The following is a 94,418-nucleotide window of genomic DNA, read 5'->3' as shown; positions in this document are numbered from 1 at the left end:
CCCGCCCTTCTCGGCGGAGCCACACGGGTGGGGAATTTCGATGAGCGTCAGTGGGGAATTTCAGTGAGCGCGGTCAGCTTCGGGCACCCCCATCAACAGCGATCCGATTCCGCCGCCTCGGGCGCCCTCCCCTGCCCGCCAGCCGCCGATCACCACCTCCTGGGTCTGCCAATGCTTGTCTTTGATCCAGGCCGGAGATCGGCGACCCGGCCGATACGGCGAATCCCATCTCTTGGCGATCACGCCCTCCCAGCCGAGGCGGCCCGATTGCTCGAGGGCCTTGGCGCCATCGGGTGTCAGGAGCTCCTTGACCACGAGACCTGTTCCCCGGGCGAGTGTTTCCAACAGGCGTCGCCGATCCCGGTAGGCCACGCGAAGCAGCGGGCGGCCGTCGAGATAGAGCAGGTCGAAGGCCCAGAACTCCAGGCGAGCGGCGCGGGCGCTGTTCTGCATCGCGGCGAAGCTGGGGACGCCGCGGTCGTCGAGCGCGACCAGTTCACCATCGAGGACGACGTGGTGTTCGGCCAGGTCCTCGGCCGGAAACGGCAGTTGCGGGTACTCGGCGGTGACGTCACGGCCGCTGCGGGCACGCAACCGGACCTCGCCGTTCTCGGCTTCGGCCAGTAGCCGGTAGCCGTCCCATTTGCCTTCGAAGGCCCACTGATTCGGGTCCAGCCGGGTCACCGAGCCGTGCGTGGCCAGCATGGGGGCCAGTTCGCTGAACGTGAATGCCTGCTGGTCTTTCATCCGGTGCGCCAGCCACTGGTCGCCGGCGGTGCGGATCAGCGCGTAGCGCCCGGAGATCCGGCTGCCGGACAGCACGACGATCACCTCTCCTTTTTCGGCCCCTTCCCCGGCCGGGTCCTCGAACTTCTCGGTCACATACGTGCCCGAATCCCAGATGCGCACCGTGCCGGCACCGTACTCGCCCTTGGGGATCGTGCCTTCGAAACTGCCGTACTCCAGGGGATGATCCTCGGTGCGGACCGCGAGATGGTTGACCGCTGTCGTCTCCGGAAGATTCTTGGGCACCGCCCAACTCACCAGCACGCCGTCGCGCTCCAGCCGGAAGTCGTAATGCAGCCGGCGCGCGTGGTGCTCCTGGATGACGAAGCTGTTGCCGCCGCCCGGCACCGGCGCCGTGGCCGGCACCGGTTCGGGGGTCCGGCGCGCATCGCGCTTGGACCGGTAGACGTCAAGCCGATCCTGGGCCGGCAGGGCGCGGTCCAGGGCGGCCAGCAGATCGCCGTCACGGGCGACGCGTTGCAGCACCTCGTCATAGCGCAGCTGCCGCAGGTCGGGGTCGTCGAGCTCCGCCCAGGTTCTGGGGGCCGCAACGGTCGGGTGATCGCGGCCGCGCAGCGAGTACGGGGCGATGGTGGTCTTGGAGGCGTTGTTCTGGCTCCAGTCCAGGAACACCTTCCCGGCTCGAAGCTTCTTGGCCATGGTCGCGGTGACCAGCGTGGGCATCGTGCTTTCAAGTTGCTGCGCAACGCGTTTGGCCAAGACCACCGCACCGGCGCTGCTCACCGGCGGGTCCAGGGCGGCGTAGACGTGCACTCCCTTGCTGCCGCTGGTGAGGGGGAACGTGGGCAGGCTCAACTCGGCCATCAGCTCACGGACGGCGCGCGCCACCTCGGCGAGCTGACTCATGGTGACGCCCTCGCCGGGGTCCAAGTCGAAGACCAGTCGCGTTGCCGGGCCGGGCTTGAGCACCCGGCCGCCGTGCGTCCACTGCGCTTCGAAGCGCCACTGCGGGACGTGAACCTCCAGCGCGGCCTGCTGGGCGATCCAGGCCAGCCCGTCGAGATCCTCGATCACCGGATAGGTGGTGATGCCGGAGCGATGCTGAATGTCGGTGCGAGCCAGCCAGCCCGGCGCTGAGGACGCCAGCTGCTTTTCGAAGAAGGAGCTCTGCTCGACACCGTTGGGCCAGCGTTTGCGGGTCGCCGGGCGTCCTGCGATGTGCGGCAGCATCACCTCGGCGATGCGGGTGTAGTAGTCGAAGACCTCGGCCTTGGTGGTGCCCGTCACGGGGTAGAGCACCTTGTCGGCGTTGGTCAGCGTGACCCGTGTCGTGAGGGACTCAGCGGCCATGCAGCCAACCTACGTCGTGCCAATGCCGGTTACCGGCACTCTGGCGTGGGCATACTTGCCTCATGCGCTCCATCTGGAAGGGCTCGATCGCATTCGGTCTGGTCAACGTGCCGGTGAAGGTCTACAGCGCCACCGAGGACCACGACATCAAGTTCCGCCAGGTACACGCCAAGGATCACGGCCGGATCCGCTACCGGCGGGTGTGCGAGGAGTGCGGCGAAGTCGTGGACTACAGCGAGATCGCGCGGGCCTATGAGTCCGACGACGGCCGCATGGTGGTGATCACCGACGACGACATCGCGAACCTCCCCGAAGAACGCGACCACGAGATCGCGGTGCTCGAGTTCGTGCCGGCCGCCGATTTGGACCCGATGCTTTTTGACCGCAGCTATTTTCTGGAACCCGGATCGAAGTCGATCAAATCCTATGTGCTGCTGGCCAAGACGCTGGCCGAAACCGACCGGGTGGCGATCGTCCACTTCACGCTGCGCAACAAGACCCGGCTGGCGGCGTTGCGGGTCAAGGACTTCTCCAAGCGCGAGGTGATGGTGGTACACACCCTGCTGTGGCCGGATGAGATCCGCGATCCCGACTTTCCGTCGCTCGACGGCAAGGTCGAGATCAAGCCGGCCGAGCTCAAGATGGCCGGGCAGGTGGTCGACTCGATGGCCGACGACTTCGACCCCGACCGTTACCACGACACCTACCAGGAGCAGTTGCAGGAGATGATCGCGGCCAAGCTCGAAGGCGATGAAGCCTTCACCCCCGAGGAGCATCCCGCGGAGCTGGACGCCACCGAGGACGTCTCCGACCTGCTGGCCAAACTGGAGGCCAGCGTGAAGAGGCGCTCGGCCGCCGAGCAGACACCGCCCGCGAAGAAGGCTCCCGCCAAAAAGGTACCGGCCAAGAAGACGGCGGCCAAGAAGACGGCGCGCACCTAGGCCGGGGGCCCGCCGCCGCGACGCCAACCGTCGAATTAGAACGTGTTTCAAAGAAGGGGTTCAGCCCGCCGCCGATCCTTGTTAGCGTTGCGCGGTGATACTCGACAAGTTCCGAATTGACAATCAAACAGCGGTGGTCACAGGTGCCGGCAGAGGACTGGGCGCTGCGATCGCGGTCGCGTTTGCCGAGGCGGGCGCGGATGTCGTCATCGCCTCGCGCACCCAATCCGAACTAGAGGCCGTCGCGCAACGAGTCGAGGCGGCGGGGCGTCGTGCGCACATCGTCGTCGCCGATCTGGCCCACCCCGAAGAGACGGCAAAGCTGGCCGGCGAGGCGATCGAGGCGTTCGGCAGGCTCGACATCGTGGTCAACAACGTCGGCGGGACGATGCCCAACACCCTGCTGACCACGTCGACCAAAGACCTCAGGGACGCGTTCACCTTCAACGTCGTCACGGCGCATGCGCTGACGGTCGCAGCGGTGCCGCTGATCCTGGAGCACTCCGGCACAGGCTCGATCATCAACATCACCTCCACCATGGGGCGGGTGGCCGGACGCGGGTTCGCCGCCTACGGGACGGCCAAGGCGGCGCTGGCGCACTACACCAGGCTGGCCGCACTCGATCTGTGCCCGAAGATCCGCGTCAACGGCATCGCACCGGGATCGATCCTGACCTCGGCGCTGGACGTCGTGGCGTCCAACGACGCGCTGCGCGCCCCGATGGAGAAGGCCACACCGATGCGTCGGCTCGGCGACCCCGACGACATCGCGGCAGCCGCGTTGTACCTGGCTTCACCGGCCGGCAGTTACCTGACCGGCAAAGTGCTCGAGGTCGACGGCGGCCTCACCTTCCCGAACCTCGATCTGCCCGTCCCGGACCTGTGAGGAACTGACCATGACCATCCGCGTGGCACAGATCGGCACCGGCAATGTCGGTGTCCATGCGCTCAAGGCACTGATCATCAACCCGGAATTCGAGTTGACCGGCGTCTGGGTGTCCTCGGATGCCAAGGCCGGCAAAGACGCTGCGGAGTTGGCCGGGGTGAGCACGCCGACGGGCGTGACCGCGACCACCGACTTGCAGCAGGTGCTCGACGCCAAGCCCGACTGTGTGGTCTACACGGCTCTGGCCGACAACCGGCTCCTCGAAGCGCTCGATGACTTCAAGCGCATCCTGAGCGCCGGAATCAACGTGGTGGGCAGCAGCGCGGTGTTCCTACAGTACCCGTGGCACGTGCTGCCACCGGAGATGCTCACCCCGATCGAAGACGCCGCGCGGCAAGGCGGTTCGAGCCTGTTCGTCAACGGCATCGATCCGGGATTCGCCAACGACCTGCTGCCCCTGGCGTTGGCGGGCACCTGCCAGAGCATCGAGCAGATCCGCTGCATGGAGATCGTCGACTACGCCACCTATGACAGCGCCGCCGTCATGTTCGACGTGATGGGCTTCGGCAAGCCGATGGACGAAACACCGATGTTGCTGCAGCCCGGCGTGCTGAGCCTGGCGTGGGGTTCGGTGGTGCGCCAGCTCGCGGCCGGCCTGGGGCTGCAACTCGACGCGGTCGAGCAGTCCCACACCCGGGTGCCCGCGCCGGAGGACTTCACCATCGCCTCCGGCGCCATCGCGAAGGGCACGGCCGCTGCCTTGCGCTTCGAAGTGCGCGGCATGGTCGACGGCCGGGCCGCCGTGGTGCTCGAGCACGTCACGCGGCTGCGCGAAGACCTGTGTCCGCAGTGGCCGCAGCCGGCGCAGCCCGGGGGGTCCTACCGGGTCGAGGTGACCGGCGAGCCCTCCTACGCCCTGGACCTGTGTCTGTCGAGCCCAAACGGCGACCACAACCACGCGGGTCTGGTGGCCACCGCGATGCGGGTGGTCAACGCGATTCCGGCGGTGGTGGCGGCCGAGCCGGGTATTCGGACCACCCTGGACCTTCCACTGATCACCGGCAGGGGCCTCTACCGCGCCTGCTGAGCGCGGACGCTCCGCCGGATTTCCGGCTACCCTGACTTTTCTGTTCGTCGGACGGAAAGGGCGCCGGTGGCCGCAGACACCGCGGTGCGACTCAAGCCGGGCTGGGCGCTGCTCGGCCCGGCTTTCGTCGCGGCCATCGCCTACGTCGACCCGGGCAACGTCGCCGCCAATGTCAGCGCCGGAGCCAAGTACGGGTTCCTGCTGGTGTGGGTCATCGTCGCGGCCAACGCCATGGCGGGCCTGGTGCAGTACCTGTCGGCGAAGCTCGGATTGGTGACCGGGAATTCACTGCCGGAGGTGATCGGCGCCCGCAGCAGTACGCCGGTGCGCATCGCTTATTGGCTGCAGGCCGAATTGGTTGCCATGGCAACAGATCTGGCCGAGGTGGTGGGCGGCGCGATCGCCCTGAACCTGATCTTCGGATTGCCGCTGGTGCTCGGCGGTCTGATCACCGGGACGGTGTCGATAGCGCTGTTGATGGTGGGCGACCGGCGCGGACCGCGAATGTTCGAACAGGTGACCAGCGGGCTGCTGCTCATCATCGCCATCGGATTCCTGGCCAGTCTGGTGGTCGCCCCGCCGGCGCCGGCCGATGTCGCCGCCGGCCTGATGCCCCGTTTCGACGGCGCTGAAAGCGTGTTGTTGGCCACCGCGATCCTGGGGGCCACGGTGATGCCCCACGCGGTGTACCTGCACTCGGGCCTGGCCCGCGACCGGCACGGCCGACCGGAGCCCGGCTCGGCACGACGCCGACTTTTACGGGTGACCCGGTGGGACGTCGGCTTGGCCATGCTGGTGGCCGGCTCGCTGAACCTGGCCATGCTGGTCGTGGCCGCCCACAATCTGCGCGGACTGGACTACGCCGACTCCATCGAGGGAGCGCACGCCGCGGTGGCCAACACCCTGGGGCCCACGTTCGCGCTGTTCTTCGCGGTCGGGTTGCTGGCCTCTGGCCTGGCTTCGACCTCGGTGGGCGCCTATGCCGGCTCCATGATCATGGCGGGCCTGCTGCGGGTGTCGGTCCCGCTGCTGTGGCGCCGGCTGATCACGTTGATCCCGGCGCTGGTAATCCTCGCCGCCGGCCTCGAGCCCACCCGGGCGCTGGTGATTTCACAGGTGGTGCTGTCTTTCGGCATCCCGTTCGCACTGGTGCCGCTGATCCGGGCGACAAGCGACCGCACCCTGATGGGTGACGACGCCAACGGGCAGCTCACCTCCGCGTTGGGCTGGGCCGTCACGGCGGTGATCGGCAGCCTCAACATCGCGCTGATCTACCTGACCCTGCATTAGCCGGCGACGGTCCGCGGCAGCCGGTAGCGGCGATCAGGCACGCCCGGATGTTTGTTAATCAAACTAATTACTTGCTAGACTAACTAAATAGTCTCACCAGCCACTTCGAGGAGCACGCCATGGCACGAACCGACAACGACACGTGGGACCTGGCCACCAGCGTCGGAGCCACCGCGACGATGGTCGCGGCCGCCCGGGCCATCGCCACCAAAGCCGAGAATCCGCTGATCGACGACCGCTTCGCCGAACCACTGGTGCGCGCCGTCGGTGTCGACTTCCTGACCAGGTGGGCCGCCGGCGACTTGGAGGGCACCGACCTCGACGACCACGACTCCGCCTGGAAGCTCGGTCAGATGCCCGACGCGATGGCCGCCCGCACCCGCTTTTTCGACGCGTTCCTGACCGGCGCCACGCAGGACGGGATTCGCCAACTGGTGATCCTGGCATCAGGCCTGGACGCCCGCGCCTACCGCCTGACCTGGCCCGACGGTGTGACGATCTTCGAGATCGACCAGCCGGCGGTGCTCGATTTCAAGGCCGCGACGATGGCAGACCTGGGCGCCGAGCCGACCGCGGATCGGCGCGCCGTGGCGGTCGATCTCCGCGACGACTGGCCGGCCGCATTGATCGCGGCGGGTTTCGACCGCACCCAGCCCACCGCATGGATCGCCGAGGGACTGCTCGGTTATCTGCCGCCGCAGGCACAAGACCGGCTGCTGGACAATCTCACCGCGCTGAGCGCCGACGGCAGCCGACTGGCCACCGAGGCCATCCCGAACCTGTCCGCGGCCGAACAGGAGCAGGCCCGCGAAACGATGCGCAGCGCCACCGAGAAGTGGCAGGAGCACGGCTTCGACCTGGAGTTCTCCGAACTCGGGTATGAAGGCGACCGCCACGACGTCGCCGCCTACCTGGCCCCCTTGGGCTGGGCATCGACCGGCCAAAGCCTGGCCGACCTGTTGGCGCAGTACCGGCGTCCCACGCCGGAGCGCGATGCCGGGGCGGTGACGATGGCCGACACCACCTACTACACCTCGATCAAGCAGGGCGCGATCAAGCAGGGTGCAGAGCCCGCCTAGGCGGAAACCCCCTCGCGCGCCTTCGCCTTCTCCTCGTAGTAGGTGGCACGTTCGTCGACCATCTTCATGTAGCCGGCGATCTGCTCACGCGCCTGCTCCCCCGCCTCGCCGAAATCGTTGCGCTCATCGACCTTCCAGAATCGCAACACCGGCTGCACGACTTCGTCGTGGTGGATGCGCAGGTCGTAGATACCGGCCTTGGCGATCATGACGGCGTTCTCCTGGAAGCCGGGCATGTTCATCCCGGGCATCGCGAAGCCGAGCACCTCGTCACGGATCGCACACATGGTGTCGTCCGGGGCGATGTCGAAGGCTGCCTGCAGCAGGTTGCGGTAGAAGATCATGTGCAGGTTCTCGTCCAGGGCGACCCGGGCCAGCAACTGGTCGGCGATAGGACACCCGGAGGCTTTGCCGGTGTTTCGGTGCGAGACCCGCGTGGCGAGTTCCTGGATCGACACGTAGGCCAGCACCTGCAGCATGTTCTTGCCGCCAGAGTCGTAGCCGGCGATGGTGTGGCGCATCCGCATGTTCTCCAGATTCACCGGGTCGATCCCGCGGGTGACGATGAGGTAGTCGCGCAGCGCGATGCTGTGACGGCCCTCCTCAGCGGTCCACTGGCCCACCCAGCTACCCCAGGCCCCGTCGCGACCGAAGGTGGTGGCAATCTCCCGGTGGTACGACGGCAGGTTGTCCTCGGTCAGCAAGTTAACCAGCAATGCGGCTTTGGCGACCGGGTCCAAGGGCGAGTCTTCGGGAACCCAGTCCTGTCCGCCGAGGAAGGCGAAATCGCGCCCCCGGCTCCACGGCACGTAATCGTGCGGCAACCACGGCTTGGCCGCTTCGAGGTGGCGGTTGAGGTTCTGCTCGACGATCGGCTCCAGTTCGTGCAGCAGCTCCGTCTGGACGTTCACCATGCTTCTAGTCCCCTCCCTAAAGAACTGTGGCCCTCAGTTGGCCCCCCAGCCCAACCTACGGTTCCGTAGGTTAAGGCCCACGGTAAACATAGGCTCGGCACCTGTCAACCACAAACGTCCACGCTTTGACGCTCTCGGTGACCACTTTTCACGCCAGCGGCAACCTTTCCCGCGCTCCGCGGCGCCCGCGGCGCGCCCGCACCGCGGGCGGTCGAACCACCTGCGGGCGGTCCGCCTCACACTTGAAACGGCGCGCGACGCTCACGGCGGCGTCGTGGACGGGGCTCTGGTACTGCACCAGAGCAAAAATCGCGGGTGGCGCCGACGCCCTATGGGCCAACCGTCAACTCGGCGACACCGAAGGGCAACTCGGCGACGCCGAAGGGATGAAATTCTGCCCCGGAAGGAGCTTAAGTGAATTCCGGTTCTTTTGTGGCGCCGACTGCGGTCGGGCCAGCTCCGGCAACACTAAAACCGACTGCCCGCGGTTCCCCTTCGTCCGCGCCCCGGCCTGAGGAGCTCGCCGGGCCAGTGACGGTCAGCGCAAAGCCAGGCCGGTCAGGGCCCGGGCGATGACCAGCCGCTGGATCTCACTGGTGCCTTCGAAGATCGTGAAGATCTTGGCGTCGCGGTGCATCCGCTCGACCGGGTAGTCCCGGGTGTAGCCGTTGCCGCCCAGGATCTGGATGGCTTCGTCGGTGACATAGACCGCGGTCTCACTGGCGAACAGCTTGGCCATCGAACCCTCGGCGTTGTCGAACGCCTTGTTGTTGCGCGCCATCCAGCCGGCCCGCCAGACCATCAGCCGAGCGGCGTCGATACGGCTCTTCATATCCGCCAGTTTGAAGGAGACGGCCTGGAACTCGCCGATCTTGCGGCCGAACTGTTCCCGCTGGCAGGCGTATTCGAGGGCGTATTCGTAGGCGGCCCGGGCCACTCCGACCGCCATGGCGCCAACCGTGGGCCGAGTCCGTTCAAAGGTCTTCATCGCGGCCTGCCCCCTGGCCGACGCACCGGCCTTGACCCGGGCGACGCGTTCCTCGAACTTCTCCCGGCCACCGAGGATCATGTCCTCAGACAGCCGGACGTTGTCGAGCACGATCTCGGCGGTGTGCGAGGCCCGGATGCCGTGCTTCTTGAACTTCTGCCCCTGGGCCAGACCGGGAGTCTCTGGCGGGATGACGAACGTGGCCTGCCCGCGTGAGCCGAGTTCGGGGTACACCGAGGCGACAACGATGTGCACGTTGGCGATTCCGCCGTTGGTTGCCCACGTCTTGGTGCCGTTGAGCACCCATTCACGGGTCGTCTCGTCGAAGCGGGCCCGGGTGCGAATGGCCCCGACATCCGATCCGGCGTCGGGCTCCGAGGAGCAGAATGCGGCGACCTTGGGGTCATCGGCGGTACCGAACATCAGCGGCAACCACTGGCCCAGCTGCTCGGGAGTTCCGTTGCCCGCCAGCGCCGCAGCAGCAAGCCCGGTGCCCAGAATCGACAGCGCGATGCCGGCGTCGCCCCAGAACAGTTCCTCGAACACCGTCAGCATGCCGATTCCGCTTGGTTCGGCGGCCTGGGTAGCGAAAAGCTCCGGCGAGTACAGCCCGATCTTTGCCGCCTCCTGGATCACCGGCCACGGCGTCTCTTCCCGTTCGTCCCATTCGGCGGCTGCGGGGCGGACAACTTCAGCGGCGAACTGATGAACCCAGTCCCGCACCTCAATCACGTCATCGCTGAGCTCTACCGAGAACGACATTGCTACTCCTGTGGTGGTTCCGTGGGGCGTCGTTGGACACGGCCAGCTCGATTGTGGCACCTCGTCCTGATAGCCGTTGAGCGGCGTCGGATAACCCCGAGACCTATCACACCCAGACCATTTTTGCGGCGAAGCCGCCTGCGTAATAGGCGCCCAGACCGCAGGTCACCGTGAGCACCAGATTGGTGACCGCATACAGCCGTGCCCCGGCACCGGCCAGCTGCAACGTCTCGTAGGAGAAGGAAGAGTAGGTGGTCAGTGCCCCGCACAGACCGGTACCGATCAACAACTGCAAGCGCTCATCGCCGCCGCCTACTGAGCCGGTGAGCACCCCTAGGATCAGACTGCCGAGCATATTGGCGATGAACGTTCCCCACGGGAATGTGGTGTCGTGGCGCGCCTGGACGAATCGATCGGTCAGATACCGCAGCGGCGCCCCCACCGCGGCGCCAGCGGCGACCAGCAGCCAGGTCATCGGCTATCGACGGTTCGGCCGATGTGCCGGACGACCTCGATTTCGTCGAGCATTATGAGGCCCCCTGTGACCAGCTCGTCCAGCTCCGGCAGGAAGGCACGGATCTGCTCGGGGGAGTCAACGATGATGACCGCGACCGGTAGATCTTCCGACATCGACAGCAGCCGGGTCGTGTGGATGGCCGAGGACGCGCCGTAACCTTCGACTCCGCGGAACACCGTCGCACCGGCCAGACCGGCTCGGTGCGCCCGATGCACGATCTCGCTGAACAGCGGTTTGTGATGCCAGGTGTCGCTCCCACCGACGAACACGGTCAGACGCAACGCCGGTCCGGTGAGTTGGCTCATGATGCCCTCCCGGCGATCAGACGTCGCGTGAGGCTTGCGGCGGCCCACGTCGTGATCAGCAACGCCACCGGAGTGCTGAGCAGATAGAGCAAAGCCCGAGCAGGATAGCCAGCGCTGACGAGGGCGTCTACATCGCCGGCGAACGCGGAGAACGTCGTGTAACCGCCCAGCACACCGGTGCCCAGCAGCGGGCGCAGCAGCCGATGCCCGACCCACCGTTCGGTGATCGCCACCATCAACACACCCATCAGCCCGCACCCAGTAATATTGATAGCCATTGTCGCCCAAGGAAATCCATCGATTGGGGTCGGCCACGCCAGCATGATGCCGTAGCGGGCGCTCGCCCCGAGAGCTCCGCCAAGCGAAACCATCGCAACCACTGGAGCCTGCTCGCGCAGCGCGTGAAGCCGCCGGCGCCGAACAAACAGGTCGGCGCCAACGGCTACGTCAGATCCGTGCATCCTGCATCGGCATCCTCGTCGTAGCTGCCCACCTCAAAACCGTGGAGCGGTAATCTTCGCTGGGCCCGGTGGCCTCGATCCATTTCGGCATCTTTTTCGGAGGTGATCTTAACCGGGCTTTACCGGAACCGTCGGTCGATGACCTCACGTGGTAGCTGGTGAGGGGTCGGATAGGTAACCAGCACCCGAATGCCATCCGGATCGGCACCATCAACGAAACTGATCTCACCTACGGTGTTCGAGTACGCGCTCGGATCGTGGAGACGCATACGTTGTTCAATCCGCTGCAGCTCCTCCTCGCTGCCGACAGACCACATGAACTGCTCGACACCGACGTTGGTGACGCCAGCTGCCCTGGACGCCTCATGTGCGCGCAGGTAGATCTCAAAACCGTTCGGAGTCAAAAGAAGTGCCGCATCGCGCTCGTAAATAGCTACATCGCAATCGAATACATCGCAGTAGAACTTTACCGAATGGTCCAGATGCGTTACTCGCATCAAACACGAGGTAACCCTGGCCGTACTCATCTGCCTCCTCGCGACCGGGTCAGCCTGCTATGGCAGGACCCCGACGGCCGCTGAACACCGTACGACTGGGCGTCGCCGAATCAAGGATGTCTGGGATGCCTCAGTTCCCCCCTTCTGATTCCCAGCGATCAAGAGCGCCAACTGCCAGATTGTTGCGCTCCCGGGCGCGCTCACTGAGCGTAAGCAGATCGCTCACTTTCACATCATTTTTCGGCTGCGCTGCAGTCATCATGGTGGCGTGCGCGTCGCTCGGGTCGGCGCGTGCGGGAACCACTGCCAACGTGAGACGCTCGCCATTGAGCCCCAGGACTTCAACAGTGCCGGTCGGTTGAAGCCGGTACCCATCCAGCCGTACCGGTCGCCTGTCAATGACGAGTCTCCTGGGCGCGCTCGCCCATTCATTCAATTTATATAAGACCCGGCCTATGCGGCCCAACCGAACGGAGAGTACAGCCAGCAGGTCAGGCAGCTCCACGGCGAGATTATCGGTACGAGGCCACCACGCACCATCGACGTATCCGCTCTGCGGAGCTTTGCGCTTCAAGCGCAATCGCGGCGTCCGCAGCGGGGAGGTGGAGTTATCGGGGCTCTTGCGGGTCGTCTGCTGTCGCGCCATGACGACGCTCCCATCTCATGTGCCTAGCGGGCCAGAATCTCCGGCGATGACGGGACTTGAAAAGACCGCATGCATGTACAGAGGTACCGCCGCTGCCAACAACCCTACGCCGATTCGGCCCGAGCGCCAGAGCACACGCGGAGTCGCCCCAGTAACCGGATCGCACTGCCCGGCCTCGCCTGCCGCCCGCGAAAAGGAGAAAGGGTGTAGTGTCATTGGTGCTGAGCCCTTCAGCCAGTGCGGGAGCGAGTTCGGCTGTACGCCGCCGATTTCGATGAGTTTTGATTTCGAGCCGCACATCCCGATATCCATCCGACAATGCCGTCGATGCAGGGCATACAGCTCGCTCATTCCCTTAGTCCGCTGAGGCCATCCATGCCGATCGGGCGATTCGAGTTGCTCATGACGTCTCCAAGACTTGACCCCGCAATACTCCGCGCAACACACCTACGCAGAAATCAGGCAAACACCATGATTGCTCTCGGAGTGATCCTCATCGTCCTCGGGCTCCTCCTGCCCGCCCTGGTTCCCACCTTTGCCTATGCCCATATCTGCGTGGTCATTGGCGTCGTCCTTCTTGTCGTCGGGCTGCTCTTGGCCCTAATGGGTCGGATGGGCCACGCAGTCGGCGGGCGTAGCCACTACTACTAACCGCCAGAAGCATCCACATGCATTTAGCGACTGCCCGCTCGTCCGGCCGAAAGCCGCCGAAAGGGGAAAGCTATGGCGATCACTGACATTTCGGTCTTCGCCCACCTGACAGACTCCGACATCGACTCGTTGGCCGCTGATCTGGACGCCATCCGGCTGGACATCGAGGATTCCCTTGGCGAGCGGGATGCGCGCTACATCCGGCGTGCTATCGCTGCACAACGCACCCTCGAAGTGGTCGGCCGCCTCATGCTGACCGTTGGTTCGAAGAATCTCGGCTGGTGGACGGGAACACTGACCGTCGCGCTGGCGAAGGTCATCGAGAATATGGAGATCGGCCACAACGTCATGCATGGCCAGTGGAACTGGATGAACGACCCCGAGATCCACTCCTCGACCTGGGAGTGGGACATGGCCGGCGTGTCGAAGCACTGGCAGTTCACCCACAACCTTCGCCACCACATGTACACCAACATCGTCGGAATGGACGACGACGTCGGCTACAGCACTCTGCGGGTAACTCGTGACCAGACCTGGCATCCGAGCAACATCGGCAACCTGCTGTTCAACGTTATCCTGGCGGTCGGATTCGAGTGGGGAATCGGCTTGCAACCCATCGAATTCGGCAACATCGCCAAGGGCGGCGCGGAGCGCAGCAACGCCCTCGGAAAGGCTCGCCGGTTCGTGTCCAAAGCCGCCAGTCAGGTGGTCAAAGACTATGTCGCGTTTCCCGCGCTCACCTCGCTGTCACCGAAGGCGACCTACGCGACGACCCTGAAGGCCAATCTGCTGGCCAACGTGATCCGCAACGTCTGGGCAAACGCAGTGATCTTCTGCGGACATTTTCCCGATGGCGCAGAGAAATTCAGCAAGACCGACATCATCGGCGAATCCCGCGGTCAGTGGTATCTGCGCCAGATGCTGGGCAGCGCCAATTTCAACGCCGGTCCGGCGATGCGGTTCATGAGCGGCCACCTCTGCCACCAGATCGAACATCACCTGTACCCCGACCTGCCGAGCAACCGGCTGCACCAGATCTCGGTGCGGGTGCGCCAGATCTGCGACCACTACGACCTGCCTTACACCACCGGTTCGTTCCTGACGCAGTACGGCAAGACGTGGCGCACCATCGCCAAGCTGTCGCTGCCGGATCGCTATCTGCGTGATCCCTCCGATGACGCCCCCGAGACCCGCAGCGAGCGAATGTTCGCCGGACTGGCCACCGACTTCGTCGACACCGACCCGGCGACCGGGCGCCACCGCGGGCTCAAGACAGCGATCGCGGCGGTGCACCGCCGTCAACGTGCCTCCGAGAGCGACAGGAGACATGGACTACTCCGGCCGGCGGCACTAGAATTTCAGCGTGAGTTCGCCGCGTTTCAGCAGATGACGGCGCGGTCGTGACCGACAAGTCCGACCCCGGTAGCCGGCTGACGTCGACTGCAGAGAGCACCGACGCGGACGTTGGTGACCTGCGTTCCGGGCTGGCCGATCTCGCCAATCTGGTGGCCGATTCGCTCGGACTTGAGGAGCTCCTGGCCCGCGTGGCCACTTACGCGGTACAGGCCATTCCAGCCGCAGACGGCGCGGGTTTGACGTTGCTGTGCAGTAATCGCCCGGATAACCGGGTCGAGGTTCTGGCCGCCAGCGCCCCTTTCGTACAGCAGATCGACGAGATCCAATACTTCGAGGTCAACGAGGGACCCTGCATCACCGCCGCGTTGGAGCACCGCACGGTGCGATCCGGGTCGTTGGGCGGCGAGAAGCTCTGGCCGCGGTTCGGGCCCCGGGTGGGACGTCTCGGTGTGCACAGCGTGTTGTCGCTACCGCTGCTGCTTCCCGGCCAGGTGGTCGGTGCCATCAACGTCTACGCGCACCGCAAGGACGCCTTCACCGAACGCGCCGCCGAGCTCGGGGAACGGTTCGCTGTTCCCGCCGCCGTGGCGGTGCACAACGCGCACGTGCTCAACCAGGCCCGGACGTTGACCGCGCAGTTGCAGACAGCACTGTCGACCCGCCCTGTCATCGACCAGGCCATCGGTATCCTGCGTGCCCGTTCCGGAGGAACCGCCGAAGAGGCGTTCGACCGGCTGCGCCGGATCAGCCAGACCGAGAACATCAAACTGGCGGTGGTTGCACGAAGCATCGTCGACGAAGCGGTGCGCCGCGCCCGCGCCCGCCGCACCGGACCATGACCGCGCGTAGCGTTAGATATAGGCACTGTTAGACCCGGATCCCTGATCCGTGGTCAGATATTGCGCCCGGGCAGTCGCGACCTGCGGCACTCGGCTTGGACCGAAAGATCGGCGTTCGGGGCGTCAATGGGGAGCACCACCCCTTGTGGACATCACCGCGGCGCTGGCTGCCGACCTCGCGGCCCTGACCGAAATCCTGGACGACCCCGACCTCGACCTCACCGACACGCTGCGCCAGTTGGCGGGCAACACCAAACTCGCGGTGGGTTCGTATCTGGGTCTGACGGTGATGATCACTGCCGTCGGTCGTCAATCCAGCTTCACCGTGCTCGAATCGGGGACCGAGCTCGGCGACATCGTCACCTCGCTGCGCTTACCGATGACTCCGGCGGTGTCCGACGGCATCGCGGGGCCGTTCGCGGTGCTGATCCTCTACGCCGGCAACCCCGGCGCTTTCGTCGACCTGGCCGCCGATCTCGCCTGGCTGACCGGCCTCGCCCTGACCGAGTTCGTTCTGGATCAGCACCGCGCCCTGCCCATGGCCGAATCCGCGCCCGGTGGGCTCGCAGCTGCCTCGCTGATCGATCAGGCGATCGGGGTGTTGATCGCCCGCGGCTACACCCCCGGACACGCCCACCACGAGCTCGATGCCCGGGCCCAGCGCCTCGGGGTGAACCGCAGCGGCAGCGCGAACGACATCCTCAACGAAGTGAACCGACCGGTCTCCGAAGACAATTGACGCCCCATTTGCGCCGTCAGCCTGCCGGAGACTCCGCCCGTTGCACCGAACGATAGTGGGTCGGCCGCCCCGGTGAGCGCGCCGACAGCGCCTCCGGATGCGACCGCCGCGATCGGCCCTGGCTAGGCTGCGCCGCCGTCGAGGCTCGCGGCGGCCTCCCGGGTGATCTGCTCGAACTGCTGCGCCATGGCGTCGGCCAGAGCGGTCGCCGCCGACAGCGGACGCACCATCACCACGAAGTCATCGATCTTGCCGTCGTCGTCGCTGTGCAGGAAGTCGCATCCGCTGATCTTCTTGCCGTCGACCGACGCTTCGAACAACAGGGCGTGGTCGCGTCCTGCGGAATCGGCGATCTCCCGCACGTAGCGGAAGTCGGAGAACACCCGCATCACTGCGCGCAGGATGGCCGCGGTGATCGGCTTGCCCTGGTAAGGCTTGAACGCCACCGGAGAGGTGAACACGACGTCATCGGCCAGTAGCGCTTCGATGGCCGCGGCGTCGCCGGCCTCGACGGCCTGCCGGAATGGGTGCATGCCACGCCTCCGCTCGTCAGTTGCTGACCCTCACGGTAGACCCCATCACGGTGTCCTCCGGGCAGGCCCGGGCGTCGGCCGGCCGCAGCACCTGGACGGTGGCCAGCTCGGCGCCCTCATCGCTGTCCTGCGCTGCGTCACGCCGGCCGGCCGGCAGCAGGTGCGGAGCCGCGGCCATCGCCAGGACCGCGGTGCCGGCGGCGCCCAGCGCCAACGACCAGCCCAGCGGGCCCACCGGGACGCAGCCCAGCAGTTGGCTGACCCCGGGAAGGCTGATCATCGCCGCGAATGCCGCGAACGAGCCGGCTGCAGTGGCCAGCACCAGGGGGGCGTGGGAATCGAACAGGGTCTGGGCGAGCTCGGTGGTGACCAGCGCGATCAACGCCACCGTGGCGGCGCGCTGCCGGCGTCCGGTCAGCGAGGCCAGCCCCCAGGCGACGCTGGCCGCCGCTCCGGTGATGGCCCCGCGCAGCGCGACGGCACGCATCAGACGGTGTTCGTCGATGCCCTGCACCACCCGATGCGAGGCCCCGGCCGGGGTGCTGACCGCCACTGCGGTGGCGGGCAGCGCGTCGGTCAGCATGTTCATCAGCAGCAGTTGGCGGTTGTTCAGCGGCGAAGTCCCCGACAGCGCGGCGCCGACGACGCCGAAGATCACCTCGCCGACGTTGCCGCCGAGCAAGCCGGTCACCGCCAGCTGGACCCCGCGCCACAGCCGCTGGCCCTCGTCGATGGCATGGACCAACGCGCCGATCCGACCGTCGGTCAGCACGATGTCTGCGGTTGCGTGTGCCGAGTCGCTGCCCCGGGCCACGACGCCGAATCCGACGCTGGCCGCTCGGATCGCCGCCGCGTCGTTGGCGCCGTCGCCCACCATGGCGCAGACCCGTCCGCTGCGTTCGAGGGTCTGCACCACCTGGACCTTGTTCTCCGGCGACATCCGGGCGAAGATCACCCGCTGCCCCACCGCCTGTTCCTGGTCCCGGCGCGACAGCGCGTTCCACTCCGCTCCGGTGATGACCTGCTCCGCGGTGACCGGGACCCCCAGCTCCGCGGCGATCGCGGTGGCGGTGACGGGGTGATCGCCGGTGATCAGCCGGATACCGATACCGCGGTCGGCCAAGTCGGCCAGCAGTTGCGGTGCTTCGGGGCGCGGGGTGTCGGAGATGCCGAGGAACCCGGTCAGGGTCAGCCCGGATCGGCACAGGCCGGTGAGTGCGTCCGGCTGGTCGGCCACCGCCTGCGCCTGGGCTGCGGTGAGCCGGCGCGTGGCCACCGCGATCACGCGCAGCCCGCCGGCGGCCAACTCGGCCACCGGCGCATCGCTGTCGGGGCCGAGCCCGGTGCAGGCGGCCAGCACCACTTCTGGCGCGCCCTTGATCATCAGGTCCCGGCCCAGGACCGATGCCGAGAACGCCCGGCCGGATCGGAAGGGCAGGTGGGCGTCGGGGGTGCTCCACAGGGACGTATCGCCGGTGGCGACGCGGGCCGCGGCTTCGGCGACGGCCTGGTCGGTGGCGTGGGTGTGGGGATCGCCCTCGGGAGCCGGCGCGGCGTTGGCTGCGCACCTGAGCACGTCGTCGTCGCTGAATCCCGCCACCGGGTGCACCCGGGTGACCCGCAGCCGGTTCTCGCTCAACGTTCCCGTCTTGTCGAAACAGACCACCTCCACCCGGCCCAGGGCCTCCACCGAACGCGGAATGCGAACCAGCGCCCCGGTATCGGTGAGCCGTTGAGCCGAGGCGTGTTGGGCCAGGGTCGCCATCAGCGGCATCCCCTCCGGCACCGCGGCCACGGCGACCGCGATCGCATTGCCCAGGGCCAGCCGCAGGCCGCCGCCGCGCAGCAGGCCCAACAGACCCACCATCAACCCGCCGGCGGCGCTGGCCGGGAACGCGCGGCTCATGAGCTGACTGAGCTGGTGCTGCAAGCCCACGACCGGGAGGTCGCCCGCGGCCAGCTCGGCAGCTCGGCGGGCTTGGGTGTCGGGGCCGACGGCGGTGACCACGGCGCGCGCGGTGCCGGCGACCACTGTGGTGCCGGCATAGATCATGCAGCGCCGCTCGGCCAGTTCGGCGCCGGGTGTCGCCGCGGTCTGCTTGTCCACCGACAGGGATTCGCCGGTCAGCGAGGATTCGTCGACTTCGAGGTCGGACGCCTCGATCAGACGTGCGTCAGCGGGCACGACCTCATTGCTGCGGACCTCGATCACGGCGCCGGGCAGCAAGCGGTCGGCGGCGATCTCGCCGTAGGTTCCGGTGTCGGGTACGACGATGCGGGCGGGCGGGGTCTGTTGAGCTAACAGCCGGTTCAACCGGTTCTCGGCCTGCAGCTGTTGGGCCGCCGCGAGCATGCAGTTGCCGATCAGCACCGTGCTGACCATCATCGCGTCTACCGGCGAGCCCAGCATCGCGGTGGCCGCCGAACTGAGCGCCAGCACCGGCATCAGCGGATCGGACAATTCCGCGCGCACCGCCTTGACGAACTGCCACGCCAGGGGCGCTGGTGCGGCTTGGGACGCGGCGTTCGTGCCAGCGAGATCGGGGGCGGGCAGGACGCCGAGGACCTCTTCGACCGACAGCGCATGCCACTCGTGGGCCGCCGCGGGTCGCGGCGCCGGTGTCCGCGCTGCCTGGCGGGCCAGCAGGTACCCCGAGAGCAGCCCGGTGGCCGCCCCGGCGGTGACCGGCCCGGGACCGCGCCCGCCCCGTACTCCGGGAACCATCAGCACCGCACCCAGCGTCGATGCGCCGGTGGCCAACGCGATGCCGCGCGCAGCGGCCTGGCGTGCCGCCGGAATAGCGTGCAGCACCCGCCAGGCGCCGGCCAGATCGGTCAGCAGCAGATCCGCTTCCCACGGCGGCGCCACGGCGGCGTCCTCGGGCAGGATTCCCAGACCGACGTCGGCGCCGGCGAGCGCCTGCGCGCCGGTCGAGGTCAGCACGGCCACGGTGCGGCCGTCTTGCTGACGCGCCGCCAGGGCATCGGCCAGTGCTGCATCGAGTGCGTCGTCGCCGCCGGCACCGGACGGTGCCAGTTCGTCGAACGCCGGGCGGAGCTCACCCAGAGCAGCCACGTCCAGGGTGACCAACTCGGCGCCGCTGGCCCGTGCCTGCGCCAGCAGCGCCGCGGCGAGCGGGTGGTGCGCGGTGCCGGTGCACAGGAGGCGCGGATCGATGAGGACGGTGTCGACGCGGTCGAGCCGGCGCAAGCCCTCCGGGCGCAGCGGTAACGCCGCGTGCTGCTGCACCAACGAGCGGCACAGCGTGGCCGCGAAGGCTTCGGTGGTGCTGCGCATGGCTTTCGGGGAGGTGACCACGGCCGCGGTCGCGGCGGTGCTGAGGTTGCCGGTGAGCGCCCCCACCGCACCGGCCCCGAACAACTGGGCGTAGCCGGCCCGGCGGCCGTGCCGGTCGACCGCGCTCTCCGGTAGCGGCACCGGCCGCGACGGTGGGTAAAGCCGCGCCTGCTCGGCGTGCGCGGCCAGGTGCGGTTCGTGACGGCTCCAGGCCTGCGCCGCGGCCTGAGACTCGGCGGCCTTGATGCCCTGCAGCGCCAAGTCGACTGCCAGCGTCGCCGGCGACAGCGTGGCGATGCGCGCCCCGGTGGAGATCAGCGACAGCACGGTGTCGGTCGCTCCGCGGCCGAACTGATCGGCCAGTCGGCTGCGCACCCACGGCTGGTAGTTCGCCAGCGCCGCGACGGCGTCGACGGTGATCGGTGCGTGCGGCAGGCGCAACGCGCGCCCGGCGAAAGCGATCGCCAGCCCGGCGGCGTTGACGCCGACCATCACGCCTCGGGACAACAGCAGCAGCCCGTCGCCGGGTAACACCGCGGCCGGCGTCGCGCAGATCGGCGCCGTGGGGCGGTGCACGCCCTCGCTGCCGCGCTCGGCCCGGGCGATCAGGCGGCACAGCTCGGGCAGCGAGAGCTCAGCGTCGTCCGCGAGTTCCACCACCACCCGCGACAGCGGGCGGTTCAACCGCGCCGAGACCACAGCGGGTTCGGCGTTGAGTGCGTCGAGCACCCGCCGGCCCACGTCGGGGAAATCGTTGCCGCCGCGCACTTCGATCCAGGCACGTTGTTGGCCGCGCCAGCAGTTGCGGGTCAGCGACGCCGCGGCGGACTCGCCGGACAGCAGCCGGGTGGCCTCGCGAATCGGCAGCGCAGCAAGCTGCAGACCGGCCGAGGTGATGCCCCCCACCGCTTCGGCGGTGGCTGAGGTCCCGCGGACCGCAGCGCCCAGCACCACTGATGCCGTGCGCATTCCCAGCCCGACGGGGCGCAGCAACGATCTCGAAAGCAATTCGGCAGCAACCAATCCTGTGGCGTGGCGGCGGTGTTCGAGCCCCCTCGGGGTGCCCGATGCGCCGCGATGAACTGCCTCATTCTCACCAACACTTTGGCGATTGCGCAACTATATGAATGTGTTGTTCGGCGAATCCCGCCATCGCAGGTGGGACACAATGAATGCCGCCATGGCTAAAGATGAAAAACGGCTGCCCGAAGAAATCAGTTCAGCCGACCGGCCCGATGAGCCGACCCCGCCGCAACTGGCCTCCGCCGCGAGCACGTTCGCACTGCTGAGCAGCCCGGCGCGCCTGCACGTGATGTGGCTGGCAGCCCAAGACGCCTATGACGTGACCACCCTGGCCCGGCGGGCCGGCATCAACGTGGCCACCATGAGCCAGCACCTGACCAAGCTGCGCCTGGCCGGGTTGATCAATGCGCGGCGTGACGGACGCCACCACATCTACAGCGTTGACGACCCGCACATCCTGACCCTGCTGCAGCAGATCTTCGCCCACATCGCTCCCGACGGCGGCTTGGCGCCGGACCCGCCACGGGGGACGTGAAGCCCCTCAGCTCGCCTTCCGGACGCCGGGCAGCTGGCCGGCGTGCGCAAGCTGGCGCACGCGCACCCGCGACAGTCCGAATTTGCGCAGATAACCGCGCGGACGCCCGTCGACCGCGTCGCGGTGGCGCAGTCGCACCGGACTGGCATCGCGCGGCTGGCGGGCCAGCTCACGCCGGACGGCCGACCGCAGCTCCGGACTGCTCGACGTCGCGCAGATGGCCTTGAGCTCAGCGCGCCGCTCTGCGTAGCGGGCCACCAGCGCACGGCGCTGCTCGTTCTTCACGATCTTGGACTTTTTGGCCACGGCTCAGCGCTCCTCGCGAAACTCGACATGGCGGCGCACGACGGGGTCGTACTTGCGCAACACCATGCGGTCGGGGTCGTTGCGCCGGCTCTTGCGAGTGACGTAGGTGTAGCCGGTACCGGCAGTGGAGCGCAGCTTGCCCACCGGCCGGATATCGATGCGCGCCATCAGATCCGGTGGCCTTCCCGGCGCAACCTGGCCACCACGGGCTCGATGCCGTCGCGGTCGATGACCTTGATCCCCTTGGCGCTGACCCGCAGGGTGATCCGGCGATCCTGCGAGGGCAGGTAGTAGGTCCGCACCTGAATGTTGGGCGACCAACGTCGCCGGGTGCGGCGGTGCGAGTGCGACACCGCATTGCCGAAACCGGGCACCCGGCCGGTGACCTGACAGCGTGCAGACAACGCAACCCTCCTTCAATGTTATTGAAAATCATTGTCGACAAGCGACGCGTCGGAGGTTACCGTAGGGGCAGCCTTATTGACAATGATTTTCATTAGGGAGGGCGATGCGGACCCTTCAACGGCCGCCGCCGACATTTCCCCGTACCGCACCCGAGGCGACCAGTGATGATCCCGGCTGCGCTCGGACTTCGCGCTAGCCGGCGCGCCACACCCGCAACGCGGCGACGATCATCGGAATCTGCAGCGGCAGCCGCGCTATCGCCCCGGCCCTAAGCCAGGGCTTGGCCCAGAACAACCGCACGCTGTGCAGGTTCGCCGGGTACACCGCGGCGAACAGGACCGCGGCGGCCAGACCGGCTCGGCGGCGGGGGCGCGGCGACAGCAACAGGGCCCCGATGACGAGCTCGGCGACCCCCGATACGTAGGTGTAGGCGCGGGCGCTGCCGGGAAGCTCCGGCGGAACGATCGCGTCGAACGGTGCCGGCCAGACGAAATGACCGGCCCCGGCGCCCAGCAATAACCCGGCCAGTCCGCGCGCGGCGGTCTCGGCGTCACGCTGCCCTGCCAATGCGGCACTCATCGGTCGATGGTAACCAGCGCGCCGTCGTGAGCACACCCGCCGCCGTCGCCGAAAAGTACCGCCGCCATCAGCGCTTGGACCCGCAGCCGCTGTTCGCCTCGATTATCGAAGTTAACCAGGCGTCCTATATCGACAACCAGGGCGAGGGCCGCGTGGACGCGGAAGAGCGCTTCGTTTTCGCGGCCGCCGACCTGGCTCACCAGGTGCGCCCACTCGTCGACGTTCTGCCGCTGCAGCCTGCGCAACTCGGCCTGGTCGGCCTCGGGCAGGTTGGCGAACTCGGCGAAGTAGATGTTGACCAGCTCGGGTGCGGCGAACGCCAGCGCGGTGTACCGCTCGGCGATGCGCAGGGCCGCCTGCCGCGGGCTGCTCGACTCGGCCAGGGCATCGGTGATGGCCATCAGCAAGCGGTCGCTGGCCCGGTGGAAGGCGACGGCCAGCAAGGCGGCCTTGCTCGGGTAATAGCGGTAGGCGCTTGAGCCGTTGAGGCCCGCTGCGGTGGCGATCTCCTCGATACTGACCTCGTAGAACCCCCGCCTGCCGAACATGCGGATGGCCTCGGCGAGCAACCGCTCGCGTTTGGACGTACTCGGCAGGCCACGCTGCGGACGCCGCGGCGCGGGTCCGCACGGAGCCGGTGGCAGCTCGGTGGTGAGCACCGACCAGCACAGCTCGCCGAGCAGGTCCTGCAGTGCGGCGGCGCCCAGCCTGGTGCGGTGCGCAGAGATGCTGCCGATCACGCTGAGGGCGGCGGCGGCCAGCATCGCGGTGTCGGCGGCGGCAAGTCCGGGGCGCAGCTGCGCCAGCGGTTCGATGATGGCGGCATTGAGCGCGTCGTAGCTGGCGCGGATCTCGGTGCGATCCGGCGGTTGCAGGTAGCGCCGCTCCCACCGGTAGAACGCGCCCTCGCGGCGCATCCCGATGGTGGCGTCGATCAGCGCGGCGGTGATCGCGCGCAGCCGTTCAGCCGGCGGCCGGCCCTGCTCGTCGGCGGACCTCGCGGCGGTCACCAACGCCTGCGCCGCGTATTCGGCGGTCGCCACCAAGAGCGCGTACTTGTTGGCGAAGTGCCGGTAGAGGGCCGGTCCGGAGATACCGACCTCGGCGGCGATCTCGTCGACACCGACCGCGTGGTAGCCCCGTTGGCTGAACGCGCGGGCCGCGGCCCGCACGATCTGGGCCTTGCGGTCCTTGGGGCGCCGCTGCACCGCAGCCGTCGACACCGGCGCCGTGGCCATTTTCACCCCCTGTGTTGACTGTTCGGGCCGCCGCCCATACGTTAACCACAATTTACGTTTTCATCCACGGAGGAAGTGACGTGCTGCAATCCCGGTTCACGCAAGGGTGGGTCTGACCGTGTCCGAAACCAGCTCCGCCAAACTGACCGCGACGCGCGACGGCCGCGTGCTGCGGGTGACGATCACCAACCCCGGTCGGCTCAACGCGATCGACTACGCCACCATGACGGCCATCGGTGACGTCTTCTCCAGCGCCGCCAAGGACCGCAACGTGCGGGCTGTGGTGCTCACCGGCGAAGGCAAGGCCTTCTGCACCGGCGCGGACCTGTCGGCGACGGGCGGCGGTGTCAGCCCCGATGAGGTGATGGACTGCGCGGCCCGGCTGGTGACCTCGGTCGCCGAATGCCCGCTTCCGGTGATCGCGCGGGTCAACGGACCGGTCGCCGGCGTGGGCGTGGGCCTCGCGCTGGCCGCGGACCTGATCTACGCCGCCGAGAGCGCCTACTTCCTGCTCTCGTTCACCAACATCGGCTTGATGCCCGACGGTGGCACCACCGCCCTGGTCGCTGCGGCGGCCGGGCGCGCGGTGGCCAATGAGATGGCACTGCTGGGCGAGCGCCTGCCGGCGACCGCCGCCCGCGACGCCGGGCTGATCAACGCCGTGCTGTCCGACGCGGAGTTGGACGCCCGGGTCGAAGCCGCCGCCGAGAAGCTGGCCCACGGGCCGCGCCGCGCGCTCGAGCTGACCAAAGGGGCACTCAACGCCACCAACCTCGCTGCGCTCGACGCCGCGCTGGCCCGCGAGAAGGCCGGTCAGGTGGAGCTGCTCACCTCGCCCGACTTCTTCGAAGGCGCGACGGCCATGCTGCAGAAGCGCAAGGCGGTCTTCGGCGAATGAGCTTGCAGCCACTGCGGTCGCGCCGCAACCACTGGATGAACCATGTGGCGATCCACGCCGAGATGCGGCCGGACGCCGTTGCCTTCCGCTGTCGGGGCGTCGACACCACCTGGCAGCAGCTGCACCACCGCTCAGAACGCCTGGCGAGCGCGCTGTTCCGGCGCGGGATCTCCTTCGGCGACCGTGTTCTGATCGTGATGCTCAATCACACCGAATACGTCGAGGCGACCCTTGCGATCAATGCCTTGGGCGCCATCGCCGTACCGGTCAATTTCCGTCTCACCGACCCGGAGATCAGCTATATCGTCTCCGACAGTGGCGCCAAGGGCGTCATCACCGACGACGTGCTCGCGCCGCTGATCGAGTCGGTCCGCAAGAACACCCCCGGGCTCGATGTCGCCGTGGTGCTCGGTGACGACTACGAATCGCTGATCGCCGAGACCGGTGCGCCGCACCCCGGCGCCGATGTCCCCGAGGACACTCCGGCGCTGATCATGTACACCTCGGGAACAACGGGAAATCCCAAGGGCGCCATCCTGTCCCACTCCAACCTTGCCGCCCAGTCGTTGACCTGCATCCGGGCGCTGCACACCCACCCGGACACCGTGTATTTCTGCGCGGCACCGATGTTCCACATCGCCGGCCTGGGCAGCATCGCACCCAACCTGATGGTCGGGACCAAGACCGTGATCCACCCACTGGGTGCGTTCAACGCCACGGACACTCTCGACGCGTGGGAGCGGGAACGGGCCACCTCGGTGTTCCTGGTGCCGGCGCAGTGGCAGATGATCTGCGCCGATCCGACTGTGCGGCAACGTGACCTGGCCCTGGAGGTGATCAGCTGGGGTGCCGCGCCGGCGTCGGACACCGTACTGCGGGCCATGGCGGAGAGCTTCCCGAACGCGCTCAACGTCGCGGTGTTCGGACAGACCGAGATGTCGCCCATCACCTGTGTGCTCGACGGCGCCGACGCGATCCGCAAGCTCGGTTCGGTGGGCAAGGTGATCCCGACCATCGCGGCCCGCGTCGTCGACGACGACATGAACGATGTGGCGCCGGGTGAGATCGGCGAGATCGTCTATCGCGGGCCCACCATGATGCGGGGCTACTGGAACAAACCCGAGGCGACCGCCGAAGCGTTCGCCGGTGGCTGGTTCCACTCCGGCGATCTGGTCCGTGTCGATGACGAAGGCTTCGTCTATGTCGTCGACCGCAAGAAGGACATGATCATCTCCGGCGGCGAGAACATCTACTGCGCCGAGGTGGAGAACGTGCTGTTCGAGCACCCGCTGGTCCGGGAGGCAGCCGTGATCGGCCGGGCCCACGAGAAGTGGGGCGAGGTTCCGGTGGCGATCGTGGCCCTGGTCTCCGGCGAGGCCGCATTGACGCTGACCGACCTCGAGCCATTCCTCAACGAGCGGCTGGCCCGCTACAAGCACCCCAAAGAGCTGGTGTTGCTCGATGAGCTGCCGCGCAATGCCAGCGGCAAGGTGGTCAAGCCGGCGCTGCGCAAGCAATTCGGCTGAGCGGGGCCCGGCTCAGCTGTCGGGCAGTCCGGCGGCGTGCGCACAGTAGGCCCAGAGCCGATCACGGTCCTCGCGGCTTTCCCGGGTGAACGGCAGGAAGTGCTCGGGGCGCTGTCGCCGGTCGTGCCAGAAGCCACCCGTCGGTGGGGCGGGCGTCGTTGCGGCCAGCCAGATGGCGGTATCGGCGCCTTGCTCCGCGGTGCGCAGCAACGGTTTGGTCAGTTTCTGGAAGGTCGGCAGCGACGTGCCCACCCCGGGTGTGTCCGACCATCCCGGGTGCATGCAGTACACGGCGATGCCGCGGGCTGCCCAGCGTTCGGCCAGCACCGGGGTGAGCGCCACCTGCATCCGTTTGGTTCGCGCGTAGGCAGTCACGCCGCTGTAGTGCCCGCTGCGGTATTCCGGGTCGTCGGCTGCCAGCGCCTGGGTGTACATGCCGCCGGAGGACATCAGGATCACCCGGGGGTCGTCGGAGGCGGCCAGAGCCGGGACCAGCAATTCGGTCAGCAGCAGCGGGCCGAGCACATGGGTCGCCAAGGTTATCTCGTGCCCGTCGGCGGTCTCGGTTCGCTCGGCCGGCAGCACCCCGGCATTGTGGACGAGCACATCGAGCCGGGGCAGCCGGTCCGCGAGGCCAGTGGCGAACTGCCGCACCGTGGTCAGATCGGCGACGTCGCAGACCTCCACACGCAGGTCCGCCGCGGGGTTCTCGGCGGCCAGTTCGGCCCGGGCGCGTTCGGTGCGTTCGGCGTCTCGGCCCACCATCAGCACCGTGGCGCCCAGCGCCGCCAGCCCCGCCGCAATCGCCTTGCCGATGCCGCTGTTGGCGCCGGTCACCATGGCGACCTTGCCGGCCAGCGCGTCCGGTGCCGGATCGCCCGGCCACGCGCGCCGGCGGATCCCGTACCCAAGCCGGGTATAGCCGAGCACCACCGAGCGGTCCAGAACGGAATCGAGTAGCCGGTACCCCCGCGACCCCAGGTCCATCGGAGCAAACCCCCGTCTTAGCGCAATGGAATTTCCACGAGCATCTGCCCGGTGGGTTGGCGCGATCCCGGATCGGGCTCAACGGTGAATCCGAGCGCGGTCGAATCCCCGAGCTCGGGAATCACCGCGGTCGTCGACGGCGAAACAGCCGCGGCGTCCATGGTGCCGGCCAGCGTCGTGCCGCCGGGACTGAGCAGCCACATCTGGTAAACCGTCCCCGGTTCCGGCGGCGGCACGTTGTTCATCACCAGGACCCCGGCACCACGGTCTCTGGAGAACAGCACCGTGGCGGTGCCGGTGGCCAGCGGACTCGACACACTCGCCACGTCGGGGGCCGCGAGAACCTGGTCGGGGACCGAGGGTTGCGGCGCGGATCGCAGCGCGATCCCCACGCTGACGGCCGCCAGGCCCCCCACGATCGCCGCCGCGGCGGCCAGGACCGCGGTACGCCAGCGCCAACGGCTGGCGGAGAGGTTCACGGCGCGGCCCATGACGGCTTCGCGCAACCCCGGCGGAGGTTGCACGGCGGTGGCCTCGGAGACCACGGCCATCGCTTCGTGCACCGCCGTCACCGCTTCGTCGAAGGCCTGCGCGATCGCCTTCGGCGCTGCGGCGGTCTGGCGATCGAGTTCTGCGCGCTCGGCGTCGGAGACGGCGTCGAGCCCATACGGCGTAGCCATCGCCAGCAGGTCGGGGGGGTTCGGCTCGGTCATGGCATACCCAGGCATTCACGTAAGCGGCGCAGAGCTTCTTGCATCCGCGTCTTGATCGTGGAGGGGTTGACCGCCAGACGCCGGGAGACCTCGCCGTAGGTCAATCCGTCGTAGTATGCCAACTCGACGCATTGTCGCTGCTTTTCGGGCAGCCCGCCCAGGCAGTCGACCACGCGGCGTTGCTCGTCGCTGACGATCACCGCGTCCACCACGACATCCCCGGGCGGATCTGCGCTGGCCGCCCCGTAACGCGACTCCCGCTGCCCGGCCGCGCGTTCGGAGCGGACCCGGTCCACCGCGCGACGGTGCGCCATGGCGAGCAGCCATGCCAGTGCCGATCCCTTGGCGGGGTCATATTTGCCGGCGTTGCGCCACACCTCGAGGTACACCTCTTGCGTGGTTTCCTCGCTGTAACCGGTATCGCGCAGCACCCGAAGAACCAATCCGTACACGCGTGCGGCGGTCCGGTCGTAGAGCAACGCGAAGTCGGCGAGGCTTCCCGCTGCTACCCGGTGAAGTACCGCGTCCAGTTCAGAGGCACCCGTAGTGGGCTGGTTCATCGGACGCCAGCCTAGCCGCCGAGCCGTCACCGATGCAGTGCTTGGAAACCATTCATCGAAGGTGCGTGAAACCGCCGGCATCCCACGACCCCCCTCACCGGGCAGGTTCGCCGGGTTTGGCGAACGTCCATTGGTAGACATCCAGATAGCCGGACCGAAAGCCCGCCTCCGAGTACGCAAGGTAGAAATCCCACATCCGGCGAAATACCTCGTCGAAGCCGAGCGCGGCCACGGCGGAGCCGCTGTGGTTGAAGCGTTCCCGCCACAGCCGCAGAGTTTCGGCGTAGTGCGGGCCCCATCCGCGCATGTCGACGGTGCGCAGTCCGGTGTGATAGCCGGTGACGCCGGAGATCGCCTGCGTGGACGGCAGCAGACCTCCCGGGAAGATGTACTTCTGAATCCAGGTCAGCGTGTGGCGGCTGGCCATCATCCGGGCGTGCGGCATGGTGATCGCCTGTATCGCCACCCGGCCGCCCGGGGCGGTCAAGCGGTCCAGGGCGCGAAAGTACTCCGGCCAGGCCTGGTAGCCGACGGCCTCGACCATCTCCACCGACAGCACCGCGTCGTAGCTGCCCGCGACCTCGCGGTAGTCGCACAAGTCGATCTCGACCCGGTCGGAGACGCCGGCGGCGGCTACCCGCTGCCGGGCCAACTCCTGTTGTTTGCCGGACAGCGTGATGGAGCGAACGTGCGCCCCGCGGCCCGCCGCGCGCAGGCACAACTCGCCCCAGCCGGTGCCGATCTCCAGAACCCTGCTGCCGGGCCCGACGGCGGCGGCATCCAGCAGCCGGTCGATCTTGTTGCGCTGAGCGTCGGCGAGTGCCGCCTGGGAACTGGGAAGCCGGTCGAACAGCGCGCTGGAGTAGGTCATCGTCTCGTCGAGAAACACCGCGAACAGTTCGTTGGACAGGTCGTAGTGAGCCGAGGCATTGCGGCGAGCACGGGCGGGTGTGTTCACCGATCGCGGTCCTGAGGCCAACACCAGCGGCCGCAGGCGTTGCAGCGCAGCCGGGACCAGCTCATCCATCGCTCCGGCCAGGACGCTGAGCAGCGCGACGAGGTCCGGGGAGTGCCACTCGCCGGCCATATACGCCTCGCCGAATCCGATCAGCCCGGATCGTCCGATGCGCCGCGCCATGCGATCCGGCTGAGCGATCACCAAAGCCGGGGTTCGGGGGTCCGCCGCACCGAAGCTCTTGCCCCCGGGGTACTGCAGGCGCACCGGCAGGCGTCGCGCCGCGCGCCGCAGCAGGGCGTGCACCACCACCGCAGATGCGGCCGCCACGGGCCCCGACGGACTGTGCACAAGCTGCGGCCACCGCTCCGGGTCCACGTCAACGGTCGGCACCAAACCCGTTTGGGTGCTCATCGTTTCACCACCGGAACTCCGCGCAACCAGATTGCGATGCCCTGTAGACGGATGCGGGCCGCGACCACCAGCGGTGCCAGCGGCGCCAGGACTTGCATGCGGGCGACGCGAGCGGGGGTGGCCGGGTGCCCGTCGCCGCGCATCGTCGCGGCGAACACCGGCCTGTCGTTCTGGTACAGCGAGATACTGATGTCCACACCGCTCCCGGGACGCGGAGCCCGCACCAGATAGTGGCCCGCGACCGTAAAGAAGGGCGACACGTAGAACTGCTTGGCGACACGCACCGGTGCCTCGGCGGGCGGCAGAAGATAGGCGTGACGTTGCCCGTAGGTGTTGTGCACCTCGGCGATCACGTACCGCAGTTCGCCGTGCCGGTCGTGGCACCAGAACACGCTGATCGGATTGAACACATAACCGCCGACCCGTGCCTGCAGCAGTGCATAGACGCGTCCGGCGGGGACGGCGGCGTCGCGTTCGGCCAGGAATCGGTCGACGCGCTGCCGCAGCGAGTCGCCACTGGACCCGTGCAGGTGATCCCCGGCGTCGAATCGGGCGAACGGGCTCAACCACCAGGGCAGGCGCGGCGGTTCATCGATGTCGATGAACCAGCTGTATCCGCGGTAGGCGAATTGGTGTACCAGCGGCGCCTGTCTGCGGTGGGTGATCGCGGTTCGATAGATCGCCGGGGTCAGCATGCGCACGCCCGATCGCACGTCGCGGCCGGCGCCCAGTCGGCCCCGAGTCGCCAGGCAGCGCGGACGCCCGACGCCGCGCCGTCTTCGTGAAAACCCCAGCCGTGGTAGGCACCGGCGAACACGATGCGGTGATCGCCGAGTTCGGCCAGACGGCGCTGGGCGCCGACCGACTCCGGGGTGAAAAGCGGATGGTGGTAGGTCATCTCGGCGAGCACCGATCGCGGATCGACCAGATCTGCGCCACCCAGCGTGACCAGGAAGCGCCGCCGCGAACCGATGCGCATCAACCGGCTGACGTCGTAGGTCACCAGCACACCCCGGCGGTCCGCGGCGATCCGGTAGTTCCATGACGCCCGGGCTCTGGCGTGCCGGGGCAGCACGGACTCGTCGGTGTGCAGTTGGGCGTAGTTGGTCGAATAGGGCATGGCCCCGAGCACGGCCCGCTCTTTGGCTGTGGGGCTGTGCAGCAGCCGCAACGCCTGATCGGGGTGCACCGCGACAACCGCGGCGTCGAAATGCCGCTGCCCCACGCCGGGCGCATGCAGCAGCACTCCGTCGGACACCCGGCGCAGCGCCCACACGACACTGTCGGTGCAGACCTCGTCGACCCTTGCGGCGATCCGGTCCACGTAGCTCGCCGAACCGCCGGTCACGGTGCGCCACGTCGGGGACCCGAACACCGAGAGCATCCCGTGGTGCTGCAGGAAGGTGAACAGGTAGCGGGCGGGGTAGCTCAGCGCATCATCGGCCGGGCAGGACCACACCGCGGCCACCAACGGCGTCATGAAGTTGACGATGAAGTAGCTGGAGAAGCCGTGGCGCGCCAAAAATGCGCCGAGGGGCTGCAAGTCGTCCGGCGTCGACTGCTGCAGTACGGCGGTGGCGGCACGATGGAAGCGCCGGATCTCGGCCAGCATCAGCAGGTGGCGGGGACGCAGCGTCCGCGGTGAGGCGAACAGGCCCGCGGCGCCCTGCGCGCCGGCGTATTCCAGGCCCGTCGCGTCGTTGCGCACCGACATCGACATGTCGGTCTCGGTGCCGCGCACCCCGAGTTCGTCGAACAGCCGGCACAGCGTCGGGTAGGTCCGGTCGTTGTAGACCAGGAAGGCCGAGTCGACGCCCAGGGTGCTGCCGTCGTCAGCGGTGACGAAGTGGGTGTGGGCATGGCCGCCGAGCCGGGTGTCGGCCTCGAAGAGAGTGACGCGACAGTGCCGGGACAAGACGTAGGCGGCCGTCAAACCGGCTACCCCGCTGCCGATGATGGCGACGGACCGCTTGCGGTGCGGTGTTATTGACATGAAAGTTATTCGGAGCCAACGGCGCTCTGGTCGGAATATTCGGGACGCCGGCCGAAAATGCAGCCGTGCCCGCGCCCGCCGCGCCCCGGGTGACCGATCAGCGGCCGGGCACGGCAACCGCCGGTGCGCCCTCGACGCCACCCGCGGCAAGGGGCTCCTCCCCGGCGGCGCCGAACTTCGATCCGGCTTTGCGCAGGCGGCGCTCGAACTGCCGCTGCAGCGGTGTCGCGACCAACGTCGTCACAATGGTCATCAGGGCCAGGATCGTGTACAGCTTCCCGGAGATCAGACCGGCTTCGAATCCGATGTTGAGCAGAATGAGTTCCATCAGGCCGCGTGCATTGGCCAGTGCCCCCATGGAAGCCGCCTCGAGCCGGCTCATGCCCTGCCACCGGGCCGCCAGCCCCACCGCACCGAACTTCGCGCTGAAGGACACCACCAGCACGATCGCCGCCATGAGCAGAGTGGGCCCATCCAGTATCAGGGTGAGCTGCGTGTTCAGTCCGGAGTAGATGAAGAAGGCCGGAATGAGCAGATACGCCGTCAACGGCTCGAAGTGCTCTCGGATCTGGGTCAGCAGCGGACCGCGCGGCATCACGGCACCGGCCACGAAAGCGCCGAACACGGAATAGATTCCGACGAAGTCGGTGAAACAACTCGCCGACAGCACGACCAGCAGAACAACGCTGGTGTGCGCGATGGGCAGGCCACCCGTCCGTTCGATCGCAGCGCGGGGCGGCGACCAGGTCTCCAATCGGGCCAGCAGCGGCCGGCCGAGATAGACCATGAACAGCAGGTACGTCAGCCCGCCGCCGATGGCAAGGACCGCACCGGACACGCTTCCTTTGGCTGTGGCCACCACCGTCGCCAGCAACACCCACGAACATGCGTCATCGAAGGCGGCGCAGGACAGCGACACCGTTCCCAGCCGGGTATTGAGCAGTCCCGAGTCGTAGACGATCCACGCCAGCATGGGAAAGGCGGTGATCGCGACGGCGGCGGCGACGAACAGGCCGCCTTGCCATGATGCGACGTTGTCGGTGAAATAGCCTCCGCGACTGACCATCCACGCTCCGAGGATGCCGCCGAGCACCAGGGGAACGCCGATTCCGGCAGCCGAGGTGACACCGGCTTGCCGCCAGTGCGCGGTCAGGATGTCGAGCTTGAACGACGCCCCGACCAGGAACATGTACAGCACCAGGCCCAGTTGACCGACCACGTAGATGACCGTGAGGTTCGGGTGGGTGAACGTCTCCGACCCCAGGGTCAGCTTCGTGGGGAACAGCCACCGCTGCCCGGCCGGCCAGAGCCATCCCAGAACGGAGGGACCCAGCAGGAACCCCGCCACCATCATCGCGACCACCTGCACCTGAGCCAGCCGACGGAACAGCGGCCACAGCAGGCGGTAGGTGGCCAGAATGACCACGACCTGGAAGAAGAAGTGGTAGGTGATCACCAACAGGGAAGGCATCGGGTCCCCCTTCGCGGCAACGGCATTGCTTCGCCGGGCTGAACTGCCGGCGGTTCATTGCGTTCGAGCACGGTCAACCTCGATCCGACCATCGGAACACCAGCAGGCAAGCCACCAGACCGGCCACGCTCCACGCCGCCAGGACCACAAAGATGCGCCCCAGTTCCCAGGACCCGGCTGGTTCGAAGACCACCATCTGTGCCGGCAGGAACACCGAACGAAATCCCTGAGCCATCCACTTGACGGGAAAGAGCGATCCGATGACCAACATCCATGTCGGTATCAACATCAGCGGCACGTAGGTGCCCGACAGGAATTGCAGGCCAACCGCGGGGCCGTTGGTGAGAACGGCGGCCGAAACCGCGTTGCTGGCGACGTTGCTGACCAGAATGCCCAGCAGCGAACAGCTGACGATTCCCAGGACCGCCACCCACACCAAGGTGAACCATGCGGATGCGCTGGTGGGCAGACGCAGGTCGAAGACCAGCACCCCCAGGACCAACAGCAGTGCCGCCTCGGCCAGGCTCGCGATGGCAACCAGCATGATCTTTCCGATGAAGTACGACGTCGCTGTCGCCGGGGTGCCGCGCAGTCGACGCAGGGCCCCGGTTTCCCGGTCGGCCGCGATGCTGATTCCGAGGTTGGTGAACGACGTCGAGAGAATCCCGTAGGCAAGCATGCTCGCCGCGATCACGGCTCCGGTGGGTGTCTGGGTGCCGGGCACTTTGGAGGTGAAGATCGATCCCAGCAGAAGGCATATCACTGCCGGCATCGAGAAGGTCAGCGCGATCTGTTCCGGGCGGCGGTAGAACATCTTCAGCTCGGGCAGAACACGCGAGAAGCCGATCCGCACGGCCGACGGGAGTTCCGGTGCCGCCTGCGGTCCGGCGCTGCGTGCACCGGTCGCATCCTGTACAAGCTCGGTCACGTCAATTCCCTTCGATCAGGCGCAGGTAGGCGTCTTCGAGGGTGGGCCGCGTGACGGTCAGCTGAGCCAGTTCGCCGCCTCCGGAGGAAAGGCGGCGGATCAGCTCCGTGGGCCGGTCGGTCTGCTGCTCCCGAAGCACGTCGCCCTGCATCCAGCGCACGGTCGCGGCCGAAGCCACGTGCGCGGTCAGTCGGGCCGGGGAATCCAGCGCCGCCAGCCGTCCGTCCGCCACGACCGCCACCCGATCCGCCAGTGCGGCGGCTTCTTCCAGGTAGTGGGTGGTCAGCACAATGGTCGTGCCGTCGGAGGACAACAGCCGGATGAGATCCCAGAACTGTCGTCGCGCTTCGGGATCGAAGCCGGTGGTCGGCTCGTCCAGAAACAGCAGCTCCGGTCGGCCGATGATCCCCAGCGCCACATCCAGCCGGCGACGCTGCCCGCCGGACAGCGTCCGTACCCGCGAACCGGAGGTACTGGCGAGCCCGACCAGTTCCAGCAGTTCCCCCGACGTTCGCGCCGTGCCATAGCATTTCGCGAACATGTTCACGGTTTCCTGGACCGTCAGCATCCCGAAGTCACTGGTTTCCTGAAGGACGATCCCGATTCTGGCGCGCCAGCCGCGTCCCGCCGCACCGGGATCCTGCCCCAAGACGCTGACCCGTCCGGAGTCGCGTTTGCGGTGGCCTTCCAGGATTTCGATGGTCGTCGACTTTCCGGCACCGTTGGGACCGAGGATGGCGAAGATCTCGCCGTCATAGATGTCGAGGTCCAGGCCGTGCACGGCGCGCAGGCGCCCGTAGCTTTTGCACAGGCCCCGTACCTGCACCGCTGACGCCCGATCCGAGGTCATCGCCGTGCGCCGTCCATGTCCGGCCCGCCGGCCGGGGCATCGAGCTGGGCCAGCAACTCTCGCAGTTCGTCCTCCGAGAGGTCATCGACCACGCTGTCGACATCCTCGACGGGGATCTGCGCCGTTTCCGGCTCGGGCGTCCCGGTGGGAACATCACCGTGAATGGCGTGCAGCTCGGTGAGCACCCGGCCGGCAAGGCAGTCGACGCTGACTCCCCGGATGATCTCCAGCAGGGGTAGATCAATGGAGAACGTCTCGTTGATGCGTACCCGGAAGTCCATCGCCATCATGGAGTCCAAGCCGATGTCATCCAGCATTTCATTGGTCTCGAAGTCTGTTACCGCACAGTCGAACACGTCGGCGACCAGCTGTCGAACCGCGGTGGCGATGACGCCGAAACGCTCGCCTTCGGGGGTGTTGGCGAGGTCGGCCAGAATCGAGGAGTCCCCTTCGGCATCGTCACGACGGCCTTCGCCGGTCTCCAGATCGGCGAACATCTGCGGCGGCTGTCCGCTGAAACCGGCACGGCGAGCGCGATTCCAATCCGCGCTGATCGCGACGACGCTGGGAATCTGCTGGTTGATGAGCCGATCGAGAATCCGTACCCCCACCGAAGGCGCGATCAGATCGATTCCCCGCTGCGCGTAGATGTTCTCCAACTTCAGTTCCTCGACCATGCCCACCGACCACGGACCCCACCCGATGGTCAACGCCGGCAGGCCCTGCTCCCGCCGGTAGTGCGCGAAGGTGTCGAGAAATGCATTGGCGGCCGCATAGTTTCCCTGGCCCGGTGACGCGACGACTGAGCCGGCGGACCCGAACAGCACGAAGAACTCCAGGGCGTCGTCGCGCAGTGCATCGTGGAGCACTTGGGTGCCGACGATCTTGGGGGCCAGCACCGCGGCGAATTCGTCCTCGGCCATGTTGACCAGCAGGTGATCGTCGACGCTGCCCGCCGCATGCACCAGCCCGCGAATCGGGCGGCCGCCGCGGCCGAGGTGATCGGCGCGCCAGTCGGCCACCTGCCGGCAATCGGTGATGTCGACGCTGGCGGTCTCGATCTCTGCGCCGAGCTCTTCGATCGCCTCGAGCGCTCGGACCGTTGCGAAATGGGCCTCGGATTCGGTCAGCGCGGCCCAGCTCTCCCGCGGCGGTAGTGCAGTTCTGCTCAGCAACGTGATGTGCCGCGCTCCCCGCTGGGCGAGATAGCCGGCAACGAGACGTCCGAGCGCACCCACGCCGCCGGTGACGACGTACGTCGCATCGGCGCTGAGTTTGGTCGGAAACGGCGATGTCAGGCTGTGGCAGGGACGAAGGCGCGGGACGAAAGTGACTCCGCCGCGCAGCGCTATCTGGTCTTCGGAATCGGCGTCCAGCAGGTGATCGCAGATGCGGACAGCGGTTTGAGCCGGGTCATCGGCATCGTCGATATCGATCAAGCCGCCCCAGTTCTCGGCGAATTCCTGGTGCCCGATGACGCGGCCGAGGCCCCAGACGGGGGCCTGGGCGAACCCGGTGAGCCGGCTGCCGGCCACCGGCTGACAGTTGCCGGTGACCAGGTGCAGGCGTGCCGTCGTCGGCCGTGCCGCGAGCGCTTTGACGATGCGCAGGACGGCCAGCACGCCCAGCTGCAGATCCGGATCGTCCGCCGGCGCACCGGAGCGGTCCTTGGCGACCGCACCCGAACCGATGTCCAGGGGCCAGCAGTTGACGATGCCGGTGAGTTCGGCGGCGTCGTGGAGCTGGGCGAACAGCTGGTCCAGTTGTTCGGGGCTGCCGGGATCGATCTGGCAGCCGCCGGCGGCTTCGTGCAGCCCACCGCCACGCCGGTGCCCGACGGTGGCGACCCGGTGACCACGGCGGCGCAGCTCCTCGGTCAGGGCGTCCCCCACGCCTGAGTCATCGGTGAACACCAGCCACGACGACTCGCCGGCCGGCTCGGCCGCCTGCCGGTCCGGGGATTGGTCGGCCAAGCGCCAGTGCAGTTCGAGCAGTCCCCTGTCGATGCGCTCCAGTGACAGGCGGGATGCGACGCCCAGCGTCTGCACCGTGAAGCCGTTGAAAACGGCCAGCGGTGTCCCGATGTCATCGGTGACCGTGATGTCGCATTCGACCTCGTCTGTGGTCGCCGAGACGATCCGGGCGTGCACGCGCATCTGGTCTTCGGGGGCGCCGTAGATGGCGCAGTGCCGGATTCGGGAGGGCAGGAACGGCTCGTCGCCCGCCCTTTCGCCGAGGCCGGTGACGCCGAACAGGGTCTGGAACGCGCCGTCGACCAGGGCCGGGTGAAACCGGTAGTGGTCGATGTCGTCGATGATCGCCGGCGGGATGGCCAGTTCGGCGGCAGACCAGTCGTCGCCGGCCGCCACTTGTCGAACCGATCGGAACGCATCGCCGTAGGTGAAGCCGATCGACTGGGTCCGGGCGTAGAAGTCCTCATCGCCCAGCGTGATGAGCGGGTCGGGCTGTATGGAGAGGTCACGAAGTCGCGGCGAGACGGGGCGGATGTTGAGTTCGGCTGTGGCGGTGATGGTCCAGGCGGTGTCGCCGTTGGCCGTCGCGGTGAAGGCGGCGAACTCCAGCGTGCCGTCCTGCTCGTTCAGCGTGGTTCTCAGTATCGGATCGCAGGTTTCGTCGAGGATCACCGCGCGATGGAACACCAGGTTGTCCACGCTGCAGGTGGCGCCGTAGGTCTCGGCGGCGGCGGCCTGAGCCATCTCGACGTAGGCCGAACCGGGCAGGACGACGCTTCCCTGGACCCGGTGGTCGTTGAGAAACGGTGTGAGGACGGTGCTCAACTCGGCTTCCCACGTCGGGTGGACCGCACTGACCTTCTGCCCCAACAGGGGATGCACCGGTTGGTAGAACAGCGCCTCGGTCGCCTCCTGGGTTTCGGTCCAGAACCGTTTGGTCTGCCAGGGGTAGGAAGGGAGCTTGAGCAGGCGGTGCGCGCTGTCGGGGTGCAGCGCCGACCAGGCAACGTCGTGTCCCCGGCAGAACAGCGCGCCCACGCATTCCAGCAGTGCTCTGCCGGCATCCTGGCCGCGGCGCTGGCTCGCGGTGACCGAGATGTTCTGCTTGCCGGCGGTCTCGAAGATCGATCCGGCCAGCACCGGATGCGGGGCCAGTTCGACGAAGTGGGTGTATCCATCGTCGAGCATCCGGCGGATCGCCGGTTCGAAAAGCACCGTGGCGCGGGTGTTCTGCCACCAGTACGCGGCGCCGGCGTGGTAGCGGTCCAGCTTCTCCCCGGTGACCGTGGAGTACAACGGCAGCACCGCCGACTTCGACGACAACCCCTCGAACGCGCTGAACAGCTCGGCACGCACCGCGTCCATGTGGTGGGAGTGGTAGGGCACCTTCACCGAGAGGCGACGGTTGAAGACCGCGGCATCGTTGAGTTGCCGGGCGATCTCGTCGAGAACCTCGGTGTCGCCGGCGAGGGTCACCGCGAACGGGCTGTTGATCGCCGCCACCGAGACGCGCTGGTCCGCCAGCTCCGCACGGGTCGCCTCGTCGAGGGTTCGCATCAGGGTTTGCGCGTCCAGACCGACGGCGAGCATGCTGCCCGAGCCGCTCACCCGCTGCTGGAGCCGGCTGCGGTGATAGATCACGTGGATGGCCTGCTCGAAGGTGAGCAGGCCGGCGAGGTGGTGGGCCGCCACCTCGCCGGCGCTGTGGCCGACCACGGCGTCCGGGCTGATACCGAACTGGGCGAGCTGTTCGGCGAGGGCGACCTGGATGGCGAAGTTCGCCGGTTGCGCGAACTCGGTTTCGGTCATCCGGGTGTCGGCCTCGTCGCGCCGAAGCTCCTCGATCAGGGACCAGTCCGCGTACCGGGACAGTTCGCGGTCGCTGCGCTCGAGGCTGGCGGTGAACTCGGGGAACACGTCCATCAGCTCGCGGCACATCCCCCACCACTGGGGCCCCATGCCGCTGCACACGAAGGCCAGCTTGGGCGCCTCCTGGACGGCCCTGCCGGCGGAGACCTTGCTGTCCTCGGCCAGGCTCCGGAGCTGTTCGCGCGCTTCGGCAGCACTTGCTGCGATCAGCGTATGGCGATAGTTCAGGTGGGTGCGCCGCCCGCTGAGGGTGTAGGCCAGCTCCGGCAACGCGATGTCGGGATGGGTGTCGAGGTGGTCGGCCAGTCGGCCGGCCGCGGCAACCAGGGCGTCCTCGCTACGCGCGGATATCGGCAGGATGGTCAGCGGTAGCGCAGGACGCTCGCCGACCTGCGGTGCCGGGGCCGCGGCCGGCGGTTCGGCGAGTACGACGTGGGCGTTGGTGCCCCCGAATCCGAACGAGTTGACACCGGCGATGCGCCGTTCGCATTGCGGGAATGGTCTGCCCGTCGCCGGAATGTCTATCTTCAGGTCGGTCAGCGAGACGTGCCGAGTGGGTGTCCGCAGGTGCAGATGGGCCGGTATGTAGCCATGCTTGACCACCAGGGCCGCTTTGATGAGGCCGGCGACACCGGCGCCCGCTTCCAGGTGACCGATGTTGGTCTTGACCGAGCCGATCAGAAGTGGGGCCGTCGCAGGCCGTTCGATGGTCAATGCGGCTGCGAGAGCCTGCAATTCGATGGGGTCGCCCACGGGCGTGCCGGTGCCGTGCGCTTCGACGTAGCCGACGTCGGCCGGCTGCACGCCCGCTCGATCCAGTGCCGTCCGGATGGCGCATTCCTGGGCTTGGCCGCGGGGCACGGTGATGCCGTCGGTGTGGCCGTCCTGCGACACCGCGGTACCGAGGATCTGCGCATAGATCTCGTCGCCGTCGGCCAGTGCGTTGTTCAGCCGTTTGATCACGACGATCGCGGCGCCCTCGCCGCGCGCATAGCCGTCTGCGGCATCGTCGAAGGCCTTGGAACGCCCCTCCGGGCTCAGGAATCCACTCTTGGATTCGGCAATGGCGGTGTTGGGGCCGATCATCACATTGACGCCGCCCGCCAGCGCCAGCTCGCATTCGCCGTTCCAAATGCTTTGCGCCGCCAAGTGCACCGCCACCAGCGAGCTTGAGCATGCGGTGTCGATGGACATGCTCGGCCCGCGTAGGTCCAATGCGTAGGAGATGCGGTTGGCCAGCATCGTCATCATCATCCCGGTCGCCGAATGGGCCTTGAACCGGTAGCGACTCGCATGTCCCTGATTCTGGAGAAGCTGATAGTCCAACGTGAACCCGCCGACGAAGACGCCCACATCGGCACCGGCAACGTCACCGGCCGGTATTCCCGCGTCCTCAAGCGACTCCCACGCGGCGTGCAGCAGCAGACGTTGTTGGGGGTCCAGGGCGTGCGCCTCGCGGGGCGACATGCCGAAGAACTGTGCGTCGAATTGATCGATCTCACCCAGGAAGCCACCTCGCGCCGTGACCACCTTCCCGACCTTGGCCGGGCTCGGATCGTGGTATCGGGCTGCGTTCCACCGTGTTTCGGGGACTACGCAGGTCGCATCGGTCGCACTGTGCAACAGCTGCCAGAAGCGTTCGGCGGAATCGGCACCACCGGGAAACCGGCATCCGATCCCGACGATGGCCAACGGTTCACGGCGGTCGTCATCGTCTGGCAACTTCATCTCCTGTTCTCGCATAAGGTGCTTGGAGTACCCATCTGCCGGCGGGCCGGCGGCGAACGCGACCACCGGGGTCGTTAGGTCGGTTGCAGTTTCGGTGACGAGGTGACGATCCAGCCCTCACTGAGCGGATCGTCGCGCTGGCCGCGCCGGTAGGCCGAGCGCAACTCTCGGAGCAGCGGATCCTGTTGCCAGTTCTGCACCGTCGCCATGACGTTGTCGTCGTCGAACTCCAGCGACTTCTCCGCGATCACCGTCTCGGCGAGCTGTCCGGCCAGCCGGCGCAGCAACGCGGCATTCGCGTCGAACTGCTCCGCGAAGTTCCTGCTGGGTTCCATCATCGAAACGTGCAGCGAAACCATGAAATTCAGCGGAGCGTACAAGTCGACGAAGGGCACTGACGGGGTGCCGTCATCGATTTCCGCCCACTCCTGAAGAAACTTCTGGACCCGATTGCTCAGCGCGATGAGGCCGTTGAGGTGCGGGACGAACTCCGGGTCGTCGGCGATGCCGACGAAGCGGCCGTTGATGTAAAGCAGGCCGATGAATCCCCAGTAGAACGCGATATCCCAGATGATCTTCGCCGACATCACGGCGGGCCTGCCCATCAAGGCGTATTGCCCCTGGTACACCACCAGCCACATTTCGCCGAGCGATCGGAACACCGCGTCGCTGATCTGTGCACGCGCGACCACGTCTTGGCCGTCGAGATCGCGAGTGACCATGTCCGTGATCTGGCCGTTGCCGATCGCGACCAAGTCCAGTCCAGACGAATACAGCGGATCCAGGAAGATGCCGGCGTCCCCGGTCAGGCACCAGCGGTCGCGGCCGTCGAACACCTTGCTCGCGCCATGGCTGTACCTCTTCATGACCCGAAAATCCATGATCGCGCCGGTGTGCTCTTCCAGCACCTCGGCCAGTTGCGGCTCATGTGCGCGCAGCCACGCCTTGGCCTTGTCCAAGGTGTTGAAACCGTCGAACGGCTCGAAGTCGGGGTCTGCCACGATGCCGACGCTGGTGGCTCCCGACGGGAGACGGATGAGCCAGACCCAGTAGCCCGGGCCCATCAGGTGATTGGTGGACATCGCGCGGTCGCCCTCGCTCAGTCGCTGGCGCCAGGCCGGGTCATCGCTCCAGCGACCCACATCGATCTCCGTCGCGACACGGAACCAGGCGGCATTGCACTGGTGTGCATTGGGCCGCTGCAGTTCAAGCTGTCGGGGCAACAGCCGGTTGCGGCCCGAGGCGTCGACCACCCAGCGCGCCGTTGTCCGGGTAATCGCCTCGGCGTCCTGGATGGTGACCACGTGTAGGCCGTCCGGACCGGTGATCTGCACCGAGCGGACCCGTCCGCCGGCGAATCGAACACCCATGGCGGCGGCGCTGCGGGCGAGCTCGTTCTCCAACCTGCCGCGATCGATCTGGTAGGTCACCTGCGGGGCGTAGGTGGAGCTGCCCAGTTCCAGGCGCCTGGTGATGTCGGTGTTGCCGCCGTTCGAGAAGAACATGCGCAGACCCATCTTGCGGATCTGCCGGGATGTGAGGTGTTCGGTCAAGCCGAGGTGACGCAGGTAGTGCGCCGACACCTCCACGGTGGACTCGCCCACCGTGTGAGTGATCTCGGGAACCGGGTGGTCGGTCGGCCCGATGACGAGGATCCGGGTCTGCGGGCGAGCCCGGCGCAGCTCCAATGCCAGGGCAAGCGCGGAGACTCCATCACCGACGATGGCCACATCATGATCCGCCTTCTGGTGCTCGGACGCCGAAAGGCGGGCGCGGATGCGCCGGACGAGAGCCTCTCGCGTCTGTTCACTCAGGCCAGCGGCCTCCACGCGGGCGTCCACGTCTCACCTACCCGCACACCGGGCAGCGGATTCGTCGACAGGGGCAGGCGCCACAGTCATCGGTAGGGCATACATAGGAGTTATTCGGAGCCGCACCGCCGACGGTCGGGTTCGAGTGGCACCCAACTTTCGGCAAGTCCTGACCGGCGTGACCCGCCGACGGCCCGGTCCGGTCAGATCCCCTGCTCGCCGAGGCGCCGCAACTCCGCTCGAAGTCCGCGTACCCCGTCGTCGAGCAGACGGGTCACAGCTGGGCGCAGCACTGGCTCGATCCATCTCAACCAGCCCTGAAAGGCGAATGTCACCCGATAGCTGATCAGGCAGCCGTTCTGCTGCGCGGTGACGGTGATGGCGTCGCAGGAGATGACGGAGGTGTTCTCGCCGCGCAGGTCGATCGACTGGCCCGGCCGCAGCGCCGTGACGACATAGTCGATGGTGCTCACACGTCCGGCGAACCGGGACGTGTTTTGGTATCGGGTTCCCACCCCGCCGTCGCCGGAGACGCGCACTGTCCTGATGGTTCCTGGGTCCCACAGCTCGGTGGTGGTGAAATCGGCCAGGTACGCAAAGGCCACATCCGGCGCCACGTCACTGCTCACCTCGCGCTGCATGGTGATCATGAGTGCTCCTGCGGTGAGCCGCCTTCGACCCGACGATCAGCGGTCATTGCACCACCGGTCTCCGCGGCCGGACTTGGTGGTACGCGGCCCGCGGCGACGGCGATGTTGTTGACCATACCGGTGAATATGATGCCGTGAAACGGCATAAGTGAATACCAATACAGTTGTCCGGCAAGGCCTTTGGGGAAGAAGATCGCGCGCTGATGCAATCTGGTGGTGTGTGCGCCGCACGACTCGAGCCGCCATTCGAGCCAGGCACGGCCCGGGGTGCGCATCTCGGCGCGGAGCCGCAACAAATGCGGTCGCTCTATGCGTTCGACTCGCCAGAAGTCGAGGGCGTCACCGGTGTGCAGGACGTGTGGGTTGCGGCGGCCCCGAGCCAACCCGACTCCCCCGGTGAGTCGGTCCAGCCAGCCCCTGATCGTCCAGGCGAGCGGGAAGGAGTACCAGCCGTTCTCACCACCCACACCTTCGACGACCTGCCACACCTGCTCGACAGTGGCGTCGCAGTCGACGCTGCGATCGTCGGTGTAGACCACTTCCCCAGCCCAGCTGGGATCCGAAGGCAGAGTGTCGGCGGGGGCGCCGGTGACCGAAGCATCGGCCCAGGTGGTTTCCACATCACCGCTGTCGATGCGGCGTAGCGCGAGCGCAACGGCGTCTCGGTAGCGGGTCTTGCCGCCGGGTGGTGGCGCAATCACCGCATCGATGTCCTGCTCGGAAGCGACTGCGTCGGTGCTCAAGGACTCGATCAGGGCGCGGCCGATCCGGGGCGGGACAGGAGTCACCAGCCCGATCCACAGCCCGGCCAGTTTCGGTGTGAGGACCGGTAGGACAAGAATTCTGCGTCGGGGCAGCCCGGCGACGTCGGCATAGATCTGCATCATCTCGCCGTAGCGCAAGACATCGGGCCCACCGATGTCATAGGAGCGACTGCGCGGCAGCGGCATGGTCGCGGCGGCGACCAGGTAGTAGAGGACATCGCGGATCGCAATGGGCTGGATGCGGTTGTTGACCCAGCGCGGTGTGGTCATCACCGGCAGCCGATTGGTCAGGTGCCGAATCATCTCGAAGGACGCCGAGCCGGAACCGATCACCACTCCGGCCTGCAGTACCACGGTCGGCACATTGCAGTTGAGCAAGATTTCTCCGACCTGGCTGCGTGATCGCAGATGCGTGGACAACCGATCCGATTCCGCATGCAGGCCGCCGAGGTAGACGATGCGGCCCACTCCGGCCCGTTGGGCCGCGGCAGCGAGATTCTGCGCGCACTGACGCTCCGACTCGATGAATTCCCCCGGGTTTCCCATCGAGTGCACCAGGTAGTAGACGACGTCGATGTCGCGGCAGGCTTCGTCTAGGGAGTCCGGGTCGGTGAGGTCGCCGCGAACCACGTCGGCGTCCGCCGCCCACGGGACATCGCTGATCTTGTTGGGGTTGCGGACCAACACGCGCACCCGGTGGCCGGCTTCGACCAGGCGGGGCGCCAGGCGGCCCCCGATGTAGCCGGTTGCCCCGGTCACCAACACGTTCAACGGCTGGTCTGCGCGATCTGGCTCCGTGTGACGCCGCATAGCTGTGATTCGGAACCGCGGACGCCGTGGTCGGGTTTGCCGGCAGGATCGCCGACACCGATTGCACAACCGGCTTCTCCCAGTAGCGTCGAGGCATGAGTGTGGACTTCTCCAGCACCGTTGCCGCTCCGCGCGCGGAGGTCTTCGCATGGCATGAGCGGCCGGGCGCGTTCACCCGGCTGAGTCCGCCGTGGCAGCCGATGCACCTGGTCAGCGAGGCCGATTCGCTGCGCGACGGGACGGCCGTACTGGCTCTTCCCGGCGGACTCCGGTGGGTCGCCGAACACCAGCCCGACGGCTACGAACCGCCCGCGCGATTCGTCGACGCGCTCGGCGGGCACGGCCTGGCCACACTTCCCACCCGCGCGACGCTGAGTTGGACGCACACCCATGAGTTCGAGGATCTGGGCGACGGTCGGACGCGGGTGATCGACCACGTCGACACCCCGATCCCCGGGTCCTTGCTGCGGCCGATGTTCGTCTACCGGCATCGCCAGCTCGCCGATGACCTCGCCGCGCATCAGCGCGCCCGCCAGCACGGTCTCAAGCCCCTGACGGTGGCGGTCACCGGATCGTCGGGCCTCGTGGGCTCGGCCCTGACCGCATTTTTGAGCACGGGCGGCCATCAGGTGATCCGGCTGGTTCGGCATGCCGCATCCGATCCAGACCAGCGGCAGTGGAACCCCGAGGATCCGGACCATGATCTGCTGGCCGGTGTGGACGCGGTGATCCATCTGGCCGGCGAGTCGATCGCGGGGCGCTTCACCGCCGGGCACCGCCGTGCGATTCGCGACAGCAGAATCGGCCCCACCCGCAAACTTGCCGAGCTGGTGGCCCGCACCACCGAACAACCCGTGACTCTGGTGTGCGCCTCAGCGGTCGGTTCTTACGGCTATGACCGGCAAGACGAGATCCTCACCGAGGAAAGTGCGCGTGGCGACGGGTTTCTCGCCGACGTCGTCGCCGACTGGGAGGACGCACTCGCACCCGCCGAGCAGGCCGGAGCGCGCGTCGTGCGGATCCGCACCGGAATCGTCCAATCGCCCCGCGGCGGGACGCTGCGCCTCATGCGGCCGTTGTTCTCCGCAGGCCTCGGCGGCAAGCTGGGCGACGGCCGGCAGTGGCTGCCGTGGATCGGCATCGACGATCTGATCGATATCTATCATCGCGGCCTCTGGGATACCGAACTGTCCGGCGCCGTCAACGCCGTCGCGCCGAATCCGGTGCGCAACAGCGAATACACCACAACGCTGGGGCGGGTCCTGCACCGGCCCACGGTCCTTCCGGTACCGAGCCTGGGTCCGCGGCTGCTGCTGGGCGCGCAAGGTGCGCGCGAACTCGCCGGCGCGAGCCAGCGGGTCCTGCCCGCGCGTCTCAGCGCTGCCGATCACCGGTTCCGCCTGCCCGAGCTCGAACCGTTGCTGCGGCATCTGCTGGGCCGCGCCGCCGACCAAGAGCCGGCCCCCGCGTCTAGCGACGGCGGTTGAGTATCGCGATGTGCCCGCTCAACACGGTGGCGAAAGTGCACCACAAGGGGTAGAGCACCAGCGGTACCGCGCGCGCACCCCGCACAGCGATGGCCCGGCGCGCCAGATCGGCGCTGCTGGCCGCCAGCGCCGCGCTGACCACGGCCGAGGAGCCGAATCGCCGCCCTTTGAAGAACACCCACGACCAGCCCGCGTTGAGCAGCAGGTTGACGATCAGCGCGACGATGTAGGAGCGCTGTTTGCCCGACTCGCCGCGTGCGTGCAATTCGTCGATGGCGCTTGCCGAGACGACGGCGATGTCGGTGTAGAGCGCCGGCCAGACCACGGGGAAGACCTGCGGCGGCGGCTGATACGGGGGCTTGGAAAGACGCTCGTACCAATCGGCTTTGACCTCCGGCGTGGTCGCAGCAGATCCGGCGACGGCCGTGGCGGTTACCGCTGCGCCGGTTCCGAGCAGAGTGGAGATGCGCACGTTACTCCTTTGAAGGTCAGCTGTTTTTCGTGACAGATACCGCAATCTCGTTGCGGCGAAACATCGGAAGCGTCCAGGGCGGATCGTAGAACCATGCCTGCGGTGGCCCGGCTGGCTCAAATTCCGTGTCTTTCAAGGCGTTCAGCAACTTGGCGCGGTGCGACTCGACGGCACGGCGTCCGCGATCGCCGGAAAACCGGTACACCGCGACGGTCTCGGCAGGCACCCGGGCCAGCTGCACCGCCGGATTGTCGGGCTCCGGCGCCGTTTCCAGGCTGACGTCGGCCGGCAGAAAGAAGCGGATCACCCATTGCCCCGGGGCAGTGGATTGCTGGGCCACCGGGGCCGTCATGGCGATGCGCTCGCCTGCGGCAGTCCCTTGAGCAACGGGGGCGGTCATCGCCAATTTCGTCCGCGAGCGGTTGCGCCCGAAAATGTAGCCGGCTAGCCGGCGAAAGCCGACGTTGCGGACCGACTCCTCATCACCGGTGACGACCGTCTGCGCCACGACGCGTTCGTGGTAGCGCCGGATTTCGACAGAACCCAGTCGCTGCTCCACGGTGTGGTCGGGCTCCTCAGTGCCCGATCGGCACCCCACCACCGACCCGACGGCCTCGAAGGCCGCACCGATCATCCCGAACGGCCCACTCATAGCGGCCGCTGCCTTTGATTACTCAACGTGGCCCCCTCCGCGTCGTCTCCCCTAGAGCTTCCACTGTAGCTCGCCCCGGGGTAGTAGTTCAATTAGTTAACTATTCAATCGGTGAATTATCAGATGGACGGCGGGGGTGCCGTGCTAGCCGCTGATCCGCTGGTAGCGGCGCAGCGCCTCCGCCCGTTCTTCGCGGTGATCCACCAGCGGTTTGGGGTAACCCGGCGGCGCCGCCCCCCGCACCAGGTGCGGATCGGCGACGTCGGCGAGCTCGGGCACCCAGCGGCGAATGTAGTCGCCGTCCGGATCGAACTTGCGTCCCTGCAGCGTCGGGTTGAACACCCGGAAGTAGGGCGCCGCATCGGTTCCGCAGCCTGCGCACCACTGCCAGCCGTGCTGGTTATTAGCCATATCCCCGTCGAGCAGCTGGTCCAGAAACCACCGGGCGCCCCATTGCCAGGGCAGGTGCAGGTCCTTGACCAGGAACGAGGCGGCGATCATGCGGACCCGGTTGTGCATGAACCCGGTGGCGAGCAGCTCACGCATGCCCGCGTCGACGATGGGAAAGCCCGTCTGGCCCGCTTTCCAGCGCTCGAACCGGCGGCACGCCTCGGTATCGGTATCGGTCTGGATGCCGTCGAACTCGCGATTCCAGTTGGCCCACAAACTGCCCGGCCAGCGATACAGCACCGCGGCGTAGAAGTCCCGGAAGGCCAGCTGCCGCAGATAGGCGACGGCCCCCGGATTCGCTGGGTTGAGATCGGCGGCCATGGTGCGGGGGTGGATGGTGCCGAATTTCAGGTGGGCCGACATCCGGCTTGACCCGTCGCGGTCGGGCCGATCGCGATCCTGGGCGTACCGGTGCAGCTCACCGGCCACAAAGGCCGCCCAGTGCTCGCGCGCGGCAGCCTCCCCCGCCGGAAAATCAGCGCGCCCACCGAATTCCGGGATCTCCACCGGGAACGCTGTCTTGCCGGGCAGGTCCAGCGGATCGATCCAGTGCACCGGCGGCAAGCCGGCCGGGCGGCGCCAGCCGTGTTCACGCCACCGGCGAAAGAACGGGGTGAATACCCGGTAGGGGGTGCCGTCGTCTTTGCAGACCCGCCCCGGGGAGACCAGGTACGGCGATCCGGTGGCGACCAGGGGGACCTCGCCGAGCGCGGCGGCCACCTGCGCGTCGCGACGCCGGCCGTACGGCGTGAAGTCCTCCGACACATGCACAGCCGTAGCCCCGAGTTCGGCGGCGATTCGCGGGATCCGCTCCTGCGGGGATCCGCGGGTCACCAACAGCCGGCCGCCCAGGTCCTCGCGAAGGCTCCGCAGGCACTGGGCCAGGTACTGGAGCCGGCGTTGCCCCGCGGAGGCCTCAAGGCGTGGGTCCAGGACGAAACAGGCGAGCACCTCCGCGTCGTGCGCGAGCGCCGCCGACAGTGACGGCAGGTCGCCGACGCGCAGATCACGGCGGTACCACAGCAGGGCCGGCATCTGCCCATCTTGCCCCGCGAATCAGCGCAGCGCGCCGTCCGATGGACCGGACACCCCCGTCAATCCAGTTCGGACTGGAACTGCCGCATCGCCGCGATCAGGGCGGTGAAGACGCGATGGGCGGTCTGGAGGTCGGCATCGGAGATCTCCGCCAGCGCTTGATGCGTGTGCGCCTGCAACGGCGCGAAAAACGCGCGGGCGGTGTCCAAACCCAGCTCGGCATAGCGCAACGTGACCTTGCGCCGATCGGATGCATGCGCCTCACGCCGCACGTGACCGGACGCGATGAGACGGTCGACGAGATAGGTGATGGCCGCACCCGAGAGTCCCAGCCGTTGACGCAGCTCACCGGGACTGATTGGGGTTCCGGCAGTCTCGGCGACCATGATGTGCAGCAGGGCACGGAAGTCGGTCGGGCGCACGTCGTGGGAGCCGGCGAAACGCTGCGAGATGTGTTCGGATTCGGCGGCCAGCTCCCGCAGATCAGCCGACATCAGCCACTCAAGCGCGGCTCGGCCAGCGGCGTCCTCATCGGGTCTCATGACAGTTGACAACGATATCGCCGAGCGGGGCCGCTCCGCATCGCCGCAGTCACGCCGGCGACAACGGCAGCCGAAGCGCGCCGGGGGCACTGGCGGGCACCGCCGGGTTGCGCGGTGCCACCGGTGCGATGCGCCGGTAGGGCTGCCCCAGCGGCGGCCGGGGATCCGGGTCTCCGTTGTTGGGCCACAACGCCATCGCCCGTTCAGCCTGCGCGGTGATGGTGAACGAGGGGTTCACCCCCAGGTTGGCGGTGATCGCCGACCCGTCCACGATGTGCAGACCGGGGTGCCCGTAGGTCCGCTGGTAGGGGTCGATGACACCGGAGTCCGCCGAGTCCCCGATCGGGCAGCCGCCGATGAAATGCGCCGTCAGCGGGATGTTGAGCGCGTCGAGGTAGGTTCCGCCGGCCATCCCGCCGACCTTCTCGGCCATCCGGCGCGCCACGTCATGAGCCAGCGGAATCCAGTCTGGGTTTGGTTCGCCCACACCCTGTTTCGCCGTCATGCGCGTGCCGAACAGGCCGCGTTTGCGGTAGGTGGTCAGCGAGTTGTCCAGTGACTGCATCACCAGCACGATGATCGAATGCGCCGAGGCATTACGGGGGAACATGCTGTGCAGCAGCATCATCGGATGGCGTGCGATGGTCAGCATCAACCGGGCGAAGCGCCACGGACCGCCGTCGATCAGGTGGGTGCCCATCATCGACAGCAGATTGGATCCCTTGCCGTAGCGGCACACCTCCACGTGGGTGTTGACCTCGGGGTGGATCGACGAGGTAATCGCCACACCCTGAGCGAAGTCGTCACGGTCGGGGGTGAACACCACCGGTACCTCTTCGGAGTTGGTGCGGGTCAGCTCACCCAGGCGCGGCGACAGGTGCGGCAGCGACCCGGTGTCGCGCAGCTTGTGCAACAGGCGCTGGGTGCCCAGTGCGGCCGCGGCGAACACCACCTGACCCGCGGTGAAATCGCGCCGCGCCTTGCGCACCCACCGGCCGGTGCGCACGGTGCTGACCACGTAGCCCTCGCCGGACGGGCGCACATCGGTGACCGTGGTCATCGCATGGATCTGGGCGCCGGCGCGCTCGGCCAGATACAGGTAGTTGGTCTCGGTGGTGTTCTTGGCGTTGTGCGGGCACCCGGTGAAGCACTGGGCACAGCCGATACATCCGGCGCGCTCGGGACCCGCCCCGCCGAAGAACGGATCCGCGACGGTCTTACCCGGTTCGTCGCCGAAGAACACGCCCACGTTGGTGGGGTGATAGGTGTCTTCGACGCCCAGATCGCGGGCCACCGCCCGCAACACCTCGTCTGCCGGGGTGGTGTGCGGGGTGGGGGTCACCCCCAGCATCCGGCGGGCCTGTTCGTAATACGGCGCCAGCTCCGCGCGCCAATCGGTGATGTGCGCCCACTGCGGGTCGGTGAAGAACCGCTCCAGCGGTTCGTAGAGGGTGTTGCCGTAGATCAACGATCCGCCGCCGACGCCGACGGCGCTGGCGATGAACGTCTTACCCAGCACCGTCAGACGTTGGGGTCCGAAGCATCCCAGTTTCGGCGCCCACATCGCTTTGCGGACGTGCCAATTGTTGGGCGGGAAGTCGGTGGGCGCCCACCGGCGCCCCATATCCAACACCGCGACGCGATAACCCTTCTCGGTCAGGCGCAACGCCGCCACGCTGCCGCCGAAACCCGAGCCGATCACCACAACGTCGTAGTCATAGGTCATGGGCGGCTCAACACCTCGGCGTCCCGGCGTGCGGGCACCAGCAGCACAAGCGACACCACCGCGAGCAGGCTCAGGCCCACCGCGTTGAGCACCGCGTCGCGCGCACCGTACATGTGCAGCATGCCCAAGTGGTAGATCAGGTGCAGCACATTGAAAGTCGACCAGCTCAGCCCCGCGATCACCACCACGGCGCGGTTGCTCAGGTAGTAGAGCGCCGCGGCACTGAGCACGCCCAGCCCCAGCAACGCCGAGCCCACGTCCTTCACCAGATGCTCGTTGTAGGGGCCGAGCACCGGCAACCACGTCATCCCCATCCCGGGAAACGTCTCGTACCAGTGCAGCGGAGCCGCGTAGGCCCACAGGCCCAAGCCGAAACCGAAGAACGTCAGGAAGCTCAGAGCGAGGCGATGCACGGTGCGGTTCACGGCCGGGTCACCTTTCTTCCGGGGGCAACGCGGCCAGCCACTCGGCGTAGGTCTGCTTGCCCCGCGGGCCGGGCCCGGTGGGCAACAGGCCACCGTGGGCCATGGCTTTTCCGGCGGCGCCGGGTACCGGCAGCGGAATCACCGGCCGGTGCCGGCCACGGTGCCGGATGAGCTGCCGGGCCATGTCGACAACCGATTCGACGCGCGGCCCGGCAATCTCGGGCGCCATCTGCTGCGGTGCCCCGACTGCCAGCTCGCACAGGTGGACAGCCACCTCGCTGACGGCAATGGGCTGCGACTGCATTCTGGGGACCAGCGCCACAGGCCCTGGGACCTGATTCAGGACCTGGTCGGCGAATTCGTGAAACTGGGTGGCCCGCAGGATGGTCCACGCGATGGGGCCGGCCTTGACCAATTCCTCCTGGTGCAGCTTGCCCTGGTAGTAGCCCGTGTGTACCCGGTCGACTCCGACGATCGACAGCACCACATGGTGGCCGACGCCGTTGCGCTGCGCGGCAGCCAGCAGATTTGCCGTCGCCGTACCAAAGGACGCCCGCGCCTTCTTGGCGTTCATGGCCGCGAAGTCGCTGACGTCGATGACGGTCTCGACGCCCTCGAGTGCAGCAACGACTCCGGTGTTGGCCAGCAGGTCGACCCCGTGCGCGCGGGCCAGGATCACCGGATCGTGGCCCTGGCCGCGAAGATGCTCGACGACTTTGCGCCCGGTCTTGCCTGTTCCGCCGGCGACGGCGATCTTCACGAGTGCTCCCTTCCCGCCGGAGCGGATGTGGCGGCGTCGGCGCGGGGCGCCCCGGCCGCCGAGAACCGGGCAAGAGTGCCTGGTCGGTCGAGTATTACCACGATTGCGCCGGTTGCCTGCGGCTTTTTCGATTCCGGTGGCCCGCGCGTACCGATGTCCCCCAACCAGCGCGCTCGCGCCGGCCGGCGTGAGCCCAGATTCCGCGGGCCCCCGATCGGCGATTACCATGAGACGGCCCCGCGGGTTGTCTACACCTAGCTTTGTCGAGGTCCCCCGCCCCCGTAGCTCAGGGGATAGAGCACGGCTCTCCTAAAGCCGGTGTCGCAGGTTCGAATCCTGCCGGGGGCACCAGAGGTATCGCCGCGGATCAGCCGCCGAACAGATCGGCGAGATCGAAGCTCGGTGTGGAGGCGATCAACTCCGCCATGTTCGCCCACTGCTCGGCCGCGCGCTCGCTCAGTGCGGTCGGCCAGTCGTCGTTCGCGGTCAAGATCACCGTGGCCAGATCGTCACGGGCGTTGAGCAGCCCGGCCATCAGGCTGGTGTTGGGATCGAAGAGCACCCCGTTGATGGCCGGAAGCAGCAGCTGGGGCATCACCACCGACAGGGCGGTCTGCGCCAGGAACAGTGAGACGGGCAGGTTGATGTTGCTGGCCAGCAGCGGCAACGCATTCCACACCGCGGTCAGGCTTTCCATCGGGTTGTCCATGGCGCTGCGCAGCACGGCGTCCCAGTCCGGGCTCAGCGCTTCGGTGAACCGCAGCGCCATCGGGGTGAACGGCTGCTCGCCGAACACGTCGCCGTAGTTCTCCTCGCCCATCAGGGCTTGCAGGGAGTTCATCAGCAGGTTCTGCAGCACCCAGTCCGGCTGGGCGTTCATCCGGGACAGGTCCAGTCCGTAGCCGTAGGACAACACCCGCTGCGTCATGTCGGCGGCGAATTCCTCGGGGCTGACGGTCGGGGTGCCGGCGGGCAGATACTGGGCGAGGTCGCTGATCGGCACCACCTGCGCGCTCACGCTCTGGCCCAACGCGTTTGCGGGGTCGGCGACGTGCTCGAAACGGGCGAAGATCTCGCCCCGGGACAGGCCCCCGGTGTCCAGCCAGTTCGCCACGCCCGGGTTGGTGCCGCTGACGACGTAGTAGGTGTAGCCGTCGTCGGCGTGAAAAGTGGTGGTGTGGTTCAAGGTGGTCTGCGCCATGACGTAGGGCAGCGCCCCGCCGTAGACGTTCATCAGCTGGATGCCGCTGTAGGCCGACTCCAGGCTCGGAATCTTGATGACCAGCGCCTCATCGGAGTCCAGGTCGAAGTTGCCGCCGGTGACGACCGCGCTGGCCAGACCGGCGCCGTAGCTGGTCTGCGGGCCCAGATCATGCATGGTGTTGGCGGGAATGTTCATGCCCACCGACGCCCCGCCCTCGATGGCACGGGCGTTGAAGGGGCCGACGATCTGGGCGAAGGCGCTGAACAGCATGGTCAGTACGTCGTCGACCGAGCCCAGCCCGCCGGAGCCGGCCAGTGTGGTGGCCACCGGATCGTCGGTCGGGAAGAACCCGCCCTCGGGGATGGCGAAGAACGGCGGGCAGTCGGCGACACATTGGATGGTGATGGCGCCGGGGCCCTTGGCCCAGTCGCCGAGGATGTCGCGGATCAGCAGCGTCGCGGCACCGCCGACGGTGGCGTCGGTCGTGTCCATGAAGTTCAGCGCACCGGCCGGTGCCTCCGGCCCGATGTAGACGGTGAAGCTGCCGTCGGGGTTGAGCACCAGTCCCTCGTTGAGCTCCAGATCCTCGATGGCCTGCGCCGTGCCGCCGGTGACGGCCTGGGTGCTGATCGCGAAGTGCTCGGTGCCATCCCCGACGGTGCCGTGCAGCACGTAGGTGGCGCCCGGCGCCAGCCCGGCGGTCACCCGGTAGTAGATGTCCGGGGTGAAGAAGTCGAAGTACTGCCGGGGCTCGGTGGCATTGCCCGCGATGACCTCCGGCGACTGGAAGAACACGCCGTTGAACAGATTCGTCACGCGCGACAGCCCGGCACTGAGCAACTGGTAGTTGGTGTTTCGGATCATCTCCATGACGTTGTCTTCGCTGCCGGGGATCGCGTAGGGCAGTGCCATGTCGTACTCGACGGTCTGCCTCATGACCTCCAGCAGCGCGTCGATCGCCGGCTGGAACCCGTCGGTGGCCGTCAACGCGACCGCGGGCGAGGCGGCGGTGGCGTGGGCCTGCGGAGCGCCCACCACCAGCGACAGCGCGGTGCCCACGGCCGCGGCGGCCATGCCGTAGCGGCGCGTCCGGCCTGCACCGCCCGCCGCCCCGTTTCCGGTCAGCTCCACGACCACTCCCCCGCTCTCGCTCATGGTTTTCTCTTTTTACTCACGGTGAATTTTTATTTTGGACGATACGTCCGGTCCTCAGGGGTTGCAATAGCCGCAATGCGCATTTCGCCATCAGGTCGGCAATCCCATGCCGACGCCCGCCCGGGCCGACGGGTAGGTTGCGCTGCATGTCCAAACGATGGCTTTGCGCGTTCGGGATGGCGGCGACGGCGCTGACCGTGTCCGGCTGCGCCCTGACGGTGACCCAGGCCGGACCGCACCCACTGGCGAACCAGACCCCGCGCAGCACCCCCAACGGCATGGTCTTGGTGTCGCCGGACAATTTCGTGCGGGCCATCAGCGACCAGGAGTTCACCAACGTCGTCAACGAGAACGGTTTCGGCCGTTTTTTCCACATGCGCGAAGTCACGCCGATCGACCGGCAATTGGTGGTGCGACCCAACCGGGACACGCTGTATTCGGCGGCGGTGTTCGACCTGCAGGCCGGCCCGGTAACCCTGACCCTGCCCGATGCCGGGCAGCGCTACATGTCGGCGCAGGTGATCAATCAGGACGAGTACGTCACCGACATCTTCTACGGGGGCGGCCAGCACACCCTGGATGAGGAGCGCGTGGGCACCCGCTACGTCTTGGTGGCCGTGCGCACCCTGGCCGACCCCGGCGACACCGCGGACCTGGCCGCAGCACACCGGCTGCAGGACGCGATCACGGTGCGCCAAGCCAACGTCGGCAGCTTCGAAGTACCCCGGTGGGATCCGGTCAGCCAGAAGAAGGTCAACGACGCCCTGCTGGACCTGGCCGAGACCCTGCCCGACACTCGGGGCATGTTCGGCACCCAGGCCGACACCGACCCGGTGCGGCATCTGATCGGCGCGGCCGCCGGATGGGGCGGCAATCCCGAGACCGAGGCGCTGTACCTCAACGTCAGGCCGGCCCGCAACGACGGCAACACGGTGTACCGCCTGACGGTCAAAGACGTTCCGGTGAAGGGCTTCTGGTCGGTCACCGTCTACAACAAGAACGGCTACCTCACCGAGAACCCGCAGCAGGCGTACTCGGTCAACAACATCACCGCCGCAAAGGCGGCGGACGGATCGGTGACCGTGCAGTTCGGTGACTGTTCGGCCGGGGACGCCAACTGTCTGCCGATCACCCCGGGCTGGAACTACACCGTCCGGCTCTACCAGCCGGAAAACGACATCCTTTCCGGCAAGTGGGTGTTCCCGGTGGCGCAACAGGATGAGTCGGCGGACAGCGAGACCCGCTCCCCGTCGCCGGCACCGCCACGCCCGCCGCGCTGACCGCAGAGCCCGACATTCGGCGTGGCCGGTTGAGGAGGATTCAGGTGCACAGACAGTTCCGCTTCGGCGTGGGCCTCAACCCGGTCCGCTCGGCGGCCGAGCTCGCCGATACCGCTCGGCGATTGGAAGGCTACGGCTTCGACGTCCTGCATGTGCCCGACCATCTCGGCGCCCCGGCTCCCTTTCCGGTGCTGGTCGCTGCCGCCGCGGCCACCTCGACGATCCGGCTGGGCACCTACGTTCTCAACGCCTGCTTCTACAAACCGGCGCTGCTGGCCCGCGATATCGCCGACACCGACCTGTTGTCGGGCGGCCGGCTGGAGGCGGGCTTGGGCGCGGGGTACGTGCGCGCCGAGTTCGAGGCCGCCGAGCTGCCCTTTCCCGCCGCCGGCCGGCGGGTCGACTACCTCGAGCATGTGACGAGCTACCTGGCCACGCACCAGCCCGGTGTGCCCATCCTGATCGCCGGCAACGGCGACCGGCTGCTGACGGTAGCGGCCCGCCATGCCGGCATCGTCGGGTTGACCGGAGCGCGGGTGCGCGACGCCGAGGATCCGCTGGCCGAGCGGGTCGGCTTCGTCCGAGCGGCGGCCGGCGCCCGCTTCGACACCCTGGAGCTCAACCTGGCCATCACGGCGGTGCCGACCGGGCCGTCCGGGATACCCGATCTGTCGCTGACCCGCCGGTTCGCGCCGACGCTGTCCGACGAGCAACTGCTGGCCTCACCGGCCGTGTTGTCGGGATCGGTCCGCGAGATGGCCGACGCCCTGCGTGAACTCCGCAGCCGGTACGGGATCAGCTACTTCACCGTCCAGCAGCAACACGCCCAGGCCTTCGCCGAGGTCATCGCCGCACTGCGCTGACCAACGCCCACAGCGAACACACCAGCGCGCCCGCCACGGCGACCGCGCCGATGTAGAGCCCATAGCCGGCGGCGATCGGAGCTACGACGTTCACGCGGTAGTACCACACGCCCAACGCAGCGATCGCCACGGTGTCCAGCAGCGCGGCAACCGCGGCCAGTCGGGTGAACAGCTCCCGGGCGACCATCGCACCGGCCACCAGCAGGACGGAGGCCAGCAGAACGATCAGCTGGCCGACACCGAAGCGGGGCGGCAGCTCGATGGCGCCGGCACTGCCCCCGATCGCACTGGCATGCCCGCCACCGTGGGCCGTGGTGTGCAGCCACGGCAGCCAGGCACTGCCCGACAGAATCGCCGCGCACAGCGCGATCAGCCAACCGGGTCGCGAGCGAGTCATGTTGTGACACTAGCTCGCATCGACCGCTACACCGGCACCGTGGTCATGCCGCGCCAGCCGGCCGCAGCCACCGGCGCGCAACGGCATCAGTTGGGCGCGAAAACCGTGACGAACCTACGCAGCGACTCGTTGATGTCACTCTTGAGCGCGGCGGCCACCAGCACGCCGATCGGGCCGAACAACGCCGGCCCGCCCAGGTGCACGTCAAAACTGACTTTGGAGCCCTCGTCGGCCGGGGCGACCTTGGCGAGCAGCTTGATCTTCACACCGCCCTTGCCGTCGCCGTTGAGGGTCATGCCGGTGGGCGGCTTGTAGTTCACAATCGTCCACCTGACCTTGTTGAGCATGCCCTTGACCTCGACGATCGACTCCAGGGTCGTGCCCTTGTCGAGAGTTTCAGGCAGCACAGTTCGCCACACCCGGTGAATGGTCAGCCACTCTTTGTAGCGGGACAGATCCGAGGCGTGCGTCCAGGCCTCTTCGGGAGGCAGCGGGACGTCGATGGATCCGGAGAGCTTGGCCATGTCGTTCCTTTCCCCTTATCGCCCTTATCGCCCGGTCATTGTGGTCGTTGCCGACTCCCGCCACAACTTCGGCTGCTCACCGAGCATGCCGCCGCGGGCCCACCACATCGCTTCGATCACGGCGGCGCCGAGCACGCCGATACCCAGTGCCAACAACGTCAGCGCCACATTGGAGGGATCGAGCAGGAACTTCTCCCGGGTCAGGGGCATCGCGAAGATCGCCACGTAGGCCAGTCCGCAGCTGATGACCAGCAACAGCCGCCACCACTGATAGGGCCGGGCCACCACCGCCAGCACCCATCCCGCCGTGGTCAGCAACGTGATCAAGGCGCTGGTGGAGGCCTGAATCTGCTGGACCGGCGTGGCTTCGCTGCCGCGGTAGGCCACCAGGTAGGACGAGAAGGTGGCGATGCCCACCACGATGCCTGCGGGCAGTGCCCCGCTCATCACCCGGCGCACGAATCCGGGGTGGGCCCGCTCGTTGTTGGGTGCCAGCGACAGGATGAACGCCGGGATCCCGATGGTGAACCACGCCGCGACGGTGACGTGGATGGGCTGGAAGGGGTAGAGCAGCGGCTTGGTGCCGAACAGGGCCGATGCCAGCCCGACCAGGCCCACCAGCAGTGCCAGCAGTACCGAATACACCGTTTTGGTCAAGAACAGGTTGGCCACCCGCTCGATGTTGCCGATCACCCGGCGCCCCTCGCCCACCACGTAGGGCAAGGTGGCGAACTTGTTGTCCAGCAACACGATCTGGGCTACCGCGCGGGCCGCCGAACTCCCGGCGCCCATCGCGACGCCGATGTCGGCGTCCTTGAGTGCCAGCACGTCGTTGACACCGTCACCGGTCATCGCCACCGTGTGGTCACGCGACTGCAGTGCGTGCACCATGGCCCGCTTCTGGTCGGGGCGCACCCGGCCGAACACGGTGTGTTCCTCCAGGACGCCGGCCAGCTGGTCGGGCTCGGTGGGCAGTTTACGGGCGTCCACGGCGTCTGCGGACAGTCCCAGCTCCGCAGCCACCGCGCCCACCGACATCGCGTTGTCCCCGGAGATAACTTTCACCGACACTTCCTGCGCGGCAAAGTAATCCAAAGTATCGCGGGCGTCGGGACGCAGCTTCTGCTCCAGCACCACCAACGCCACCGGGGTCACGTTGCCGGGCGCGTCGGGGTGGTCGACCGGCTGGTCGCAGGTCCCCACCAGAAGCACCCGCAGGCCCCGCGCCCCGATCTGTTCGGCCTGTTCGGCCGCCGCCGACGAAGGTTCGAGCAGCACGTCCGGAGCCCCGATAACCCAGTTCCCGTGCTCGTGGAAGGAGACGCCGCTCCACTTGGTCGCCGACTTGAAGGGCGCGCATGCGCTCTGCTTCCAGCCCGGCGATGTGGGGAACGCGCCACCGATCGCCTGGATGCTGGCGTTGGGGTGCGAGTCGGCGGCGGCCAGCGCGGCCAGCGCCTGGTGCACCGGCAGGCCTTCGGCGCCAGGAAGTTCGACAACCTCGGCGACCCGCATACCGTTCTCGGTCAGGGTGCCGGTCTTGTCGGCGCAGACCACATCGACGCGGGCCAGCCCTTCGATGGCGGGCAACTCCTGCACCAGGCACTGGCGTTGCCCCAGTCGCACCACACCGACCGCGAACGCCAGCGACGTCATCAGCACCAGGCCCTCGGGGACCATCGGCACCAGGGCGCCCACCATCGCCAGCACCGACTCCCGCCAGCCCACGCCGGTGGTGAACAACTGCGTGTAGATGATCAGCAGGCCGGCCGGGATCAGCAGGTAGGTGATGAATTTCAGGATCTGGTCGATGCCGCTGCGAAGCTCGGATCGCACCAGCGTGAACTTGCTGGCCTCCTCTGCCAGCCTGGCCGCATACGCTTCCCGGCCCACCCGGGTGGCCCGGTAGGCGGCGCTGCCGGACACCACGAAGCTGCCCGAGAGCACCTGTTCGCCGCTGTCTTTACCGATCGGATCGTTCTCGCCGGTGAGCAGCGACTCGTCGACCTCCAGGTCTGCCGATTCGACGATCTCGCCGTCGACGACGATCTGATCCCCCGGCCCCAGCTCGATGATGTCGTCGAGCACCACCTGCGCGGGCAGCAGTTGCTGCGTCCCGGATTGCCTGCGCACCAGTGGTTTCGCCTGACCGACGATGGCCAGCTTGTCCAGGGTCTGTTTGGCCCGGATCTCCTGCACCATGCCGATGACGCTGTTGAAGAAGATCAGCAGCCCGAACAGCCCGTTGATCAGCGAGCCCGTGGTGAGCACGATGGCCAGCAGCACACCCAGGATGGCGTTGATCCGGGTGAACACATTGGCGCGGATGATCTCGGCGACGCTGCGTGCGGCCCGCGCCGGAATGTCGTTGGTCTGGCCCTGCGCGACGCGTTGGGCGACTTCGGCGTCGGTCAGGCCTTGGGCTGTTCGCGCGGTGGTCAACGGGTGAACCTTCCCAGCTCGTCGTGATCGAAGAATTCCAGCTCAAGGGTGTCCTTGGTGAACTCAGCCTTGGAAATGGTTCCCTCGGGCGCGTTTTCGCCCTGCAGGGCGAACGTGAAGGTGTCACCGTCGTAGTGGGTCAGCCGGAATCGTTGGCGTTGCGGTCCCAGCACGACCTCGAGCGCACCCTGGTCCTCGCGCACGGTGGCCGGCCCCCAGTAGGGGTTGGCGTACGTGCCGACGTACTCGGCCAACGGGCGGGCGGGCGCCGGATGCGCCGGCGGTTGCGCCCCGACCAGCGCACCTTCGGGCTGCAACATCGGCGCCATCGCCTGGCGGTACAGCGCTGCCCAGTCCGAGCGGATCTCGCCGTATTGGACCAGGTCCAGGAATTGGGCGATGAGGGTCTCCGGGACGCCGATCGGGGTGGCGTTGGTCAGCACGACGATGCCGACGTCCTGGGACGGCAGCGCCGCGAACGCGGTTGCCGCCCCGAGCAGGAATGCACCCGAGTGGCCGTACTGGGTACGCCCCGAGGAGGTGATCGACACGTTGAAGCCCTCGCCGTAGAAGCCGGGCCGGGCGGTACCGACTCCGGCGGGGGCACTGACGATCTGCGCGGTGATGGCCGGCAGCAGGGCCTGGGCTTCGATGATGTGGCTGCCGTCATGGCTTCCGCCGGCCAGCACCATGGCCAGCCATCGCGCCATGTCGTTCACCGACGAACTGACCCCGCCGGCCGGGGACTGGGCATCCGGATTGCGTTGATAGCGGGGCTGGTAGCCGTTGCCGACCTTGGTGTGGTTAACCGCGCGGTTGGGCCGTGCGAGAAAGTCGGCGTAGCGGGAGCTGGTCGACGCCATACCCAGCGGCCGATACAGCACGTCGGCCGACAGCTGCTCCCAACCGACGCCGGCGGCCGCGGCCACTGCCTCCGCGGCGGCCGTCAGACCGAAGTTGGTGTAGGCGTAGCTGCTGCGGAACGGGGCCAGCGGAAGATATTTGAGCCGCTCCAGCACCTCCCGGCGGCCGTACCCGAGGTCTTCGAGCCCATCGCCCGCATGATCGGGCAACCCCGACCGGTGCGCATACAGGTCGGCGATGGTGAGGTGTTCGGTGACGTAGGGATCCGACAGCTCGAACCACGGCAGCTGCGTCACCACGGGTGTGTCCCAGGCGACGGTCCCCGCACCGACCTGCTGGGCCACCACGGTGGCGCCGACCGATTTGGACAGCGACGCCAGCTGGAACACCGTGTCGGCGTTCACCGCATTGTCCGGCCCCGGCGTGCCGGTGTCGCGGACGCCGAATCCCCGCGCGTACACGGTCTTCCCGCCGTGCACGACCGCGACGGCCAGGCCGGGGATTCCGGTGCTGTCCAGCAGATCGCGCGCCAGGCCGTCGATCCGGCCCACCGCGGCGTCGACCCGCCCGGGCGGGATGTCCACGCCCGACACCTCGTTCGGCGGGGTTTCGGACAACTCACGCGGAGTCGCCACCGGAACGCACGCGGTCAGGGCAAGGGCCAGGACGGCGGCCCCGGCCGTGGCAGCCCACCTGATCATGGGGCTAGGACCTCCACCACGCCGTTGCGAGGGCCCCGGCCTGCACCCGGCCGCCGGTCCCATGCGGCGGTTCCAGCTTCGCCTCTCCTCCGTCGAGCCTCACTGAACCGCCGGTCCCATGCGGCGGTTCCAGCTTCGCCTCTCCTCCGTCGAGCCTCACTGAACCGCCGGGTTTGGGCACCGACACCGTCACCCCGGCGACGTCGGCAGCGGCGAGCAGCCGTTCCACCGGCTCATCCCATCGGTGCGGCGCCAGCCGGAATGTTCCCCAGTGAATCGGCACCAGCAGCCCCGGCGCCGAGCCGTTCAGGTCGAGGTGCGCCCGGACCGCCTCCTCGGGGTTCATGTGGACGTCCGGCCAGGCGCTGTTGTAGGCCCCGATCGGCAACAGCGTGAGGTCGAACGGTCCATGGTCGGCACCGATGCGGGCGAAGCTGCGGGTGTAGCCGCTGTCGCCGCCGAAGTAGACCCGGTGCTGTGGACCGGTGATCGCCCAGGATGCCCACAGCGTCTGGTTGCGCGTGAAGAACCGCCCGGAGAAATGCCGCGCCGGGGTGCAGGTCACGGTGAGCTCGCCGAGCGTGGTGTGCTCGTCCCAGTCGAGTTCGATAACCCGCTGCGCGGGGATGCCCCAGGCCCGCAGGTGCGCCCCGACGCCCAGCGGGGCGACGAACGGTGCCCGCTGACTGCGCGCGAGCGCGGTGACGGTGTCGATGTCGAGGTGGTCGTAGTGGTCGTGGCTGATCACGATCGCGTCGACCGCCGGCAGCGCCCCGATTCCCACCGGCGGGGGGTGCAGCCGCCGGGGCCCCACGGCGTCCGACGGCGAGCAGCGTTCGCTCCAGACCGGGTCGGTCAGAATCCGGTAGCCGTCGATCTCCACCAGCGCGGTCGCGTGGCCCAGCCAGGTGACGGCCAGCGGCGCGGCGTCGATCCCGAAGTCGGGCTCTTCGAGCGGTATCGGCGCGTCCGGCCGCCGTCCGTCGCGGTCGGCGAACAACTCGCGCAGGATCAGCCGCCGTTGTTCGAGGTCCATGTTGACCACCGAGGCGCGTTCCAGGTTGTGGAAGACGCCGTCGCGGTAGTGGCTCGACCGGCTGGCCACCGCATCGATGGCGCTGGGCGCCGCTCCCAGCGCGGCGGGTGTGCCGCGCAGGGCGCGAAGCGTCCAACCGCCAGCGGCCAGGGATGCTGTTGCCCCCGCCAGTCGAAGTGCACCGCGCAGCATGCCGTCGAGTCTATGGCGCTGACCCGCGTCCCCCGGTTCGGCCCGCGTTTGCCATCACCGCGTCGCGATCGCCGCCTCAGGCGCCCTGGAACTTCGGCGGCCGCTTCTGCACCCGCGCTACCTGCGCCTCGATGACGTCTTGGCTGCTCCAGGCCCGGTCGAACAGTTCCTTGTGGATCGGTTGCTGTTCCTCGTAGGCGCCGTCGTCGTTGAGCACCCGCTTGGCGTGCTGCAAGGCCAGTGGTGCCAGCCCGGCGATCTCATGTGCCCAGGCCTGCGCGTCGGCGAGGGTGCCCAGCCGGTTGGCCATCCCGGTCAGCAGTGCCGTCTCGGCGGTCAGCTTCTCGGCGGTCAGCATCATCGCCCGCGCCCGCCCGTAGCCGGCCAGCGTGGACAGCCGGCGGATGCTCCAGTTGTCCAACGCCAGGCCGTACTTGGCCACCGGGAACTGGAAGTACGCCTCAGGCGCCACCACTCGCAGGTCGCAGACCATGGCCAGCTGCAGGCCGGCGCCGATCGCCGCCCCGTTGATGGCACCGATCACCGGCACCGGTACGTCAGCGATGCTCTGGTGCAGGGCGAGCAGCTTGTCGGGGTAGTCCGCAGCGAAGGCGTCTCCGGACAGGTCAGCGCCGGCGCAGAACACCGTGCCCTGCCCGGTCAGCACGATGGCCCGGACGTCGTGGTCGGCCGCGTCCACGATGGCCTCGCGCAGTTCCGTGACGAGCTGGGAATTGAGTGCGTTGCGCCGCTCCGGACGCTGCAATTCGACAGTGGTGACGGCTTCGTCGCGGGTAACACCGATCATGGCATCCCAGCCTAATTAGGCTTTTGGTGTGAGCCGGACCGGGGCCGACGAACTGCGCGACGCCGTGTTGGACCGCGGCACGTTCCTCAGCTGGGACGCCGAGCCGCTGGCCATCCCGGTCGGTGCCGGCTACGCCGCCGAGCTGGCCGCCGCCCGCCGGGCCACCGGGCGTGACGAAGCGGTGCTCACCGGTGAGGGCCGGATCCACGGCCGGCGGGTGGCGGTGATCGCCAGCGACTTCGACTTCCTTGCCGGCTCGATCGGGGTGGCGGCCGCCGAGCGGATCACCGCCGCGATCCGGCGGGCCACCGCCGAGCGGCTGCCCCTGCTGGCGTCGCCGAGTTCGGGCGGCACCCGGATGCAGGAGGGCACCGTCGCGTTCCTGCAGATGGTGAAGATCGCCGCCGCGGTGCAGCTGCACAAGCGCGCACACCTGCCCTACCTGGTCTATCTGCGCCACCCCACCACCGGCGGGGTGTTCGCCTCCTGGGGTTCGCTGGGACACGTCACCCTGGCCGAGCCCGGGGCGCTGGTGGGTTTTCTGGGCCCCCGTGTCTACGAACAGCTCTACGGCGCGCCGTTTCCGCCGGGAGTCCAGACCGCCGAGAACCTGCAGGCCCACGGTGTCATCGACGGCGTGATCCCGGTGAAGTGGTTGCGGCGCATCTGCGCGCGGGCGCTGAAGGTGCTGCTCGACGATCCGGGCCCGGCGCCGGCGATGCCGGCGGCCGAACCGATTCCCGACATCCCGGCGTGGGATTCAGTGTGCGCGTCGCGGCGTCCGGATCGGCCGGGGGTCGGTTTTCTGCTGCGGCACGGGGCCACCGAGCGGGTCTTCCTGTCGGGCACCGGCAGCACCGAACGCGGCGCCACCATCCTGTTGGCGCTGGCCCGGTTCGGCGGTCAGCCGGCGGTGGTCCTGGGGCAGCTCCGCGGCGCGGACCGCCTGACCGATCCGGTCGCGCTGCGCGATGCCCGCCGCGGCATGGCGCTGGCCGCGGGTCTGCGACTGCCCCTGGTGCTGGTCATCGACACCCCGGGGCCCGCGCTGTCGGTGGAGGCCGAGCAGGGCGGCCTGGCCGGCCAGATCGCGGCGTGCCTGGCCGAGCTCGTCACGCTCGAGGTGCCGACGGTGTCGGTGCTGCTGGGTCAGGGCAGTGGCGGCCCGGCGTTGGCGATGGTGCCGGCCGATCGGGTGCTGGCCGCGTTGCACGGCTGGCTGGCGCCGCTGCCCCCCGAAGGGGCCAGCGCCATCGTGTTCCGCGACACCGACCACGCCGCAGAGCTCTCCGCCGCCCAGGGCATTCGTTCGCAGGATCTGCAGGCGCACGGGATCGTGGATGTGATCGTGGGCGAACACCCGGATGCCGCCGCGGAGCCGATCGATTTCGCCAAGCGGATGTCGCGGGCCATCGCCGTGGAGTTGCACGCGCTGCGCGCGGTGCCCACCGAGGAGCGGCTGGCGGCCCGCCTGCAGCGCTATGGCCGCATCGGGCTGCCGGACTGATCGTCGAGACCCTCGTGACCGCCGAGTCAGCCGGTGATCATCGCGACCGCTACGGCGGCCAGAACCATCCCGGCCACCTGGCGCGGGCGCACCCGCTCTCGCAGGACCGCGACCGCCAAGATCACCGTGGCCGCCGGGTACAGCGAGATCAGCACGCTGGCCAGCGACAGCAACGAGAGCTGCAGGGCGAAGAGCATGGTGACATTGGCGGCGGTGTCGAGCAGCGCGACCACGAAAGCCAGGCGCAGCGGCGTGCCGGTCGGCACCCGAAGGTTGCGGCTCAGCCCCGCGACCGCGATCACCAGCACGGTGGCCGCACCCCGTGCGAACAGCAGCGGCCACAGGCCGGCGTCCGCGGGGGTGCGATCCAGAAAGACGAAGTTGAGCCCCAGCGCCACACCCGAGGCGACGGTCAGCCAGACCACCCCGCGGGTCAGGCCCTGCCGCGTGGCACCGCCGTCGCCGGAATGCCAGCTGATCAGCACCACCGCTCCCAGGGCCACCGCGATGCCGGCGCTGGCAAGCAGCCCGGGCCGCTCGCCCAGAATCCGCCCGATACACACCGGCACGCTGGCGTCCACCACAGCGGCCAGCGGCGACACCACCGAGATCGGGCCGGCGGCCATGGCCGCATAGAACGACCAGATCCCCAGTGCCTGACTGAGCCCACCGAGCATGCCCAGGACCACGGCCGCCGTCGTGACCCGCCCGCCGCCGATCAGCGCGAGGATCCCCAGCATCACCATCGAGACCGGGGTGGACACCAGGACAACGCGGAGCGCAGCGACCCTGCGGGACGCGACACCGCCCACGAAGTCGCTGATCCCGAAACTGGTCGCCGAAGCCAACGCCAAGCCCTGCGCCGCCGGCGAGCCGATCACGCCGCTGCCCTGGCGGCCTCGGCAATCGTGGTGCCCTGAGCGTTCGATGTGACCATCACGGCGGTGAGCCTAAGTGGGTGGTGAGCCCGCGCACCGCGGCGTTTGCAAGATCTTTGCGGCCTGCGGGCCGATCTTTGCACGCCGTTGGATTCGAATTCGCCTGAATTTAATTTGCTGTCTCTGGCCCTGTCCCGGTGTTTTCGGCCAGGGACCGTAGCCAGGCGCTGTGAAGGGCGGCGTAGTGGCCCTCGGCCCGGATCAGCTCCCCCGGCGGCCCGTCCTCGACGATCCGCCCGCCTTCGATCACCAGAACGCGGTCGGCGATCTCGACCGTCGAGAGCCGATGGGCGATCACCAGGGCGGTGCGGCGGGCGAGCACGCTGCGCAGCGCCTGCTGCACCATCCGCTCGCCGGGGATGTCCAGCGCCGAGGTCGCCTCGTCGAGGATCAGCACCGCCGGGTCGGCGAGGAAGGCGCGGGCGAAAGCGACCAGCTGGCGTTGGCCGGCCGACAGTCGCCCGCCCCGTTGGGCGACCTCGGTTGCGTAGCCGTCGGGCAGCGCGGTGATGAACGCGTCGGCGCCCACGCCGCGCGCCGCAGCGGCCACCTGCTCATCGGTCGCCCCGGGGCGGCCGAACCGGATGTTGTCCGCGACGGTCCCGGCGAACAGGAAGTTCTCCTGGGTGACCATCACCACGTGGCGCCGCAGCGTCGCCTGGGTGAGCGCACGCAGGTCGACGCCGTCGAGTGTCACCGCTCCCGACACCGGGTCGTAGAACCGGGCGATCAGTTTGGCGATGGTGGACTTGCCGGCGCCGGTGTCGCCGACCAGCGCCACGGTCTGGCCGGCTGGGATGTGCAGCGATAACCCCGCCAGCACCGGCTGGCGATCCTGGTAGCCGAACTGCACCTCGGTCAACGCGATCTCACCGCGCACCGGCTCGGGCAGGCGGGCCGTCTGCGGGGCGGGTGGATCGGCGACCGTGGGTGTTTCGGCGAGCACACCGGCCAGCTTCTGCAGCGCTGACGTCGCCGAGGAGAAGATGTTGAGGAACTGGCTGATGTCCTGCATCGGGTCGAAGAACATCCGCAGATACAGCAGGAACGCGGTGAACGTCCCGATCGTCATGTGCCCGTGCAGGACCCGCCAGCCCCCATAGAGCAGCACCACCCCGGTGGTGAGGTTGCCGACCAGTTTGATGCCCGGACTGAAGATCGCGACCAGTTTGAACGCCTGCTCGTTGACCGCGCGGTAGCGGTCGGCGATGTCGGCGAAGGCCTGCTGATTGCGGTCCTCGCAGCGGTAGGCCTGGACCGCCTTGATCCCGGTCATGGTCTCGGTGAACTTCACGATCACCCGTGCGGCCTGCTCGCGGACCGCGGTGTAGGTCTTGGCGGACTCGCCCTGAAACCAGCGCAGCAGCACCACCAGCGCCGGGAAGGCGGTCAGACACATCAGGCCCAGGCGCCAGTCCAGCATGACGAGCAGCACCGCGGTGCCTGCCATCGTCAGCGCCGCACTGATCAGCCCGTCGAGCCCGGACTGCAGCAGCTCTTGGATCGCGTCGACGTCGTTGGTCAGCCGGCTCACCACGCGACCCGAGGTGTAGCGCTCGTGGAAAGCCACGTCCAGCTGCTGGAAATGCCGGAAGACCCGCCGCCGCAACGCCAACAGCACCTGCTGGCCGATCCTGCCCGACCACTGCAGGAACGCCATCCGGGTGCCGGCCTGGGTGAGCACCACCAGGGCGAGCGCACCCACGATGACGCCCAGCTCCCGGGTCGAGCCGTCCTGGGCGATCGGCGGGATACCCCGGTCGATACCGCGCTGGGCCAGCAGCGGCACGGCCAGCCGGGCGGCGTTTTCGACCACGACGGCCAACGCCAACAGCAGCGCCGCAACACGGTAGGGACGCAGCACCGACCACAGCAGCGCCCGCGCCGCCGCCCGGCCCGGCTCGGGTGTCACCGCCGTGCCCAGTCGACGAGGTGTTCGGCGCCGTCGTCGAGCTCGTCGTCGGCGGCCAGCAGCGAGCGGTAGCGCGGCACCCGGCGCAGCAGCTCGGTATGGGTGCCGACGGCAGTGATGGTGCCGTCCTCGACCAGCGCCACCCGATCGGCCAGCGCCAGGGTGGACGCCCGGTTGGCCACCACCACCCCGGTGATCGGCGGGCGGCCCGGACCCGCGGCGCCGCCCAGTACCTCGCGCAGCGCGGCGGTCACGGCGGCCTCGGTGTGCACGTCCAGCGCGGACAGCGTGTCGTCGAGCACCAGGATGGTGGGCGCCGCGACCAGCGCCCGCGCCAACGACAGCCGTTGACGCTGTCCGCCCGACAGGCTCATGCCCTGCTCCCCGATCCGGGTGTCCAGACCGGCCGGCAGGTCGTAGACGAAATCCGCGGCGGCCACCGCCAGGGCGCGGGCCAGCTCCGCGTCGTCGGCGTCGGGCCGGCCGAGCCGCAAGTTCTCGGCCACCGACATCGAGAACAGGGTGGGGTCGTCGAAGGCGGTCACCACCGCCGTGCGCAACGCCGCCAGGGTCAGCGTCCGGATGTCGCGGCCGCCGATGAGGATCTGCCCCTCACCGACGTCGTAGAGGCGCGACAGCAGCATCGCCAGCACCGACTTGCCGGACCCGGTGGCACCCACCAGGGCGACGGTCTCGCCCGGCTCGATCACCAGGTTGACGCCGCGCAGCACCCACGGCGCATCGGGTCCTGCCTCGCCGAAGCGGAACCCGACGTCGCGCAACTCCACCCGGCCCGACGGCGGCACCGGATCGTCGCCGCCGGTGATCTCCAGCGGCGCCCGGAATATCTCGGTGATGCGATCCGCGGCGGTCATCGCCTCATGGGTGGCCGACAGCAGGAAGCCCAGCGCCGACAGCGGCCAGATGAGCGACAGCATCATCGTGATGAACGCGACCAGGGTGCCCATCGTGACCAGGTGGTGCCCGGCGGCGTAGGCGCCGAACGCCACCACCAAGATCAGGGTGAAATTCGGGATCACCTCCAGCAGCGTCCAGAACTTCGACGACACCCTCACCTTGGCGACGCCGAGATCGCGCAGGGCGCTTGCCTGGGCGTCAAAGCGGGCGAAGACATGGTCCTCGCGTCCGAACGCCTTGATGGTGCGCACGCCGGCGGCGGACTCCTCGACCGCGGTGGCCACCTGGCCGGCCTGGTCCTGCGCCTGGCGCGTCAGCCGGGTGTACTGACGCCGGAAGTGCTGCACCGCCAGCATCACCGGCACCAGCGAGGTGCACACCACCACACCCAACGGCCAGTAGAGCACCAGCAGAATCACCGTCACCACCAGGATCTGCACGGTGTTGAGCAGCAAGAACAACGCGATAAACGACAGGAAACGCCGAACCGCGGACAGATCGTTCATGATCCGCGACAACAACTGACCGGACTGCCAGCGCCCGTGGAAGGTCAGCGGCAGCACCTGCAGCCGGGCGAACAGGTCCATACGGATGTCGGCTTCCACGCCCATGGTGGCGTGCGCGATCAGCCAGCGCCGGACGAACCACAGCAGCGCCTCGGTGACCCCGAGCGCGGTCGCCGCCGTGCCCAGCACCCACAGCCCCGGCTGGTCGCGGTGCAGCACCGGCCCGTCGATCACGGCCTTGGTCATCAGCGGAATCACCACGGTGGCCACCAAGCCGAGCACGGCCACCGTCACCATCGTGATCCACCGTGCCCGGTAGGGGCGCAGATAGGGCAGTAGGCTGCGCAGCGCCGAGGCCGAGGTCACGCAATCGACCCTAGAATGACCGCGGTCGCCCCGGGGCGCGCGAGTGCGGCGCGGCGGCGGGCGCCGTGAAACTGATCTCCGGCGCATCCCGCGCTCAGCGGGCGCGTTCAGGCAAAATGGCGCCATGGACAACGGCGCCGCAGCCCCGGCATCACCCAAGGTATTGGTCGTCGACGACGACTCGGACGTACTCGCCTCGCTGGAACGCGGACTGCGACTGTCTGGATTCGAGGTGTCCACGGCGGCCGACGGCGCCGAGGCGTTGCGCAGCGCGAAGGAGACCCGCCCCGATGCCATCGTGCTGGACATCAACATGCCGGTGCTCGACGGCGTGAGCGTCGTGACGGCGCTGCGGGCCATGGGCGACGACGTGCCGGTCTGCGTGCTGTCCGCGCGCAGCTCGGTCGACGACCGGGTTGCCGGGCTGGAGGCCGGTGCCGACGACTACCTGGTCAAACCGTTCGTGCTCGCCGAGCTGGTGGCCCGGGTCCGGGCGATGCTGCGGCGGCGGGGGTCGGCGGCCAGCTCCTCCTCCGAGACGATCACGGTGGGTCCCCTCGAGGTCGACATCCCGGGCCGGCGCGCCCGGGTCAAGGGTGTGGACGTGGACTTGACCAAGCGGGAGTTCGACCTGTTGGCCGTGCTTGCCGAACACAAGACCGCGGTGCTGTCGCGCGCGCAGCTGCTCGAGCTGGTCTGGGGCTATGACTTCGCCGCCGACACCAATGTGGTCGACGTGTTCATCGGCTATCTGCGGCGCAAACTCGAAGCCGGCGGCGCGCCGCGGCTGCTGCACACCGTTCGCGGGGTCGGCTTCGTCCTGCGAACACAGTGAAGGCCAGCGTGAATGTCATGAAGTTGCTCCGGCGTATCTTCGCCCGAACGCCGTCACTGCGGACCCGGGTGATGCTGGCCACGGCGATCGGAACCGCGATCGTGACGGTGATCATCGGCGCCATCGTGTGGGTCGGGATCACCAACGACCGCAAGTACTGGCTGGACCGGCGCCTCGATGAGGCCGCCGGGCTGACCGTGCCACTGATCGGTCTGGGTGAACTGCCCCGGTCGGCCGGCACCACCGACGCGGTGATCACGCTGCGGCGCCCCAACGAGGTGACGTCGAACTCCGCGGTGGTGTTGCCGGAGCTCAAGCCCGGCTACGCCGACACCGAGATCGACGGCGTGCGCTACCGGGTGCGGACCGTCGACATTCCCGGTCCGGGGCCACGGTCGCTGGCCGTGGGCGCCACCTACGACGCCACCCTGGCTGACACCAACAACCTGCACCGCCGGGTGATCCTGCTCTGCACGGCCGCGATCGGTGCGGCCGCGCTGCTGGGCTGGCTGTTGACGGCGTTCGCGGTGCGGCCCCTGCGCCGGCTGGCGCAGCAGGCCCGGTCGATCGACGCCGGCGACGAACGGCCCGACATCGAGGTGCGCGGCGCCACCGAGGCGGTGGAGATCGCCGAGGCGATGCGCGGCATGCTGCAACGGATCTGGACCGAACAGGACCGGACCAAGGAGGCGCTGGCGTCGGCACGCGACTTCGCCGCCGTGTCCTCGCATGAGCTGCGCACTCCGCTGACCGCCATGCGGACCAACCTCGAAGTGCTGACCACCCTGGACCTGCCCGATGATCAGCGCAAGGAAGTGCTGCACGACGTCGTGCGGACCCAGACCCGGATCGAGGCGACGCTCTCGGCCCTGGAGCGGCTGGCGCAGGGCGAACTGTCCACCTCCGACGACCACGTGCCGGTCGACATCACCGACCTGCTCGACCGGGCTGCCCATGACGCGATGCGGGTGTTCCCCGACCTGAATGTGTCGCTGGTGCCGTCCCCAACCTGCATCATCGTCGGCCTCCCGGCTGGGCTGCGGCTGGCGGTGGACAACGCGATCGCCAACGCGGTCAAACACGGCAACGCCACCGAGGTGCAGTTGTCGGCGGTCACCTCCCGCGAGGGCGTGGAGATCGCCGTCGACGACAACGGCGGCGGGGTTCCCGAAGACGAGCGCCATGTCGTGTTCGAGCGCTTCTCGCGCGGATCGACGGCTTCGCATTCGGGCTCCGGGCTGGGCCTGGCGCTGGTGGCCCAGCAAGCCCTACTGCACGGCGGCACAGCGTCGCTGCAAGACAGTCCGCTGGGTGGAGCCCGCCTGCTGCTGCAGCTGCCGCCACCGCGCTGAGCGCACGATCAGTCGGTTCCGGTGGGCGGGTCCGCGCGGTGCGGGCCGGTCGCGATGTCGTTGACGACGTGGTCGCTGCCCCAGGCGTCCTGTGCCGCGTCCGCGACGGCGGCGGCCTCGCCGGCCGTGGCCGTGCCGCCCAGCCGCACGGTGGCGCCGTCGAAACCCAGGCTGAAGTCGTCTATTGCGGCCGCCGCCTCGAACACCGGGCCCACGCCGGACAGGTCGATGCTCGGCGCTTCCGGCGTCACCCCGAGTCGGTCGACGACGGTGAGGTCCTCACTGGAGCCGTACACCGCATCCAGCAGCGCACGCCGGGCCGCCGGATCGGCCACGTCGCCGACCAGGGTGACCTCATTGCCGTGCCGGATCACCGCTACCGGTTCGGCGCGCCCCGCCGCGAGCTCGGGATCCGCGATGGGCTGGGGCGCGCGCTGCAGCAGCCCGTAACCGATCGCGGCGAGCAGCGCCGTGGCCAGCGCCGCGGCGAGCAGCCGGGCACGCACTCTCAGCGGGTGCCGAGCAGATCGATCACAAACACCAGGGTCTTGCCGGCCAGCGGGTGACCGGTCCCGGCGGGGCCGTAGGCCAGCTCCGGGGGGATCACCAGTTGCCGGCGACCGCCCACCTTCATCCCGGGAATGCCGTCCTGCCAGCCGGCGATGAGGCCGTCCAGCGGGAACTCCAGCGATTCGCCGCGGTTCCAGGAGCTGTCGAACTCCGCGCCGGTGTTGTAGTCGACACCGAGGTAGTGCACGTTGACGAGCGCGCCGGGGGCGGCGGTGGCGCCGTCGCCGACGACGATGTCCTCGATGACCAGTTCGGTGGGTGCCGGGCCGGTCGGAACGGTGATCTGTGGCTTACCGGAATCGGACACGATGGTCACCGCCCGCCGATGCCGACGTAGTCGCGCTCGGTGGAGCCGGTGTACACCTGGCGGGGGCGGCCGATCTTGGAATCGCCCTCGTCGTGCATCTCGCGCCAGTGCGCGATCCAGCCGGGCAGCCGGCCCAGCGCGAACAGCACCGTGAACATCTGGGCCGGGAAACCGATCGCCCGGTAGATCAGGCCGGTGTAGAAGTCGACGTTCGGGTAGAGCTTGCGCTCGACGAAGTAGTCGTCGGTCAGTGCGGCCTCTTCGAGGTCCTTGGCGATGTTGAGCAGTTCGTCGTCGCCGCCGAGCTTGCCGAGGATCTTGTCGGCCTGCTCCTTGACGATGCGCGCCCGCGGGTCGTAGTTCTTGTAGACCCGGTGGCCGAAGCCCATCAGCTTGACGCCGTCTTCGCGGTTCTTCACCTTGCGTACGAAGTCGGTGACGTTGCCGTTCTGCTCGTCGCGGATCTGCTCGAGCATCTCCAGCACCGCCTGGTTGGCGCCCCCGTGCAGCGGGCCCCACAGCGCGTTGATGCCACCGGAGATCGAGGTGAACAGGTTGGCCCGCGACGAGCCCACCAGGCGCACCGTCGACGTCGAACAGTTCTGCTCGTGGTCGGCGTGCAGGATGAACAGCATGTCCAGGGCCCGAACCACCTCGGGGTCGGCCTCGTAGGGCTCGGCGGGCAGGCCGAACGTCATCCGCAGGAAGTTCTCCACCAGGCTCAGCGAGTTGTCCGGGTACAGGAACGGCTGACCGGACGACTTCTTGTAGGCGTATGCGGCGATGGTGGGCAGCTTGCCCAGCAGCCGGATGGTCGACAGTTCGACCTGGTCGTTGTCGGAGGGGTCCAGCGAGTCCTGGTAGTAGGCGCTCAGCGCGTTGACGACGCTGGACAGCACCGGCATCGGGTGGGCGTTGCGGGGGAAGCCGTCGAAGAACCGCTTCAGGTCCTCGTGCAGCATGGTGTGCCGCTGGATGCGGCCGGTGAACGCGGCCAGCTGTTCGGCGGTGGGCAGCTCACCGTAGATCAGCAGGTAGCTGACCTCGATGAAGGTCGACTTCTCGGCCAGCTGCTCGATCGGGTAGCCGCGGTAGCGCAGGATGCCGGCGTCCCCGTCGATGTAGGTGATGGCGCTCTTCACCGGCGAGGTGTTGGCGTAGCCGTTGTCGAACGTGGTGTAGCCGGTCTTGGCCAGAAGCGAACCGATGGCAAGAGCGTCGGATCCCTCGGTCGCCTTGACGATCGGCAGTTCTAGCTCGCCGCCCGGATACCGGAGAGTGGCGGTGTCATCGGTTGCGGCCACAGGGAACCCCTTTGCGCTATTCGGCTGAACAGATAGAACGTGTATAGGAAAAGGTAGTCGGTTCTGGGCCGGCGCGCCCGCCCGGGGGCGGGGTATGTGCTATCGACCGTCCGGCGAGGATCGTTGCCGGCCTTCGGCGGGCCGGCGATAGCGCAGAAATGCGGGCGCTGCCAGCGCCGCAAGCAGCACGCCCAACACCACCAGAACCCCACCGCCGGCGGCCGCCGCGGCGGTGCCCACCACCGCCCCGGCGGCGCCGTGCACGGCATCGGCGAGTCGGGGGCCGCCGGCGACGATCACGATGAACACGCCCTGCAGCCGGCCCCGGATCTCGTCGGAGGCGGCCTGCTGCAGCATGGTCGAACGAAACGCCGCCGAGACCATGTCCGCGGCGCCCCCGACCGCCAGGAACGCCAGCGCCACCCACAGCACCGGGCCGGGATGACCACCGGCGTGGGCGACGGCGAACCCGAAGCCGATCATGGCCACGCCCCAGACCACGATGGCGGCGACCACGGCCAGGCCCTGCCGGGTGATCCGGGGCAACCAGCCCGAGAACACCCCACCGAGCACGGCGCCGGCCGACATCGCCGCGGCCAGCAGGGCCATGGTGGTGCCGCCCTCGACCGGGCCGCCGAAGTTCACGCTCGCGATCTGGGGAAACAGTGCCCGCGGCATGCCGAGGACCATCGCGATCAGGTCCACGACGAACGACATCAGCACCACGGTGTTGCCGGCCAGGTGACGGAAACCGTCGAGCACGGCCGCGATCCCGAAGCCCGACGGCCCGGCCGATTCCGCCGGCGGCATGGGAGCCAGCCGGAATGTCGCCCAGATCGGGAAGATGCAGGCGGCCGCATCGATCAGATACAGCGTGGACAGGTCCACCCAGCCCAGCAGCAGCCCGGCCAGCAGCGGCCCGACGATGGCGCCGAACTGCATGACGGTCATGTTGAGCGAATTGGCGGCGGGCAGATCACGACCGGCCACCAACCGTGGAATCGCCGCGGATCTGGTGGGGGCGTTGACGGCGTAGAACCCCTGCTGCACGCCCAGCAGCACGAGCACCACCCAGACGTTGTCCACGGCGGCCGCGGCCTGCCACCACAGCAGCAGCGAGGCCCCCGCCAGCCCGCAGGAGGCGATGATCAGCAGCTTGCGGCGATCCATGGCGTCGGCCCAGGCGCCGCCGAGCAGACCGAAGACGATCAAGGGCACCAGCGCGAACAGTCCGGACAACCCGACGTAGGCCGAGCTTCGGGTCAGCGCATAGATCTGCACCGGGACGGCGAAGATCGTCAGGTTCGCACCGATGACGGTCGGGATGCCGGACAGCCACAACCGCCGGAAGTCGGGACTGCGCAGCGGAGTGGTGTCAGCGAAGATCCTCACCGCGGCAGCCTCACGGCTGGAGCCGCTCCACCACCCCGCCGGTCATCCGAATCCGGTTGTGCAACCGGCCTTCCCGGCCCTGCCAGAATTCCACCACTTCCGGGGCGATCCGGTAACCGCGCCAGTTGGCCGGGGCGGGGATCGATTCGGCGCCGGCGAACTGGGCCGTCACCGCGTCCAGTTGCGCCAGCAGTGCGGCGCGCGACGCGATCGGCTGCGATTGCGCCGAGGCGCAGAAACCCAGCTGCGACGCCCGCGGGCGGTGTTCCCAGTACTGCGCGCTGACCGTCTCGTCGAGCTGGGTGACCGGTCCGCGAATGTGCACCTGCCGACCCAGTTGGTACCAGGGGAACGTCGCTGCGGCGTAGGGGGTGGCGGCCAGTTCCGCGGCCTTGGCCGAATCGGAGTCGGTGAAGAAGGTCACACCGTTCTCGTCGAGGTTCTTGCACAGCACCGAACGGCTGACGGGGCGGCCCGCGTCGACGGTGCACAGCACCATCGCATTGGGCTCGGCGATCCCGGCCCGCTCGGCATCGCCGATCCAATTGCGCAGCAGAACCTCCCAGCCGTCCTCGAGCCAGTCCACGTCGAGGTCGCCGCTGTTGTCCTTCTCCTGATACTCCACTCGCATCGCCGCCAGGTGCTCGTTGTCGGGGCCCGTACTGTGCACCGCCCAACGCTACGCCCGGCCCCCACCCAGCGGCCTTACCGGCCGGTAGCAACCGCCGGTCAGCGGGGTGGAAGAATCCGGAGCATGACTGCTGCGGTTCCGGAGAATTTTGTCGCCGGCTTGGAAGGCACAGTGGCCTTCACCACCGAAATCGCCGAACCTGACAAGGATGGCGGTGCGCTGCGTTACCGCGGCGTCGACATCGAGGACCTTGCCGGCAAGGTCGGTTTCGGCGACGTGTGGGCCCTGCTGGTCGACGGCGACTTCAACCGGCCGCTCTCCCCTGCCGAACCGCTGGAGCTGCCGGTGCGCACCGGCGACGTCCGGGTCGACGCGCAGGCCGGGGTGGCGATGCTGGCCCCGCAGTGGGGTTTTCAGCCGTTGCTGGACACCGACGACGCCACCGCCCGCGATCAGCTCGCGCGCGCCTCGGTGATGGTGCTGTCCTATGTCGCCCAGTCGGCTCGCGGCGAGCAGGCCGCGGTGTCGCAGCAGACGATCGATTCGTGTTCCACCATCACCGAGCGGTTCATGACCCGCTGGCGCGGTGAGCCCGACCCGCGCCACACCGAGGCGATCGACGCCTACTGGGTCTCGGCGGCCGAGCACGGGATGAACGCCTCGACCTTCACCGCCCGCGTCATCGCCTCCACCGGAGCCGATGTCGGCGCGGCCCTGTCCGGGGCGATCGGTGCGATGAGCGGCCCCCTGCACGGCGGCGCTCCGGCCCGTGTCATTCCGATGATCGCCGAGGCGGAACGCACCGGCGATGCGCGTGCCGTGGTCAAGGGCATCCTGGACCGGCGCGAGAAGCTGATGGGTTTCGGGCACCGGGTGTATCGCGCGGAGGACCCGCGCGCCCGGGTGCTGCGGGCCACCGCCAAGCGACTGGCCGCCCCGCGCTTCGAGGTGGCCGCGGCGCTGGAGCAGGCGGCGCTGGCCGAGCTTCGGGAGCGTCGCCCGGATCGGGCCATCGAGACCAACGTGGAGTTCTGGGCGGCGGTGATTCTGGACTTCGCCGAGGTGCCCCCTGCGATGATGCCGGCGATGTTCACCTGCGGCCGCACCGCGGGCTGGTGCGCCCACATCATGGAGCAGAAGCGACTGGGCAAGCTGGTGCGCCCGTCGGCGATCTACGTCGGGCCCGGGCCGCGCAGCGCGGCTTCCGTTGCGGGCTGGGAACGCATCGCCTCCGCCTGACCCGCCCTCCCTGGCGCGCTTGGGCTAGCCTCCCTGCGCTCCTCCCTGCGCCCCTCCCTGGCGCTTGACTGGCCTCCCTGCGCCGAACGTGTAATCAGCCCGAGATTCTGCGCGGATTCTCGCCCTCAGTACACGCTCGGCGAAGCGCGAGTCGGTATTTCAGCGGCGCCGCAGCGCGCCGAGCAGGTTCTGCAGCAGCGGCAGACTCGAGTGGTCCTTGACCTCGTCGAGCATGTCGGGGACCCGGGTGAACTTCACCCGCGGCCGGCCCTGGGCTTGTCCGCGCTCGATCTCGGCTTGGTCGATAGCCTTCCATCCGGCGGCGTCGATGACGTCGGGTTGGCGGGCATGCACCATCCGGGCCACCGCCCGCGGCCCGGCCACCGGCTCGGTCAGCAGGCCCGCGTTGTAGTCGGAGGCCAGCGTCTGGATGGTTTTGAGCGAGTCGGCCTTGTTGGAACCGATGAAACCGTTGGTGCCGCGCTTGATCCAGCCCGAGACATAGGCGCCCGGAACACGTCGCCCGGTCGCCGGGTCGATGACGCGCCCGCCTTCGTTGGGGACCACGCCGGCCGCGTCGTCGAAGGGCAGGTCGGCGATGGGCGTGCCGTGGTAACCGATTGACGTCAGCACCATCCCGGCGTCGATACGCCGCACCTGATCAGTCCCGGTGACCGTGAATTCTATTGCTTCACAACGGCTGTCGCCGAGCACTCGGGCCGGGGTCAGCCCGTAGGCGAACCGGATCCGGGGGCGGGTGACCGGCGCGCTGGCATCGCCGAGCTTGGCCAGTACCTCCAGCTTCTGGCGGGTCAACATGTCTTGGTCCGCGGCCAGATCCTCGCGCACCCGGGCGTGGTCTTCGGCGTCGAGTACCACGTCGGCCACCTGCGTCAGCCCCACCAGCTCGGGCAGGGTGAACGCCGAGGCGGCCGGCCCGCGCCGAGCGACGATCACCACTTCCTGAACCGCCGAGTCGCGCAACGCCGCCAGCGCGTAGTCGGCGATGTCGGTGTGGGCCAGCCGATCCGGGTCGGCGGTGAGGATGCGCGCCACGTCCAGGGCCACGTTGCCGTTGCCCACGATCACGACCCGCTCGCCGCTGAGGTCGACGGACAGGTCGGCGAAGTCCGGATGCCCGTTGTACCAGCCGACGATCTCGGTCGCCGTGCCCGTTCCGGGCAGCCCCATGCCGTCGATCTCCAGCCGCTTGTCGTGCAGTGCGCCGGAGGCGTAGAGCACGGCGTGGTGATGCTCCAGCAAGTCGGCGTGGCTCAGATGTCTGCCCACCTCGACGTTGAGGAAGAACTGGAACCCCCGGCGCCGGGTGATCTGGTCGAACAGCCGGGTGGCGAGCTTGGTGCGCTGGTGGTCGGGAGCAACGCCGGCGCGCACCAGGCCGTAGGGGGTGGGCAGCTTCTCGAACATGTTCACCAGCACACCCGGCTGGGTCAGCAGTTCGTCGGCGGCGTACATGGCCGCGGGGCCGGAACCGACGATGGCCACCGTCAGCGGATATTTGCCGCGCTGGGGCACCTCGGCGGCCGGCAGAATCGGAGCCAGTTTGGAGGTCGGCGGCAGCTTCACACCCTCGGGGCGTTCGGGGTAGAAGGACTTGTTGATCTCCACGAACGGCAGCTGCTCGGTGACCACCTTGGTGTGCGGGACGATCGCGTCGACCGGGCAGGCCCGCACGCAGGCCCCGCAGTCCACGCACGCATCCGGGTCGATGTAGAGCATCTCCGAGGTGGCGAAGCCCGGCTCGTCGGGTGTGGGGTGAATGCAGTTGACCGGGCAGGCGAACACGCAGGACGCGTCGTTACAACACGCCTGGGTGATTACGTGTGGCATGGCGCGCGGCGCCGCTACGCGACCGAGGCCGAGGCCACCGGGGTGAGGTGCTTGCGCTGCGGCTGGCTGCGGAACCTCGACGGCGCACCGTGGATGCGGCAGATCCGCCAGACCAGTTTGGCCACCGGGTTCATCAGACCGGTGTCGTGGCAGAGCATCCGGACGTCGCCGAACATGTCCTGCAACATCTGACGGGCTTCTACCGAGCGGAAGAAGATGTCCTTGCGCACCTCGCGCGGGATGTCGAACTCGCTCCAGAAGGCCTTGGGCGGCACCACGATCGCCGAGCACAGAATCCGCATCACGATCGGCACGTACAGCGACAGTGCGAACCGCTGACGGCGCGGCAGACGCGGGATGCGCTTGTGCAGGTACTCATGTGCGAAGGAGATGTGCCGCGCCTCCTCGGCCACGTGGATGGCCATCACCCGCTCCATGATCGGGTGCAGGGTCTTGCCTTCGCGCAGGATGCTCTTCTGGATGTGGTCGATGGGCTCCTCGCCGGCGAGGATGCCGAACCAGAACGGGATGGGCGCCGGGCCGGCGACCAGCGGGATCACCGGCTGGACCCACTTGAGCAGTCGCGGCATCCCGGGGACGTCGGCACCGATGTGGTTGACCATCTCCTGGAACATCATGGTGTGGTTGCACTCTTCGACCGCCTCGTGCAGGCAGTAGCGGTACTCGGGGGAACCGTTGGGCACCCAGAACGCGTACTCCATCAGGCCGCGGATCAGGATGGATTCGAAGTGCAGTCCCACCTTGGCGACGTTGGCCTGGCGCCACATGCCGATCTTGATCTGCACGTCCTGCGGCTGCTGCTGGTACCACCAGTGCCGGCCGATCGGGTCGGTGGCCGGCAACACCCAGCGCGGGTCGTTGTCGGTGACCTTGAACTCGGGACTGTCCCAGTCGATGTCGGTGTAGGGATTGAAGTTCCGGCGCACCGAACCTTCCGACAGGGTGTTGAGCGTCTCGACGTAGGCCGGGTCGTCGGTCACTTCCATGTTGGCTCGCCACCGGCGCACGATCCGGGTTCGGGCTGCTTTCTGAGCCATCAGAGACACCTCCACCAGTCGTTTACATTTACTAGGCTTATGTACAACGGTACCGCAGGTATCGGTTACCCGTCTAGGGTCAAGTCCAACCTTGTGGGCGTGACAGGTGTCGAGTGCGACAAGTGATCTGCGTCACAGTAAACCTGCGATGCAGCAGGGTATGGGCCGCTGTCTACGCTGGAGCCCATGGCTGAACAGCTCACGATCCCGGACACCATCAAGCCCGCCGACGGACGGTTCGGCTGCGGGCCGTCGAAGGTCCGCCCCGAGCAGTTGAACGCGCTGGTCACCACGGCCGCGCCGCTGTTCGGCACCTCGCACCGACAGGCTCCGGTCAAAGACCTCGTCGGCCGGGTCCGCTCCGGATTGCGCGAGCTGTTCTCGGTGCCCGACGACTACGAAGTGGTCTTGGGCAACGGCGGATCCACGGCCTTCTGGGACGCGGCGGCATTCGGCCTGGTGGACAAGCGGTCGCTGCACCTGACGTACGGCGAGTTCAGCGCGAAGTTCGCCTCGGCGGTGGCCAAGAACCCGTTCGTGGGCGACCCGATCATCATCAAGGCCGACGCGGGCAGCGCCCCCGAACCGCAGTCCGACCCGTCGGTCGACGTGATCGCCTGGGCGCACAACGAGACCTCCACCGGGGTGGCGGTGCCGGTGCGCCGGCCCGCCGGCGCCGGCGACGCCTTGGTCGTGATCGACGCGACCTCGGGTGCCGGCGGGTTGCCGGTCGACATCACCGAGGCCGACGCCTACTACTTCGCGCCCCAGAAGAACTTCGCCTCCGACGGCGGATTGTGGCTGGCCATCATGAGCCCGGCCGCGCTGGCGCGCATCGAGGCCATCGCGGCGTCCGGCCGGTGGGTGCCGGAGTTCCTGTCGCTGCCGATCGCGGTGGACAACAGCACCAAGAACCAGACCTACAACACCCCCGCGATCGCCACCCTGGCGCTGCTGGCCGAGCAGTTGGACTGGATGCGGGGCAACGGCGGATTGGACTGGGCGGTCAAGCGCACCGCGGACTCGGCGCAACGGCTCTACTCATGGGCCGAGGAGCGGCCGTTCACCACGCCCTTCGTCGCCGACCCGGCGCTGCGCTCGCAGGTGGTGGGCACCATCGACTTCGTCGACGAGGTCGACGCCGCGGCGGTCGCCAAGGTGCTGCGGGCCAACGGCATCGTCGACACCGAGCCCTACCGCAAGCTGGGCCGCAACCAGCTGCGCGTCGCGATGTTCCCCGCGGTGGAGCCCGACGACGTGAGCGCCCTGACCGAGTGCGTGGACTGGGTGGTCGAGCGTCTCTGAGCGCGGTTGCGCACAGCGCGCAGACCGCAGCGGCCCCGCCGCTTTCCCCGTGATCGGATCGTTATAACGCCGGTGTGTCACGCCGGACCGGGCTGCCGACTGGACTAGAGTCCGCAGGTAACCGGCGTTCGCAAGGAGAAGTCATGCGGGAACTGAGGGCCATCGGCCTCGACGTCGACGGCAACCACATCATCTGCGAAAGCGCCGGCGACGGCGAAGACCACACCGAGATGTTCCGGGTGCGCATCGATGACCGGTTGCGCGGCGCGGTCCGCGGCGAAGGCCACCGGGTGGGAAAGAACACGGCCGATGCGGGCAGCAGCATGCTGCGGCCCAAGGACATCCAGGCCCGAATCCGGGCCGGGGCTTCCGTCGAACAGGTGGCCGCCGCGGCCGGTGTCGACGTGGCCCGGGTGGAGCGCTTCGCCCACCCCGTGCTGCTCGAGCGGTCCCGGGCCGCCGAACTCGCCGCCGCCGCCCACCCGGTGCTGGCCGACGGCCCGGCGGTCTCGACCCTGCTGGAGGTCGTCACCTCCGCGCTGCTGTCGCGTGGCCTGAGCTCCGACAGCACCAATTGGGACGCCTGGCGCAACGACGACGGGCGCTGGACGGTACAGCTGGCATGGAAGGCGGGGCGCTCGGACAACGTCGCCCACTTCCGGTTCGCTCCGGGCGCGCACGGCGGAACGGTCACCGCCGTCGACGACGCGGCCATGGAGCTGATCGACCCGGACTTCGACCGACCGCTGCGGCCGGTTGCCGCGGTCGCGGCGCTGGACTTCCAGGAGCCGGCCGCCCCCGCCGAGGTCGACGCGGAACCGGTCCAGCAGCGTTCGGGCAGCCGCGCCCGCCGCAGCAAGCCCCCGGTACCGGGGTGGGAGGACGTCCTGCTCGGGGTCCGTTCGACCGGTCAGCGCTGAGCGACCAGCACCACCAGCGCCAGCCACCCGCTCAACACCCCTAACCCGGCGCCCAGCGCCAGCCATCGCAGCACCGGCGTGCCCCGCCAGCCCCACACGGTCGGAGCCAGGCCGCCCACCGCGACCACATTGAGCACCACCGCCACCGCCGGGTGCACCCGGAGCAGGCCCAGCGTCAAGACCGCGATCGCGGTGCCGGTCACCGCCGCGGCGAACGCGGCCACGGTCAAACCCGTCCCCCACGGCGTACGCGGTCTGGACGTCATTGCGCCAGCCTGCTGCGCTCGTAGAACGCCAGCGCCGCCGCCGTTGCGACGTTGAGGGAGTCGGTTCCCCGCGACATCGGGATGCGGACCCGCATGTCGCTGGCGCGCATCGCCCGCTCCGACAGGCCCGGGCCCTCCGCTCCGACCAGTACCGCCACCCGCTCGTCGCGCAGCGTGGTCATGGCACTGGACAGCACCTCCGCGCCCGGGTCGGGCGTCATCGCCAGCAGCCGGAATCCCTGCTCGCGCAGCATCGTCAGGTCTGCCGGCCAGTCCGCCGAGCGGGCGAACGGCACCAGCAGGGCGTGGCCCATCGAGACCCGCACCGAACGCCGGTAGAGCGGGTCCGCGCAGCCGCTGCCGAACACCACCGCGTCCACGCCCAGGCCCGCGCCGTTGCGGAAGATCGACCCCAGGTTCTCGTGATCGTTCACGCCCTCGAGCACCGCGATGGTCCGCGCCCCCGCCACCAGCTCGGCCACCGGCGGCTCGGGCACCCGCGATGCCGCGGCCAGCACACCCCGGTTGAGGTGAAACCCCACCACCTCGGCCATCACCTCCGCCGACACCCGATAGAACGGGACGTCGGGGGCGTCGGGGCCGGTCAGGTCGGCGCTCAGCTCGGTCAACCGGCGATCGGTGCCCAGCAGCGCCCGCGGGGCGAACCGCGAGGCCAGCATCCGCTGCACCACCAGCACCCCTTCGGCGATCACCAGCCCCTTGCCCGACTGCAGGTCCGGGCGGCGATCGATGCTGTTGAGGTCGCGGAAGTCATCCAGCCGAGCATCGCGCGGGTCGTCGATATCGACAACATCGACGAGCCTGGTCACTGCGTGGACTTTACCGGCGAGGCGCTAACGTCAACGGCGATGACCCCTCCACACTCCCCCGAACCGCCCCCGCTGCCGACCGCGCTGCTTCGCGTGTGGCCGGTGATCGGCGCGGGATTCGTCGGCTTCTGCTGCGCGACCCTCGCCGCGTTCACGGTGCCCGCCCTGGAGAGCTGGCGCACGGTCAGTGTGGGGGGCTTAGGCGTCGGGGTGATCGGCACGACCGTCTTTCTGGTGCAACGCGCGGCGGCGCGCCGCGGCGCGCGCGGAGCCCAAACCGGGCTGGAACACGAATAACCCCGCATAGAGTTGTGAACCGACAATCGAGGAGGAATGCTATGGCGGCCCCACTGCTGACGGCACAGATCGACATCAACGCGCCGGTTGCCAAGGTCTGGGCACTTATCTCGGACTTCCGGCGGATGCCCGAGTGGAGCCCGCAGTGCAGGTGGATGAAGCCGCTGGGCGCGGTGCGCCCGGGCACCCGCACCATCAACTTCAACCGGCGCGGCCGGATGTTCTGGCCCACCAGCTCCGTCATCACCGAGTACGTCCCGGAGCGCAAGCTGGCTTTCCGCGTCAGCGAGAACCGCACCGTGTGGAGCTATGAGCTCGAACCGACCGCAGACGGGACGCGGGTGGTGGAGAGTCGCCACGCCGCCAATGGCGAAACCACCGCGGTCTCGGCGTTTTTGGTGGGCAAATTCATGGGCGGGACGCCCGCTTTCGAGCAGGAGCTGGTCGAGGGTATGAACGCCTCACTGGCCAAGATCAAGGCCGCCGCAGAACGCAGCTGAACGCGGGGCGCCAGGGCAACGACCGTCGGAACTGGGAGGAATCCATGGAATCGGTGAAATCCGGGACAGGGCTGCTCGCGGCCACGGCATTGCTGGCCGCCGGCCTGACCCCCGCGGCGGCCTCACTTGAGGCCACCGGCCAGCCCCTGCCGCTGGTATCGGCGCAGGTGGCGCTGGCCGGCAACGCGGTGGCTGACAGCTTCGATGCGCTCGCGGGATTCGACCTGACCGCCGTCGCCGAGGAGCTCAACCTCCCAGGCGGCGCCGATCTGCTCGACCTGCTGCCGGGCGACACCAACCTGTACGACCTCCTGCCCGGCGCGGCCGACGCGTTCGACGTGCCCGGCGCCGCCGCCGCATTCGACTTCGTCGGCCTGTTCAACGCCGAGGTGGCGGCCGCCGTGGGGCTGTTCAACCGCTTCATCAGCCTGCCGTTCACGCTGTACAACGACGTCGAGAACCTGATCACCAGCCTGCTCAACCTCGACTTCGGGATGGCGTTCAGTCAGGCGGTCAGCATTCCGCTGGACATCGTCAACTACGTGGTCGGGCTGCCGGGAGCCGTGATCGGCACCGTGTTCAACATGGTCTTGGTGCTCCCGGGCGAATACCTGTTCAACTTCGGTTAGGGCGTCTGCGGCTCATCCGGGTTTTCCGCGGCCTCGCCGACGGCAGCCTCCGGCGCCTCAACGGCCGCCTCAGCGGCTTCGGTCTGCGGCTCCGGCGCCGTCTCGGCCGGGGCCTCGACTGAAGCTGCGGCTTCGGCTTCAACCGGGACGTCGGCTTCAACCGGGGCCTCGGATTCGGTTTCGACCGGGGCCTCGGCTTCAGCCGGAGCGTCGGTCGGCGCTTCGGCGACGGCGTCTTGCTCGGCCGGGGCCTCGTCCACCGACTCAGCCGGATCGACAGCGGCAACGGCAGTGGCGTCGACGATCTCCAGCACACCGTCGTCGAAAGGCTCGTACGCCGGGGATCCGGTTCCGGCGGGCGCCGGGGTGTCGCTGTGCGCGCCGCAGCCGTACCGGTTGTCGACCACATGCCCGTCGGCGGACATCTCGTTGCCGCACACACCGAACACGGTGCCCAGCTCGCCGGCGAGCGGCAGATAGAAGCCACAGTCGCGGCAGATCCGCTTGGTGGAGCGCGCCATCGCCGAATCCGGCCCGTAATCCCCGTCATGCCAGCGCTGCGCCGCCTCGGCGCGGCCCACCGGACTCATCAGCCAGCGTCGGCCCAGGCCGATCTCACCGGCTACCTCGTCGAGCTGCGGGTCGCCGCTGGAGGTGTAGCCGGGTACCAGGCGCGGGTCGTCGGCCGGCGGTGCCAGCAGGTCGCCCGGTCCCAGATCGCCCGGCCGGACGCGCTGGTCCCACGGCACCCACTCGGGGGCCAGCAGGGCCGAGGGGCCGGGCACCAGGACCACCTCGCTGATCGTGGGCCGGACGGCGCCGGGGACGGCGGCGACGACGACGGCCCACTGCCATCCCTGGTAGCCGGGCAGCAGTGCCCGGAACCGGTGGGTGGCCGCACTGGCGTCCTCGTAGTCGACGCCCAAATGCTCACCGACGGTATCGGCGCCGCTGAACTCAGCGACGGCCGAGCGTGCCTGTTCGACAGCCATGGCCAGCACCGTGGGCACGGCGATGGTCGCAGTGTCTGATTCTGCGCTGGGTCCGGTCACGCGGGTCCCTTCCGTTCAATGACGCCACTCATACTGCCGCAGCGCGGCTCAGTCAGCCACATGCAGGCACGACGACGGCCTGCGCGGGCAAGCGGCCGGCATAGGGAAGAATCGCGGATGTGTCTGCACGGCGGCGTGATCTTCCCGAACCGGGCCGGCGCCGTACGCCCCCGGCCGCCGGCGGCGGCGGGCGCAACGGCTCCGCCGGACAACATCCCGGCATGGCCAACTACCCCAGTAACCATACGGGTGACCAGCGCCGACGCCCGATGCCCAGTGCCAACCGCTACCTGCCACCGCTGCGCGAGCACACCGAGACGCCGCGCCACCACCCGCCGTCGGGCGGTTCGCCGACCAGCGAGCGGGTGGGGGTCACCCGGGCCGCCGCGGCCCGCAGCCGCGAGATGGGCTCCCGGATGTACGGGCTGGTGCAGCGGGCCGCCACCGCCGACGGCGCCGACAAGTCCGGTCTGACCGCACTGACCTGGCCGGTGGTGGCCAACTTCGCGGTGGACGCGGCGATGGCGGTGGCACTGGCCAACACCTTGTTCTTTGCCGCCGCCGCCGGCGAGAGCAAGGGCCGGGTGGCGCTGTACCTGCTGGTGACGATCGCGCCGTTCGCGGTGGTCGCGCCGCTGATCGGTCCCGCCTTGGACCGCGTCCAGCACGGCCGCCGCGCGGCCCTGGCCATGTCGTTCGCGCTGCGCACGGTCCTGGCGCTGGTGCTGATCGCCAATTACGACGGTGTCGCGGGAACATTCGGCTCCTGGGTGCTCTACCCCTGCGCGCTGGCGATGATGGTCCTGTCCAAGTCGTTCACGGTGTTGCGCAGCGCGGTGACGCCCCGGGTGATGCCACCGTCGATCGACCTGGTGCGGGTCAATTCCCGGCTGACGGTGTTCGGCCTGCTCGGCGGAACGATTGTGGGCGGCGGCGTCGCTGCGGGCGCGGAGTATGTCTTCACCCGCCTGTTGGCGCTGCCGGGCGCGTTGTTGGTGCTCGTCGCGGTGTCGGTGGCCGGCGCGGTGCTGTCGATGCGGATTCCGCGCTGGGTGGAGGTGACCACCGGCGAGGTCCCGACCACGCTGAGCTATCGCTTCGACGAGCGGCGCCGCAGCTGGCCCGAACAGGTCCGGCGGGCCGGCGGGGCACTGAGTCAACCGCTGCGGCAACCCCTGGGCCGCAACATCATCGCCGCGCTGTGGGGTAACTGCACCATCAAGGCCATGGTCGGGTTCCTGTTCCTGTACCCGGCGTTCGTCGCCAAAGCGCACAACGCCGGCGGCTGGGTGCAGCTGGGGATCCTCGGGCTGATCGGCGCGGCGGCGGGAGTGGGTAATTTCGCCGGCAACTTCACCAGCGCTCGCCTTCAACTCGGCCGTCCGGCGGTCCTGGTGGTGCGCTGCACCATGGCGGTGACTGCGGTCGCGCTGGCCGCGGCGGTGGCCGGAACCCTGGTGATGGCCGCGGTCGCCGCGCTGGTGACCTCCGGGGCGAGCGCCATCTCGAAGGCGTCGCTGGATGCCGCGCTCCAGGACGACCTGCCCGAAGAGTCGCGGGCGTCGGCGTTCGGCCGCACGGAGTCCACCCTGCAACTGGCCTGGGTGTTGGGTGGTGCGCTGGGGGTGCTGGTATACACCGACCTGTGGGTGGGCTTCACCGCGATCACGGCTCTGCTGATCCCGGGTCTGGCCCAGACCATCCTGTCGTTCCACGGCGACTCGTTGATTCCCGGTCTCGGGGGCAACCGGCCGGTGCTGATCGAGCAGGACGGTGCCCGCATGGATGCGGCGAGACAGGGGTGATGTGCAGGTGAAGCGCTCGACGGTCGTCGCGGTGGCGGTCCTGGCGGTGGTGGCCGCGACGCTTGCCGGGTTGGGCACCTGGTGGTTCACCCGGGCCGAGGAGCCGACGCCGCCGCAGATCAGTGTGTTCTCCAACGGGCACCTCAGCCGGGTCGGCCCGTACCTGTACTGCAGCGTGCTCGACCTCGATGAGTGCCTGCTGACCCAAGAACGGGCGACCCTGGCGGTCGACTCGCGGCATCCGGTGCAGCTGTCGGTGGACACCACCATCGGCCGGGCGCCATGGCGGTTGTTGCTGCTCTACGACAACCCGGACGAATCCACCGGCAAGATGTATCCGCCGGGCAGCACGCTGGCGGTCACCGTCCCCACCGTGGATCCGCAGCGCGGCGCGCTGCGCGGCCTGGTGGTACAGCTGCTCACCCTGGTGGTCGACAGCAGCACCGGCGAACAGTTCGCGGTGCCGCACGCCGAATGGGCGGTCGGGATGCGCTGGAGCCGTCCGGCGCTGAGCTGACGCCGGGACCCCTATCGGCGCCGGCTGCGCCGCGCTAACGGCCGGCGCTGACCGGCTCAGCCCCGTGCCCGGCCGGCACCCGCTCTCCGTCAGGCACCGGACCCGGCGGCGTTCCGTCCCCGAACGGCCTGCCGCCCAAAGCTTCTCGTCCATGCGGCGACAGCCAATTGGCCAGATCCGGCCCGACGGGAACGATCTGCGACGGGTTGATGTCGGCATGCACGATGTAGTAGTGCTGTTTGATCTGGACGAAGTCGATGGTGTCGCCGAACCCGGGCGTCTGGAACAGATCCCGGGCGTAGGCCCACAGCACCGGCATCTCGGAAAGCTTCTGCCGGTTGCACTTGAAATGACCGTGGTAGACCGGGTCGAACCGGGCCAGCGTGGTGAACAGTCGGACGTCGGCTTCGGTGATGGTGTCCCCCACCAGATATCGCTGGTCGGCCAGTCGCTCGCTGACCCAGTCCAGCGCGCTGAACAATCGGCCGTAGGCGGCGTCGTAGGCCTCCTGGGTGCCGGCGAAGCCGCACCGGTACACGCCGTTGTTGATTTCGGTGTAGATCTTTTTGCTCACCTCGTCGATCTCGTCGCGCAGCGATTCGGGATACAGCTGGGGAGCCCCCGGCCGGTGATAGGCCGTCCATTCGGTGGAGAAGTCCAAGGTCATCTGGGCGAAGTCGTTGGTCACCACCGCACCGGTGGGCACGTCCACCATCGCCGGGACGGTGATCCCCTTGGGATAGTCCGGAATGCGCTTGAAGTACGCGTCTTGCAGTCGCGGTATCCCCAGGACCGGGTCCACCCCGCCCGGGTCCAGGTCGAAGGTCCAGCTGCGCTGATCGTGGGTGGGCCCGCAAAATCCGATGGAGATGGCGCTCTCCAGGCCGAGCAGGCGCCGCACGATGATCGCGCGATTGGCCCACGGGCAGGCCCGCGCGACGATCAACCGGTACCGGCCCGGCTCGACCGGATATCCGTCACGGCCATCGGCGGTGATACGGGTGGAGATGTAGTCGGTGTCGCGCGTGAAATCGCCGCCGGCGAGGTAGCTGGCCATGCCTTCCAGAGTGCCACGGCCGGCCACCCGCTGCGGCCGCTACGGAGATCAGCCGGTTGCCGTCGGCGCGTGCAGGTTTCGCACTGTGGGCGATGAGGGCACCTCGCGCGGGTCCGGGTAGGTGCCCAGCAGCCGGTCGGCAGTGCCGGCGGTGGTCACGGTGAACCAGTACCGCTCGTTCTTGAAGTGGTGGTACCGGTGATTGCGCCAGACCGCACGGTAGATCGCGTGGCGGGGTTTGTAGTCGGTGTGCACCAGGTAGTGAATCCACTCGTAGAACACCAGGAACGTGGCGATGGTCAAGACGAACGTCAGCCCTTTGCCGGGGTTGCCGAAGGCGACGAACGCCAGGGGTGTCAAACCGGCGATGATCACGATCAGGCTGGGCCACGGGATGAAGATCAGCGGAATGTCGCGGGGGTCGCGGTGATGCCGGCGATGGTCGCGGGCCAGGCGCGAGTCGATTGTGACCCCGGCCAGCGTGCGCGGCCGCCAGTGCAGGATGCCGGTATGGATCAACCACTCGCCGACAGGCGAAAAAGCCACCAGCGCAACGGCGATAGCCGTATCGACGATCGACCATCCGCCCACCGCCAGGCGCGCCGCCAGTAGGGCTGCGACCCAGGCGACGAGCATCCAGGGAGTCGGGTGCCGGATGAACTCGGCGAATGCCTGGGGCAGGCCCTGTTGCTTGCGGGTCATCGCGGGCCCTCCAGCTGGGCAGTGAGTTCGGCGAACGCGGCGCTGCCCAGTTCGAGCAGCTGTTGCGCGATCCGCCGGGAGTCGTCCTGGTCCCCGGCGGCAATCGCCTCGGCGAGCGACCGATAGTGCGCAATATCGCCGACCTCAGCGGCCATCACATTGACGAGCACATCGAGGGCGGGGATGTAGACCTGGCGCAACGTGTTGAAAAGCAGCCGGAACGCAATGGATTCGGCGCCCTCGACGATGATTTCCCAGAAGCCGAGGGCACGCCACATTCGTTGCAGGGGGTCGGGTTCGGCTGCCAACTCGTCGACCGCGGCCCGCAGACGTCGGCGAGCGTCGTCGGTGACGCGCGCCGCCGCCAGGGCGGCCACCTGGGGGCCGATCACGGCGCGGGCCTCGATCACGCTGGCCAAGGTGTCCCGGTCGACGTCGCCGCCGTGCACCAGCAGGAGCGGCAGCACATCGAAGCCTGCCTCGGCACGAAAGTCACGGACCACGGTCGACTCGCCCTGACGGACCTGGATGAGGCGCGCGCGGTCCAACCGGCCCAGCGCCTCCCGGACGGCGGCCCGCGAGACGCCGAGCGCCTCGGACAGGGTCCGCTCGCTGGGCAGGGTCTCGCCGGGCGTCCGGTCGCCGGAGAGCACCTGCCCGGCAAGCTGGGCGAAGATCTCGTCGGGGATCGACTGGCGGGCGATCGGCTGCAGACTCACAGTCCGGACACTAGCACCTTCCTTGGCTGGAGGTCTGGTGGTCAGACCAGTTCACTGAAACCGGGCCGCCGAACCGATGCAACAGGGTGGCCGCCGAAGATCAGCGGCCCGCTGAGCTCAGGCGTCGAGTTCGCGGGCCACGGCCTTGACCACCTCGGAGATCTGCCGGGCGGTCTTGCGGTCCGGGTAGCGCCCCTTGCGCAGCTCGGGCTGCACCGTGCCTTCCAGCAGAGTGATCATGTCCTCGACCATGCCGTGCAGCTCGTCGGGGGTGTGCCGGTGCTCGGCCGGAGCTGCCTCGCGGCGATTCCGGGACAGGCTCGGCGGCGGGTCGATCAGCTTCACCGTCAGCGCCTGCGGGCCGCGGCGGCCGGCGGCGACGCCGAACTCCACCCGCTGGCCCGCCTTGAGACCCTCCACACCGGCCGGCAGGGCCGAGGCGCGGACGTAGACGTCCTCGCCTTCTTCCTGGGACAGGAAGCCGAAGCCCTTCGCGGCGTCGTACCACTTCACCTTGCCGGTCGGCACTGGTCTCACCTGCTTGTCTTGCTGATCACGGACTCGAGGACATAAAGGAAGCGTCCCGCCTGCGCAGGACGCGTCAGCAGCAGATCTTACTCGGACCGCGACCCACAAAACACCCAGGTTTACTCGGTAGGCTGACCACGGCGCTGAAGGAGATCTGGACCGCGCGCCGAAATCGATCCGGCCGCTCTCCGGCCGACGGAATCGGATACGGACATGACGTTGAGGGAACGGGATCGACGCACCCCACCTGGGCAGGTGGCGGCCGACGCCGACCCGGGCGCAGTCACCCGGAAAGCTTTCGACGAAGCCGCGCAACGCGCCGCCGCCACCGCCATGCCCACCTCCGGACCGTTGGTGGACACCTTCGGCCGCGTCCACACCGACTTGCGGATATCCCTGACCGACCGCTGCAACCTGCGCTGCACCTACTGCATGCCCGCCGAAGGACTGGACTGGATCCCCAGCACCCACCTGCTGTCCGACGCCGAGCTGATCCGGCTGATGCGGATCGGCGTCACCCGGTTGGGCATCACCGACATCCGGTTCACCGGCGGCGAACCGCTGCTGGCCCGGCACCTGGAAAGCGTGGTCGCCGGCGCCGCGGCACTACGGCCGCGCCCCGAGATCGCCCTGACCACCAACGGCCTGGGCCTGGCCCGGCGCGCCGGCGCTTTGGTGGAGGCCGGCCTGGACCGGATCAACGTGTCGCTGGACACTGTCGATCGCGCCCACTTCGCCGAGATCACGCGCCGAGACCGCCTGCCCCACGTGCTCGCCGGGCTCGACGCGGCCGCCCGGGCCGGCATGACACCCATCAAGGTCAATGCCGTCCTCGACCCCAAGATCACCGGCGACGACATCGTCAACCTGCTGCACTTCTGCCTGCAGCACGGCTACCAGCTGCGGGTCATCGAGATGATGCCGCTGGACGCCGACCACCGATGGACCCGCGACGCCGGACTCGACGTCGATCAGGTTCTGGAGGCGGTGGGGGCCCGCTTCACGCTGCGCCGCGACGCCAAGCCGCGTGGATCCGCGCCTGCCGAGCTGTGGCAGGTCCAGGAGGGCCCGGACACTCCCGCGGGCACGTTCGGAATCATCGCCTCGGTGTCACGCCCGTTCTGCGGCAGCTGCGACCGGACCCGGCTCACGGCCGACGGCCAGATCCGCAACTGCCTGTTCGCCACGGACGAGTCCGACCTGCGTGCCCTGCTGCGCAGCGGGGCCGACGACGGCGCCATCGAGCAGGCGTGGCGCGCCGCGATGTGGCTCAAGAAGGCCGGCCACGGCATCAACGACCCGAACTTCATCCAGCCGGACCGGCCGATGAGCGCGATCGGGGGCTGAACGAATGACCGAGATCGCAGCGACGACCACTCAGACCGGAGGGCCCATGGACAGCGTCGCGGTGACGGTGCGCTACTTCGCCGCGGCCCGGGCAGCCGCGGGGGCCGAATCCGAGACCGTCAGCGTGCCCCGCGGCGCGGGGGTGGCGGGCCTGACCGAGACGCTTTCCGGCCGCAATGAGCGTCTGGCGGCGGTGTTGAGCCGCTGCTCCTATCTGCGCGACGGTGTCGCGGTGCGCGACCACGAAGCGGCGTTGCGGCCCGGTGAAACCGTGGATGTCCTGCCGCCGTTCGCCGGCGGATAACATGATCTACGTCACATAACGGATTGATCACGGCCTGACAACGGCTTGATTGCGGTGCCTCTGACCTGCGCAGATACGGTTGTTTCCTGGCGCTATGGGAAGAAACAGCGATGAAAACGCCATAGCGCGTCAAGGGTGACTCATGGCAGAAGACCCGATACGGTGCTTCCCGGGTGTATCGAAAAATCTTCCGTTCGATCCGCCTTTCCTCACCCGTAGCGCCGAGCTTCATCCAACGGGCGAGGAAAACCACAAATACCTGATGGATGAAGGCGGGGGACCCAATGGGTCCGCCGAGTGCGGCCCGGAGGCCATGACAGGCCTCTAGAGGTGAAGCCGACGATGCGCCAACCGTGCGCGTCCCGGCCGGGCAGCCCCTCTGCCCGAACCCGACGCTGACCTCGCAGGCGTAGACAGAGAGGAATTCACCACCGTATGAGTGGACGGCATCGCAAGCCCCCCCAATCGCATGTCAACATCGCCAAAATCGCATTCACCGGAGCCGTGGTCGGTGGCGGCAGCCTCGCCCTCGCGGGCACCGCGGCCGCAGCTACCGATGACGAATGGGACCACGTAGCCCGCTGCGAATCCGGCAACAACTGGAGCATCAACACCGGCAACGGCTACCAGGGCGGACTGCAGTTCTCGCCCAGCACGTGGAGTGCCCACGGCGGCGGCAAGTACGCCCCCTCGGCACACCTGGCCAGCCGCGAGCAGCAGATCGCCATCGCCGAGCACGTACTGGCCACCCAGGGCCGTGGCGCCTGGCCGGTCTGTGGGCGCGGCCTGTCCAGCGCGACCCACCGCGAGGTTCCGGTGACACCGCCGGCGGACGCCCCGATCGACAACCCGGAGATCAGCGGCGAGGCCGTGGCCTTGGACAACCCGCTGGCACCGCCGCCCGCCCCCGAGCCCGCGCCGTGGTGGGCTCCCCCGGCCCCCGAGGCACCGGCGCCCGCCGAAGGCGCGGCACCGGTAGAGCCCGCCGGTTGGATTCCGCCGGCACCGGAGGCACCCGCCCCCGAAGCTCCGGCACCGGAGGCGCCCGCATTCGAGGCCCCGGCCCC

General features: G+C 68.4%; 87 protein-coding genes, 1 tRNA gene, 1 pseudogene and 1 riboswitch. Of the genes and pseudogenes, 30 read left to right on the top strand and 59 right to left on the bottom strand.

Annotated elements, in window-relative coordinates:
* Positions 1–63 precede the first annotated feature (63 nt).
* Positions 64–2,097 (bottom strand): annotated as a pseudogene (locus AWC02_RS08540) (ATP-dependent DNA ligase); the annotation flags it as partial.
* A 62-nt stretch (positions 2,098–2,159) separates the two neighbouring features.
* Between AWC02_RS08540 and ku the strand changes: the two are divergent.
* The 5 genes from ku to AWC02_RS08515 all read left to right on the top strand — a co-directional run bounded on the left by ku (position 2,160) and on the right by AWC02_RS08515 (position 7,380).
* Positions 2,160–3,038 (top strand): non-homologous end joining protein Ku, encoded by an 879-nt coding sequence (gene ku / locus AWC02_RS08535; RefSeq protein WP_085128349.1) that lies wholly within the window; start codon positions 2,160–2,162, stop codon positions 3,036–3,038.
* 94 nt (positions 3,039–3,132) lie between these two features.
* Positions 3,133–3,924 (top strand): SDR family oxidoreductase, encoded by a 792-nt coding sequence (locus AWC02_RS08530; RefSeq protein WP_085128348.1) that lies wholly within the window; start codon positions 3,133–3,135, stop codon positions 3,922–3,924.
* Between the two features lie 10 nt (positions 3,925–3,934).
* A complete protein-coding gene (locus AWC02_RS08525) occupies positions 3,935–5,011 on the top strand; it encodes an NAD(P)H-dependent amine dehydrogenase family protein (protein ID WP_085128347.1) in 1,077 nt (358 codons plus the stop codon).
* Positions 5,012–5,077: 66 nt separating this feature from the next.
* Positions 5,078–6,301: an Nramp family divalent metal transporter gene (locus tag AWC02_RS08520; protein ID WP_085128346.1), complete on the top strand. Its 1,224-nt coding sequence runs from the start codon at positions 5,078–5,080 to the stop codon at positions 6,299–6,301.
* Positions 6,302–6,420: 119 nt separating this feature from the next.
* Entirely contained in the window at positions 6,421–7,380 is a 960-nt protein-coding gene (locus tag AWC02_RS08515; protein ID WP_085128345.1) for a class I SAM-dependent methyltransferase, read from the top strand.
* Here the strand turns inward: AWC02_RS08515 and AWC02_RS08510 are convergent.
* From AWC02_RS08510 to AWC02_RS08480, 7 genes are all read right to left on the bottom strand, one after another.
* On the bottom strand, positions 7,377–8,294 hold the full coding sequence (locus AWC02_RS08510) for an acyl-ACP desaturase (protein WP_085128344.1): 918 nt from the start codon (positions 8,292–8,294) through the stop codon (positions 7,377–7,379). The two genes, AWC02_RS08515 and AWC02_RS08510, sit on opposite strands and share 4 nt — an antisense overlap.
* A gap of 538 nt (positions 8,295–8,832) precedes the next feature.
* Entirely contained in the window at positions 8,833–10,044 is a 1,212-nt protein-coding gene (locus AWC02_RS08505) for an acyl-CoA dehydrogenase family protein (RefSeq protein WP_085128343.1), read from the bottom strand.
* Positions 10,045–10,150: 106 nt separating this feature from the next.
* The gene (locus AWC02_RS08500; RefSeq protein WP_085128342.1) at positions 10,151–10,519 is read right to left on the bottom strand and encodes a fluoride efflux transporter FluC; all 369 of its coding nucleotides are present in this window, start codon (positions 10,517–10,519) and stop codon (positions 10,151–10,153) included.
* Positions 10,516–10,866: a DUF190 domain-containing protein gene (locus tag AWC02_RS08495; protein WP_085128341.1), complete on the bottom strand. Its 351-nt coding sequence runs from the start codon at positions 10,864–10,866 to the stop codon at positions 10,516–10,518. Before AWC02_RS08495 ends, AWC02_RS08500 begins: the two co-directional genes overlap by 4 nt.
* Positions 10,863–11,237: a fluoride efflux transporter FluC gene (locus tag AWC02_RS08490; protein ID WP_272818982.1), complete on the bottom strand. Its 375-nt coding sequence runs from the start codon at positions 11,235–11,237 to the stop codon at positions 10,863–10,865. The genes AWC02_RS08495 and AWC02_RS08490 overlap by 4 nt, the downstream gene beginning before the upstream one ends.
* Positions 11,238–11,446: 209 nt before the next feature.
* Complete coding sequence (locus tag AWC02_RS08485; RefSeq protein ID WP_085128339.1) at positions 11,447–11,854, bottom strand: VOC family protein; 408 nt, start codon at positions 11,852–11,854, stop codon at positions 11,447–11,449.
* A gap of 100 nt (positions 11,855–11,954) precedes the next feature.
* The gene (locus AWC02_RS08480) at positions 11,955–12,470 is read right to left on the bottom strand and encodes a DUF5994 family protein (protein WP_085128338.1); all 516 of its coding nucleotides are present in this window, start codon (positions 12,468–12,470) and stop codon (positions 11,955–11,957) included.
* 471 nt (positions 12,471–12,941) lie between these two features.
* On the opposite strand from AWC02_RS08480, the gene AWC02_RS22500 reads away from it, so the two are divergent.
* The 4 genes from AWC02_RS22500 (at position 12,942) to AWC02_RS08460 (ending at position 16,055) form a co-directional block, all read left to right on the top strand.
* Positions 12,942–13,121, top strand: coding sequence for a DUF6131 family protein (locus AWC02_RS22500; protein ID WP_085128337.1), 180 nt, complete (start codon positions 12,942–12,944; stop codon positions 13,119–13,121).
* Positions 13,122–13,193: 72 nt separating this feature from the next.
* Complete coding sequence (locus tag AWC02_RS08470) at positions 13,194–14,525, top strand: fatty acid desaturase family protein (RefSeq protein ID WP_085128336.1); 1,332 nt, start codon at positions 13,194–13,196, stop codon at positions 14,523–14,525.
* A complete protein-coding gene (locus AWC02_RS08465; protein WP_085128335.1) occupies positions 14,522–15,316 on the top strand; it encodes a GAF and ANTAR domain-containing protein in 795 nt (264 codons plus the stop codon). The genes AWC02_RS08470 and AWC02_RS08465 overlap by 4 nt, the downstream gene beginning before the upstream one ends.
* A 145-nt stretch (positions 15,317–15,461) precedes the next feature.
* Entirely contained in the window at positions 15,462–16,055 is a 594-nt protein-coding gene (locus tag AWC02_RS08460) for a hypothetical protein (RefSeq protein WP_085128334.1), read from the top strand.
* A gap of 122 nt (positions 16,056–16,177) precedes the next feature.
* Here the strand turns inward: AWC02_RS08460 and AWC02_RS08455 are convergent, their stop codons facing one another.
* The gene (locus AWC02_RS08455; protein ID WP_085128333.1) at positions 16,178–16,588 is read right to left on the bottom strand and encodes a nuclear transport factor 2 family protein; all 411 of its coding nucleotides are present in this window, start codon (positions 16,586–16,588) and stop codon (positions 16,178–16,180) included.
* A gap of 16 nt (positions 16,589–16,604) precedes the next feature.
* Complete coding sequence (locus AWC02_RS08450) at positions 16,605–20,855, bottom strand: cation-translocating P-type ATPase (protein WP_085128332.1); 4,251 nt, start codon at positions 20,853–20,855, stop codon at positions 16,605–16,607.
* 211 nt (positions 20,856–21,066) lie between these two features.
* Between AWC02_RS08450 and AWC02_RS08445 the strand changes: the two genes are divergently transcribed.
* Entirely contained in the window at positions 21,067–21,444 is a 378-nt protein-coding gene (locus AWC02_RS08445) for an ArsR/SmtB family transcription factor (RefSeq protein ID WP_109560931.1), read from the top strand.
* Positions 21,445–21,450: 6 nt separating this feature from the next.
* Here the strand turns inward: AWC02_RS08445 and rpsN are convergent, their stop codons facing one another.
* From rpsN to AWC02_RS08420, 5 genes are all read right to left on the bottom strand, one after another.
* Positions 21,451–21,750 carry a 30S ribosomal protein S14 gene (gene rpsN, locus AWC02_RS08440; protein WP_085128330.1) on the bottom strand — a complete coding sequence of 100 codons (300 nt, stop codon included), beginning with the start codon at positions 21,748–21,750 and terminating at the stop codon, positions 21,451–21,453.
* 3 nt (positions 21,751–21,753) lie between these two features.
* Positions 21,754–21,918, bottom strand: coding sequence for a 50S ribosomal protein L33 (gene rpmG / locus AWC02_RS08435; protein ID WP_085128329.1), 165 nt, complete (start codon positions 21,916–21,918; stop codon positions 21,754–21,756).
* Positions 21,918–22,154, bottom strand: coding sequence for a 50S ribosomal protein L28 (gene rpmB, locus AWC02_RS08430; protein ID WP_085128328.1), 237 nt, complete (start codon positions 22,152–22,154; stop codon positions 21,918–21,920). Before rpmB ends, rpmG begins: the two co-directional genes overlap by 1 nt.
* A 193-nt stretch (positions 22,155–22,347) precedes the next feature.
* Entirely contained in the window at positions 22,348–22,734 is a 387-nt protein-coding gene (locus AWC02_RS08425; protein ID WP_085128327.1) for a DoxX family protein, read from the bottom strand.
* Complete coding sequence (locus tag AWC02_RS08420) at positions 22,731–23,972, bottom strand: TetR/AcrR family transcriptional regulator (protein ID WP_085128326.1); 1,242 nt, start codon at positions 23,970–23,972, stop codon at positions 22,731–22,733. The genes AWC02_RS08425 and AWC02_RS08420 overlap by 4 nt, the downstream gene beginning before the upstream one ends.
* A gap of 118 nt (positions 23,973–24,090) precedes the next feature.
* Here AWC02_RS08420 and AWC02_RS08415 point away from each other — a divergent pair, with 118 nt between their 5' ends.
* Together AWC02_RS08415 and fadD5 are read left to right on the top strand one after the other, a co-directional pair.
* Positions 24,091–24,870: an enoyl-CoA hydratase-related protein gene (locus tag AWC02_RS08415; RefSeq protein ID WP_085128361.1), complete on the top strand. Its 780-nt coding sequence runs from the start codon at positions 24,091–24,093 to the stop codon at positions 24,868–24,870.
* A complete protein-coding gene (fadD5, locus tag AWC02_RS08410; protein ID WP_085128325.1) occupies positions 24,867–26,396 on the top strand; it encodes a fatty-acid--CoA ligase FadD5 in 1,530 nt (509 codons plus the stop codon). Before AWC02_RS08415 ends, fadD5 begins: the two co-directional genes overlap by 4 nt.
* A 12-nt stretch (positions 26,397–26,408) precedes the next feature.
* On the opposite strand, the gene AWC02_RS08405 is transcribed toward fadD5, so the two are convergent.
* From AWC02_RS08405 to AWC02_RS08345, 13 genes are all read right to left on the bottom strand, one after another.
* A complete protein-coding gene (locus tag AWC02_RS08405) occupies positions 26,409–27,383 on the bottom strand; it encodes an SDR family NAD(P)-dependent oxidoreductase (RefSeq protein ID WP_085128324.1) in 975 nt (324 codons plus the stop codon).
* A 17-nt stretch (positions 27,384–27,400) separates the two neighbouring features.
* Positions 27,401–28,096, bottom strand: a complete 696-nt coding sequence (locus AWC02_RS08400; RefSeq protein ID WP_085128323.1) for an anti-sigma factor — start codon at positions 28,094–28,096, stop codon at positions 27,401–27,403.
* On the bottom strand, positions 28,093–28,737 hold the full coding sequence (gene sigK, locus AWC02_RS08395) for an ECF RNA polymerase sigma factor SigK (protein WP_419179221.1): 645 nt from the start codon (positions 28,735–28,737) through the stop codon (positions 28,093–28,095). Before sigK ends, AWC02_RS08400 begins: the two co-directional genes overlap by 4 nt.
* A 13-nt stretch (positions 28,738–28,750) precedes the next feature.
* On the bottom strand, positions 28,751–30,025 hold the full coding sequence (locus AWC02_RS08390) for a class I SAM-dependent methyltransferase (RefSeq protein ID WP_085128321.1): 1,275 nt from the start codon (positions 30,023–30,025) through the stop codon (positions 28,751–28,753).
* Positions 30,022–30,720: a DUF1365 domain-containing protein gene (locus AWC02_RS08385; protein WP_109560929.1), complete on the bottom strand. Its 699-nt coding sequence runs from the start codon at positions 30,718–30,720 to the stop codon at positions 30,022–30,024. Before AWC02_RS08385 ends, AWC02_RS08390 begins: the two co-directional genes overlap by 4 nt.
* The gene (locus tag AWC02_RS08380) at positions 30,714–32,018 is read right to left on the bottom strand and encodes an NAD(P)/FAD-dependent oxidoreductase (RefSeq protein WP_085128319.1); all 1,305 of its coding nucleotides are present in this window, start codon (positions 32,016–32,018) and stop codon (positions 30,714–30,716) included. The genes AWC02_RS08385 and AWC02_RS08380 overlap by 7 nt, the downstream gene beginning before the upstream one ends.
* Before the next feature lie 97 nt (positions 32,019–32,115).
* Entirely contained in the window at positions 32,116–33,489 is a 1,374-nt protein-coding gene (locus tag AWC02_RS08375; protein WP_085128318.1) for a cation:proton antiporter, read from the bottom strand.
* Between the two features lie 73 nt (positions 33,490–33,562).
* Positions 33,563–34,417 carry an ABC transporter permease gene (locus tag AWC02_RS08370; RefSeq protein WP_085128317.1) on the bottom strand — a complete coding sequence of 285 codons (855 nt, stop codon included), beginning with the start codon at positions 34,415–34,417 and terminating at the stop codon, positions 33,563–33,565.
* A 1-nt stretch (position 34,418) separates the two neighbouring features.
* Positions 34,419–35,267, bottom strand: a complete 849-nt coding sequence (locus tag AWC02_RS08365) for an ABC transporter ATP-binding protein (protein ID WP_085128316.1) — start codon at positions 35,265–35,267, stop codon at positions 34,419–34,421.
* Entirely contained in the window at positions 35,264–40,837 is a 5,574-nt protein-coding gene (locus AWC02_RS08360) for a type I polyketide synthase (protein ID WP_085128360.1), read from the bottom strand. Before AWC02_RS08360 ends, AWC02_RS08365 begins: the two co-directional genes overlap by 4 nt.
* Positions 40,838–40,911: 74 nt before the next feature.
* Positions 40,912–42,678 (bottom strand): NAD(P)/FAD-dependent oxidoreductase, encoded by a 1,767-nt coding sequence (locus tag AWC02_RS08355; protein ID WP_085128315.1) that lies wholly within the window; start codon positions 42,676–42,678, stop codon positions 40,912–40,914.
* Between the two features lie 173 nt (positions 42,679–42,851).
* Positions 42,852–43,298 (bottom strand): SRPBCC family protein, encoded by a 447-nt coding sequence (locus tag AWC02_RS08350; RefSeq protein WP_085128314.1) that lies wholly within the window; start codon positions 43,296–43,298, stop codon positions 42,852–42,854.
* The gene (locus AWC02_RS08345; protein WP_085128313.1) at positions 43,295–44,872 is read right to left on the bottom strand and encodes an SDR family oxidoreductase; all 1,578 of its coding nucleotides are present in this window, start codon (positions 44,870–44,872) and stop codon (positions 43,295–43,297) included. Before AWC02_RS08345 ends, AWC02_RS08350 begins: the two co-directional genes overlap by 4 nt.
* A 95-nt stretch (positions 44,873–44,967) precedes the next feature.
* On the opposite strand from AWC02_RS08345, the gene AWC02_RS08340 reads away from it, so the two are divergent.
* Positions 44,968–46,359, top strand: coding sequence for a TIGR01777 family oxidoreductase (locus AWC02_RS08340; protein ID WP_085128312.1), 1,392 nt, complete (start codon positions 44,968–44,970; stop codon positions 46,357–46,359).
* Here AWC02_RS08340 and AWC02_RS08335 read toward each other — a convergent pair.
* From AWC02_RS08335 to AWC02_RS08305, 7 genes are all read right to left on the bottom strand, one after another.
* Complete coding sequence (locus AWC02_RS08335; protein WP_085128311.1) at positions 46,343–46,831, bottom strand: TspO/MBR family protein; 489 nt, start codon at positions 46,829–46,831, stop codon at positions 46,343–46,345. The genes AWC02_RS08340 and AWC02_RS08335 overlap by 17 nt on opposite strands.
* Positions 46,832–46,847: 16 nt before the next feature.
* Entirely contained in the window at positions 46,848–47,483 is a 636-nt protein-coding gene (locus AWC02_RS08330; RefSeq protein WP_085128310.1) for an SOUL family heme-binding protein, read from the bottom strand.
* Between the two features lie 144 nt (positions 47,484–47,627).
* A complete protein-coding gene (locus AWC02_RS08325) occupies positions 47,628–48,968 on the bottom strand; it encodes a cryptochrome/photolyase family protein (protein ID WP_085128309.1) in 1,341 nt (446 codons plus the stop codon).
* Positions 48,969–49,027: 59 nt separating this feature from the next.
* Positions 49,028–49,462, bottom strand: a complete 435-nt coding sequence (locus AWC02_RS08320) for a MarR family winged helix-turn-helix transcriptional regulator (RefSeq protein ID WP_237160388.1) — start codon at positions 49,460–49,462, stop codon at positions 49,028–49,030.
* A 97-nt stretch (positions 49,463–49,559) separates the two neighbouring features.
* The gene (locus tag AWC02_RS08315; RefSeq protein ID WP_085128307.1) at positions 49,560–51,236 is read right to left on the bottom strand and encodes a GMC oxidoreductase; all 1,677 of its coding nucleotides are present in this window, start codon (positions 51,234–51,236) and stop codon (positions 49,560–49,562) included.
* A complete protein-coding gene (locus AWC02_RS08310; protein ID WP_085128306.1) occupies positions 51,233–51,661 on the bottom strand; it encodes a hypothetical protein in 429 nt (142 codons plus the stop codon). Before AWC02_RS08310 ends, AWC02_RS08315 begins: the two co-directional genes overlap by 4 nt.
* A 7-nt stretch (positions 51,662–51,668) precedes the next feature.
* Positions 51,669–52,421 carry an SDR family oxidoreductase gene (locus tag AWC02_RS08305; RefSeq protein ID WP_085128305.1) on the bottom strand — a complete coding sequence of 251 codons (753 nt, stop codon included), beginning with the start codon at positions 52,419–52,421 and terminating at the stop codon, positions 51,669–51,671.
* Positions 52,422–52,696: 275 nt separating this feature from the next.
* On the opposite strand from AWC02_RS08305, the gene AWC02_RS08300 reads away from it, so the two are divergent.
* Positions 52,697–52,772 (top strand) — tRNA-Arg (locus AWC02_RS08300).
* A gap of 16 nt (positions 52,773–52,788) precedes the next feature.
* On the opposite strand, the gene AWC02_RS08295 is transcribed toward AWC02_RS08300, so the two are convergent.
* Positions 52,789–54,780: a DUF1214 domain-containing protein gene (locus AWC02_RS08295; RefSeq protein ID WP_237160387.1), complete on the bottom strand. Its 1,992-nt coding sequence runs from the start codon at positions 54,778–54,780 to the stop codon at positions 52,789–52,791.
* Between the two features lie 287 nt (positions 54,781–55,067).
* Here AWC02_RS08295 and AWC02_RS08290 point away from each other — a divergent pair, with 287 nt between their 5' ends.
* Complete coding sequence (locus AWC02_RS08290; RefSeq protein WP_085128358.1) at positions 55,068–56,060, top strand: DUF1254 domain-containing protein; 993 nt, start codon at positions 55,068–55,070, stop codon at positions 56,058–56,060.
* A gap of 44 nt (positions 56,061–56,104) precedes the next feature.
* On the top strand, positions 56,105–56,923 hold the full coding sequence (locus AWC02_RS08285) for an LLM class F420-dependent oxidoreductase (RefSeq protein WP_085128304.1): 819 nt from the start codon (positions 56,105–56,107) through the stop codon (positions 56,921–56,923).
* Here the strand turns inward: AWC02_RS08285 and AWC02_RS08280 are convergent.
* The 6 genes from AWC02_RS08280 to AWC02_RS08255 form a co-directional block, all read right to left on the bottom strand.
* The gene (locus AWC02_RS08280; protein WP_085128303.1) at positions 56,904–57,320 is read right to left on the bottom strand and encodes a hypothetical protein; all 417 of its coding nucleotides are present in this window, start codon (positions 57,318–57,320) and stop codon (positions 56,904–56,906) included. The genes AWC02_RS08285 and AWC02_RS08280 overlap by 20 nt on opposite strands.
* An 86-nt stretch (positions 57,321–57,406) precedes the next feature.
* On the bottom strand, positions 57,407–57,844 hold the full coding sequence (locus tag AWC02_RS08275; protein ID WP_085128302.1) for a type II toxin-antitoxin system Rv0910 family toxin: 438 nt from the start codon (positions 57,842–57,844) through the stop codon (positions 57,407–57,409).
* A 24-nt stretch (positions 57,845–57,868) separates the two neighbouring features.
* Entirely contained in the window at positions 57,869–60,286 is a 2,418-nt protein-coding gene (locus tag AWC02_RS08270; RefSeq protein WP_085128301.1) for a cation-translocating P-type ATPase, read from the bottom strand.
* Positions 60,283–61,851: a serine hydrolase gene (locus tag AWC02_RS08265; protein WP_085128300.1), complete on the bottom strand. Its 1,569-nt coding sequence runs from the start codon at positions 61,849–61,851 to the stop codon at positions 60,283–60,285. Before AWC02_RS08265 ends, AWC02_RS08270 begins: the two co-directional genes overlap by 4 nt.
* Positions 61,852–61,855: 4 nt before the next feature.
* On the bottom strand, positions 61,856–63,079 hold the full coding sequence (locus AWC02_RS08260) for an MBL fold metallo-hydrolase (RefSeq protein ID WP_109560927.1): 1,224 nt from the start codon (positions 63,077–63,079) through the stop codon (positions 61,856–61,858).
* A gap of 76 nt (positions 63,080–63,155) precedes the next feature.
* On the bottom strand, positions 63,156–63,887 hold the full coding sequence (locus AWC02_RS08255) for an enoyl-CoA hydratase (RefSeq protein WP_046320020.1): 732 nt from the start codon (positions 63,885–63,887) through the stop codon (positions 63,156–63,158).
* Between the two features lie 28 nt (positions 63,888–63,915).
* Here AWC02_RS08255 and AWC02_RS08250 point away from each other — a divergent pair, with 28 nt between their 5' ends.
* Entirely contained in the window at positions 63,916–65,394 is a 1,479-nt protein-coding gene (locus AWC02_RS08250; RefSeq protein ID WP_085128299.1) for an acetyl-coenzyme A carboxylase carboxyl transferase subunits beta/alpha, read from the top strand.
* A gap of 26 nt (positions 65,395–65,420) precedes the next feature.
* Here AWC02_RS08250 and AWC02_RS08245 read toward each other — a convergent pair whose 3' ends face one another.
* From AWC02_RS08245 to AWC02_RS08235, 3 genes are all read right to left on the bottom strand, one after another.
* Entirely contained in the window at positions 65,421–66,275 is an 855-nt protein-coding gene (locus AWC02_RS08245) for a DMT family transporter (protein ID WP_085128298.1), read from the bottom strand.
* A 166-nt stretch (positions 66,276–66,441) separates the two neighbouring features.
* Positions 66,442–68,244: an ABC transporter ATP-binding protein gene (locus AWC02_RS08240; protein WP_237160386.1), complete on the bottom strand. Its 1,803-nt coding sequence runs from the start codon at positions 68,242–68,244 to the stop codon at positions 66,442–66,444.
* On the bottom strand, positions 68,241–70,121 hold the full coding sequence (locus AWC02_RS08235; protein ID WP_085128296.1) for an ABC transporter ATP-binding protein: 1,881 nt from the start codon (positions 70,119–70,121) through the stop codon (positions 68,241–68,243). Before AWC02_RS08235 ends, AWC02_RS08240 begins: the two co-directional genes overlap by 4 nt.
* Positions 70,122–70,158: 37 nt before the next feature.
* On the opposite strand from AWC02_RS08235, the gene AWC02_RS08230 reads away from it, so the two are divergent.
* Together AWC02_RS08230 and AWC02_RS08225 are read left to right on the top strand one after the other, a co-directional pair.
* Positions 70,159–70,869 (top strand): response regulator transcription factor, encoded by a 711-nt coding sequence (locus AWC02_RS08230; protein WP_085128295.1) that lies wholly within the window; start codon positions 70,159–70,161, stop codon positions 70,867–70,869.
* Between the two features lie 17 nt (positions 70,870–70,886).
* Positions 70,887–72,221 (top strand): HAMP domain-containing sensor histidine kinase, encoded by a 1,335-nt coding sequence (locus AWC02_RS08225; protein WP_085128356.1) that lies wholly within the window; start codon positions 70,887–70,889, stop codon positions 72,219–72,221.
* An 8-nt stretch (positions 72,222–72,229) separates the two neighbouring features.
* On the opposite strand, the gene arfA is transcribed toward AWC02_RS08225, so the two are convergent.
* The 5 genes from arfA to pdxH form a co-directional block, all read right to left on the bottom strand.
* Positions 72,230–72,727 (bottom strand): channel-forming protein ArfA/OmpATb, encoded by a 498-nt coding sequence (gene arfA, locus AWC02_RS21600; protein ID WP_085128294.1) that lies wholly within the window; start codon positions 72,725–72,727, stop codon positions 72,230–72,232.
* Positions 72,728–72,729: 2 nt separating this feature from the next.
* The gene (locus AWC02_RS08215; protein ID WP_085128355.1) at positions 72,730–73,098 is read right to left on the bottom strand and encodes an FKBP-type peptidyl-prolyl cis-trans isomerase; all 369 of its coding nucleotides are present in this window, start codon (positions 73,096–73,098) and stop codon (positions 72,730–72,732) included.
* 5 nt (positions 73,099–73,103) lie between these two features.
* Entirely contained in the window at positions 73,104–74,402 is a 1,299-nt protein-coding gene (locus tag AWC02_RS08210; protein ID WP_085128293.1) for a citrate synthase, read from the bottom strand.
* A gap of 99 nt (positions 74,403–74,501) precedes the next feature.
* A complete protein-coding gene (locus AWC02_RS08205; protein ID WP_085128292.1) occupies positions 74,502–75,794 on the bottom strand; it encodes an MFS transporter in 1,293 nt (430 codons plus the stop codon).
* A 10-nt stretch (positions 75,795–75,804) separates the two neighbouring features.
* Positions 75,805–76,464 (bottom strand): pyridoxamine 5'-phosphate oxidase, encoded by a 660-nt coding sequence (gene pdxH / locus AWC02_RS08200; protein WP_272818981.1) that lies wholly within the window; start codon positions 76,462–76,464, stop codon positions 75,805–75,807.
* Positions 76,465–76,548: 84 nt separating this feature from the next.
* Here pdxH and AWC02_RS08195 point away from each other — a divergent pair, with 84 nt between their 5' ends.
* Positions 76,549–77,664: a citrate synthase 2 gene (locus AWC02_RS08195; RefSeq protein WP_085128291.1), complete on the top strand. Its 1,116-nt coding sequence runs from the start codon at positions 76,549–76,551 to the stop codon at positions 77,662–77,664.
* A gap of 159 nt (positions 77,665–77,823) precedes the next feature.
* Here the strand turns inward: AWC02_RS08195 and AWC02_RS08190 are convergent, their stop codons facing one another.
* The gene (locus tag AWC02_RS08190; RefSeq protein WP_085128290.1) at positions 77,824–79,515 is read right to left on the bottom strand and encodes an FAD-dependent oxidoreductase; all 1,692 of its coding nucleotides are present in this window, start codon (positions 79,513–79,515) and stop codon (positions 77,824–77,826) included.
* 14 nt (positions 79,516–79,529) lie between these two features.
* Complete coding sequence (locus AWC02_RS08185) at positions 79,530–80,573, bottom strand: AurF N-oxygenase family protein (protein WP_085128353.1); 1,044 nt, start codon at positions 80,571–80,573, stop codon at positions 79,530–79,532.
* Positions 80,574–80,759: 186 nt separating this feature from the next.
* Between AWC02_RS08185 and serC the strand changes: the two genes are divergently transcribed.
* Positions 80,760–81,878, top strand: coding sequence for a phosphoserine transaminase (gene serC, locus AWC02_RS08180; RefSeq protein ID WP_085128289.1), 1,119 nt, complete (start codon positions 80,760–80,762; stop codon positions 81,876–81,878).
* A gap of 143 nt (positions 81,879–82,021) precedes the next feature.
* Positions 82,022–82,798 carry a septation protein SepH gene (gene sepH, locus AWC02_RS08175; RefSeq protein WP_085128288.1) on the top strand — a complete coding sequence of 259 codons (777 nt, stop codon included), beginning with the start codon at positions 82,022–82,024 and terminating at the stop codon, positions 82,796–82,798.
* Here sepH and AWC02_RS08170 read toward each other — a convergent pair.
* Both AWC02_RS08170 and AWC02_RS08165 read right to left on the bottom strand, forming a co-directional pair.
* Positions 82,789–83,064 carry a DUF2537 domain-containing protein gene (locus AWC02_RS08170; protein ID WP_085128287.1) on the bottom strand — a complete coding sequence of 92 codons (276 nt, stop codon included), beginning with the start codon at positions 83,062–83,064 and terminating at the stop codon, positions 82,789–82,791. The two genes, sepH and AWC02_RS08170, sit on opposite strands and share 10 nt — an antisense overlap.
* Entirely contained in the window at positions 83,061–83,894 is an 834-nt protein-coding gene (locus tag AWC02_RS08165; RefSeq protein WP_085128286.1) for a TrmH family RNA methyltransferase, read from the bottom strand. Before AWC02_RS08165 ends, AWC02_RS08170 begins: the two co-directional genes overlap by 4 nt.
* Before the next feature lie 39 nt (positions 83,895–83,933).
* Between AWC02_RS08165 and AWC02_RS08160 the strand changes: the two genes are divergently transcribed.
* The 3 genes from AWC02_RS08160 to AWC02_RS08150 are packed head-to-tail and all read left to right on the top strand — an operon-like array spanning position 83,934 to position 85,320.
* A complete protein-coding gene (locus tag AWC02_RS08160) occupies positions 83,934–84,191 on the top strand; it encodes a DUF2530 domain-containing protein (RefSeq protein ID WP_085128285.1) in 258 nt (85 codons plus the stop codon).
* Positions 84,192–84,232: 41 nt separating this feature from the next.
* Positions 84,233–84,691 (top strand): SRPBCC family protein, encoded by a 459-nt coding sequence (locus AWC02_RS08155; protein ID WP_085128284.1) that lies wholly within the window; start codon positions 84,233–84,235, stop codon positions 84,689–84,691.
* Positions 84,692–84,735: 44 nt separating this feature from the next.
* On the top strand, positions 84,736–85,320 hold the full coding sequence (locus AWC02_RS08150) for a hypothetical protein (RefSeq protein ID WP_085128283.1): 585 nt from the start codon (positions 84,736–84,738) through the stop codon (positions 85,318–85,320).
* Here the strand turns inward: AWC02_RS08150 and AWC02_RS08145 are convergent.
* Positions 85,317–86,312: a DUF3027 domain-containing protein gene (locus AWC02_RS08145; RefSeq protein WP_085128352.1), complete on the bottom strand. Its 996-nt coding sequence runs from the start codon at positions 86,310–86,312 to the stop codon at positions 85,317–85,319. The two genes, AWC02_RS08150 and AWC02_RS08145, sit on opposite strands and share 4 nt — an antisense overlap.
* A gap of 281 nt (positions 86,313–86,593) precedes the next feature.
* Between AWC02_RS08145 and AWC02_RS08140 the strand changes: the two genes are divergently transcribed.
* Both AWC02_RS08140 and AWC02_RS08135 read left to right on the top strand, forming a co-directional pair.
* Positions 86,594–88,177 carry an MFS transporter gene (locus AWC02_RS08140; RefSeq protein WP_109560926.1) on the top strand — a complete coding sequence of 528 codons (1,584 nt, stop codon included), beginning with the start codon at positions 86,594–86,596 and terminating at the stop codon, positions 88,175–88,177.
* Positions 88,178–88,184: 7 nt separating this feature from the next.
* The gene (locus AWC02_RS08135) at positions 88,185–88,694 is read left to right on the top strand and encodes a DUF2771 domain-containing protein (protein ID WP_237160385.1); all 510 of its coding nucleotides are present in this window, start codon (positions 88,185–88,187) and stop codon (positions 88,692–88,694) included.
* Positions 88,695–88,728: 34 nt separating this feature from the next.
* Here the strand turns inward: AWC02_RS08135 and AWC02_RS08130 are convergent, their stop codons facing one another.
* The 4 genes from AWC02_RS08130 to AWC02_RS08115 form a co-directional block, all read right to left on the bottom strand.
* A complete protein-coding gene (locus AWC02_RS08130; RefSeq protein ID WP_085128351.1) occupies positions 88,729–89,751 on the bottom strand; it encodes a glutathione S-transferase family protein in 1,023 nt (340 codons plus the stop codon).
* A 48-nt stretch (positions 89,752–89,799) separates the two neighbouring features.
* The gene (locus AWC02_RS08125) at positions 89,800–90,453 is read right to left on the bottom strand and encodes a sterol desaturase family protein (RefSeq protein ID WP_085128280.1); all 654 of its coding nucleotides are present in this window, start codon (positions 90,451–90,453) and stop codon (positions 89,800–89,802) included.
* Positions 90,450–91,172: a FadR/GntR family transcriptional regulator gene (locus AWC02_RS08120; RefSeq protein WP_085128279.1), complete on the bottom strand. Its 723-nt coding sequence runs from the start codon at positions 91,170–91,172 to the stop codon at positions 90,450–90,452. The genes AWC02_RS08125 and AWC02_RS08120 overlap by 4 nt, the downstream gene beginning before the upstream one ends.
* Positions 91,173–91,289: 117 nt before the next feature.
* Positions 91,290–91,700, bottom strand: coding sequence for a cold-shock protein (locus tag AWC02_RS08115; protein WP_046319358.1), 411 nt, complete (start codon positions 91,698–91,700; stop codon positions 91,290–91,292).
* A 213-nt stretch (positions 91,701–91,913) separates the two neighbouring features.
* Between AWC02_RS08115 and moaA the strand changes: the two genes are divergently transcribed.
* The 3 genes from moaA to AWC02_RS08100 all read left to right on the top strand — a co-directional run.
* Positions 91,914–93,047 (top strand): GTP 3',8-cyclase MoaA, encoded by a 1,134-nt coding sequence (moaA, locus tag AWC02_RS08110; RefSeq protein WP_085128278.1) that lies wholly within the window; start codon positions 91,914–91,916, stop codon positions 93,045–93,047.
* Positions 93,048–93,051: 4 nt separating this feature from the next.
* Positions 93,052–93,351, top strand: coding sequence for a MoaD/ThiS family protein (locus AWC02_RS08105; protein ID WP_272818980.1), 300 nt, complete (start codon positions 93,052–93,054; stop codon positions 93,349–93,351).
* A 246-nt stretch (positions 93,352–93,597) separates the two neighbouring features.
* A riboswitch (cyclic di-AMP (ydaO/yuaA leader) is annotated at positions 93,598–93,777 on the top strand.
* 9 nt (positions 93,778–93,786) lie between these two features.
* The coding region (locus AWC02_RS08100; protein ID WP_165757871.1) for a transglycosylase family protein at positions 93,787–94,418 on the top strand (632 nt) is incomplete at its 3' end.

Origin of the sequence: Mycolicibacter engbaekii (assembly GCF_002101585.1) — a bacterium.
GTDB lineage: Bacteria > Actinomycetota > Actinomycetes > Mycobacteriales > Mycobacteriaceae > Mycobacterium > Mycobacterium engbaekii.
This window is presented reverse-complemented; position numbering and strand designations above follow the sequence as displayed.

What these genes read in the sequence shown, in the direction of transcription:
- ku (WP_085128349.1), top strand. Translation starts at nt 2,160, where the DNA reads ATGCGCTCCATCTGGAAGGGCTCGATCGCATTCGGTCTGGTCAACGTG.
- AWC02_RS08525 (WP_085128347.1), top strand. Translation starts at nt 3,935, where the DNA reads ATGACCATCCGCGTGGCACAGATCGGCACCGGCAATGTCGGTGTCCAT.
- AWC02_RS08515 (WP_085128345.1), top strand. Translation starts at nt 6,421, where the DNA reads ATGGCACGAACCGACAACGACACGTGGGACCTGGCCACCAGCGTCGGA.
- AWC02_RS08510 (WP_085128344.1), bottom strand. Translation starts at nt 8,294, where the DNA reads ATGGTGAACGTCCAGACGGAGCTGCTGCACGAACTGGAGCCGATCGTC.
- AWC02_RS08505 (WP_085128343.1), bottom strand. Translation starts at nt 10,044, where the DNA reads ATGTCGTTCTCGGTAGAGCTCAGCGATGACGTGATTGAGGTGCGGGAC.
- AWC02_RS08500 (WP_085128342.1), bottom strand. Translation starts at nt 10,519, where the DNA reads ATGACCTGGCTGCTGGTCGCCGCTGGCGCCGCGGTGGGGGCGCCGCTG.
- AWC02_RS08495 (WP_085128341.1), bottom strand. Translation starts at nt 10,866, where the DNA reads ATGAGCCAACTCACCGGACCGGCGTTGCGTCTGACCGTGTTCGTCGGT.
- AWC02_RS08490 (WP_272818982.1), bottom strand. Translation starts at nt 11,237, where the DNA reads ATGGTTTCGCTTGGCGGAGCTCTCGGGGCGAGCGCCCGCTACGGCATC.
- AWC02_RS08485 (WP_085128339.1), bottom strand. Translation starts at nt 11,854, where the DNA reads ATGAGTACGGCCAGGGTTACCTCGTGTTTGATGCGAGTAACGCATCTG.
- AWC02_RS08480 (WP_085128338.1), bottom strand. Translation starts at nt 12,470, where the DNA reads ATGGCGCGACAGCAGACGACCCGCAAGAGCCCCGATAACTCCACCTCC.
- AWC02_RS22500 (WP_085128337.1), top strand. Translation starts at nt 12,942, where the DNA reads ATGATTGCTCTCGGAGTGATCCTCATCGTCCTCGGGCTCCTCCTGCCC.
- AWC02_RS08470 (WP_085128336.1), top strand. Translation starts at nt 13,194, where the DNA reads ATGGCGATCACTGACATTTCGGTCTTCGCCCACCTGACAGACTCCGAC.
- AWC02_RS08455 (WP_085128333.1), bottom strand. Translation starts at nt 16,588, where the DNA reads ATGCACCCATTCCGGCAGGCCGTCGAGGCCGGCGACGCCGCGGCCATC.
- AWC02_RS08450 (WP_085128332.1), bottom strand. Translation starts at nt 20,855, where the DNA reads ATGCGCACGGCATCAGTGGTGCTGGGCGCTGCGGTCCGCGGGACCTCA.
- AWC02_RS08445 (WP_109560931.1), top strand. Translation starts at nt 21,067, where the DNA reads ATGGCTAAAGATGAAAAACGGCTGCCCGAAGAAATCAGTTCAGCCGAC.
- rpmG (WP_085128329.1), bottom strand. Translation starts at nt 21,918, where the DNA reads ATGGCGCGCATCGATATCCGGCCGGTGGGCAAGCTGCGCTCCACTGCC.
- AWC02_RS08425 (WP_085128327.1), bottom strand. Translation starts at nt 22,734, where the DNA reads ATGAGTGCCGCATTGGCAGGGCAGCGTGACGCCGAGACCGCCGCGCGC.
- AWC02_RS08420 (WP_085128326.1), bottom strand. Translation starts at nt 23,972, where the DNA reads ATGGCCACGGCGCCGGTGTCGACGGCTGCGGTGCAGCGGCGCCCCAAG.
- fadD5 (WP_085128325.1), top strand. Translation starts at nt 24,867, where the DNA reads ATGAGCTTGCAGCCACTGCGGTCGCGCCGCAACCACTGGATGAACCAT.
- AWC02_RS08405 (WP_085128324.1), bottom strand. Translation starts at nt 27,383, where the DNA reads ATGGACCTGGGGTCGCGGGGGTACCGGCTACTCGATTCCGTTCTGGAC.
- AWC02_RS08400 (WP_085128323.1), bottom strand. Translation starts at nt 28,096, where the DNA reads ATGACCGAGCCGAACCCCCCCGACCTGCTGGCGATGGCTACGCCGTAT.
- sigK (WP_419179221.1), bottom strand. Translation starts at nt 28,737, where the DNA reads ATGCCGGCGGTTTCACGCACCTTCGATGAATGGTTTCCAAGCACTGCA.
- AWC02_RS08390 (WP_085128321.1), bottom strand. Translation starts at nt 30,025, where the DNA reads ATGAGCACCCAAACGGGTTTGGTGCCGACCGTTGACGTGGACCCGGAG.
- AWC02_RS08385 (WP_109560929.1), bottom strand. Translation starts at nt 30,720, where the DNA reads ATGCTGACCCCGGCGATCTATCGAACCGCGATCACCCACCGCAGACAG.
- AWC02_RS08380 (WP_085128319.1), bottom strand. Translation starts at nt 32,018, where the DNA reads ATGTCAATAACACCGCACCGCAAGCGGTCCGTCGCCATCATCGGCAGC.
- AWC02_RS08375 (WP_085128318.1), bottom strand. Translation starts at nt 33,489, where the DNA reads ATGCCTTCCCTGTTGGTGATCACCTACCACTTCTTCTTCCAGGTCGTG.
- AWC02_RS08365 (WP_085128316.1), bottom strand. Translation starts at nt 35,267, where the DNA reads ATGACCTCGGATCGGGCGTCAGCGGTGCAGGTACGGGGCCTGTGCAAA.
- AWC02_RS08360 (WP_085128360.1), bottom strand. Translation starts at nt 40,837, where the DNA reads ATGAAGTTGCCAGACGATGACGACCGCCGTGAACCGTTGGCCATCGTC.
- AWC02_RS08350 (WP_085128314.1), bottom strand. Translation starts at nt 43,298, where the DNA reads ATGATCACCATGCAGCGCGAGGTGAGCAGTGACGTGGCGCCGGATGTG.
- AWC02_RS08345 (WP_085128313.1), bottom strand. Translation starts at nt 44,872, where the DNA reads ATGCGGCGTCACACGGAGCCAGATCGCGCAGACCAGCCGTTGAACGTG.
- AWC02_RS08340 (WP_085128312.1), top strand. Translation starts at nt 44,968, where the DNA reads ATGAGTGTGGACTTCTCCAGCACCGTTGCCGCTCCGCGCGCGGAGGTC.
- AWC02_RS08330 (WP_085128310.1), bottom strand. Translation starts at nt 47,483, where the DNA reads ATGAGTGGGCCGTTCGGGATGATCGGTGCGGCCTTCGAGGCCGTCGGG.
- AWC02_RS08325 (WP_085128309.1), bottom strand. Translation starts at nt 48,968, where the DNA reads ATGCCGGCCCTGCTGTGGTACCGCCGTGATCTGCGCGTCGGCGACCTG.
- AWC02_RS08320 (WP_237160388.1), bottom strand. Translation starts at nt 49,462, where the DNA reads ATGTCGGCTGATCTGCGGGAGCTGGCCGCCGAATCCGAACACATCTCG.
- AWC02_RS08315 (WP_085128307.1), bottom strand. Translation starts at nt 51,236, where the DNA reads ATGACCTATGACTACGACGTTGTGGTGATCGGCTCGGGTTTCGGCGGC.
- AWC02_RS08295 (WP_237160387.1), bottom strand. Translation starts at nt 54,780, where the DNA reads ATGAGCGAGAGCGGGGGAGTGGTCGTGGAGCTGACCGGAAACGGGGCG.
- AWC02_RS08280 (WP_085128303.1), bottom strand. Translation starts at nt 57,320, where the DNA reads ATGACTCGCTCGCGACCCGGTTGGCTGATCGCGCTGTGCGCGGCGATT.
- AWC02_RS08275 (WP_085128302.1), bottom strand. Translation starts at nt 57,844, where the DNA reads ATGGCCAAGCTCTCCGGATCCATCGACGTCCCGCTGCCTCCCGAAGAG.
- AWC02_RS08265 (WP_085128300.1), bottom strand. Translation starts at nt 61,851, where the DNA reads ATGATCAGGTGGGCTGCCACGGCCGGGGCCGCCGTCCTGGCCCTTGCC.
- AWC02_RS08260 (WP_109560927.1), bottom strand. Translation starts at nt 63,079, where the DNA reads ATGCTGCGCGGTGCACTTCGACTGGCGGGGGCAACAGCATCCCTGGCC.
- AWC02_RS08255 (WP_046320020.1), bottom strand. Translation starts at nt 63,887, where the DNA reads ATGATCGGTGTTACCCGCGACGAAGCCGTCACCACTGTCGAATTGCAG.
- AWC02_RS08235 (WP_085128296.1), bottom strand. Translation starts at nt 70,121, where the DNA reads ATGCGCCGGAGATCAGTTTCACGGCGCCCGCCGCCGCGCCGCACTCGC.
- AWC02_RS08230 (WP_085128295.1), top strand. Translation starts at nt 70,159, where the DNA reads ATGGACAACGGCGCCGCAGCCCCGGCATCACCCAAGGTATTGGTCGTC.
- AWC02_RS08225 (WP_085128356.1), top strand. Translation starts at nt 70,887, where the DNA reads ATGAAGTTGCTCCGGCGTATCTTCGCCCGAACGCCGTCACTGCGGACC.
- AWC02_RS08195 (WP_085128291.1), top strand. Translation starts at nt 76,549, where the DNA reads ATGACTGCTGCGGTTCCGGAGAATTTTGTCGCCGGCTTGGAAGGCACA.
- AWC02_RS08190 (WP_085128290.1), bottom strand. Translation starts at nt 79,515, where the DNA reads ATGCCACACGTAATCACCCAGGCGTGTTGTAACGACGCGTCCTGCGTG.
- AWC02_RS08185 (WP_085128353.1), bottom strand. Translation starts at nt 80,573, where the DNA reads ATGGCTCAGAAAGCAGCCCGAACCCGGATCGTGCGCCGGTGGCGAGCC.
- serC (WP_085128289.1), top strand. Translation starts at nt 80,760, where the DNA reads ATGGCTGAACAGCTCACGATCCCGGACACCATCAAGCCCGCCGACGGA.
- sepH (WP_085128288.1), top strand. Translation starts at nt 82,022, where the DNA reads ATGCGGGAACTGAGGGCCATCGGCCTCGACGTCGACGGCAACCACATC.
- AWC02_RS08170 (WP_085128287.1), bottom strand. Translation starts at nt 83,064, where the DNA reads ATGACGTCCAGACCGCGTACGCCGTGGGGGACGGGTTTGACCGTGGCC.
- AWC02_RS08160 (WP_085128285.1), top strand. Translation starts at nt 83,934, where the DNA reads ATGACCCCTCCACACTCCCCCGAACCGCCCCCGCTGCCGACCGCGCTG.
- AWC02_RS08155 (WP_085128284.1), top strand. Translation starts at nt 84,233, where the DNA reads ATGGCGGCCCCACTGCTGACGGCACAGATCGACATCAACGCGCCGGTT.
- AWC02_RS08150 (WP_085128283.1), top strand. Translation starts at nt 84,736, where the DNA reads ATGGAATCGGTGAAATCCGGGACAGGGCTGCTCGCGGCCACGGCATTG.
- AWC02_RS08145 (WP_085128352.1), bottom strand. Translation starts at nt 86,312, where the DNA reads ATGGCTGTCGAACAGGCACGCTCGGCCGTCGCTGAGTTCAGCGGCGCC.
- AWC02_RS08140 (WP_109560926.1), top strand. Translation starts at nt 86,594, where the DNA reads ATGGCCAACTACCCCAGTAACCATACGGGTGACCAGCGCCGACGCCCG.
- AWC02_RS08130 (WP_085128351.1), bottom strand. Translation starts at nt 89,751, where the DNA reads ATGGCCAGCTACCTCGCCGGCGGCGATTTCACGCGCGACACCGACTAC.
- AWC02_RS08125 (WP_085128280.1), bottom strand. Translation starts at nt 90,453, where the DNA reads ATGACCCGCAAGCAACAGGGCCTGCCCCAGGCATTCGCCGAGTTCATC.
- moaA (WP_085128278.1), top strand. Translation starts at nt 91,914, where the DNA reads ATGACGTTGAGGGAACGGGATCGACGCACCCCACCTGGGCAGGTGGCG.
- AWC02_RS08105 (WP_272818980.1), top strand. Translation starts at nt 93,052, where the DNA reads ATGACCGAGATCGCAGCGACGACCACTCAGACCGGAGGGCCCATGGAC.